Below are 115,343 nucleotides of genomic sequence, written 5' to 3' on the forward strand. Positions count from 1 at the left end.
CTATTACTGTTACTTATACTGTAGCTGATGATTGTGGTAACACTTCTCAGTTAACTGCTACACTTACTCTAGAAGACTCAACTGGTCCAGCATTATTAAGTACATTAGATTTACCAAGTAGTGTAATATGTTCTAATGTACCAGAGGTACCACAATTAGACTTTGAAGACACTTGTTCTTTAAACCCAGTCACAGTTGAATTTAACGAAACAACTACATTTACTGGTGAAGAAGAGATTTATGATATCATTTGGACATGGACTGCTACCGATGATTGTGGAAATGAAAATGTGATTACTCATACAATTAATGTGATAACAGAAAACTTTACAACACCTTTAGAAGGTGAAAAATGTATCGAAGATGGTTTAATTGATTTATATGATTATTTACCAGAAGTTTCGGATAACACTATAGAATGGGTTGCAGTTACTGAAGGTGTTACAATAATAGATGGTATTTTTGACCCATTAGAAGTTGAGCTTGGTGATTATGTATTCACTTACACTACTTTAAATAACGGTTGTTTAAATACTTTCGAATTAACAATAACTATTCATGATGATTGTACCGTTTTACCATGTGGTGAAGATGATTTAAAAATTTCTAAAGCTGTAACACCAAATGGTGATGCTTATAACGAATTTTTCACTGTAGGTGGTGTTGAAGAATGTGGATTTATTATCGACATAAAAATCTTTAACCGATTTGGAGATATTGTTTACGAATCTAGAGATTACCAAAACAATTGGAATGGTCAAAGCCCAAGCGGTTCAGTAGGATCTGCAGGAAGGTTACCAAACGGAACATATTATTACGTAATAGATATAAAAGATAGTGGTATTAAACCATTAGCTGGTCCTCTTTATTTAGGAACTAAATAACGATTATAAATGAAAAAAATAAATATATTCAGTATTGCTCTAGTGTTTATATGTAGTTCAGCACAACTATTAGCACAACAGTTGCCCCAATTTTCGCAATACATGTTTAATACTATTTCAATAAATCCAGCATATGCTGGAAGTAGAGAAACGATTAGTGTGGTAGGTCTACATAGAAGTCAATGGGTTGGATTAGCTGGTGCTCCAACAACATCAACGGTTTCTATACATGCGCCATTAAAAAATGAAAAAATAGGTTTAGGACTATCTATTATTAATGACGAATTAGGTTACGAAAATTTTGTTTATGCCTATGGTGATTTTTCTTACACTATTGAGCTTTCTGAAAAAACAAAATTGGCATTTGGTTTAAAAGCTGGATTTACTCATTATAACCTAGACCAAGAAGGTTTTCTAGATGATCCAACAGTAGCGATAGACCCTTTCTTTAGTAATTTTACAAATAGATGGAACCCAAATGTTGGTGTTGGTGCTTATTTACATCAAAACAAATGGTACGTTGGTTTATCTGCTCCAAGAATATTGAATACAGATTATAACGAAAGTGCTTTAGATCCAGAAGTAGACTACATCGCTTTAGAGCGTGTTGGGTATTATTTAACTGCTGGTTATGTATTTGAATTAAATGAATCTACTAAACTTAAACCATCTGCATTAGTTAAATTAACTAATGGTGCTCCTGTATCATTTGACCTAAGTGCACATTTACTATTTGACGAAAAGTTTTGGATTGGTGGAAGTTATAGATATAATAGAGATACATCAACTATTGGTGCGTTGGCAGATTTTCAGGTATCACCTCAAATGAGAATTGGTTATGCCTATGAGCATTATATAACAGATCTAAGACCGTACACTGGAGGAACGCATGAAATATTATTAATGTTTGAAGTCTTTAAACCTACAAAACGTGTTAAATCACCAAGATATTTTTAAAATGAAAATGAAAATAACCGCATATCTTATTTTATTTTTATTTGTACAACAAGCTGTTGCACAAACTAAAGTTGCAGATAACTTTTTTAGAGATTTTTCTTATGAAAAAGCTGCAGAGCTGTATAAGGAAGCAATCAAAAAAGAAGATAGTACAGAACATATATTGAAAAGAATTGGTGACTGCTATTTCAATATTAGTAAGCTTGAAAAAGCAGAATTTTGGTATAATAAAGCCATAAACAAATATCCTTCTATCGATACTGAATACATATATAAATATGTACAAACTTTAAGAAGTCAAAAAAAATACGAATTAGCAAACGACTATTTAAGAACGTTTAATAATAAAAACAAAAAGGATAATCGTATTAAAAATATTGACAACTTTAATATTGAAAACTACAATCAATTAACTAATACAGAGAAGGTATATGTCGAACTTGAAAACCTTCCTATTAATACCAGATATTCAGATTTTGGAGGTTATGAGTTTAAAGATAAGTTATACTACTACTCTACTTGGGTTAAAGATTCTATCACAGATGAAAATGAATTATACGATTGGAATAACGAACCTTTCTTAAATATTTTTGAAGCTGATATAAAAATTGAAAATGCTATTAAATCTTTTAACGATTCAAAAAAACTAAACGCTACGGTAAATACAAAAGATGACCATGAAGGGTTAGTAACTATTACTAACGATGGTAAAACTATGTACTTTACTAGAAACAATGTAAATAAAAAAGAAAAAAGAAAGTACTCTAAAGAAGGGACTTCTTTTTTAAAAATATACAAAGCAACATTATCTGGAAGTACCTGGACTAATGTAACCGAATTACCTTTTAATAAAGATTCGTATTCATGTGGTGCTCCTGCGCTGAGTCCGGATAACAAAACACTATATTTTGTGTCTGATATGGATGGTGGATTTGGACAAACTGATTTGTATAAAGTAGCAATTAAAAATGATGGTAGCTATGGTACACCTGTTAATTTAGGTCCTGAAATAAATACTGAAGGGAATGAAAAGTTTCCATTTGTAGCCAAGGATTCTACACTGTATTTTTCTAGTGATGCAAACTTAAACCTTGGTTTACTTGATATTTTTGAAAGTAACTTATTAAAAATTAAAAAAAATGATACCACTCAAGTTTACATTAAAAACTTAGGTGCACCATTTAATAGTCCATACGATGACTTCTGTTTTTTTATTGACAATGAAACTCAAACAGGTTACTTGTCTTCTAATCGAGAAGGTGGTCAAGGTGGAGATGATATTTATGCTTTTGGTAAATACCAATGTAATCAAACTGTTTCTGGAATTGCTTATGACGATTTAACTAAAGAACCTTTAGATAAAGTTAGAGTTGTGATATTGGATGCTAATGGTAAAGTCCTAGATACTTATTTTACAGAAAACGATGGTAAGTATGAATTTAAAGAAGTAGATTGTGATAAAACATTTACTGTTATGGCAGAACGTGTTGTGTATAGACCTGATACCAAAGAATTTACTACAACTCCAGTTAACGGAGAAAATACTGAAATTGATTTATATTTAAAACCATTAATTATCGATAATGAAATTGTAATCAATCCTATTTACTTTGATTATGATAAGTCATTTATAAGATCTGATGCTGCATACGAATTAGAAAATATTGTTGCAGTAATGAGAGAGCATCCAAGGATGATTATTAAAATAGAGTCTCATACAGACAGTCGTGGTCGTGATGCTTATAACCTTAAGCTATCAGATAGACGTGCTAAATCAACAAGAGATTACTTGTACTCTAGAGGTATTGAAAACGATCGTATACAAAGTGCTATTGGTTATGGAGAGTCACAAATACTTAACAAATGTACCAACGGAGTTAAATGCTCTGATGAAGAACATGAGTTTAATAGACGATCTAAGTTTATAATTACCAATCAGTATAAATAAAAAAAAAGCCTTTCTAAATTAGAAAGGCTTTTTTTTATGTTACTAATTATTACTTCTAAATGAAAATACGTGGTTATCACCTTTTAGTAACGTCAAGTAAATTTTAATATATATCACACTCTTTAATTATTAATTTAATAAAGTTAAGTATTAAAAGTCTTGTAGTAAACAGTTTATGATTATAAACCTAAACATAAAATTTCAGTAAAAAGTTACACTCACATTTTAATTAATAAAATTAATCTTGAAAACAAACAAAGCTATGATAGTTAAAACCCATGCTATTGCGTAGAACTTTTAAGCCTATTATTAAAAGTATTATTGAGCTAAGTACATTAACTTTATAAAAGCGATGACATAGAAGATTATTGTAATAAACTAACTAAATTAAAAATTACTAATCACTATATATAAAAAAAGCCTTTCTAATTTAGAAAGGCCTTTTTATATATGTTTACTAGTTTTTATTTCTTTACAAAAATATTTGTAAAGTACCATTTGTTGTTTTCATCTAACTCTGCAGATATATCAAAATCTGTAAAATCACCTTCAATAGTCCTTTTATGACCATCACTATTCAACCAAGCGTTTACTACTGAACTTGCACTTGAAAAACCATAAGCAACGTTTTCTGAAACTTTTAAAGCGTTTGCATTATTTACTAAATAGTTTTTTCTGCTATAAAAATTATCGTGGTTTACTTCATTAATATTAACCATATAATCAGTATGAGAAAATGCTTGACCCTTAATAATATTAAGATTGTCTAAAGTATTTAAACCAAGACTAATCCTGTGTTGATTAATTAATTCTAAAATTTCAATTTCAATAGGTTTAGCATCAGGAATAACTAAAACGCTAGAGTCTTCAAAAGTTTCATCCATTGTATCTGTAGAACAGGATGTTAAAGAAATTGCAATGCAAAAAACAATAAGTAGGCTAGTAATTCTTCTCATTTTTTAAGGAGTTAAGGTTATCTGGGACTCCAAAAATATAACAGCTTAGTCTATTAAACTGTTAAAGAAATGTTAAAATCGATAAAAAACATGCTTTTTAACGAAGTACTATGCGTTTTGTCGATGAAATACACAATTTACATGTATTTCGGCGATTATTTTATGGACATAAACGATTTTTTACCCAGTTGAAATCCAAATCTAAGGTGTAAACTACGCGATCATGCAATCTATTAGGTCTACCTTGCCAAAACTCCATTGACACAGGCTTAACTATATAACCTCCCCAATATTCAGGTCGTTGTATGTCTTTATTTTGATATTCTTCCTCTAATCTTTTTAAATCATCCTCTAACACTTGCCTACTAGCCACTACACTACTTTGTTTAGATACTATTGCTCCTAATTGACTACCTCTTGGTCGTGACTCAAAATAACCATCGCTTAAATTTGCAGCAATTTTTTCTGTTTGTCCTTTAATTATAATTTGACGTTCAGCTCCATGCCAAAAAAATGAAAGACAAACATTAGGGTTATGTTGGATAGCTTTACCTTTTTCACTCTCATAGTTTGTATAAAATATAAAACCTTCATAAGTGAATTTTTTAAGTAACACTACTCTACTTTTAGGAAAACCATCTGTACCAATGGTAGATATAGTCATGGCATTAGTTTCATCTTGTGGAAAAAAATTATCGACTTCATTAAACCAAGATCTAAAAAGCTCAATCGGATTTTCCGGAGTATCTTCTAATAATAGTGCTCCTTTTTCGTAAGATTTTCTATAATTACTTAAGTCTTTTTCCATAACTGAATTTTTACTGTAAATTTAAGAGATTAAATTATTTTTTTTAGCCTGTAAAGACATCAACTTATTTTTTAATATGTCAAAACATTTAAAAATTAAGTACAAGTTTAGATGGTTAAAACAAAGTAGTAAAGCCAATTTTAAAAGTCAAAAACTTTACCATCATCTCCTAACATGACATTATCAAAGATGGTTTGAGCTTCTATTTTAAATTGATTTAAGTCCTCGTACCTGGTCGAGTAATGTCCTAGTATTAATTGACCAACATTAGCTTGTTTAGCGATACTAGCTGCTTGTTTTGCTGTGCTGTGCTTAGTAGGTTTAGCTAACTTTAAATGTTGATCTAAAAAAGTGGACTCGTGGTATAACACATCCACCTTATCAATTATAGGTATAATTGCTTCGTTGTAGGCTGTATCACTACAAAATGCGTAACTTTTAGCTTTATTTGGTGGTAGTGTAACGGTATCGTTTTTAATTAAATGTCCATCTTCGTTAACAACATCAAAGCCTTGCTTTAACTTTCTGTAATAGGCAACATCAATATTATTATTTAATACTGCATTCATATCTAATTTACGATCTCCTACTTTTTCTTTAAAAAGAAATCCATTAGTATAAACACGATGATCTAACGGAATTGTATGAACTTCGACCTTATCATCTTCAAAAATTAACTCAGACGACTTGCTATTTAATTCATGAAAATAAAGATTGTAATTAGTCCATGAGTTGGCTAATTTCATTTGAAGTGTAATAACTTCCTTTAAGCCTTTTGGTGCGTGTATGTGCAAGTCTGCTTCGCGTCCTAAAAGTCTAAAGGTTGAAATTAATCCAATCAAACCAAAAAAATGATCGCCATGTAAATGCGAAATAAAAATATGCTTAATCCTATTAAATTTAATCTTATGCCTACGTAACTGCACTTGTGTACCTTCTCCGCAATCTATCATAAAAAGATGATTGTTTATTTCTAAAACTTGAGCGGTTGGATTGGTAAAAGTACGTGGTGTTGCACTATAGCAACCTAAGATATTTAATTTCATTATGTTTAATTATTGATTGGTAGTTTATTACTTTTAGTAAAGTGAAAAACACACGTATTAGAACCCTAAATCGCGTTCCATATCTTCCATTTCAATAATATCTTTAGCTTCTTGCAATGTAGGAACAATGACAATTTCTTCTGGAGTTTTGTCAGTATTGATTCCTTCGTTTACGATTACAAAAGAATGTTTTGCAGCGCGATGTTGATTGGATAATCTTAAAAACTCGATAATTTCTTCTAAAGAAATTGGTTTGATAGTATTTAAATTAATAATTAAATTATTGTTTTTAAATTTTGGATAAAGGGTTTCTATTTTTTTTACTAATTCAATAACCGAAGCATTTTCTTGGGTTATAATAGTTAAATTTTCATTTTGATCTATAATCATAACTATTGTTTTATTTTGGATGCTAAAAGGTATATTACTGCCATTCTAACAGCAACTCCGTTTTGCACTTGATCTAAAATTATGGCTTGTTTTGAGTCTGCGACGTCGCTGGTAATCTCCACTCCTCGATTTATTGGTCCAGGATGCATAATAGTTATCTCTTTATCTAAGCTATCCAATAATGCTTTGTTGACACCAAATTGCTGTGTATACTCTCTAGTAGATGGAAAATAACTAATATCCATTCTTTCATTTTGCACACGTAACATATTGGCTACATCACACCAATTAAGAGCTTTGCGTAAATCTGTCTCTACTTTTACACCTAATTTATCAATATGCTTTGGTAGTAATGTTTTAGGACCACACACCATTACATTGGCACCTTGCAGTTTTAAAGCGTAAATATTAGATAATGCCACACGACTGTGTAATATGTCACCAACTATAACGACGTTTTTACCTTTTACACTACCCAATCGCTCTCTAATAGAATAACTATCTAATAAGGCTTGTGTAGGATGCTCATGCGCTCCATCTCCTGCATTTATGATACTTGCATTAACGTGTTTAGATAAAAAAACGCCTGCTCCTGGATTAGGATGACGCATAACTACCATATCCACTTTCATGGATAATATGTTGTTTACAGTATCTATTAATGTTTCTCCTTTTTTGACTGAAGATTGCGAGGCTGAAAAATTTATCACATCTGCAGATAAACGTTTTTCTGCTAACTCAAAAGACAATTTAGTTCTTGTAGAATTTTCAAAAAATAAATTGGCTATTGTAATATCACGAAGCGAAGGTACTTTTTTAATCGGACGATTAATCACTTCTTTAAAGTGGTCTGCTGTTTTAAAAATAAGCTCAATATCTTGTTTGTTAAGATATTTAATTCCTAATAAGTGATTGACACTTAATTCGCTCATAACTTTAATTATTTATTAGATATACTGTGTCTTCTCCTTCATTTTCAACCCAATTAACTTTGACTTTTTCATTATTAATGGCATCTACCTGTCTACCTCTGTAATCTGGTTGTATTGGTAAGTGTCTGCTAAAACGTCTATCAATAAGAGTTAGCAATTCAATCTCTTTAGGTCTACCAAACGATTGTATTGCTGTTAAAGCTGATCTAATACTACGACCTGTGTATAATACATCATCAATAAACACAATTTTTTTATCTTCTACTTGTACATTAATTTCTGTGGTACTTGCTTCCAAAGGTTTATCACTTCTTCTAAAATCATCTCTATAAAATGTAATATCCAAATGACCTAATTGCAGATTTTTGATTTTATATTCTTCTTTTAATAAAGAAGCTATCCTATTTGCAAGATATTTACCTCTAGGCTGAATACCTATTAATACAGTATTAGAAAAATCGTTATGTTTTTCAATGAGTTGGCAAGCCAATCTATGTAAGATGATGTTGACTTCTGTTGCATTAAGTAGCACTTTTTGACTCATAGTGTTCCAAACGGGTTTGGTAAACAAATGTAAAGTAAATTATGATAACAAGAAAGTTGTTTTTTGTTTTAGCATAAAAAAGGAGTCTTATTTCTAAAACTCCTTTTATAAATTTAAAATATATAGCCTCTAACTTTTTATAAATTTGTGGTGATATTTTGAAGTATTATCCTCCAACAGTAAAACATATACTCCTGTATTTAATTTAGAAATATCTATTGTATCTAGTTGATCTAGACTATTAACTGTTTTTACCTGCTTACCATCTAAACTGTATATTTGATAAGATTCAAAATGTTTATCTGTTACTATCTGTAAATGGTTTGGTTTATTAATAATTTTATACTCTTTAACCTCTTCTGTAGCTATACTTAAAGTAGCATCATATTCGCTATACATCGTTACTGTGGTTGTAGATAATAAACTTGATAATAAAGGTGCTAAAAGACCTTGAGGTGTGTTGACCCTTAGGTAATACACATCGTTTGGATCAAAATTATCAATTACAAAAGTAAAACTTCCGTTAGCAAGTATTAAAACATTGTAATTGCTACAAACTACTTCTTGTAAATTAGACGTATCTCCTCCTGGAGCTAATAGTATTTGGTAATCAAATTGAGATAAAACACTTAACCCCAAACTAAACATACCTATAGTTAACTTATTAGCACCTGAATTAATGGGATGCTTATAAAAAACGTCCTCATTAAAAGGTCCAGAACAACTATAAGGTACTGATGATGCTGTTGCTGAAGTAAAGTTAATAAGATTAACGCTTAGATTTGAACCGTTCACAGGAATGGCTTCAGCCACAGTATTTCCTGTTTGCGCATGTGCAGTAATAAATCCTACTACTAACACTAATAGTAATAATTTTTTCATAATAAAAAGATTTAAATTAATATTAAGCTAACAATCAGTTTAGGGAAACTAAAAACACTTAAAAAATAAATCAATGTATTGCAATACGAAAAATTTGATTCAACATTAAATTAAATATATTATGCTGTTTATCAAAATGTTATCGATGAAATGACCGTAATTTTAACAACTATAGCCATAATATGATAATTTCTGACATAATATTCTTACAATATAAATTGCTGATTTTAAATGAAAAAGGAAATTATATTACTCAACTTATATATAATAGATGCAACTAGTTAATAAGGCTATAACTAATTAAAACCTCGTAATTAGCAGTATAAATTGCTAGGGATTGATACAATAAAAAAAGCCTCTCATTTCTGAGAGGCTTTTAAATTTATAATAAAAAGAGGAAATTATTTTTTCCCGTCCATTTTATCTTTTAATGCTTGTAAAGCTTCGTTTGCATCACCTAAAGTTGGTTTAGACTCGGCAGCTTGATCAGCAGCTTTCTTAACAGCAGCTTTTACGTTAGCCATTTCTTCAGCTTTAAAGATAGCAGTATGAGATGCTACAACACGTTTGAATTCTTTATTAAATTCAATGATTTTAAATTCAGCAGTATCACCTTTTTTCAACATCTTACCGTCTTCTTTTTCAAGGTGACGAGATGGTACAAAAGCAACGATATCTTCGTTAAATTCAATTGTAGCTCCTTTATCTACAACATCAGCAATTTCTGCAGTATGAGTTGTATCTAAAGCAAATTCAGTTTCATATTTATCCCAAGGATTCTCAGTTGTTTGTTTATGACCTAAAGATAATTTACGTCCTTCAACATCTAACTCTAATACTACTACATCTAATTTGTCTCCTACGTTACAGAACTCAGATGGGTGTTTGATTTTCTTAGTCCAAGATAAGTCAGAGATGTAAATTAATCCATCAATACCTTCTTCTAATTCAACAAAAACTCCAAAGTTAGTAAAGTTACGTACAATACCTGTGTGCTTAGAACCTACTGGGTATTTAGTTGTAATGTCAGTCCAAGGATCTGCAGATAATTGCTTGATACCTAATGACATTTTACGATCTTCTCTATCTAAAGTTAAGATAACCGCATCAATTTCGTCTCCAACTTTTACAAAGTCGTTAGCAGAACGTAAGTGAGTAGACCATGACATTTCTGACACGTGTACTAAACCTTCAACACCTTCTGCAACTTCGATAAATGCACCATAATCAGCGATTACAACAACTTTACCTTTAACTTTATCACCTACAGCAACATTTTCTCCTAAAGCATCCCATGGGTGTTTAGATAATTGCTTAAGACCTAATTGGATTCTAGACTTATCTTCATCAAAGTCTAAGATTACAACATTTAATTTTTGATCTAACTCAACAATCTCATTTGGATGGTTGATACGAGACCAAGATAAATCTGTAATGTGAACTAAACCATCAACACCACCAAGATCAATAAACACACCATAAGAAGTAATGTTTTTAACAACACCTTCTAATACTTGTCCTTTTTCTAGTTGACCAATGATTTCTTTCTTCTGCTCTTCAATATCAGCTTCAATTAAAGCTTTATGAGACACTACTACGTTTTTAAATTCGTGGTTGATTTTAACAACTTTAAATTCCATAGTTTTGTTTACGTACTGATCGTAATCTCTAATTGGCTTAACGTCAATTTGAGATCCTGGTAAGAATGCTTCGATACCAAAAACATCTACAATCATACCACCTTTAGTACGACATTTAACAAAACCGTTAACGATTTCTCCAGTTTCGTTAGCTTTGATTACTCTGTCCCAAGCCTTAATTACACGAGCTTTTCTGTGAGATAATACTAATTGTCCTGTTGCGTCTTCACGTACATCAATTAATACTTCTACTTTGTCTCCTACTTTTAAGTCTGGATTGTATCTAAATTCGTTTAAAGAAATAACTCCTTCAGACTTAGCGTTGATGTCAATAATAGCATCACGATCTGTCATGTGTACTACTGTTCCTTCAACAACCTCATCATCTAAAGTATCTACGAAATTTTCTGATACTAATTTTTCAAATTCTTTTAATTGAGAATCTTCAACCTCATCAATACCTTCTTGGTAGTTGTGCCAGTTAAATTCTGCTAAGAATTTTTCAGGGTTTGCTTGTGCTTCAGATACTACTGGAGCATTTTTTGTGTCTGCTACTTGAGCTTCTACTTCCGCTTGTTTTGCTTTTTCAGCCATTTAAAAAATTTTAATAGTGTACGTTTCGCTTTCGCTGAAATATAAATACACTATGTTTTGTATTCTGTTATGTTTAGAAGATTTAGGCGCTAACACACAGAAGTGTTATAAATAAAATTGTTTGATTCCTTTTCATCTTTCTTGAGTGCGCTAAAAAGGTGTGCAAAAATACTACTTTTTGACAATATTGCCAAATACTATTATAAAAATAATAATTAGCTGACTATCAGTACTCTATAAATTATAATTTTTTATCAAAAATTTCACTTTATCGGATATTTAATACACTTTAACTAAGAATATTTGAAATACTATTTTCCTTAAGAAATGTCTTAATATAATTACTATCTTTAAGAAAGAATAACATTTAAAAACAAATTAATTATGGCTGTAAAAGCAAAATATCAAAGTGTACTTGATTTAGGAGAAAAATTAAACATCGCTAACGGAAACGTTACTGAGGAGAATGGTGTATTAAAAGTTAAAGGAACTGCTGCTACACAATATGAAAAAAATCTAATGTGGGACGCTATTAAAGCTGCTGGTGGAGATAGTCCTACTGACATTTTAGCAAATATTGAAGTTGCTGACGAGTCTGTTTACGCAAGACACACTGTAAAAGGTGGTGATACCTTAGGAAAAATTGCTAAACATTATTATGGTAATGCAGGAAAGTATACTGCTATTTTTGAAGCTAACAAGGATATATTAAATAATCCTGATGTAATCCACCCAGATCAAGAGTTAAAAATTCCAAATTTGTAGGAGTTTAATAGCAAACTATGTAAGCGAATTGTTTCAGCGAAAGCTAACAATTCGCTTTTTTTATGATTAAAATTTAAGATTCTATTTTAGCTTATCTAGTGTTTGCGTAACTAAATTTAATATCGTGTCAAATTGCTCTGTTAACGATAGATCAGAGTTGTCAATTTCTATAGCATCATCTGCTTTAACTAAAGGTGAATCCTCTCTATTAGAGTCTATATAATCACGCTCTTGCACATTACGTAACACGTCGTTATATTGTACATCGTCTCCTCTATTAATTAGCTCGTTATAACGTCTTGTTGCACGTTTGTCCGCAGATGCTGTCATAAATAATTTTAACTCTGCATACGGAAACACAACTGTACCAATATCGCGACCATCCATAACAACACCTTTATCCTTACCCATTTTTTGTTGCTGCTTCACTAACTGATATCTTACTTCTGGAATAGTAGATACTTGACTAACAAAACTGGAGACTTCTAATGTTCTAATTTCGCGCTCGATATTTACACCATTTAAATATACCTCTGCAAAACCTAATTCTGAATTAAACTTAAAACTTATAGTTACTTTATCCAAATTAGAAACTAGACTTAAGACGTCAAAATGATTTTTATCAATCCATCCATTTTGCATGGTAAATAAAGTTACTGCTCTATACATAGCTCCTGTATCTACATACACATATCCTAAATGTTTGGCCAATTGCTTAGCTACTGTACTTTTACCAGTTGATGAAAAACCGTCTATTGCTATGGTGATTTTTTGCACTTATTTTTATTTTTAGAATTCAAAAATAAACATTAATTTTTGAACATTTAAAGATGATTAAAGTAATGATTTATAGTTACAGCCTAGATAAACTTATTATTTAGACTTACTGTAAATCTATATTTAACCCAAAGAAATTTGCGTTGCTTGCTGCTGTATATTTAGCATGTGTATAACTAAAACGTAACTTATTAATTTTAAGACCAAAACCTGCAGACAATCCAGAAAAATTACGTTGGTCTACAATTCTAAGTTCTTCTGCACGTCTAAAATTATAACCTAATCTTATATTAAAGCCTTTATCAGGAAATAACTCGGCTCCTATAATAGTGTGACGCATGACATTATTAATAAACCCTACTTTTTCTTGTGTTTGATTACCTTCTAAATCTGTAGTGACTCTAGCAGGATTAGCTTCTCCAATTGGCCACTGTTGTAAGTTTTCAAAAGTTAAGTGCCAACGCAATGGGACATTTTCTAACGTCTGAGACAATCCTAATGTAATATCTAATGGCAAACTTTCGCGTTGTCCTGCGTAAGTTGTGATTTGTGTACCTAAATTTCTGACTACTAATGCTGCTTGAAACTCTAATTTTTCGTCAACATACATTAAACCTAAATCTGTAGCTATACCAAAAGAGCTGTATTGTTCTAAACTTGAAGTGATAAATTTTAAGTTTCCGCCAAAATAAAAATCTGAATACCCTAATTGTAAGGCGTATCCTAACGATAAAGCTGCTTCTGTACCTGTAAAAGTACCTGTTGCAACTCCATTTTCATCATAACCATCAAAATCACCATAATTAATATAGGTCATTCCAGCATGTAATGTTTGTGTGCGTCTGTCCCAAGTGTAAGCATAAGCAGCAGTACCATAAGTAATACCACCCAAATAGTTACTAAAATTTAAAGAAAATTGATTATCCATTTCTGGATTAATTGCACTTGGATTGTACAAACCTTGAGTGACGTCGTAATCTATATTAGTTAAGACCTTTCCTCCTAATGCTGCTTGACGTGGTGATGAGACTAAATTTAAAAATTGATATGTTGATTGTCCACCTAATTGCGCAAAGCAAATAGTACTAGAAAATAAAATTAAAAGTGGGACAATCTTTTTCTTAAACATAGTTTGCAAAGTAAATAAATCTACATTAAAACGTAGTTATTGTAGATTTATTTTTTTACTTCAATTTTAACTTTTGTCCAATCTTTAAATTGTTGAATTGAATATCATTTAACTTACTTAAGTTTTCAACCGTTGTATTATACCTTTTAGATAAATTATACAAGTTATCTCCTTTTACAACAACATGATATTCAGGTGTTTTATCAGCTTCTTCATTAGTATTTAAAGTATTATTATCTAACACTTCGGTTTCAATGGTTGCCTCTACTTTATCTTCCAAAACAAACTCCTCTGTTTCAAGTTTAGTGTTTTCATTTTCAGTAACGAGCTCTTCTTCTTTAAAAACCGATTTAGTTTCTTCTAATTTAACGTTAGCTTCTTCTTTTAAAATAGCTTTTTGTCTAGCTAACTCTAATTGTTTTTTAGCTTCTTCTAATTGTTTTTTTGCTGCAATTACTTCTGCAGAATCTTCTTCTTGTATTATCACATCTTCTTCCACAACTAAAGGCACTATGTTAGGCTTAGAATAGCTGGTGTTTTTTGGAGCAGGCATTGCTACTTTATTGGTTTGTGTTGGTACTGGAGGTGGTGGTAATGTTGCAGGAGATTCTCCAACTGGTAATCTAGCAATTATACGCTCTTCGCCAACATAGCTAATAACAGGACTACTAGATGGCACCAAAGTACGTTTTACTAATTTAATTTTTTGCCCTAAACTTAGCGCATTATTTGATAACTTATTATCTTGTACTATCTGATCTACGCCTAAATCATGCTTTTTGGAAATTGAAGACAAGGTCTCACCTTGCACTACTGTATGATAAGTTATATCGTTATAAACAACACCACTTGGCGTTGTAGTTAACTCTTCTGGATTAGTATCCGCATGTGATTTAAAAACATATTCGCCTGTCTTAGTCGACATAAAGGCTTCCTTTCCTTCAACTTCTATAGGTAAAAACTCTTCTTCAATGTCTTGAGAAAAACCAATAGTAACAGTTAATAAGGTTAGAATAAATAGTAATTTTTTCATTATAAATTAAATTAATTTTAACAAATATAAACTATTGATTCAAACTATCTTAAAAATAGTGTTTTTCCTACAATTATTATATTATCCTTTATATTATTAAGGCTTTGAATTTTTGAAATTGGCACTTCTGTTTTTTTAGAAATACTATACAATGTATCGCCTTTTTTTACAATCCACACATTACTAACTTTTACTTTAGCTGAATTAGCATAACCTATTTTTAACCTTTGATTTATTGATATCAGGTTAGTACTTAAGTTATTAATTGCTTTAATATGTGAAATACTTACGCCATATTTATTAGATATGGCGTATAGTGTATCTCCTTGTTCTACAATATGGGTTGTTACTAAATCCGTATCACCATTTACTACCTCTTGATGATTGTCTGAATTATCATCAACAAACTGGGTAATTCCCGTTTTGGTGTTTAAAACTGCTGGTTTACCATCCAGTATAACATTAACCAAGTTTTGATCTTGAGCTGAAGCTATTGCTGAATTTAGTATAACTACAATAAAGAACAACCTTTTAAAAAGACTTGATGTCTTATAATTTTTTAGCATTACTTACCTTTTGATTTGTCACTGCAATTTTAATAACATCCAACATATCTGACACATAGTGAAACGTTAGACCTTTTAAATATTCTGGTTTAATTTCTTCTATATCTCTTCTATTGTCTTCACATAATAAAATCTCTTTTATTCTTGCACGCTTAGCAGCTAGTATTTTTTCTTTAATACCTCCAACTGGTAATACTTTACCACGCAATGTAATCTCACCAGTCATTGCTAAGCTTTTCTTTACTTTACGTTGTGTAAATAAAGAGACTAATGACGTTAGCATGGTAACTCCTGCGCTTGGTCCATCTTTAGGTGTTGCTCCTTCTGGTACGTGGATGTGCACATTATATTTTTCAAATACCTCAGGGTTAATATTTAACTCTTCAGCGTGAGCCTTGATAAACTCCATAGCAATGGTAGACGATTCCTTCATTACCTTACCTAAGTTTCCGGTAATATTTAATGCACCTTTTCCTTTAGATAAAATAGATTCAATAAATAAAATATCTCCACCTACTCTTGTCCAAGCTAAACCTGTGACAACACCAGCAACATTATTGTTTTCGTATTTATCACGTTCTAATTTTGGACCACCTAATATTTCTACTATATCATCGTTAGAAATCTTGATATTATATTCTTCTTCCATTGCAATATTTTTAGCTGCATAACGCACCATTTTTGCAATTTGCTTTTCTAAACCACGTACACCAGATTCTCTAGTATAACCTTCTACTATTTTTTCTAGTTGCGGTTTACCTATTTTAATGTGTTTATCTTCTAAACCGTGTTCCTTTAATTGTTTTGGTAATAGGTGTCTTTTAGCAATTTCTACCTTTTCCTCAATTGTATAACCTGTAACATTGATAATTTCCATACGGTCTCTTAAAGCAGGCTGAATAGTATTTAAACTATTAGTAGTTGCTATAAACATAACTTTAGATAAGTCGTAACCCATCTCTAAGAAGTTATCATGGAACTCGGCATTTTGTTCTGGATCTAAAACTTCTAATAATGCAGAAGACGGATCTCCTTGATGAGAGTTGGATAATTTATCAATTTCGTCTAGTACAAAAACTGGATTAGAGGTACCTGCTTTTTTAAGACTTTGCAAAATTCGTCCTGGCATAGCTCCAATATAAGTCTTACGATGTCCACGTATTTCTGCTTCGTCACGCAAACCACCTAAACTCATACGCACATATTCGCGACCTAGTGCTTCTGCTACAGATTTACCCAATGATGTTTTACCAACTCCTGGAGGTCCATATAAACATAAGATTGGCGACTTCATGTCATTACGTAATTTTAACACTGCTAAGTGCTCGATGATACGTTGTTTGACATCATCTAAACCATAATGATCACGATTTAATATTTTTTCGGCACGCTTTAAATCAAATTTATCTTTACTAAACTTACTCCATGGTAAATCTAAAAATAGGTCCAAATAATTGCGTTGTATAGAATACTCTGCAACCTGAGGATTCATACGTTGCATTTTTGCTAACTCTTTATCAAAATGTTTTCCGACTTTTTCATCCCATTTTTTAGATTTAGCACGCTTTTTCATGTCTTCAATCTCCTCAGCATTACCACCACCAAGCTCTTCTTGAATCGTTTTTAGTTGCTGATTTAAAAAGTATTCACGTTGTTGTTGATTTAAATCACTTTGTACTTTCGATTGGATGTCATTTTTAAGTTCTAGCTTTTGAAACTCGACGTTCATATAACGTAATGTTTCTAGAGCACGATCCTTCAGGTGATTCATTTCTAGAAGCGCCTGTTTTTCATCTACATCCAAATTCATGTTAGACGATACAAAATTGATTAAAAACGAATCACTTTCTATATTTTTAATAGCAAACGTCGCCTCTGTTGGTATATTTGGACTATCCTTGATGATTTGTACAGCTAACTCTTTAATAGATTCAATTATTGCTGCAAACTCTTTGTTTTTTGCTGCAGGTTTTGCTTGTGGTACCTCCTTAACAGTTGCTTTAATGTAAGGCTCTTCTGTTATAACAGTATCAATCTCAAATCGTTTTTTACCTTGTATAATAACTGTTGTGTTACCATCAGGCATTTTTAAAACTTTTAAAATTCTAGCTACAGTACCAATTTGATGTAAATCCTCTGCCTTAGGGTCTTCTACATCTTCATCTATTTGAGAAACAACACCAATGACCTTACCGCCTTTATTAGCGTCGTTAATTAATTTAATAGATTTATCGCGTCCTGCAGTAATAGGTATTACAACACCTGGAAACAATACTGTGTTACGTAATGACAAAATTGGAAGTGTTTCTGGCAATTCCTCTTTTGCTATTTTTTCTTCATCTTCTGGCGTCATTAAAGGGATTAATTCTGAATTTTCATCAAAATCTTGTAATGACAAACTGTCAAGCGATATAAAGTTAGATTTTTTCATAGATATATGTAAGCCAAAATGTCACTGTAATCGTTTCATTTAAGCTATTGTGTTTTAAAATTACAAATTAAATTTTTACTATTACACTGATAAACTTATAGTTAACAATAAGTAACAGCATATTTTCAATTATAAAATTTCAATTAATGTGCCATACTTTAAGATGCTACTCTAAATCGCAAAAAGTTTAATACTATCTTGTTATAATCAATAATAAAAAATAAAAATATTTTTTTTAAAAAAAGTGTAACAAAGTGTTTTAACTTTCCTCTTTATATAAAACAAACCATTTTTTGACACTAACCAAACACAATATTGAAGCGCTTATAATGCTTTGCCTATCTGGTAACCAATTAGCACAATTGGAGATTTACAACAGGTATTACAAGGCAATGTATAATACGTCATTTAGAATTGTGAATAATAGTTTTGAAGCTGAAGACATTATGCAAGAATCATTTTTGACTGCATTTACTAAGCTGAATACACTTAAAGAAATAAGCACATTTAGTGCTTGGTTAAAACGTATTGTTGTTAATAATAGCATACATGCTTTTAATAAAAATAAAAAAAATGAAGACGTAGCTCTGGACGATGTATTATATAAAATTGAAGACCATCAAGGCGTTGATACAACAATCGAGTTTACTTCTGTTAAAGCAAAACAAATTTTAGACACTTTAAATACTCTAAAATCTAATTACAGAATTGCATTAACCTTAAATCTTATTGAGGGTTATGATTACGAAGAAATTAGTGAAGTCATGCAAATTAGTTATGCTAATTGCAGAACAACAGTCTCTAGAGCAAAAGAGAGTTTAAGAAAAAAATTAGAACAATTAAATTAATTGTGATGAAAGATAATATAGAACAATTATTTGAAAATTTAGATAGTCAATTTGATATTGAAGTCCCTAATTTGGGACATCAACAGCGTTTTATTGACAAACTAAATAAAACAGAAACTAAAGTAGCTAGTCATAAAACTAATTATTGGAAGCCTTTATTGGCAGTAGCAGCATCTGTTGTGTTAATTTTAAGTATTGTACTTAATATTAAACCAAATACTACCCAAAAGGATTTAGCCAGTATCTCTCCAGAATTAGCAGAAACGCAAAACTTTTTTTCTAATACTATTGCTTTTGAGTTAAACAAACTTAAAACAGAAAAAAGCCCTGAGACACAAAAACTAGTAAATGATGCTTTATTAAGGTTAGATAGGCTTGAATTAGAATACAAAAACTTAAAATTAAACCTAACAGAAAGTGGCGAGGACCAACGTGTCATTTATGCGATGATTACCAACTTTCAAAACAGAATAGACGTGTTACAAAGCACACTTTTACAAATTGAAGCGCTTAAAACATTAAAACAAAACAATTATGAAACTACTATATAAATTATCCCTTTGCCTTTTAATACCTATAGTTTCACTATCTAATAATGGTGATTTAGATGGTAAGCATACTAAGCAAAAAACTCTGAAAAAAGAATATACTGTTACCAAAAACGCAACCTTGAAAATAGATAATAAATATGGTAACTTGGATATTGTAACTTGGACAGGTAATACTATTGCTATAGAAGTCAAAATAACTACCAACGGTAATGACTTGGATGAAGTACAATCTAGATTAGATGAAATTGATGTCGAATTTTCTGGTACATCCAATTACGTTTCTGCTGAGACTTTAATTGGCAAAAAGAAGAAAAGCTCTTGGTGGAATTGGTCTAATAACAACGATGTTAATATGAAAATAAATTACGTTGTTAAAATGCCCATTACAAACCATGTAGACTTAAGTAACGATTATGGTAATATAACTTTAGGAACACTTGAAGGTCGTGCAGAAATAAGTTGTGATTATGGTAAAATTACAACCAAAGAGTTGTTAGCAGATAATAATGTTATCAATTTTGATTACACCAACAATAGTTACTTTGAATATATCAAAAGTGGAAAAATTAATGCTGACTATAGTGGATTTACAGTTGCAAAAACTAAAGACTTAACCATTGTTGCGGACTATACAAAGTCGTTAATAGAAATAGCCGAAAACGTAAATTATAACTGTGATTACGGAAGCCTACGTGTTAATAAATTAAATAGCATTTCTGGTAATGGAGACTACCTTACAGTAGTATTAGGTGACGTGTATAAAAACGTGACTTTAAATGCAGATTACGGTTCTATTAAAATTGGAAAAATGACAAAAAATGCTGGAGATATAAATATTGAATCTGATTATGTTGGTATAAAAATAGGTATTGATCCAGAATACGCTTTTGATTTTGATATAAAATTAGAATACGGAAGTTTGACTGGCGAAGATGACTTTGAGATTAACACCAAAAGTATCAAGCATTCTGATAAATACTATTCTGGATATCACAATAAGAGTAATTCAGGGAACCTAATAAAAATAAACTCAGAGTACGGAAGCGTAACCTTTGATAAAAAATAATAATTTAACAAAATCAATCATCATGAAAACATTTAAACAAACATTAGCATTAACCTTAACACTTTTAGTATTTACATCTTGTAATGCGCAATGGGGAAAAGGAAAAACAATTAAAGGAAACGGAAACCTTACTACAATAACTAGAACAACATCAGATTATGATGCAATTAGACTTGCAGGTTGGATGGAATTTGAATTAGTTGAAGATGAAGAAGGTACAATTACTATTGAAGGTGAAGAAAACCTTTTAGATTATATTTTAACCGAAGTTGAAGGCAACGGGTTAATAGTTAAAACAGAAAACAATATTAATTTAAAACCTAGCGGAAATAAAACTATCAAGATCACCATTCCGTTTAAAGATATTGACAAAGTATCACTTTCAGGCTCTGGTGATGTTACGTCTAATGCAACCATAGTTTCTAAAAATTTTGAAGCTAAAGTATCAGGTTCTGGAGACATTACTTTAGATATACAATCAACTAACGTTGATGCAAATGTCACAGGTTCTGGAGATTTGACATTAACTGGTCAAACAACTAATTTAAATGCAAGTGTGACAGGCTCTGGAGATTTTCATGGTGGACGCTTAATGGCTGACTTTACAGAAGCTAAAGTAACTGGATCAGGTGATGTTGTTGTTTATGCTAAAGAAGCTATCAAAGCAAGAGTAACAGGCTCTGGAGATATTGAATATAAAGGTAGTCCAAGTAAAGTAGACAAAAAAGTTACTGGATCTGGAGATATTAGTAATTAATACAAAACTTAGCTATTAAAAAAGCCACAATTCTAGTTTTAGAATTGTGGCTTTTTTTATTTAAATAAAAATCTTAGTTTAAAATAACATCGTTTAATTCTCCTAAAACATTTGAGGTAATATTATCGTCTGCATCGTAAACACTTCCTTCATATTTGATTAACCCAACATCTTTAGCAAAGTAGTAAAAATACTCAGCAGAGCTATCAGGAGTTCCTGCTAATTGGTAGGTAGTTGTCGCTTTAACTTTAATTACTGGACTATAACTTGTACCATTAACCTCAACAGTACTATCTTTTTCCATGATTTGGCTAGTATAAATTACGTTTAAATTAGTAGTAGGCACTTCAGGTAAATCTTCAATCAAAACTTCAGTAGATGTTGTAATTGTATATGTATTAGTCCAACTTTCGCCTACATTTAAATAGTCTTTTAACATTATAAATCCATAAGCTGACTGAGAAATCTCAATAAAACCACCAACATTAATATTAGTACTTGCTACACTAAAGTGATAATCTCCACCATTTTTACTAGAATATGAGTTTAACTCTACATCTCCAGTTGTTGATCCATCTGTACTTGTAGAATTTTGAAAAAATGAGCTATATAAATATGAAGGAAAACCTAAATAGTCCTCTTGATTAGAAATTTCCATTACAGAATCTTCTTCAGCAACACCATCCACACTGTAGTCGTAAGTCCATTTGTTACCTTCTGCCATAGGCCAATAATCGCCTGTAGTCTCTCCTCCAGGTTCTCCTATAATAACTTCACCTCCTCCAACACTTCCGCCTCCTGTGCTACCACCTGCAGCATCTAATTCAAAACCCTCTAATGGTTCGTTTTCACAACTTAAAAAGACAAAAGCTAAAGATAATAATGGTAGTAATATTTTTTTCATTTTTAATATTTTAGATTATAAACATAATAAAATTAATTTAACTCACCTTGTTTTGGCACTCTAAACAGCAAAAAGATACCTACTAAAAAGAATACAAACAAAAACAATATAGCATTTCGCATACTACCTGTTAATTGATCTATAGTTGCAAAAATTACCATTCCTATAACAATACCAATTTTTTCTGCAACATCAAAAAAACTAAAATAGGATGTAGTATCCTCTGTTTCTGGTAAAAATTTAGAGTATGTAGATCGTGCTAAACTTTGTACGCCTCCCATTACCAATCCTACACAACCAGCTGCTATGTAAAATTGAAAAGGTGTAACCATAAAATAAGCGTAAAAACATAACGCCATCCATATAAAATTAACGATTATAAGCGTTTTAATGTTACCGAATTTTTCGGATGCTTTTGACGTTAAAAAAGCACCTAATATAGCTACCAATTGTATTACTAAAATACTAACTATTAATCCTTGTGTTTTAGCATCAGAGTTTCCCCAAGCAATTTCTTCTTCTCCAAAATACACAGCGACTAACATAATGGTTTGTACTGCCATACTAAACACAAAAAAGGCTGCTAAGTAGCGTTTTAATCTTAAGTTTTGTTTTAGTTGAATCCATACTAATTTTAATTCTTTTAAACCATTAAGTACTATCGCTCTTGTTACCTTTTCACCTGTTTTAACTCCTTTTGGTAATATATAAAATGAATATTGACTAAACCCAATCCACCATACACCAACCATAACAAAAGAATAGCGCATCATTTGCAATTTAGCCTCTCCTGTCTCTTGTGTCATCACCATAGCTAGATTTACTAGTAATAACAAAACGCTTCCAACGTAACCTAAGCTAAAACCTTTAGCACTTATACTGTCTTGTTGTTCTGGAAATGCAATATCTGGTAAGTAAGAATTGTAAAACACCAAACTTCCCCAATAACCAATTAAACCCATAAAATAAAACAACAAACTAATATGAATGGACTCTATACTAAACCAGTATAAACCAATACAACCTAAACCTCCTAAATAACAAAAAAACTTCATGAAATTTTTCTTGTTACCTACGTAATCTGCAATACCAGATAATATAGGAGATGTAAAAGCTACTACTAAAAATGTAAAAGCTGTTACATATGTTATTAATGCTGTGCTTTTAAAAACCATTCCAAAAGCAGGAACCGTTTTTTCTACTTGAGAGACAAAAAGCGCTGAGTAAAATATTGGAAATATTGACGATGCTATAGTTAAGGTATAAACTGAATTTGCCCAATCATAAAATGCCCAAGCATTAAGCAGTTTTTTACTTCCTTTTTTAAGATGTGCCATTAAATAGTAATTAGTTAGTGCTTAAAAATACAAAAGCTGCTCTTATAAAGAGCAGCTTCGAAAGTAATTAAATATTTTTAAAAAACTAGTATTTACCTAAAGGTCTAAAACTAGTTACACCAAATTTTTGTGCTTCTGCTTTAGCTGAAGGAGATAAAGCTGTTAAATTATCAATACGTGTTTGATTTGCTGGATGCGTACTTAAAAATTCTGGTGGTGCTTCTCCTCCACTTGCTTGTGCCATACGTCTCCATAAATTAGCTGCTTCATCTGGATTGTAACCAGCAATAGCTGTAAGGTATAAACCAATTCTATCCGCTTCAGTTTCGTGACTTCTACTAAAAGGTAACATACCTCCTACGTTAGAAACAATACCATAAGATTGATTAAAGATTCCTAAAGTTTTTTCATCATTTGCCAAAGCTACATTACCAACAACTCCTAAGCCTTGTTGTATCATTCCAGCACTCATACGTTGTTGTCCGTGATTTGCTAAAGCATGCGCTACTTCATGACCCATAATTGCAGCAATTGCAGATTCGTTTTCTGCTACTGGTAAAATTCCGGTATAAAACACAATTTTTCCTCCTGGCATACACCAAGCATTTACAACATCTTCTTCAATTAAATTGTATTCCCACTTATAATCATTTAAATAACCTTGTTGTCCATTAGCATTTAACCAACGTTCTGCTGCGACAGATATACGTTGACCAACACGCTTAATCATCTCTGCTCTTGTTGTTCCTGTTTCTACTTTACTTTCTGTTAACACTTGGTTATATTGCGCGAAAGCTGTTGGAAACAATTCTGCATTAGACACAAAAGCTAATGTTTTTTTTCCAGTAAATGGATTAGTAGAGCATGACAAAAACATAACTAATGTTAAGGCAAGCGCTACGCTATTTTTTAATTTCATATTGATTATAATTTATTCTTTTTATAAATCTACAAAAACTTAGCCATATTTTAACAAACGGTATTTTTATTTGCTAACAAAACATCGATTAAAGTCACATATAGTCTTTAAACAGTATATTACTTGTATTTATTTTCCTATTAAATGAATTTCAGAAAAGTTTTTATCAATAACCATAGACACTATTCCGCTGTCTTTAATTTGATCAATAGCTACAGTTTCATTATCTATTTGAATCTCATTAATTTCAAAAGGTAATGCGTGAATATTTAATTTGAAAGTCTTATAAGTCGCTTCATACTTCCCTTCTTTATGCTGTTGAATAATTAATTCCTGAGACTTACCTGTTAATTTAAATGTCCTGAAACTATAACGTCCCTTAGTATAATCATAACCATCATGAGCATCATCAAATAACTGTGACGACTCTTTACCTAACTTAAAGTACACGTCTAATGATAACTCTTCAATTATTGTTTGGTCTACATATTGCTGAACTGGAAATTTAGGTACGATTGCACCTTCTTTTATAAAAATAGGCATACTATCTATTTCTGCATCAACCCATTTTTCTTTTCCTCCTTCTACTAACTCATCGGTCCAAAAGTTATACCAGCTACCTCTAGGTATGTACATTCTGCGACCTTTAGCATTAGGTTCTTGTATTGGGCAAACTAAAATTTGATCTCCATAAACAAACTCATCGGTTCTATAGTGTGTTTGATTATCCTCTTGATCGTACATGACTAGAGACTTTAATATAGGTGTACCATGCTCTACCAAGTTCCAAAAAGCGGTATATAAATAAGGTAAAAGTTGATATCTAATTTCAATAAATTTTCTAACAACATCTGTCACGTCTTCATCAAAAGCCCAAGGTTCTTGATCTCCATGATCTCCAGAAGAATGCACACGACAAAATGGATGAAAAATTCCTAATTGAATCCAACGTGTAAACAATTCGCCTTGAGGCTGTTCGGCAAAACCTCCGATATCACTTCCTGCAAAACTAAATCCTGACATTGCCATACGTTGTGCTTGTACATTTGCTATCCAGAGATGCTCCCAAGTAGCCACATTATCTCCTGTCCAAGTAGACGTGTATCGTTGGGTACCAGAATAAGCTGCTCTAGTTATTACAAACGGACGTTTAGGATAGTTAAACTTTTTCATTCCATGATAAGTAGCTCTAGCCATTTGCATACCATAAACATTGTGTGCTTTTCTGTGACTACACGGATTACCATCATAATCATGACGCACATCATCCGGAAATGTTTTATTTGGCACTTCCATTACAGCAGGCTCATTCATATCATTCCAAACGCCTTGTATACCTATGTCTTCAACTAATTCTTTAAATAATCCTGACCACCAATCTCTAACTTCTGGTTTTGTAAAATCTGGAAAATAACATTCTCCAGGCCACACTTTACCTTTCATGTATGGACCATCAGCACGTTTACAAAAATAATCCTTGTCTAAAGCTTCTTTAAAAACTGAATATTCGTTGTCTATTTTAATTCCTGGATCAATAATAGCTACGGTTTTAAAGCCATCCTCTAACAACTCTTTGACCATGCGTTTTGGGTCTGGAAAGTGGTCTTTATTCCAAGTAAAACATCTAAAACCATCCATATAATCTATATCTAAATAAATGGCATCACATGGTATTTGAAGCTCTCTAAATTTTGAGGTTACCGCTTTAACCTCTGCTTCGGGATAATAACTCCATTTACATTGATGAAACCCTAAAGCCCATAATGGTGGTAATTGATGTGGTTTTCCTGTCAAGTCTGTGTAATTCTCAACAACATCCTGCATTTTTGGACCATAAATAAAATAGTAATTCATCTCACCTCCTTGAGCCCAAAAACTGGTTACGTTACGTCGTTCTTGACCAAAATCAAAATACGATCTAAAGGTATTATCAAAAAAGATTCCGTAAGCTTTACCATGGTGTAAACCTGTAAAAAATGGAATTGCTTTATAAATAGGATCTGTTTCTTTACCAAAAGCATATGAGTCGGTTACCCAGTTTTGAAATCGTTTTCCTTTTAAATTTAAATGGTCAGGCTTATCACCTAAACCAAAGTAACTTTCACGTTCATTAACTGTTTTACTCATTTTAACGATGTTACCACCAAACTCATAGCTTTCTTCCCAATGAAAACCTATTTCATCTTGGTTAATAAGCTCGTCTGTTATAGCATCATATATAGAGACTCTGGCATCTTTTTTAGAGACTTCACATCTCAATTTAGAAGTGATTATAATGTAAAACTCATCATTTTCTACAATTTCTAACTTATTATAACCTGTACTTGCGTATTTGGTTATAGCATAAGAAAAATCGTTATCAAACGTTCCTGTTGTTGTGTATCTAAATCTTAGGACACTATCCCTTAAGACTGTTAATTGAAGTACTACGTTATTTTCTGTATAGAAATATAATGTGTCTACATCTTTTTTAAATTTTATTATTTGTGAAGGAAATAAGTTTCCTTTTTGTTCTAATTCTGTATTTACAATCATAATTGAATGTCCTAATTATTTATAGTAAAAAAACGCAAAATAAACCTGTTACAAAAGCTTTGCTATTAGATATTGTTACAAATTATTAACTATAACGTTTTCGATAATTAAATTTATTAAAACCTTAATTATCAAACAGTAAAAATGAGAATTACATATATAATATAATCGTAATATTCTTTTTTTAAGGTTGATATTTTAAGGCTATCATACCTAAAGGTGGTATTGTAATTTCAACTGAATTTTTTCTAGAATGCCATAGTTTTAATTGGCTAACTATTGACTTATTTTGAAAATCTCCTGTTCCAAAGTATTGCTTATTATCGCTATTAAATACTTCTATTAATTGTCCTTTTTTAGGTAGTCCAATTCTGTAATTATTTAGAGGTACTGGTGTCATATTACAAGCTACAATAATGTTGTCTTTAGGCTTATTTCCTTTACGCATAAACACAATTACAGAATGTTCTGAATCTCCATAATCAATCCACTCAAAACCATCACTTGAAAATTGTTTTTGATAAAGTGCTGGTTCTGTTTTATAAAACGTATTAATATCTTTTATAAATCTATTTAACCCTTTATGCGATGGATAATCCAATAAATGCCAATCAAGACTAGTTTCAAAATTCCATTCTTCACTTTGACCAATTTCAGCACCTTGAAACAATAATTTTGTACCTGGATGAGCAAACATATAACTGTATAACAATCTAACATTAGCAAAACGTTGCCACTCATCTCCTGGCATCCTTCCTAAGATAGATTTTTTACCATACACCACTTCATCATGACTTAAAGGCAGCATAAAGTTTTCTGTAAATGCGTAGGTTAATGAAAAGGTAATGTCATTTTGATGGTGTTTTCTATAAATTGGTTCTTTTGAAAAATATTGTAACGTATCATGCATCCAACCCATCATCCATTTCATTCCAAATCCTAAACCATCTAAAAACACAGGTTTTGAGACACCTGGAAACGCAGTAGACTCCTCTGCAATAGACTGTACATCTGGATAGTTTCCGTAAATTGCTTTATTTAAATCTTGTATAAAAGCTATGGCTTCTAGGTTTTCTCTACCTCCATGTATATTAGATTCCCACTCACCATCTTCTCTACTATAATCCAAAAACAGCATAGACGCTACAGCATCCACACGTAAACCATCTGCATGGTATTGATCTAACCAAAATAAAGCATTGCTTATTAAAAATGATTTAACCTCGTTACGACCATAATTAAATATTAAGCTTTTCCAATCCTGGTGATACCCTTTGCGCTTATCAGGATGCTCATACAAACATGAACCATCAAATAGTCCTAATCCATGGGCATCTTCTGGAAAATGAGAAGGTACCCAATCCAGTATAATTCCGATATCATTTTGGTGTAATTTATCTACCAAAAGTTTAAACTCTTCTGGATAACCAAATCGTGATGTTGGTGCAAAATATCCTGTGATTTGATAACCCCAACTTGGATCGTACGGAAATTCCATTATTGGCATCAGCTCGACGTGCGTAAAATTCATTTCCTTGACGTAATTTACTAAGTCATCTGCCAACTCTACATATGATAAAAAGCGATTATCTTCAACCTGCTTTTTCCAAGATCCTAAATGTACTTCGTAAACAGAATAAGGCGCATCTAAAGCATTTTTTTGCTTTCTGGAGGCCATCCATTTTTTATCTTTCCATGTATAATTATCTTCCCAAACTATAGAGGCTGTACTTGGATTATGTTCGCAACGTCTAGCATAAGGATCTGCTTTTTCTGTCACGCTACCATTAGTGCTATTTTGTATTTTATACTTGTACAAACTGCCTTTACCAATGTTTGGTATAAACCCTTCCCAGATTCCGCTTTTATCCCATCGTACATTTAAAAGATGGTCACCTTCTGTCCATGCATTAAAGTCACCTACTACAGAAACTTGTGTCGCACTTGGTGCCCAAACAGCAAAATAGGTACCTTCAACATTATTAACCGTAGTTATATGAGATCCAAATTTCTCGTATAATCGATAATGTTTTCCAGCTTTAAAAAGATTAATATCAAAGTCCGTAAAAAGACTAAACACAGTGACTTCTGCCATAAGCTATATTACAAATCCATTAGGTATTACAGCTCCTTTTTTAATAACAACAATACCATCTTTAATAACATAGGTATCCGTTTCTTTATTTTCTAAATGCTTTCCACCATTAATTCTAACATCATCTCCTATTCTTATATTTTTATCAATAATGGTATTTTTTATAAAACAACGCTCTCCTATTCCCATTAAAATATTAATCTTATTAGACTCTATTTCTTCTAAAGATTCATAGGAATCACAACCCATCATGTAGGTGTTAATAATGGTGGTTTCTTTACCTATTCTTGATCTAATACCAATGACAGATTTTTCAATTTTAGCAGCATGCACAATACAACCTTCTGCAATAACTGTTCTATCTAAAGCGGTTCCGGATATTTTAGATGTTGGTAATATCCTAGCACGTGTATAGACGCTTTGATCTTTATCGTATAAATTAAATTTAGGTATATCATCCGTCAAGCCTAAGTTAGCTTCAAAAAAAGAATCTATGTTTCCTATATCTGTCCAATATCCTTCAAATTGATAACTAAGTGTTTTATGCTTTGCAATGGATTGCGGAATGATTTCCTTTCCAAAGTCATTTGTATCTGGATTACTCATTAGCTCTACCAATAAATCTCTATTAAAAATATAGATTCCCATTGATGCTAGGTGGTTTTTACCTTGACTTTCCATTTCTGGACTAACGGTTGATGTCCATTCTGGTAGCAATGATGCATCAGGCTTTTCTATAAAAGAAGTAATTACATTTTTATCATCTGTTTTTAAAATCCCAAATGACGTTGCATCCTTAGCATTTACAGGAATAGTTGCTATAGATATTTTTGCTTTAGCTTTAATATGTGCATCAATCATCTCGTTAAAATCCATTTGATACAATTGGTCTCCAGACAAGATTAAGGCATACTCAAAATCATGACTTAAAAAATGATGCATGCTTTGTCTAACCGCATCTGCTGTACCCTGAAACCAACCTTCATTACCTGGTGTTTGCTCAGCAGCTAAAACATCTACAAAAGCCGAACTAAAAAAACTAAAATGATAGGTGTTTTTAATATGACGATTTAAGGATGCCGAGTTAAACTGTGTTAATACAAACATGCGTTTGATATCTGAATTAATACAATTAGAAATAGGAATATCTACCAATCTATACTTTCCAGCAATAGGCACTGCAGGTTTAGATCTAGTTGCAGTTAATGGATATAATCTGGATCCTTGTCCTCCTCCTAAAATTATAGATAACACTTTATTATTAATCATAGTTATTTTTTTAAAGATTGGTATAAATTAATATATGCTTTTGCAGAAACATCCCATGAATGATCAATGGTCATAATATGCTTTCTTATTGATTTAAAGATAGTTGTTTTATTATATAAATCAACACTTCGGGTAATGGCTTTGTAAATTTGCGCTACTGTGACTTCTTTATGACTAATTCCAAAACCCTCATTTTTGTCAATATCTACAATGGTATCTTTTAAACCTCCAATACTTCTCACTACAGGAATTGTTCCGTAACGCAAGGCATATAATTGGTTTAATCCACAAGGTTCAACCCTTGATGGCATTAGTAAAAAGTCTGCTCCTGCATAAATATTATGCGACAGTTTTTCGTCATAGCCAATAAATACATTGTAAAGACCTGTATTATTTTCTTTTAACTGAAGCAAAGCCTGTTCAGCTTCGTCATGTCCAGAGCCTAAAACTAAAACACTACAATTTTCGTCTTCCAATGCTTTTTTTATAGCCAAAGGAAAAACGTCTGCTCCTTTTTCATGCACCAATCGTCCAATAAATGTAATTAACGGTTTGCTTTCATCTAAATTAAAGGTTTTACACAACGCTAATTTATTAGCTAATTTACCAGCTTCTAATGTTTTTATATTATAATTATGATCTATATAATGGTCTGTTTCGGGATTCCAAACAACTGTATCTATTCCGTTTAATATACCTATACATTTATTACTTTCATGTTGTAATAAATCTTGTAGTCCATTGGCCTCTAGTTTTAACTCGTCCATATAACTAGGCGATACAGTGGTTACACGCCAAGCACATTTTATTGCTGCTGCCAAAGGATTTATACAATTGTCCCAATCTAACAATCCTGTTTTTGTAGACTCAAATTCTGGTATTAAATGTAATTTATCATAGCCAAACCAACCTTGGTATTGTGCATTGTGGATAGTAGTAATTACCGGAATTGTATTTAAGCTTTTATATTTAAAACTCTCTTGACACATAAAGGGTATTAATCCAGTGTGGTGATCATGACAATGAATAATATCTGGTAAATCTTTAAATGATAATATCCAATCTAATGTCGCAATCTGAAAGGCTAAAAAGCGATCTGTATCATCTGCAGAATACACATAATTTTTGTGCAAAAGGTTTGGGATATCCACAAAATAAACCTCAAAATCTAAAACTGCAGCTTTAGTTTTTAAAATATTGTAACCTATTTTATGACCATTAAAGTCTAATTTACTTTCATAAATTGACTTAAAATTATTTTTTTGGGTGAAAGCATTATCATAATAAGGCATAATTACACTAGATGTTGCTCCTAGGTTGTTTTGATATTTTGGTAACGCTCCAACAACATCTGCCAAACCTCCAACTTTAGCTATAGGATAACATTCTGCGCTTATATGAAATATTTTCATGTATTACATTTTTATTAGACGTTGAAAAGTTACACTTAAAATCACAAACAGTAAAATGTTATTTTTAAATTAAAATTACGACTGTATTAATTCTATTTTAAGATTTTAGGATATCTTTAAAAAAAAGAAGAAAATATGAAAAAAATTGCATTATTAGTATTTGCATGTGCCTTATTTAATTGTAAAGGCAACGCGCAAGACACAAAAGAAAAAGAAAAAGAAAATTTTGAAATCACTAAAACAGATTCCGAGTGGAAAGCAAAATTATCTGATGCTGAGTATTATGTTTTACGACAAGCAGGAACAGAACGTCCCTTTTCTAGTGCTTTAAATAAAGAGCATAGATCAGGAACTTACCATTGCGCTGCATGTGATACACCTTTATTTAAAAGTGAAAACAAATTTGATTCCGGAACAGGATGGCCGAGTTTTGATCAAGAAATTAAAGGAAATGTAGCATTTGGTACAGATACCAAAATTGGTTATACTAGAGATGAAGAACATTGCGCAACTTGTGGTGGACATTTAGGTCACGTTTTTAATGATGGTCCTAAGGAAACAACAGGAGAAAGACATTGTATTAACGGAGTTGCATTAAATTTTAAACCAGATAATGAGTAATTATAAAGTCACAAAATCAGAACAAGAATGGCGTAATGAGTTAACGGAAGAACAGTACCGTATTTTACGCAAAAAAGGTACAGAAATGCCACATACTGGAAAATATAACCTTCATTTTGAAAATGGAGCCTATGCATGTGCTGCCTGTAACCAACAACTTTTTGAAAGTAACAGTAAGTTTGAGTCTAATTGCGGTTGGCCTAGTTTTGACGAAGCTATTCCAGGTAGCGTTACCAATATACTAGACAAGTCTCATGGGATGATTAGAACAGAAGTAGTTTGCTCTAATTGTGGTGGTCATTTAGGTCATGTATTTAATGATGGTCCAACTGAAACTGGAACCCGATTTTGTATCAACTCGGCAAGTGTAGATTTTAAAAATGAATAATTATATTAGAAGCCTAATCAAACAATTTGATTATTATAAAACTGCTGGAGACAAAACCCTTCAGCAGTTATCATTTAATGAAATGAATTGGCAATCTCACGACAACTCCAATAGCGTATCCATAATTGTAAAACATATGGTTGGAAATATGCTAAGCAGATGGACCAATTTTTTAACTGAAGATGGCGAAAAACAATGGCGACAACGTGAACAAGAATTTGAAGCCACTTATACGAATAAAGCTGAATTAATTGCTGATTGGGAAAAAGGTTGGCAATGTCTTTACGATGCTATTACACCATTAAAAAATAACGATTTAGAGCGTATTGTTTATATAAGAAACGAAAGTCAAACAGTCTCTGACGCTATTTTTAGGCAACTAGGTCACTATTCATACCATATTGGTCAAATAGCCTATATTGGCATTATAATTAAAAATGAAGATTGGCAATCTTTATCCATACCAAAAGGGACTTCTAAAGCATTTAATGACTCTAAATTTAATAAGACTAAGAATTAGACTTTATCTCTTTTTTAAAAGGCCTAATAATTAAACGTGCTTCACGATCAAACCTAATGTAATTATACACCCAATTAATAAAAACAATCATTCGGTTTCTAAAACCTATTAAAAAAAATAGGTGAACAAACATCCAAACAAACCAAGCAAAAACACCCTGAAATTTAAAGTTTGGCAAATCTACAACAGCCTTATTACGTCCTACTGTAGCCATAGAGCCTTTATCTTTGTAAGTAAAAGGTTTCATTGGTTTATTTTCTAACATTTTAAGTAAATTATCACCTAATAACCTACCTTGTTGTATTGCTGGTTGTGCCATCATTGGATGACCATGAGGCGTATTTTCTGTTTCCATTTGTGCTACATCTCCAACCGCAAAAACATTATTTAAACCTTTAACTTGGTTAAACTCATTAACCATAATCCTATTACCTCTAGACACAAACTGGTCTGAGTCCAACCCTTTTATAGCTGCTCCTTTAACTCCTGCTGCCCAAACAACTGTTGCTGCATCAAAGGTTAAATCACTATTTGTAGTTACTGTTTTACCATCATAACCAGTTACTCTTACATTTTTCCAAACATGAACGCCTAATTTTTCTAAAAAATCTTCTGCTTTTTGAGACGCCTGAGGGCTCATTTCTTTTAAAATCTTATCACCAGATTGCACTAAATTAATCTGTGCCAATCGTGTGTCCAAATCTGGATAATCCTTGGGTAAAATACCTTTTTTAATTTCGGCTAAAGCACCTGCTAACTCTACTCCTGTTGGACCTGCACCAACAATAACAAAATTCATTAAAGCTATTCTTTCATTTAAATCCGAAGTTAAAAGTGCGTCTTCAAAATTTTCAAGAATTAGACTTCTAAGATTTAAAGATTGTGGTACGGTTTTCATTTCCATACTATTGGCTTCGATAGATGTATTACCAAAATAATTGGTTTTAGAGCCTGATGCTACTACTAAATAGTCATATTTAAGTTCTCCAATATTAGAAATAACTTTATTTTTTTCTGTATTAATTTCAGAAACATCTGCTAACCTAAAGAAAAAGTTAGGAAAATCTCCTAAAACCTTTCTAATAGGATACGCAATGGAGTCTGGCTCTAATCCTCCAGTTGAGACTTGATATAGCAATGGTTGAAATGTATGATAATTGTGCTTATCTAAAAGAACAACTTGTACTTCTTGTTTAGATAATTTTTTAGCTAACGCAATGCCAGCAAAACCACCACCAATTATTATAATTCGAGGAAAACTAGATTTAGGTATATTCATATAAAAAAACTTGCATGACAAAGGTAATATAAAGTTATAATTTTTTAAGAATCTAAATTCTTTATTCAAATTTGGTTTTGTAACTTCGTAACTTCTTAAAACTACAAAAAATAATAGAATGAGTAAATACGATGTAATTGTTCTTGGAAGTGGACCTGGAGGTTATGTAACCGCAATTCGCGCTTCACAATTAGGCCTTAAAACCGCTATAATTGAAAAAGAAAGTCTTGGTGGTGTATGTTTAAATTGGGGTTGTATTCCAACTAAAGCGTTACTAAAATCTGCTCAGGTTTTTGAATACTTAAAGCACGCAAGTGATTATGGTTTATCTGTAACAGATTATGATAAAGATTTTAATGCTGTTGTTAAACGTAGTCGTGGTGTTGCTGAAGGCATGAGTAAAGGTGTTCAGTTTTTAATGAAAAAAAACAAAATTGAGGTAATCAATGGTTTTGGTACATTAAAACCAGGAAAAAAAGTTGAAGTAGACGGAACAGTTTATAGTGCTGATCATATTGTAATTGCTACTGGAGCACGCTCTAGAGAGTTACCAAGTTTACCACAAGATGGTAAAAAAGTGATTGGTTATAGAGAAGCAATGACATTACCAACACAACCTAAAAAGATGATTGTTGTTGGATCTGGTGCAATTGGTGTTGAGTTTGCATACTTCTACAACTCTATGGGAACTGAAGTTACTGTGGTAGAATACTTACCAAACATTGTACCTGTTGAAGATATTGACGTGTCTAAGCAATTAGAAAAGTCATTTAAAAAGAGTGGTATAAACGTAATGACATCTGCAGAAGTTACTAAAGTTGATACGTCTGGAGAAGGTGTTAAAGCAACGGTTAAAACTGCTAAAGGTGAACAAGTTTTAGAAGCTGACATTATTTTAAGTGCTGTTGGTATTAAAACTAATATCGAAAACATTGGATTAGAAGATGTAGGTATTGCAGTTGATAGAGACAAAATATTAGTTAACGATTACTACCAAACAAATATTCCTGGATATTATGCAATTGGAGATGTAACTCCTGGTCAAGCTTTAGCACACGTTGCTTCTGCTGAAGGAATTTTATGTGTCGAAAAAATTGCTGGTATGCATGTAGAAGCTTTAGACTATGGTAATATACCTGGTTGTACTTATGCAAGTCCAGAAATTGCAAGTGTTGGTTTAACCGAAAAGCAAGCTAAGGATCAAGGATACGATATTAAAGTTGGAAAATTCCCTTTCTCGGCATCAGGTAAAGCTAGTGCTTCTGGAGCTAAAGATGGTTTTGTAAAAGTGATTTTTGATGCTAAGTATGGTGAGTGGTTAGGTTGCCATATGATTGGTGCAGGAGTTACTGATATGATTGCAGAAGCTGTTTTAGGACGTAAATTAGAAACTACAGGACACGAAGTATTAAAAGCAGTACATCCACACCCAACAATGAGTGAAGCGGTTATGGAAGCTGTTGCAGATGCTTATGACGAAGTAATACATTTATAAAAGTTTTAAAATTTATTTTAAACACTTTAAAGCATAAAAAAAGTTCCAGAATTATCTGGAACTTTTTTTATTTATATAGGTTGTATAGGATTAAAACATAAATCCAATACCAAATTGCCACACGTTATTTTTAGCATCGACACCTTCAAATGGTGTACCATCTTCAAAAATATCTGTCACACCTAAGTTATAACGTCCACTTAAGAAAAAGCCATTATCAAACTTATAAGCTGCACCTAAGGCGATACTTGTATCAAAGTCTTTTACGTATGAGTCATCAGAATCAATTTCGATATCTCCACCATCGCTGTTTGGTTGGTAATCAAACTCTTCGTGGATCTTAAATCCAAATTGTGGTCCAGCATCTACACTAAGACCTTTAACAATATATGCTTTTAACAATAATGGTACTTGAATGTAATCTAATTGATACTCGATATTTTCGTCAGTATCCACTATATTATCTTGGTCAATCTCTCTAACATCAAATCCTTGACCAGAATACAATACCTCTGGCTGGAATGATAATCTTTCAGTTAATGGGATTTCTGCAACTAAACCAGCATTAAAGCTAGTTCTAGAATCTAAATCACCTAAATCATCTCCACTAATTGTTGATGAGTTTAATCCACCTTTTATACCTAATTGGACTTCTCTTGAATCCGATTGTGCATTTACCAATGCTAATCCAGAAACAAATAGTGCTGTACTTAAAATTAATTTTTTCATTGTATATTTTTTAAGGTTAATACATCAAAATTACGAACTGCATCTAAGTACAGATGTTCTGTTAACAACGTTTAACAGCAATATGTGTGTATTTAACAGTATTTAATAGAAACCTTATTTTATACTAAAAAATTAAATTTATTTTAAGAGTTATGCTTTTAAAAGTTAAGTAAAGCCTAAATTATTAATGCGCTTTATATTACAAAAAACTTTGAATGGCTAACTCATAGCTTTGCAATCCAAAACCAAGAATAATCCCTTTTGCATTTGGAGACACGTAGGATTGGTGTCTAAACTCTTCCCTACCAAAGGTGTTAGAAATGTGTACTTCGACCACAGGAGTCTCAATAGCTTTTACAGCATCACCAATACCAATAGAGGTATGTGTGTAAGCTGCTGCATTTAAAATTATACCATCATAACTAAAACCAACCTCTTGTAATTTATCAATTAATTCGCCTTCAATATTAGATTGAAAATGCTGTATGGTTGCAGATGGATATTTAGATTGAATTTGATCCAAAAATTCGGTAAAAGATAAGCTACCATATATGTTTGGTTCTCGTTTACCTAATAGATTAAGATTAGGTCCATTTATTATAATTAGTTTTTTCATAAAGTAAAAATACAAAAGTTATGGCATAAAAAAACCGAAGCGATTAAGCTTCGGTCTTTTTATAATAAAGTTTTAAAAACTTAGAATTTGTAAACGATACCAAAGTTGATATCACTTAAGTTTAATCCTACGTTAAAAGTATCAGTAGACTCAGCACCATCAAAATCAGGCTCAGTTGTAGAGTATCCTAAAACACCTACAGAAGCTTCGATAGCGAAGTTTTTAGATACGAAATAGCTAATACCAGGAGCAAAAGCAATGTCAAATCCGTCATACTTAGCATCTGCTAATTTATCTTCTCCTGAAGTATAATCAACACCTAACTCAGTAAATAAAGAAAATTGGCTAGCTGGAGCGAAGTAATATCTTCCAAATACACCAACTGCAAATTCGTTTGCGTCTACTAAATCAGTACCATCATTATCAGAAGATAAAGAAGTATAACCAACTTTTAAACCTGCTGCAATGTTCTCAGATACGAAGTATCCTACTTTTGGAGCAATGTTAAACACGTTTGAATCTAAATCTCCAGTAGTTTCAGTACCAAAACCAACAGAACCAGAAATAAAAACATCTCCTTTTTCGAAACCACCAACAGTAGCATCATCTTGTGCATTAACACTTGTAAATCCTAATACTGCGATTGCAGCTGTAAATAATAATTTTTTCATAATTAAATTTAAATTTTAAATTATTTGAGCTTACAAAATTAGGAGCAATTAAGAGTTTAAACAAGAAAAATAACACAAAAGAAACACGGTTATTAACAAGTATTTATAAATCAAAACATTAAAAATAAAATTTAACGTTTTATTTTGATAAAATTTATGTTAAGCCTTACTATCAGAAAGATTATATAAAAATCAAACACTAGTTATTGTTAAATAAACACGCCTTAATTCAGCATTAAAATCACTTTATTAACAATTTTATGAACAATATTATTAATAATTAATTAGATATATTGCAATCATTAAAAAAGCATTAAAATCACATACATAATACAAGATTTAAATTCGTTTATAAAAGCCAAAACTTATAATTAATTTGGATATTAAATATGGAACAAAAAAAACCGAAGCTATAAAGCTTCGGTTTGATGTAATATATATGTTATGTTTTCTTAGAAGAAAAATCCAACTGATACTTGGAAAACAGCATTTTGATTTTTTAAATCATCAGAACCTTCTCCATCGTTAACGTTAGATAATCCTAAGTTATATCTAGCTCCAAAATTAAGTCCACTTTCTAATTTGTAACCTAATCCAAAGTTTACACCAAAATCAATTGAATTTGTAAAGTCTTTTATGTCATTTGTTTCAGATTCATTAAATTCTGGAAACTCTTTGTTAGTATATTCATATTCAGCTTCAGAATTAATTAAGAAACCAATTTGTGGTCCAGCTTCAATACTAAATCCTTCAGCAACATAATATTTAGCCATTAATGGAAGGTTAATGTAATCATATTTAATTGTGTACTCTTCTTTATCAAATTCATCCTCAAATGTATCTGAAGCTCCTTGAGCAGAATATAGAAGTTCTGGTTGGAATGAAAACTTTTCAGAAATCATAATTTCAGCAACAACACCTACATGAAATCCAGTTTGAGATTCTATCCCATCAGTTTCATCACCAGTAATAGTCGCAAAGTTAACACCAGCTTTTGCACCAAAATTGATGTCTTGTGCATTTACACTTGTCATCCCTAATACAGCAACTGCTGCGATTGTAAATAATTTTTTCATAATTTAAAAATTTGTTTTGATTAATACCTTGGCAATTTAGCAATTCTTTAACAAAACAAAAAATAGCTTTAACACACTATTAACACTTGACGCAAGGTTTAAAGTTTTAATCATTAATATTCAATCACTTACAAAAATAGAGGTGTTTTTAATTTAACATGATTATAAATTAATACCTTTAAACCCTATGAAATGGCACCAAGCATTAGAGGATTATTCCATGTATTTAAAAATAGAAAGAGGACTTTCTGTTAATTCTGTTAATAGTTATTTATTAGACGTAAAAAAACTTATTAAATATTTAGAAGCTAACACAATTAGCCACTCACCTATTACCATAGATAACGCTATAATAAAAGCCTTTATTTATGATGCTGCCAAAAATTTAAATCCAAGGTCACAGTCTAGATTAATATCTGGTTTAAAAGGCTTTTTTAATTATTTAATTTTTGAAGATTACAGAAAAGATAATCCGTTAGATACCATAGACTCACCCAGAATTGGACGTAAATTGCCTGATACGTTAAGCGAGAATGATATTAATAATTTAATTAGCGCAATTGACTTAACACATCCACAAGGTCAACGCAATAAGGCCATATTGGAAGTATTATATAGTTGTGGTTTACGTGTTAGTGAACTTACTAATTTAAAAATTTCTGATTTATTTTTTGATGAAGGGTTTTTAAAAATTACTGGTAAGGGTGACAAGCAACGTTTTGTACCAATATTGAAGGACACTCAAAAATATATTTTGATTTATAAAAACCAAATTAGAAATCATTTAACCATAAATCCTGACCATCAAGATATTTTGTTTTTAAATAGAAGAGGTAAACAATTAACTAGGGCTATGATTTTTACGATAATAAAAGATTTAGCAAAAAAGATTAAGTTGGATAAAACTATTTCTCCGCATACATTTAGACATTCATTTGCAACACATTTACTAGAAAATGGTGCAGATTTAAGAGCTATACAATTAATGCTTGGTCATGAAAGCATTACCACCACAGAGATTTACACACATTTAGACCGATCGCATTTAACAACTGTGATAAATAATTTTCACCCAAGAAAATAAAAAAAACTTTTAAATATGTTGTTAAAAATCAGTATTTTAACATATATTTGTGCTGTTGATTAAAGCAAATTGACTGAATCCCTTTGTAACTAACTATTTAATAAACACTACTTTATGTCAGAGTTAATTAAGGGTATTCTAAACAATCAAAATTCTTTTCAAATTAGAAATGAGAACTGGGAATCTACATTAGAAATATCTAAGGTAGGCATCTGGGATTTTTGCGCGTCCAGTCAATCCGTTTTTTTTTCTAAACCATCTAAAGCCATTATAGGCTTTGAAAACGACGACACATTTGGGCAAAATATAAACGATTGGAATGATCGTGTACATCCTGAAGATAAAGAACAATACCATAAGGATTTTCAAGAGCACATTAATGGAATAAAACCCTATTACGAAAACAAACATAGGGTAAAACATAAAGATGGATCTTATAGATGGGTTTTAGATCGTGGTAAAGTTATCGAAAAAAATAAGCAAGGAGAAGCCTCTAGATTTATTGGAACACATGTAGATATTACAAAATATGCTTTAAATGAATTAAAAGTACAAGAAACTTTAGACTTAGTAGTTAAGCAAAACAGTAAACTGCAAAACTTTGCACACATTGTGACTCATAATCTAAAACAACATGCAGGAAATTTTGAAAGCCTTTTAGATTTTTATAAAGAAGCGCAAACTGTGTCTGAAAAAGACCAAATGATGGAGTATTTAATTACATTATCTAAATCTTTATCTAAAACTATAAGTAATTTAAACGAAATAGTTACTGTACAATCCAAGCAAAAAACAGATACTGAAAAGCTATGTATTAATACTGAAATTAATAACGTTTTAACGGACTTAAATTATCATATATCAGAAAACCACGCACTGATACATAATAATACAACTCCAGACTGTTTTTTAAATTTTAACACCTCTTATTTTCACAGTATTATACAAAACTTAGTATTAAATGCTATAAAGTACAAGCATCCACAACGTCATCCAGAAATACATATTAGTAGCACATGTACGGAACAGTCTATTGAAATACAAATTACAGATAATGGCTGTGGTATAGATTTAAAAAAGTTTGGTAAGGATATCTTTGGATTATATAAGACGTTTCATAAAAACCATGACTCTGAAGGTGTGGGATTATATTTAGTAAAAAATCAAATTGAAGCTTTTGGTGGAACAATCACTGTAGAAAGTACTGTAAATTTAGGAACCACGTTTACTATAACGCTACCTAATTAACAAGAATAATCTTCCTAAACAAAAAATAAAATCACATTTAATCGATGATATTAGTGTTTAATCTAAAAAAAATGCATTTTATCGATATAATTATTTATTTCAACTAAGTAACTTATAACCAATCATAATTTTAGATATTTGTTTGCACGCCAAATACTGTTTAAAATGAAGATCAATGAAAATGCTAAAAATGAAGATTCAACTTTTGAGGAGTTGAAATGGAAATTTGCCTTACAAAATTCAGGTATAGGACTTTGGGATTGGAATTCTAAAACAAGTAAAGTTTTTTACTCAAAAGAATCCAAACAAATTATAGGTTTTAATGAAGACGAAATAAGCTCTGAAGCTTCAGAATGGGATAAGCGTGTGCATAGAGATGATATTGATGATTACTATGAAGACTTCAATAATCATATTAATGGAGACAATCCAGAATATAAAAACATCCACAGAATACTGCATAAAGACAATACCTATAGATGGATTTTGGACCAAGGTAAAATTATTGAGTATGATGATAATGGTAAACCGGTCAGAATAATTGGGACACACACTGATATTACCAAACAAAAAGAAACGGAACGCTCCTTAAAAAAATCTATAGATTTAATAACAGTACAAAACAATAGACTGCAAAGTTTTGCACATATCGTCTCTCATAATTTAAAAGAATACGCTAGCAATTTTGAAAGCATTATCACATTTCATGATGAAGCAGACTCAGAAGCGGAAAAACAAGAGATGTTTAGACACCTAAGAACAGTGTCTAAGGCGTTATCTAAAACATTACTTAACCTACGTCATATTGTAAGCGTACAATCTAAAAAGCACATAAAGGGTAATGTAATGTCTGTTGGTCGTGAGGTAAATTTAGCAGTAAACGATTTATCATATCTTATAGCCGAAAGTAGTACTATACTGTACAATAATGTCGAGCATGATTGCAAAATTTGTTTTAGTTCATCCTACTTCCAAAGTATTATGCACAACTTAATTACTAATGCTATTAAGTATAAACATCCTGATCGTAAACCGGAAATAACAATATCATCTAATTGCACAAAAGACAATTTGGAGTTAACTATTACTGATAATGGTTTAGGATTAGATTTAGATAGATATGGTAACGAGGTTTTTGGATTATATAAAACGTTTCATAAAAACAAAGATGCAGAAGGTGTTGGCTTATATTTAATTAAAAGCCAATTAGAAGCTTTTGGAGGTACAATAACCATAAACAGTACTAAAGATGTAGGATCTACATTTAATATTATTATACCAAAGCAAAAAAAAATCCAGCTATAAGCTGGATTTTTTATTTAAACTATATTAAAACTACTTAGCAATATTAACTGCTCTAGTTTCTCTGATTACTGTAACTTTTACTTGTCCTGGATAAGTCATATCAGTTTGTATTTTTTGAGAAATACTAAAGGATAAGTCTGCAGCATTTTGGTCACTTACTTTTTCGCTTTCAACAATTACACGTAATTCTCTACCAGCTTGTATAGCGTATGCTTTTTTAACACCATTAAATCCAAATGCTATTTCTTCTAAATCTTTTAAACGTTGGATATAACTATCTAAAACTTGACGTCTTGCTCCTGGTCTTGCTCCTGATATAGCATCACAAACTTGGATTATAGGAGATAATAAAGATTTCATCTCTATTTCATCGTGATGGGCTCCAATAGCATTACAAACCTCTTCTTTTTCGCCATATTTTTCTGCCCATTGCATACCTAAAATAGCGTGTGGTGTTTCCATATCTGCTTCTGCATCTGGTACTTTACCAATATCATGTAATAAACCTGCACGTTTAGCTAATTTAGGATTTAAACCTAATTCTGCTGCCATAACACCACATAGTTTAGCTACTTCACGCGAGTGTTGTAATAAATTTTGTCCGTATGAAGAACGGTATTTCATACGACCTACCATTTTAATTAATTCTGGATGCAATCCGTGAATACCTAAATCGATAACTGTACGCTTACCTACTTCAATAATTTCTTGTTCTATTTGCTTAGTTGTTTTTTGAACAACTTCTTCAATACGTGCTGGATGTATACGACCATCTGTAACTAATTTATGTAATGATAAACGGGCTACTTCTCTTCTAACCGAATCAAAACATGATAAAATAATTGCTTCTGGTGTATCATCTACAATAATCTCTACTCCTGTTGCAGCTTCAATTGCACGAATATTACGACCTTCACGACCAATAATACGTCCTTTTACATCGTCGCTTTCAATGTTAAATACAGATACGCAATTGTCTACAGCTTCTTCTGTACCTATACGTTGAATGGTATTAATAATAATTTTTTTAGCGTCTTGTTGAGCAGTCAATTTAGCCTCTTCCATCTTGTCTTGTACGTAAGACATAGCTTCACTTTTAGCTTCACCTTTTAAAGACTCTACTAATTGTGATTTAGCTTCTTCTGCAGATAAACTAGAGATAACTTCTAATTGCTCTACTTGACTTTTATGTAGCCTATCTAACTCTTCTTGTTTTTTTTCTAAAACATCAAGTCTATGGTTATAATCTTTTACTTTTTCTTCTATGTCTGTATTTAGTTTTTTGTTTTTTGATAACTCACTAGATACTTGAGACTCTTTATCTCTGATACGTTTTTCTGTATCAGCCATTTTTTTATCACGCGACAAGATTACCTTTTCGTGTTCTGCTTTTAATTCTAAAAATTTTTCTTTTGCTTGAAGTATTTTGTCTTTTTTGATGCCTTCTCCTTCAACATTTGCTTCTTTTAAAATGCTAGCTGCCGATTTTTTAGCGCCTTTAATAAGTTTAGAAGCGTTGTTTTTTTCAAGCACTTTAGCAATTATAAAACCTACTATGGCTCCAATAGCAAGACCTGCTATAATTAAAATTGTATTATCCATTTTTGATTGTTTATGTATATAAAAAAAGCCTACACTAATTTAGTTTTGTATAAACTCCTTAAAAACAAGTTTAGGGCTAACAAGCTGATCAAGGATCTGCCCAAACAGTGATAAATCACTATTAGCAGCATGCTTTTACAACTTAAAACTCACCCTTTTTAAAGAATTAACGTTGAGTTTATCAAAAAAATAATTAATGTAGGCAGTAACCTAATATTGTTATGTTATAAGAACGTATTATAAACTAAGATGCGATTGCAACATGTCATTTAAAGCTTCTAACTTATCCTGAACATGCTCCTCCACATGGTTTTTATCTAAGGCTTTCTGTTCTACTTGACTAGCAAATTGTAAAGCGCACATGGCTAAAACATCTTGCTTATCTCGCACAGAATAGCTTTGCTCAAATTTGGTAATCATAGCCTCTATCTTCTTTGCTGCTAAACGCAGTCCTTCTTCTTGACTAGGTACAATAGTTAATGGGTAGACTCTATTTGCAATAGATAACTTTATTTTAAGCGTGTCTGCCATAAAAACTATATAATATTAACTAGAAAGTTGGCTTATACAATGGTCAATCTCTCTAATTAATGTGTTTATTTTGAGCTTTGTTTCTCGTTTATCGTTGTCACTGCCTAGTATGGTATTAGCCATTTTTAAAGTGTCATACTTTTCTTGCCAACTCTTTAATTCTAAATCCTTAGCAACTATCTTAGATTGTGATTGTTCTAAAGCTTCTTTAAGCTTTGCGTTTTCTAGTTTTAAAACTTGTTGCCTTGATAAGACCTTTCTAATTTTATTTTCTAGCGCATCAACAATGGTTTCAATCTTACTCATTAACTAATACTATACTTATCTTACAAAGTTAATCAAACCTTAACACTTTGCAATTAATTTTTCATAAATTTTTATTATATCTTAAATTTAACTCATTATCAATTAAATGGCTTAGTCTTTGATTTTACTTTGGTAATTAAAACCTAATTTATATTTTAGCAGTAACCATTTATTTATGCGACACATACTTTTATTACTCGTTTTTTTAACAACATCGTCTATTGCGCAAAACATTTATCCACTGGATTACTTTAGGTCTCCTTTGGATATAGAGTTGGTCTTATCAGGGACATTTGCTGAGCTTAGAAGCAATCATTTTCATTCTGGATTAGATATTAAAACTAAACAACGAGAAGGCTTAAGTGTCTATGCTGCTGCTAGTGGTTATATAAGCAGAATTAAAATTTCGCATTACGGTTATGGTAAAGCTATTTATATTACACATCCTAATGGTTATGTTACTGTCCATGGACATTTACAACGTTTTTCTGACAAGGTTGAAGCCTATGTAAAAAAGCATCAATATGAAAAGGAAAGTTTTGAAATAGAATTATTTCCGGACATGAACGATTTAATAGTTACTAAAGGCGAGGTCTTTGCTTATTCCGGAAATACAGGTGGTTCTGGTGGACCACATCTTCATTTTGAAATTAGAGATAATCAAGAACGACCTATTAATCCATTACTGTTTGGATTAAAAGTTAAAGACAGTAAAAAGCCAATTGTAAAAAGCATGTATGCTTATCCGATAAATGATTTATCACATGTTAATGGTAGTAATTTAAAACAAAAACTGCGCGTAATTCCTCAAAAAAATGGAGATTATAAAGTAGAAGATTTAACTGCTTACGGAAAAATAGGCTTTGCTGTTAACACTATAGATCAACAAGATTTGGCTGCTAATAAAAATGGTGTTTACAAAATTGAAACCTTTTATAATGGAGCACAAAATTTTACAATTGATTTTAGAAAATTTTCTTTTGACGAAACTAAACATCTAAATAGATTAATAGATTACACACATTATAAAGATGAAAAAGAGCGTCTTCAAAAATTATTTTTAGACACCAATAACCCGTTAAGCTTATACAAAGACAAGATTGACGATGGGTATTTAGTTATTTACGATACTGTTTCTAACGTTTATAAAGTTAAAATCTCAGATTTTGAAGGTAATGAAACTAATATTGATATAAACATTAAAGGTGAAGATAAACAACCAAATGATGTTTCTAAAAACTTTACATCTCCTTATTACATCAAATCAGGTGAAGCAAACGTTTTAGAAAACCAAAATATAAAAGTAGACTTTCCTAGAGAGACCTTTTATGACGATTTTTTTATAGACTTTAGAGTTAATGGTGATACTTTAAAATTACACGAAAACAACCTAGCGTCTAAAAAATATTTTACCATAAGCTACGATGTAAGTAATTACAATCCTGAAGATTTAAAACAAGTTTATATTGCCAGATTAGTTGGATGGAATAATTTTTTAAGCTACTCCTCTACCCAAAGAAAAGATAATATCCTTTTTACTAGAACTAAAAATTTAGGAACTTACTGTTTAGCTAGAGATACTGTTAATCCAACAATAACACCTGTTAGTTTTAAAGATGGTCAGTGGTTAAGTAAATACCGTTTTTTAAAAGTTAAAATTGACGACAAACATACAGGTATATCCAATTATAGAGCAACCTTAAATGGTCAGTGGATTTTAATGGAATATGATTACAAAAAGAAAACCTTAACATACGATTTTAATGATAAAGTCGTTACAGACACTAAGAACAATTTAAAAATTATTGTAACAGATAATGTAGGAAATAGCAGTACATTTGAAGCAAGCTTTTTTAGAAAATAACACACCTACCCTTGGACAAACCTAACTATACCATTAGATTACTAGCTTTTTTATTCCCTTTATTTTGTTTAGCGCAAACAGGAACTATAAAAGGCGTCATTTTAAACGAATTTAATCAGCCCATTGATGCTGTTAATATTAAAAGTGATGACAATGGAGTGCAAACCAACGACAACGGGTTTTTCGAAATTAAAATTCCTGCAAATAAAAATGTAAAAATTATATTTTCTCATGTTTCGCATAAAAATATCATTGCCACCTTCAATTTAAAAAATGGAGAAACATTAGAGTTTAATCCCGTTTTAAAAGAAAATGTAGAGCAAATAGAAACGGTCGTTATTAGTGGAAAAAGACGAAAGGATGTGGAAGGTATTGTAAATATTGATCCAGCCACCTTAAAAAAAATACCTGGTGCTCAAGCAGGTGTAGAAAATTTACTTAAAACATTACCAGGTGTTAGTAGTAATAATGAGCTAAGCACACAATACTCGGTTAGAGGTGGGAATTATGACGAAAACTTAATTTATGTAAACGGAATTGAAGTGTATAGACCTTTTTTAATAAGATCTGGACAACAAGAAGGCTTAAGTTTTGTTAACTCGGATTTAGTACAAAATGTAGATTTTTCAGCAGGTGGATTCCAAGCTAAATATGGAGACAAATTATCGTCTGTACTAGATATTACGTATCGTAAACCAACAGACAACACAGTAGCAATTGACGCCAGTTTATTAGGTGCAAGTGTCGCTTTAGAAAACGTTAGCAAAGATTCAAAATTTACAAGTATCGTTGGATTACGTTACAGAGATAATAGCTTATTGGTAAATGCTAAAGAAACCGAAACTAATTTTAATCCAACCTTTGCAGACGTGCAAAGTTATTTAACTTACCAATTTACAGACAAGTTGGAAGTTAGCTTTTTAGGTAATGCATCACTTAATAAATACAATTATATTCCATTAACTAGACAAACTAACTTTGGGACCTTAGATAATCCTCAAGCCTTAATTGTGCAATATCAAGGTCAAGAAAAGGATAGATACCAAACGCTTTTTGGTGCTTTAAGTGCTAATTACGCTGTAAATGACGATTTATCTGTAGCCTTAGTAACCTCTACTTATCATACTACTGAAGAAGAATATTTTGACATTTTAGCGCAATATGCTTTAGGAGAAGTTAATAGTAATATTGGTGACGAAAATTTAGGTGAAGTAGAATTTGCAGAAGGTATTGGTAGCCAATTAAATCATGGTCGTAACGATTTAGATGCATTAATTACTAATGTAGAAGCTAAAGGTACTTATACTAAAAATGAAAACGAGTTTAAATTTTCTGTCAAGTATACTAATGAAGATATTAGAGATCGGTTAGTAGAATGGGAAGTTATCGATTCGGCAGGATTTTCTATAAATCCACCAAGTTCGGACGCTTTTAATGACCAACCCTACATGCCATATGAAGGTCCATTAGAAGCTTACCAAAATGTTAAAGCCAGAAACAATACAACTATAAGTAGATTACAAGCTTATGTGCAATGGAGTAAAAGATCCACCATTGGAGAACATGATGTTTGGTACAACGCTGGTGTTAGAAGTCATAGTTGGACTGTCAACGACCAAGGGACCAATCAAGACGTATCACAATCTGTTTTTAGTCCTCGTGCGCAATTTGCAATAAAACCAAACTGGGACAAAGACATGTTATTTAGACTAAGTGGTGGTTTATATTATCAGCCTCCTTTTTACAGAGAGTTACGCGATCAAAACGGAGTTGTACAATCTAACGTTAAAGCTCAAAAATCTGTACATTTAGTATTAGGTAACGATTACAGCTTTAAAATGTGGGACAGACCCTTTAAATTAACTAGTGAGGCGTATTATAAAAAACTTACAGACGTTAATCCATATACGTTAGAAAACGTGCGTATTAGATATCGTGCTACAAATAATGCAGAAGCCTATGCTTATGGATTAGATTTAAGATTAAATGGCGAGTTTGTTCCTGGTACCGAAAGCTGGTTTAGCTTTGGATACCTTAAAACGGAAGAGAACATAAACGACAGAGGTTATATTGCTAGACCAACAGATCAGCGTCTTAAATTTGCTGCATTGTTTCAGGATTATGTACCAAACATACCAAGCATGAAAATGTATTTAAACTTAGTTTATAATACAGGATTACCAGGTGGATCGCCAAGTTATGCAGATCCTTATGTTTTTCAAAATAGATTACCAGACTACAAACGTGCAGATATCGGTTTTCAGTTTGTGTTAGTAGATAAAGACAAGCAATTTGATAGTGGTTGGAAAAAACCATTTAAAGATTTGTCGTTTGGATTTGAAATTTTTAATGTCTTTAATGTTCAAAATTCCATCACTAATACTTGGGTAAGAGATGTGTATAGCAAACGTCAATACGCTATACCAAACTATTTAACACCACGTGTTTTTAATGTAAGAACCACGATGCGTTTTTAAAATGAAAAGTTGCTTCGTTTTAATCATTTTGCTTTGTAGCTCCTTTTGTATTTCTCAAAACAAATTAGCGCAACAAACAATTGACCAATTAAACGAACAATTAAAAATTTATGAAACCCTTTCGCCTCATGGAGATTTGTATTCATTTAAAGATTTAAAACTATCCAAAACTGATATTAAGTCATTTGAAAATACAGATGATGTAATAAACGATTCTTTGCAAGCTTATGCTGCTATTGAAACCATTCAGCATAAAATATTAACCTTAATTAATGTTATTTTTATTTTGAAATCTACTGAAGATTTTGATTTAACAAACAAATTGTACAATGAGATTAGTTATATAACTAGTGACGATAATAAGCTGCATAATTTAGTATTATATGCCAAATCTGGAGGCTCTTATCAATCCAGAATATCTGTTATTTATTATAAACAAAACACCGAATACCAAAAAGTTTACGATACTTATACAGATGAAGGTGATAGCACTCTATTTAAACCTGATGGCTATGATAACATACAGACACTAACCACCAACACTAAGGTAAATTATTTGTTACAAGGAAGTGTCAAAACATGTGGTATGTGTTTTTATAATTACATAACACTTTTGCATCTTGAAAACGATGTATTTACAGTAGATTTTGAATACACAACAGATTCTAGATCGTACGATACTATACTAGATTATAACAATAACAATCAAACCATAACAGTAAATTATCAAACGGATGATTTAAGTGGTCCTGATTGTTTTTGCGAACAAAATACTGATAAAGATCTTACTAATTTTGAGGATGATAGTACCATAGAAAAAGAATGTTATTGCCTATTTAAATTTAATGGTGACACGTTTATTTTAAAAGAACAGAGTGAAACCGTTTTAAAAAGAAATTAAAAATAGATACCATGAAAACCGTACTACTACTTTTATCAATACTAGTCACTAGTTACAGTTTAGCTCAGGATAAAAACACACATTACTATACATTTAATTTAAAAAAAGAAATAACTAAAGACGAATTTCAAAAAATATATTCTAACTATGACACATATCAGAATGTTGTTGAAATAAGAAAAAATGATACTAGTATTATTAAAATGCTACATCCTAGAAAACAATTTGATGTATTAGATCCTATAGTTTTAGATTCCTTAAAAGGGTATTTAAACTATCTAACTAATAAAAAAAACGTCTTTAAAGATTATATTGTTATTAACTACTTTTCTGGAAACGAACCTTATGAAGCGTTTAATTCTGACACTAAAAGTTATGTTGTCGATAAAGGTTATGTCAAAAAAATTAATAAACTTTTAAAGTGTAATCAGTTTTCTATTTATAAAGAAAAAAAAGATATTAAATATTTTGAGGATAAAAAACTCTGGATAAAAGATGATTTAGGTGTTATTAAAAACTTGTTTTTTTATTACCAAATTCCCTACGGAAGTTTTGTGATTATCAAATCGGATGGAACTTTTATATCGTTACATGGAGAGCATAATAAAGATATGGTTTATGAAATCGCTGAAGAAATAAAAAAAGACATTAAAAAAGTAGAACATTACACTTATGACTTTAAACAGAAAATAGAACCTTCTGAATTTGACAGCCTTTTAAATTACAACAATAATAGTATTAGAAATTTTGAATTGAATTTTGAAAGCGATAGCATTTTTTATAAGATGATACATCCTGCAAGACGTTATGGTGTATTAAAAAAACACCAAATAGACTCGGTTAAAAATTATATAAATAAAATCTCAAAAACCCAAAATACCTTTAAAGATTATATTGTTATAAATTATAACTCTGGTGATGCTCCAAATAAAGATTTAAATAGCGAAAGTAGAGCTTATATATACAAACCTGATTATCAAAAACAACTTAATACAATTATCGATTGCAATCAATTTTGGGTCTTTAAAGATGATAAAAACATAAAATACCGCAATAAAAAAAATATAAATTGGATAAAAGACGAAGCATCTGTTTTTAAAAATCTGTTTTTTAAATACCAAATTCCTTATGGTAGTTTTGTCATCATTAAATCTGACGGTAGATATATAGTTAACTATGGTGAATACAGTCCAAATATGGTTTATGATATAGCTAAAGAAGTTTCTGGTCAATCCAGTAATCAAATAACTGACGCATCTAACCTATCCATAATTGATATATTTAAAGCCAATCAAAACTTTACGATTACTAAACCAAAAGATTGGTTCGAGGTGTTTCATCATGGTTATGTTGGTTATACACCAATACAACCAAATGACAATCATTTTAAAACCATTGTGTCTGTTTTTCAACATAACTTAAATACAAAAGCTTTACCATTTAACACGTTTGTTGATAATCAAATTAAACAATATAAAGATGTGGTATCAATTTATAATGCGTCATTAAAAGAAGTAAACAATCACTTAGGAACGGTATATATCCATGAATTTGAAACTGAAACACACCAAGTCATTGTTATGTATTTTCAAAATAATGGACACTATTATCAATATAAATATTCTGCATTAGATAAAAGCTTTAAAAAACATCTAAACAGTGCGTTGCTAATATTAGATAGTATTAGTTTTAAATAACAAATTACAGTCTAGCCTTAAAAAGTTACAATTGAGTAAGTACTATTATTTTACAAATAGTATTGGTAGTACATTTGAGATATACAAAACCAAAAACCATGTCTTACACTACCTTAATGTACCTTCATCTAGCAACTATACTTCCTGCTTTTGTTTTAGGAACAGTTAGTGTTATTTTTAAAAAAGGAACTAACACTCATAAAATAATAGGCAGAATCTACATGCTACTAATGCTATTTACAGCTATTATAACTTTGTTTATGCCTGCTTTTGTTGGTTCAAGATTTTTAAACCATTTTGGATGGATACACCTGTTTAGTTTTTTAACAATTTACACTGTCCCAACAGCTTATATAGCCATTAAAAAAGGAAATGTTAAACGTCATAAATTTAAAATGATAGGTTTATATGTTGGTGCAATACTTATTGCTGGAACGTTTACGTTTATGCCTGGTCGCTATATGCATAGCTTATTATTTGGGTAAAAACATAAGCTCTAAAAAGAAAAAGGAATAGGATTATTATCCAATTTAAACTAATAAATAAAAGGTAATGTCAATTAAATAGCTTCTACCCTATTTTTGATAAAATCTAAACTTGTTTTATTAAACAGTAAAGGTTGCTCCACATTTACCACATGACCACATTTTTCCACAACATACAAAATAGATGTCGAGTGTTTATTTACAATATTTTTTATTGAAGGTAAAAACAAATGATCCTCTGCTCCCATAACATAAAGCGTCGGTATTTTAATATCCTTTGCTCTAAAAAAACGTAATAATGGATTTAACTCAGAGGTTAATTTAAACCACCTGACAAATTCCTTTTGATATAGTTTTTTTGCTTCATTAACAAAAAGTAATCTTGACTTTTTGTGATTTTTTCTTGGCATAATTATAAAAGCAAACAGTCTATATAAATACATGTATGGTACCACGCTTTTAAATATCACGCCTACTTTAATAAGTATTTGAGATCTAAAATCAAGTTTCATTATGGCACCACCCATAATCATACTTTTAACTCTAGAAGGATGCTTTTCGGCTATGTTTCTAATCAATATTGTACCTAAAGATATACCAACAAAATGCGAGCTTTCAATTTTTAAAAAATCTATAACTTCAACAATATCATTAGTAATAGAATCAAAAGTATATTTAGTATTAAATGCATCTTTTAACTTAGGTTTACTATTACCATGACCTCGTAAATCCAGAATAAGTACATTAAATTCGGCTTTAAAATCTCGTATTTGCTTATACCATATAGAGCTGCTTCCTCCTGCTCCATGAACAAAAGTGACCCATTCATTAGAATGAGAATGTAAATATGTTGAGTAGTTTAGCAATTATTTTTTTGAATTGTAAAAGTACAATATAAAAATTCTTAAATAAATTCTTTTAACACCTCAATAACATAATCTATTTCTTCCTTTGTATTGTATTTACTAAAAGAGAATCTTATTGAAGGTTTTTGCATGTCCTCATCACATAAAATCTGTGATAATACATGACTACCTTTAGCACTTCCACTTTGACAGGCACTACCTTTAGAACAGGCAATACCTTTTAAATCTAGTTGAAACAATAATATTGGTCCTTTTTCTGGTGCTATTGGTAAACAAACGTTTAAAACAGTATAAGTGCTTTTATCAAAATCTGCACTGCTTCCGTTAAATGACACTCCAGAAAAGTTTAAAACTAACTTTTCAATAAAGTATTTTTTTAGGTCAGTAATATAGGCTCTTTCTTCTTCTAAATTCTCATAGGACAATTTTAAAGCTTCTTCTAAACCAACAATATTGTGTACCGCTTCTGTGCCTGCACGATAACCACGTTCCTGCTCTCCTCCAAAAATTAAAGGTTTTAATCCTGAGTTTTTTCTTATAAAAGCAAAACCAACACCTTTTGGTCCATGAAACTTATGTCCACTAACTGCCATAAAATCTATTGCTAACTCTTGTAAATCTAACTTGTAATGACCAACAGATTGTACAGTGTCACTATGGAACATGGCATTATTAGCTTTACATAATTTACTAACTTTATCCATATCTAGTATATTACCAACCTCGTTATTGACGTGCATAAGACTGACTAAAGTCTTTTGGGATGATTGTAATAAACTTTCTAGATGCTTATAATCCACATGACCATGATTATCTAAATCTACATAATCTACGCTAATACCATATTCTTTTTCCAATTGTTGTACTGTATACAACACTGCGTGATGCTCAATCCTAGAAGTAACAATTTTTTTAACACCTAAATCTCTAACAGCACTTAATAAGGCTAAATTATCTGCTTCTGTACCTCCTGATGTAAAAACAATCTCTGATGCAGACACATTTAAATATTTAGCAACCGTCTTTCTAGCTTGCTCAATCATTGCTTTGGCAGAACGTCCAAAACTATGTGTCGAGGAAGCATTACCATAACATTGTTGCATGACTTGCGTCATTTTTTCTATTATTTCTGGTCTTAACTGCGTTGTGGCAGCACTATCAAAATATACTGGTTTCATTGAGAATTTTGCTATTAATGGGCACAAAAATAGTTTAAATAAAATTAATTGCCTTAAGCAGCGTTATAAGTTTGACAATTCTATTATTTTTGTCTTTCAAAATTAAATTATAATGCGTAAAATTTCTGTTTTATTTACCTTGTTTTTAAGCTTTTTATCATGTGATGATGGAGATATTATAACTACTGAGTTAGAATTTGGAGACACCTTTCAAACTTGTGGTGATTTAGTACTTTACAAAGTAAAAACGGATCCTAACGAAACCTTATCCATACAACTTACAGAACCTGGTTTTACAATTGCGGATTTAATTGAAACCGAAGCCGATCCAGACAATGCTTTGTTACTTAATTTAGTAGCTGAACAAACTACTGATTTTAGTATCGCTAATTTGTTTAAATTTAGAAGTTATACCAGTAATCCTTCTAACTTTTTTTGTAACGATGTGCCTCCAAGTGGGATACAAATAACTGAAGAGTTTACAGCTAGTAGTGGTAGTGCCTATTTTACAATGGAATTATTGGAGGATGATAATGATGGTATTCCTGCAGCATTAGAAGATTTAAATGGTAACGGAAACCTTTATGATGACGATACAGATGAAGATGGTTTACCTAACTTTTTAGATGCAGACGATGATGGAGACAACGTCTTGACAATTAGTGAAGGGGTTAATTATGTTGAAGGTATGACGTTAGCCGAATTAAATTTAAGTGCTACAAATACTGATTTAGATTTACCTAATGGAGATAATATCCCTAACTATTTAGATAGTGATGATGATGGTGATGGTGTACCAACTAGAAACGAAGAAATTAATTCTTTTGATAATAATCCAACTAATGATGTTTCAGGTAGTAGCACAGTTGCAGATTATTTAAATCCAGATTACACCAACGATAATGCACCAACATCATTTAGAAGTCATACTATCACACAAACATTTACTATAACTTTATTTTTAGAAGGTGTTGAGTTTCCTACAATATTATATGAAGAAACTGTTTTTGGAACTTTAGAGGACTCATCTTTATCAACTACTAGAACCTTAACACCACCATTTATTTAATTTGTATTTGGGTTTTGTAAGATATATACTTCTGTTGCACCTAAACCATACTTTTTATAATCGGCTTCATAGTACTTTACGTTATCGTATCTGCTAAATAGGGTTTCTAATTCCATTTTTAAGACACCTTCTCCAACGCCATGAATAAAAACAATTTTTTGGATGCGTTTTCTTATCGCAAATTCTAATTGTTGTCTTGCAGTATCTAACTGTATTGACAGTTTGTCGTAGCTTGTCATGCCTCTTTCATTATCCACTAAATGGTGCAAATGCAAATCTACTTCCATGGTAGGTTGATAACGCTCTTTAGCTTTAACTCTTGTGGTAGAATGACGCTTTTTCTCAGTTTTTTCAGATAAAACTTCGTTAATGGAAGCCGAGTCAAAAATATTATCTCTCAACGTAGATGATTTAATTTTCACTAGCTCTGAAGCATTAAAATCCAAATCAAAACCTTCATTGGTTTCAATAGTAACAACATCTCCTTCTATTAAGGTTACAATTCCAGATAAAACATCATCCAAAACATCTACTGTATCTCCTATTTTAAATTTCATTATTTTTCGTCACTTGGTTCCGTTTCAACAAACGATTCTTTTTCCCTTTTACTAGGTATGGTAGCCTGAACTTTAAAAAGACCAAACATCAAAACAATAATTCCAATAATTAATATCAGAATATTTTGTTCCTCATTGGCATTAGCATATATCGCTACTACAGCACCAATTACAATTAAAAAGTAATATATTTTAGGCGATTTAAACATAGTTTAGTATTCAAGTTATATGTCGCAAATTTAAACTTTTATTTATTTCTTGATAAAAAAACACAGTCTAAATACTAACTGATTTATTAAAAAAGACAGAAAAAAACTACACCTTTAAAAACCTGATAATGAACAAATAACAATGTTAAATTAAACTATATTGTAACAATAGTTTAACTTAAATCTTTAGCTTTGTCAAAAAATAGAATATGAAACCTACTTTCTACCTATTAATACTAACTTTATTCGGCCAACAATCCTTTGCGCAGCTTACGGTTAGAAACGATTCGTACATTTTTGGAAATGACGTAGTAATTTACGTCGAGGATGATATTAATTTAAAAGAAGTAAACTCCAACCTATATTTACGTAATGAAGCACAAATAATACAAGGTGCTGGTAATACTGGTAATTCTGGCTTAGGTAGACTTAGTGTTTATCAAGAAGGTACTGTAAATAATTACGCTTATAATTATTGGTCCTCTCCTGTCGGAAATGTTGCTACAAATAGCACTGGAAACGCTCCTTTTATACCCAATCAAAACATTTTTGATATTGTAGATTTAACCAACAGTAATTTAGCAGGTTACAGTACGTCTGGTTATAATGGTACAAGTAGTCCTTTAAATATAGAAAGTTATTGGCTTTGGAAATATAATCCAGGAGCTGCCTATAGCGATTGGGATTTTGTAGGTCAATCAGGAACAGTAAATGCTGGATATGGTTTTTCCATGAAAGGAACCATAGGCTCAACTGCTGCTGCTGGTCAGCAATATGATTTTAGAGGTAAACCTAACGAAGGAGAAATTAATACAGCTGTTGTTTTAGGACAAGAAACCTTAATAGGTAACCCTTATCCTTCAGCTCTAGATGCTCGTGCTTTTATACATGACGCTAATAATACGCCTTTATTAGACTCTGGTACACTTTATTTTTGGGAACAAGACCAAGCGATAAGCTCTCATATTTTAGAGGCTTACAGAGGTGGATATGGGTCATTTACCATTACCGCTTCCGGAACTGTTGGATCTTATGTACCTCCAACCTTTAACGCTTACAATTCTGACGGAACATTAAATACTACAGGTACTTCGTCAACATCAGGAAAACAAGTCAGACGCTATATACCAATTGGACAAGGCTTTATGGTAAAAGGTGCAGCTACTGGATCACTTTTAACCTCTGATAGTCATCGTGTTTTTTACAGAGAATCTGCAACCAACAGTGAGTTTTATAGAACCTCAGTCCAAAATCAAACAAATAATGAAGACCAAGTATACGAAATCCAGTACGATAGTAATGGATTACAAATACTACCTTCAGATTATAAAAGATTTAGATTAAATATTGATTTTAACAATCTTTATACTAGACAGTTACTACATAACTTTCATGAAACAGCAACACCTAATTTTGATTATGGTTTAGAAAGTAAGGTGTTTTCTGCGTTAAATACTGATGCTAATTGGATACAAAATGAAGAGGCTTACAATACTAAAGCAGATAACTTTGAAGTTGAATTGACTATACCTATAGGTCTTAAACTAGATAATCAACAATTAATTAGGTTTAGAATATTTGATATTCAAAATTTTGAAAGTTCACAACCTATTTTTTTACGTGATAAAGTACAAAACCTTTACGTTAACCTAAAAGTGCAAGACTTTGAAGTAAACTTACCACAAGGAAACTATAATGAACGTTTTGAGATTGTTTTTCAAGAAGCACAAACATTATCTAACCAAACATTTGATGAAGCTTCGTTTGTAATTCTTCAAGAAAATAATTTAAACCAACTAATTATTAAAAACCCTAATGCTATTGCATTAAAATCGGTTAAACTTTTTGATATTACTGGAAAACAGATTTTTGACAAATCAGATATGGAAACCAAAACAAGAGTTACTTTTTCTACCAAAAACTTAAGTGATGGTGTTTATGTTACTAAAATAGAAACTAAAGATGGAAGCACTATTAGTAAAAAAGTAATCGTCTCTAATAAATAGATTAAAATATTATACTAAACAAAAAAGACTGTCAATGACAGTCTTTTTTTTATTTCAAAAAGTATTAAAATTACTTTTCAAATTGTTTTAAAGTACTTGTAATAATACTAACACAATCTAGTAATTGCGCTTTAGTCATTACTAAAGGTGGAGCAAATCTAATAATGTTTCCGTGTGTTGGTTTAGCTAATAAACCATTATCACGTAAAGCAATACAAATGTTCCATGCAGTGTCACTATCTTCTGTATCGTTAATTAAAATAGCATTAAGCAACCCTTTACCTCTAACCGAGTTTACAATATTTGAGGTTTCGATAAATTTAGATAATTCAGCTCTAAATAATTCTCCTAAATCAAAAGCGTTTTGTGCTAATTTTTCGTCTTTAATAACCTCTAAAGCTGCAGTACCAATTGCTGCTGCAACAGGATTACCTCCAAATGTACTACCATGGTTACCAGGTTTGATAACATTCATTACATTATCATTTGCTAATACAGCACTTACAGGATATGCACCACCAGATAACGCTTTTCCTAAAATTAAAATATCTGCTTTTACTTCTGGTGTTCCAGAACAATGTTTGTCTGCACAAGTACAATTACCACAAGTTGCTAATAAACGTCCTGTTCTAGCAATACCTGTTTGCACTTCATCTGCAATAAATAAAACGTTATGTTTTTCACATAATGCTTTTGCTTTTGCTAAATACCCTTCACTTGGTACATAAACTCCAGCTTCACCTTGGATTGGCTCAACCAAGAAACCTGCAACATTTTTGTTACTTGTTAATACATCTTCTAAAGCTTGAAGATTATCGTATTCAATTTTAATAAATCCATTAGTATAAGGTCCAAAGTTTTTACGTGCTATAGGATCATTAGAAAATGATATAATTGTAGTCGTACGACCATGAAAGTTGTTTTCGCAAACAACAATTTCAGCTTCATTTTCGTCAATTCCTTTAACTTCATAAGCCCATTTTCTACATAGTTTTAAAGCAGTCTCAACTGCTTCGGCACCTGTATTCATTGGTAATAACTTATCGTAATTAAAGGTTTCTGTTGCAAATTTTTCAAATTTACCTAACATGTCGTTATAAAAAGCACGTGATGTTAACGTCAATGTTTGTGCTTGTTTAACCATTGCTCCTACTATTTTTGGATGACAATGTCCTTGATTAACTGCAGAGTATGCAGATAAAAAATCATAATATTTTTTTCCTTCTACGTCCCAAACATATACACCTTCACCTTTGCTTAATACAACTGGTAATGGATGGTAATTGTGTGCTCCGTATTTGTTTTCTAAGTCCATCGCTTCTTGCGACGTTAATTGGTTTAAAACAGCCATTTTTTTTAATATTTAAAAAGTTATAAAGTAGCCATTCCTTCTGTACCTTTATCCTTTCGAAAGCTCGAAAATTCAGCGTGGGAGAGAAATCATCCCTAAGAAGTTGCAAATTAATAAATATAACTTGCTAATTAAAATTATTGTGTGTAGTTTTTTACTAATAAAAAAGAAAGTACTTTTGCCACATGGCTAGAAAAAATACAAGAAAACAAATATTTACCAATGTCGAGGTAATTGATGCAGCTGCAAAAGGTAAAACTGTAGCAAAAGCACCTGATGGACGCGTTATATTTTTACCTAATGCAGTACCAGGAGATATTGTCGATGTACAAACATTTAAAAAACGTAAGGCTTATTTTGAAGGTAAGGCTACCGTGTTTCATAAACTTAGTGATAAACGTACTACTCCAGAGTGTCAACATTTTGGTGTTTGTGGTGGTTGTAAGTGGCAAGATATGGGTTATGAGCACCAATTATTTTACAAACAAAAAGAAGTTACCAATAACTTAACAAGGATTGGTCACTTAGATTTACCTGAAGTAACACCTATTTTAGGTTCTGCTGAGCAGTATTTTTATAGAAACAAAATGGAGTTTTCATTTAGTGATTCTAGATGGTTAACTTTAGAAGAAGTACAGTCAGATAAAGATTTAGGCGATAGAAATGCCTTAGGTTTTCATATTCCAGGAATGTGGGACAAAATTTTAGACATTAAAAAGTGTCATTTACAAGCAGATCCTTCTAATGCTATTAGAAATGCAGTCAGAGATTTTTCGATTAAAAATGATTTAGAATTTTTTAATACTAGAAATCAAACTGGATTGCTTCGTACCATGATGATTCGTACATCATCAACTAAGGATATTATGGTTGTTATTCAGTTTTTTAAAGAAGATAAAGCTAAACGTGAACTATTATTAGATTATGTTGCTGAAACATTTCCAGAAATCACTTCGTTACAATATATCATTAACGAAAAAGCTAATGATACTATTTACGATCAAGATGTGATTTGTTATAAAGGTGAAGATCATATTTTTGAAGAAATGGAAGGTTTAACTTTTAAAATTAATGCTAAATCATTTTACCAAACTAACTCTAATCAGGCTTTTGAGCTATATAAATTAACACGTGATTTTGCTGATTTAAAAGGTGACGAGCTAGTTTACGATTTATATACTGGTACAGGTACCATTGCACAATTTGTGTCTAAAAAAGCTAAAAAAGTAGTTGGTGTCGAGGCTGTTCCAGATGCTATTAGTGCTGCAAAAGAAAATGCTGAACGCAATAATATTACTAATTGCGAGTTTTTTGTAGGAGACATGAAAAACGTATTTAATCAAGAGTTTATTAATACTCATGGTCAACCTGACGTGATTATAACAGATCCACCTAGAGATGGTATGCACAAGGATGTTGTACAGCAAATATTAAACATAGCACCTAAAAAGGTGGTTTACGTAAGTTGTAATAGTGCAACACAAGCAAGAGATTTAGCTTTAATGAAAGAACACTATGTTATAACTAAAGTGCAAGCAGTAGATATGTTTCCACAAACACATCATGTTGAAAATATTGTACTTTTAGAAAAGAAATAGCTTTTTAAGTTTATGAAAAAAATAAAATTAATACTACTTACATTATGTTGTATAAGTCTATTGACTTGCGAACGTGACGATTTGTGTCCAGAAACCACACCTACAACACCTAGCTTAGTTATTGGCTTTTTTAATAATGCTTTACCAGAAAACCCAAAAACTGTAAATGATTTATACGTTATTGGTTTAGATAACGACAATGTGTTACCAGGTTATAGTGTTGTTGATGTAGATGAATTAATTTTACCGCTACGTACAGACACAGATACTACTACATTTTTTTTAACAAATAATACGGTTTTAGATGAAGATGGTAATATTACCTCAGGTAACACAGATACAGTTACTATAACTTATGACCGTAAAGATATATATGTCTCTAGAGCTTGTGGTTACAAAACTATCTATGAAAACGTTGACGTAACAATAGATGGTGGAACAGACGGAAATTGGATAATACTTGCGCAACCAGAAAACGATAATTTAACAATTGAAGATGAAACAACAACACACTATTACTTTAACCATTAGTCTTTTATTGTGCTTATGTTTCTCGCTGCAAGCACAAGAAGAAGATCCTACTATTAAAAAAGATACAGTCAAGTTAAAATACGGTTTAAGAATAGGAACTGACGCTAGTAAATTAATTAGAACTGCCTTAGATGATGATTATTCTGGGTTTGAACTAAACGCGGATTACAGACTTACTAGAGATTGGTTTTTAGCTGGAGAAATTGGTACTGAAGAAAAAATCACATCTAATGATTATTTAAGCGTTACTGCTAAAGGTAGTTACTTTAAAGCAGGTGTTGATTATAATATGCATAACAACTGGGATGGTTTAGACAACATGATTTATACAGGGTTTAGACTTGGTGCAAGTACATTTAGTCAAACCAGAAATAATTACACCATATATAACACTGATCAATATTGGCAACCTCAATTTTCTAGTACAGAAACAGAAGAATACAGTGGACTGTCTGCCATATGGTTTGAATTGATTATTGGTATTAAAGCCGAAGTTTTAAACAACTTATATTTTGGAATAAATGCACAACTAAAAGGTATGATAACGCAAGATCAACCTGTTGGTTTTGAAAATTTATTTGTTCCAGGCTTTAATAAAACTTTTGATTCTGGTCGTATTGGTGTTGGATATGGCTACAGTGTATCCTATTTAATACCTTTATTTAAAAAGAATAAATCTAAAGCTGTTAAAAAGAAAGACGAGGAAAAGGAAATAGAATAATTAATTTTCTAGTGTTTTCAGTCTTAAATCATAATCTTCATTATCCCTGATTAATCTCGGTTTTCTAAAAAAACGGTCACTAAAAATACTTTTAGTACTATCCATTTGATTAAATTTTATTTTAGCCAAATCAGCGAAGCTATAGATAAAATCTTCCAAATTATAAGCACGCTTTGTAAAGTTATTATATTGCTTGGTTGGATTAAAATCTAATTTATATTCATCAGATAACCATGCTATAAATGGCACTTCATACATTGGTCTAGTCGCTTGATATTCATTATGACCAATAAAATCTATAGTATCAAATAACTCATCTCCATGATCAGAAAAGTAAAGGACAAAACTATTTGTGTTTTGCTGCCTAACTTTATCAATAACTGAATTAACTATATTATCATTATATCTAATCGCATTATCGTATTCATTAATTAATTTAAATGCTTTGTCATGCTTAAATTTAGAATTTAAACTATTATCCTTAAAGTAATTATACGATTCAGGAAAACGACTAGAATAACGACCATGCGTACCAATTAGATGCAGGAATATTATTTTTTGCTTACTAGGCTTTTTTAATACTTTATCTAATATTGGTAAAAGCGCTTCATCATAAATAATGTCATCAGAATTATCCGTAGCGACAAAATATTTTTCCTTGGCTGCATTAGCGATAATTGACGAGATACGCTCATGCAAACCTACTGGTCTTTGATTAGAAATCCAATAGGTGTCATATCCTGCAGCATTTGCCAATTGCACAATAGACGTATTATTTTTTTTATTAGGAGCTTGCATATCAGAAAGTGTCAATATCTTATCCAAAGACATTACTGTGTGTACATGAGGAGAAATAACACTATCAAAAACAATTAGCTGTTCTCTAATTTTAGATAATTTAGGGTTGGTTGGTCGGTTATAACCATACAATTGCATATGCCAATTTGAAGTCGCCTCTCCAATAATTACAACATGTGTTTGTGCTGTTGTGTCAATTTTAGTCACATTAACATAGTTAGAAACAGGCTTAGCTAAATCTGTTTTTAAATCTTTACGTAAACTAATAAACTCAGAATAACTTGTAATACTGGTTACAACAATATTTTCAGCATCAAAACGCTTGTTTATAGCATAACTTGAAGCGACAACTGTACTAATAGCTAAAACACTTATATATCTAAATCGTCCAGAAATATTAGTTTTATTTAATAACAATTTAGCCAATATAGGTACTATTATTAAAAATAGAATGGCTAGACCAAATACAAATCCATCAAAGTAATTTGATAAAAAATCAGAACTTTCAGTCGTGTCTGTTTCAAAAATTACAAAAAGTGCCGAAGCACTAATTTTTACACCATAATTGTGATAAAAACTAAGCTTTACAAATACTAAAAATGACAGTAACGTTAAAAAAACTAGACTTAAAAATTGTCTCATTTTATTACTACTAAATATAACTGTAATACTAAAAACAATAAGCGTCAAAAACCCAAACCCAATAACTTCTTTTATATAAATAAGACTTTCTGGTATTACAAAAAAACCTAATAAAATCAGTCCAAAGTAAGGGATGCTAATAATACTTGCTAACTTAAATAGCGATGTGATATTTTTAGTTAATGCATTTACCATTAGTCTTTATCCATGTACTTTCCTTTTTTACTACCTGCGTAAATTTCGTATTTAACTAAACGCGAGTCTAGCATTGCATTCATTAAATGAATTTTTCTAGACGGTCGTAATCCAACATGTTTTAAGGCGTCTAAATTTGAAGTTATAAACCAAGCATTGGTATTAGGATAATTTTGTTTTAAAGTATCTCCAATGTTTTTATAAAAACTTTCCATTTCTATATCTAAACGCTCTCCATAAGGCGGATTAAATACCATATGAAGTTTAGCCTCTCCTCCCCTTTGGGTCTTAAAAAAGTCCTCGTGTTGTATGGTTATAAAATCTTCTAAATGTGCATTTGCAATGTTTTCTTTAGCTTTAGCTACTGCACTTGGAGACTTATCGTAACCAATTATTTTATGATGAAAATCTCTAGTTTTTTTAATTAACGATTCCTCTATTTTTTCAAATAAATCAACATCCCAATCGTTCCAACGCTCAAAAGCAAATTCTTTTCGCATTAAATTTGGTGGTATGTTACATGCAATCATTGCTGCTTCGGCTAAAATGGTACCACTACCACACATAGGATCTATTAAATCTGATTGTCCATCCCAACCTGACAACATAATAATTCCTGCTGCTAAAACTTCGTTAATTGGTGCAATGTTAGTTGCTAATTTGTAACCACGTTTGTGTAGGGAATCTCCAGAAGAATCTAACGAGATATTACATTGTTCTCTATCTATATGAACATTAATTTTTACATCCGGAAATTTTAAATCCACACTTGGACGCTCTCCTGTATCATCTCTAAATCTATCTACAATAGCATCTTTAGTTTTTTGAGCAATATATAACGAGTGTGTAAAAACGGTCGAGTTTATTGTTGCATCTACTGCTAAAGTACCTGTAGGCTTTAAATAAGGCGTCCAGTCCATTTTGTAAACTTGATCGTATAAATCTTGCTCAGTTTTAATCCTAAAGCTATGTATTGGTTTTAATATTTTAGTGGCTGTTCGTAAAGCTAAATTTGCTTTATACATAAACCCTTTGTCACCAGAAAAACTAACATTACGCACACCTATTTTAATGTTCTGTGCGCCAAGTTGTCTAAGCTCTTTTGATAGTAACTCTTCAAAGCCAAATAAAGTTTTGGCAACCATATTGAAATTTTCTTCCATTCTTTTCGTCTATTACCTTGCAAAAATACTCTATTTTTGTCGGAAATATAACCTTTATAAATAAATGGGTTAAGGATGGAGCAATTTGTTTGAGCTCCTCGCAGAGAGCGAGTTGCGAGAGCCTGTTAAACTGGAGCTTAAGCGGAAGTTTAAACCCCAAAAATATTATATGAATAAAAACGAAAATAAATGGTATGCATCTTGGTTTGATAGTCCATTTTACCACATACTTTACAAAGACAGAGATCATACTGAAGCTGAGGCTTTTATGTCTAATTTAACGGATTATTTAAATATTCCGGAACAAGGAAAAATTTTAGATTTGGCTTGTGGAAAAGGTCGTCATGCTGTGTATTTAAACTCCATTGGCTACGATGTTGTTGGTGCAGATTTGTCTGAAAACAGTATCAATTATGCAAAACAATTTGAAAACGATAGCTTGCACTTTAAGGTACATAATATGTGCCAGCCTTTTGGCGAAACTTTTGATGCTGTGTTTAACTTATTTACCAGTTTTGGATATTTTGAAAACGAATCTGATAATTTAGCAACGATTAAAGCGATTAAAGCTAATTTAAACGATTTTGGTTTTGGTGTTATTGACTTTATGAATACCGAATATATTATTGAAAACTTAGTACCTGAAAATACTAAAACGGTTGAAGGGATTGACTTTTTACAAAAAAGACGTGTGGAAAATGGCTACATAATTAAAGACATTAGCTTTAGTTTTGAAGGTGATGACTACCAATTTCAAGAACGTGTTAAAGCGTTTAGTCTAGCAGATTTTGAAGCGTTATTTGAGCAAGCTGGTGTTTATTTATTAGATGTTTTTGGAGATTATAAGCTTAGTAAGTTTCATAAAAAAACGTCCGAACGTTTAATCATGATTTTTAAATAATTAAGGACATGAAAAATTTTTTATTACCAATTATCGCTGTTGTTTTAGGCTTTTTAATTGTCCTAATTTTTAAACCAAAACATAACCGTAATCTTAAATTACTACTAGCGTTTAGTGGTTCTTTTTTATTATCTATAACTGTATTTCATTTTTTACCAGAAGTTTATAATAGTCAAGGCAAGCCTATTGGGTTGTTTATTATGATTGGTATTTTGTTGCAAATAATTTTAGAATTTTTCTCTAAAGGTGCAGAGCATGGTCATGTGCATATTAATAAAAACAGTGTAGAGTTTCCGTGGTTATTATTTATTAGTTTAAGTATCCATAGTGTTTTAGAAGGCATTCCAATAGAAGCTCATGATCACTTAATTTACGGAATTATTATCCACAAATTGCCTGTTGCTATTATATTATCAACCTTTTTTTTAGCGTCTAATTTAAGTCGAAATAAAATTATTTTATTTTTATTATTGTTTGCCTTAATGACGCCTTTAGGTGTGTTTTTATCAACACAATTTCAGTTTTTTGAAAACTATTATTACGAAGTTTCTGCCTTAGTTATTGGTATATTTTTACATATTAGTACTACCATTTTATTTGAAAGTAGCGAAGGTCATAAATTTAATTTAGCAAAACTAAGTACCATTATTTTAGGTATTGTAATTGCTTATTTAATTTAAAATAATAGAGGTTTTCTGTTTTATAAATTTGAAATCATATCAAGAAAGATTTCATCCAATAATGTATTAAAATTATGTTTTCTAAAGAAGAATCCAGACAAATTAAAGAACTATTTTGGACCAGTTTTGGGAAGTCATTTCCTAGAAAATGGATTTTATATAATACTAAATTAAAAGGCTTAAGCTTAAAGTTTTATTTTGATAATAAAAAAGCCTTGATAGCGCTTGACTTAGAAGACGACTTAGAAAACCGCATTAATTATTGGGAAAAACTAATGGCTTTAAAGTCTATTTTAATAGACGATTACTTACCTGATGCTATTTATGATGAAGAATTTTTATTAGATAATGGTAAAGAAATATCACGTATTTATGTGCCTTTAGGTCATAAAGTATCCATCCATAATAAAAACACATGGCAGGAAGTTATGGTGTTTTTTAATACACATATGTCGCTTCTAGAAGCTTTTTTTGAAGAATATAAGGATGTTATTGAAGGTTAATCTACCTTATTAATTTTACTTTCTATAGGTTTTTTATAAAATATATGAACCCAAATAGCTCTAGAAATTTTATAATTTAAGGTGCTTAATAATAACGTGATTAATGCTATTATTAAAAAGACTTTTAATGGCGAAAAGTCTATTAGGTGCCAGAATACAACTAAACTTATAATCATTTGTCCTACAGCAAGTGCGTAACTAACAAACATAGCTCCAAAGAAAAAACCTGGTTCTTTTTCAAATTTAAAATCACATACTTCACACCTAGTTTTCATTTCAGGAATTTTAAAAAACAATATATTACCACGAGTGCTAAACATTTTTCCTTTTTTACAATTAGGACATTTACATTGTATTACATTTAAAACGGTACTCATAAAACTTACATATTTATAGCGCAAAATTAAGTATATGTTATATATTTAAACCTATAATAAAAGCGCTATTTTTTGTACTTTTAAGACATTTTATATGAAAATTCCTGTTTTAAAAATAAATCAGTTTAAGAAAATCAAAACTTTTAATGACCTGTATGTTAATGATTTTTTAAATCATATACAGATAAATAAAGACCTGATAACAAAACCACATAGTCATAATTTTTATTTGTGTGTCTTATTTACTAAAGGAACAGGAACGCATGAAATTGATTTTAATAGTTATAGTGTTTTACCTGGTAAGGTGTTTTTTTTAAAACCAGGTCAAACACATGCTTGGAAGTTTGACACTAATCCGGAAGGTTATATCTTTTTTCATACACAGGATTTTTATGATCTTAATTTTTTAAGTCATGCATTGCAAAATTTTCCATTTTATTACTCCTATCAAAATCCACCAACACTAAAATTAGACGCAAAGCAAACTTTGGATTTAAGCACTAAATTTGAGGTATTATACAATGAGTATTCTAGCAATAATCTATTAAAAGAATTAAAACTAATTACGTTAATTAGTAGTATTTACATTGATTTGACTAGAGCATACACCGCAAATGTAAAACCTGAAAACTTAATAACATCTAGCTATTCTAAAATTTTAGAGCAGCTAGAAATCTTGATTAATCAATATTTTTACACGCAAAAACTGCCTAATTTTTATGCTAATAAACTAAACATTACAACTAAACACCTTAACCGAGTGGTCAAGCAAACCTTAAATAAAACCACTAGTCAATTAATTTCTGAGAGGTTATTATTGGAAGCCAAACGACTAATTGTACACTCTAAAAGTAACTTAGCTGAAATAGCAGATACTTTAGAATTTTCTGATTACGCTTATTTTTCTAAATTTTTTAAGTCTAAAACAGGCATAACACCTATGGCTTTTAAAAAGCAATACTAAATTAAGTTACATATTTTAAACATCACAAGTTTAAATGACGTAAAATAACACCATAAAAAAGTGGCAAATAGCTCCAGCTAACACAAATAGATGCCATATTACATGATTATAAGGTATTTTTTCGACAGCATAAAAAACAATTCCTACGGTATAAGATAATCCTCCAGCCATAAGTAAAACAATACCATTAGCATCCATTAAACTAGATAGTGTTGAAAAATCAAAAACCACTAACCAACCCATTACTAAGTACAGTAAAGTTGAAAAAGTGTTAAAGCGTCCAGTAAAAAACAATTTTAATACCACTCCAAAAGCAGCGATTCCCCAGACAATATAAAACAGCATCCAACCTAAACTTTGCTCTAAAGTAATTAGCAAAACAGGTGTGTAAGTTCCTGCTATTAATAAGTAAATACTAACATGATCAACAATTCTAAAATAGTGTTTCTTTTTTTCGTCAGTAATAATATGATATAAAGTTGATGCTGTAAATAGGATTATAATGGATAGTCCATAAACCACGACACTAAATAAACTAAATTCAGTTTTCTTGGTTTCAAAAACAATTAATAATACTAAAGCTACAATCCCAAAAGCAGCACCAATACCATGTGTCAGTGCGTTTAGCTTTTCTTCAAAAGGAGTTTGTTTTCGCATTTTATAAATTTTATTCTGTTTTTGACCATTTATTATTCAACTTAAAATATTCAAAATCTAAAGGTGATTTTACTAATTTTAATTGACCGTTTTGCCAAGCGCGTATTAATATATCTTCAATTAAATAATCCTCTTCTACATTTTCTGGGTCATACTCGCGCTTTAATGAGATATTAAATAAATAAGCAGTACTATTAAACCAAAAAGCTCTCCATCCGCTACGTAATTCTTTAATTAAATTAAAAGTCGTTTTACCAGTTTGTCTATGTATTAGTTTTACTAAAATTTGACCTTCTGTTCGTGTTAACTTTTTAAGCTCTTCAGAAAACTCTTCTTCAATATATTTTTGAACTTTTTTGGCATACTTTTTCTTATCACGTTTTCTATCTAAAGACTGCAATCTTGTATTTAAAGCATTTAACCTATCTGCTGCTAACTTAGCATAAGGGTAGACTTTTAATGTTTTGCGACCTAAAATAAGGTAACGTCTTCTGTCTTCTTTAGATTTAAATGAAAGCTTATCCAAAATCATTACTTCGTCTAAATAAATAGATTTTTGGGGTATTGAATCACCTTCTATTATAATATACTCAACTTCTGTTGAGTCTTGCTCTATAATATTAACTTCTTGTCCAACAAGAAAAGTAGGTATGCATAATAATATAAAAAGGATGTATTTCATAATTAAATAACTACTAAAACTATTCCAAAACGGAAACTTATACTGTAAAATTAAGAATTAACGTATTGCTAACTATTAAATAAGTGTGAATATTGTTATTTTAGACAAAAATTAAATTAAATGGCAACAAAAAGCATACTAAATAAAAAGTCTATGGACTTTTTAGAAACATATTTAAACAATGCATCACCTACAGGATACGAATGGGATGGTCAAAAAATATGGATGGATTACCTAAAACCTTATGTAGACACGTTTTTTACAGACACCTACGGAACTGCTGTGGGAGTTATAAATCCTGATGCAAAATTTAAAGTGGTAATTGAAGGTCATGCTGACGAAATCTCTTGGTACGTTAACTATATTTCTGATAATGGATTAATTTATGTAGTAAGAAATGGTGGTAGTGATCATCAAATTGCACCTAGTAAAATAGTTAATATTCATACTAAAAATGGTATTGTAAAAGGGGTTTTTGGATGGCCTGCAATACATACACGTAATAAAGCTAAGGAAGAAGCTCCAAAACCAAACAACATTACAATAGACGTTGGTGCAAAAGATAAAGAGGAGGTAGAAAAAATGGGCGTGCATGTTGGCTGTGTTATTACCTATCCAGATGAGTTTCATATTTTAAATGGAGACAAATTTGTTTGTCGTGCTTTAGATAACCGTATGGGTGGTTTTATGATTGCTGAAGTCGCGCGTTTACTTAAAGAAAATAAAAAAACGTTACCATTTGGACTTTACATTACTAACTCTGTTCAAGAAGAAATTGGTTTACGTGGTGCTCAAATGATAACAGAAACTATCAAGCCTAACGTAGCAATAGTAACAGATGTAACACATGATACTACAACACCAATGATTGACATGAAAGTACAAGGTCATGTAGAAATTGGTAAAGGTCCTGTTGTTGCTTATGCACCTGCTGTACAACAAAAATTACGTGATTTAATTACAGACACTGCAGATGATAATAAAATACCATTCCAACGTGCTGCTTTAAGCAGAGCTACTGGAACTGATACTGATGCGTTTGCATACAGTAATGGTGGTGTTGCGTCTGCATTAATCTCGTTACCATTACGCTACATGCATACTACTGTAGAAATGGTACATCAAGATGATGTAGAAAACGTAATTAAATTAATTTATGAAACATTACTTAAAATTGAAGATGGCGAAACATTTTCTTATTTTAAATAATAGCTTAGTCAAACTTGGCTAATAAGCAACTAATAATTAAGCCTCTTTTATTAAAAGAGGCTTTTTTAATCGTATAAATTATGGAAGAGTTAATAGATATAGTCACCAAAAATGGTAAACCCACAGGTCAATCTGCTTTAAAAAGTGAGATTCATAACAAAGGACTTTACCACAATACAGCACACATTTGGTTTTATACTAACCAAGGTCAAATACTATTAGCGCAACGTGCTGCTTCAAAAGCAATCTATCCCTTACTTTGGGATGTATCTGTTGCTGGACATATTGATGCAGGAGAATCTATTGAGGTTGGTGCTATTAGAGAAATTAAGGAAGAAATTGGATTACAAATAAACTCTTGTTATTTACAAAAAATTGGTGTTTTTAAGTGCTTTCAAAATTACCCTAACGGAATAAAAGATTACGAGTTTCATCATACATATATAACCCCTTTAACAGTGCCAATATCTACACTAAAACCGCAGTTAGAAGAAGTCGAAGCACTTAAGCTAGTCACTATTTCTCAGTTTAAATCGCTTCTAGAGAATAGTAAAGAAAATGGTCATTTTGTTGCAAGCAATAAAGATTATTATGTAAACGTGCTAAACCAAATTTCTGAAAAAATATTATAATTTAGACCTATGCAACTACTATTAATGGCTTTAGCGCCAATTGTTATCATTATATTTTACATTTATCTAAAAGATAAGTACGAGAAAGAACCTAAACGCTTATTAATAATTTCGTTTTTATTAGGTGCTATTGTTAGCATCATAATTACTACACTACTCTATTCTGTTTTTAATATACTTGTGCCATTAGAAGATAAACTAAGTGTTTGGGAACAGTTTAAACAAGCCTTTTTTGTTGTTGGCTTTTCTGAAGAATTAAGTAAATTTTTAATCGTTTTACTTTTTGCACAACGCCATAAAGAATTTAATGAGCCCTTTGACGGTATTGTATATGCTGTTATGGTATCTATGGGATTTGCAGCAACCGAAAACATCATGTATGTCATGCAAAGTGGTCCAGCAACAGCAATTGCCAGAGCATTTACCGCAGTGCCTGCTCACGCTACTTTTGGAATTTTAATGGGATACTTTATGGGTAAAGCAAAATTTGCACCTAACAAATTATACTTAAATTTATTAGGCTTATTTTTTGCTGTTTTATTTCATGGCGCCTATGACTTTTTCTTATTTATAGATTTTGTCCCTGGTATTTGGGTTGGTGCTTTTGTGTCTCTAGCAATTGGAATTTTCTTATCTAGAAGAGCCATTAGATACCATCAAAATAGCTCTGTTTTTAAAGACGATTTAAATTCTATTTCTTAACAAATTTTATCGCATCCAAAGTACTTTCATTATTAAAAGTAACAAAATACAAACCATTAGCTAAGGCACTAACATCTACTGTTGCATTATTATAAAAGCTAGCATCATAAACTTGTTTTCCTGTAATATCAGTAATAGAAAATTGTATGGTTCTATTTAAAGTAGACTGTAATTGTAGCGTATTATTAACTGGATTTGGAAATAAAGCTACTGATTTAGTAGTGGTTACAACCTGTGCTGTTGATAGCGTATAACTATTTAGTTCAGCTACATAACTATCTACAGAGTCTCCGTCTTCTGTTCCACTCCAATCACTCCCAAATAATAATCTGGTCCCTGTTGGGCTGATAGTTACGTGTGGTTCTGCAAAATAACCAAACTCATCTGGATCACTTCTATGGTGTGCGACTCTATAAACATCGGCATCAAACGCATTAACCTTAGCGATAAATAATTCTTGATCTAAAATCTGTACACCATCACGCTGAAAACCTAAACAAGATACTGCAACCCAACCATCTTCAGTATTTTTATGCGCTAAAGACGATATATGTGTTCCTGATTTTGGATACGCATAATCACTATAAGTCGTGACAGCAAAACAGTCTCCTGTTGTCGCATTGTGCGCCACTAAAGTCCCTTGACAACCACCATTTACACCTTCTTCAAAATTAACATTGTAATAGGCATCGTCTCCATTACTTAGTTTTCCTAAGCATGAATGCTGTACACCGTCAATATTTAAACTTCTAACAAAATCACCATTAGCATCATAAACATCACCTCTATGAAAAAATAAATTACCACTAGGGAAAGGCATTGGAGCTGTATAAGCAACGTCTGATAGATTAAATTGTGTTAGCGTTCCTGTCGAAATTCTGTAATAATATGCAGCAGTATTTCCGCATCTAAAAGCAAACACGTCATCATCCCATGACATCATTTGGATATCGTTACCTCCTGTTAAACCGTTACTAGCAATACAACCACTAATTGTTCTAATATTAACCAATACCGTTTTTACTTGGGTTTGTACATTGTAACTAATCAAATCATCCGTAGTGCCATCCATATAAAAGAATATATCAGGATTAGAAAACGACCAAAAAATAGTCTCAATATCATCAGGATTGACATCTGTTAGGTTTCTTATAAAGGTATAATCTTGACCATTTAATAATTGGTGATTTCCTCCGCCATAAACTATCATTAAACTTTCATCTGCATTCCAAGCTTGTATTGTGCTATACATAGGCTTAATAGAATTACCTGTTCCTGCATTAGTAATACGTCGTATTTGGGTTGCTGGAAAAGATGGGTCTGCTGCAGATTGCAAATAACCTGGTTTAGCCAAATCTTGCATTGGATGTTGTGCTAAGTCGTTTGCACTATATCCTAAGGACAAGTCTTGAGCGTTACCAACCTGAAATAATAAGCATAATAAAAGAAGTAATTTTATTTTCATAATCTATGAAGTATATAACTTAAGTACGTAAAAATAAACCTAATGGATGTAATTGTTAACTATTAAAGAATAATATATTGTATTTCTGTTTTACTAAAACGTTATAGTTACTTATCTTTATGCCTCATAATTTTAGACAAAATGAGCCAAAAATTTAATGTAAAAACAAATGGTCTTAATCAATTTGAAATAGACTCAGATGTTATAAAAAGCATTGATTCTGTTGAAGTTAAACAGAATACATTCCATCTTTTAGACAATAACAAACCTTTTAAAGTCGAAATCACAGATAGTGATTTTCTTAAAAAATCGTACTCCGTAAAAGTTAATAATAACCTTTATAGCGTTCAAATCGAAGACCAATTGGATGCTTTAATAAAAGCAATGGGATTTGAGGTTGGTGCTTCCAAAGTTATTGATAATATAAAAGCGCCAATGCCAGGATTAATCTTGGATATAATGGTTAAACCAGGAGACGAAGTTACTGTAGATACACCATTACTTATCCTTGAAGCCATGAAAATGGAAAACAGCATTGTATCACCTAGAGATGGTGTTATAAAGTCTGTGACAGGAACAAAGGGAAGTACTGTAGACAAAGGTGAATTGTTAATTGAATTTGAATAACATGAAAAAAATACTAGTCGCCAATCGTGGCGAAATCGCAATAAGAGTCATGAGTACAGCCCAGAAAATGGGAATCAAAACCGTAGCAGTCTACTCTACTGCAGATCGTAATGCGCCTCACGTAAAATTTGCTGACGAGGCTGTTTTAATCGGAGAAGCACCATCTAATCAATCGTACTTATTAGGCGATAAAATTATAGAAGTTGCTAAAAGTTTAAACGTGGATGGTATACATCCTGGATATGGTTTTTTAAGTGAAAATGCTGACTTTGCAGAGCTTTGCGAAAAAAATAATATCACTTTTATTGGCCCAAAATCGCATGCCATTAAAGTCATGGGTAGTAAACTTGCAGCTAAAGACGCTGTTAAAGGTTACGATATACCAATGGTGCCTGGAACGGATCAAGCGATTACAGACATTCCTGAAGCTAAAAAAATAGCCAAAACGATTGGTTTTCCTATTCTAATAAAAGCGTCAGCTGGAGGTGGTGGAAAAGGAATGCGTGTTGTGGAAAAAGAAGACGAATTTGAATATCAAATGAATCGCGCTATCAGTGAAGCTGTTAATGCTTTTGGTGATGGTTCTGTTTTTATTGAAAAATATGTGGGATCTCCTCGTCATATCGAAATTCAAGTCTTGGCAGATACGCATGGTAATATTATTCATCTTTTTGAGCGTGAATGTAGTATACAACGTCGTCACCAAAAAGTAGTTGAAGAAGCACCAAGTGTAGTTTTAACTCCAGAATTAAGAGAAGAAATGGGACAAGCTGCTATTAAAGTAGCAAAAGCGTGTGATTATGTTGGTGCTGGAACAGTCGAGTTTTTATTAGATGAAAACAAGAATTTCTATTTCCTTGAAATGAATACCAGACTACAAGTAGAACATCCTGTTTCAGAAATTATAGCAGGTGTTGATTTAGTAGAATTACAAATAAAAGTGGCTCGTGGCGAAGCTTTAGACATACAACAATCTGATTTAAAAATTAATGGTCACGCTTTAGAATTACGTATTTATGCTGAAGATCCTTTAAACGATTTTTTACCTAGCGTAGGGCATTTAGACGTGTATAATCTTCCGGAAGGAAAAGGGATTAGAGTGGATAATGGTTTTGAACAAGGTATGGATATTCCTATCTATTACGACCCAATGTTAGCCAAGTTAATTACTTACGGTAAAACACGTGAAGAAGCCATGCAATTAATGCGTCAAGCGATAGCGGATTACGATGTTAAAGGTATTGAAACTACGTTGCCATTTGGTACGTTTGTGTTTAATCACGAGGCGTTTAAATCGGGTCATTTTGATACACATTTTGTTAAAAAGTACTATTCTCCAGAAGCTTTAAAACAAGATGCAGAACACGAAGCTAAATTAGCTGCTCTTTTTGCTGTAAAACAGTATCTAGAGGATCAAAAGCAATTAAGACTACCAACTAATTAGATAATTACATAACGTATAGCGTTTACGACCATACGTGATTAAAATAGAGATATGGAATCTAAAATAAAAACCCTAAACGAAAAACTTGAGCTATCCAAATTAGGAGGTGGTCAAGCAAGAATAGATAAACAACACCAGAAGAAAAAATTAACAGCCCGAGAACGTGTTACTTATTTAATGGACGAAGGTTCGTTTGAAGAAATTGGTGCATTAGTAACCCATAGAACTGTTGATTTTGGAATGCAAAACCAAAAATTTTATGGTGATGGTGTTATTACAGGTTACGGAACAATAAACGGAAGATTAGTGTATGTTTTTGCACAAGATTTTACAGTATTTGGAGGTGCTTTGTCTGAAACACATGCCGAAAAAATTTGTAAAATAATGGACTTAGCACTCAAAGTTGGTGCGCCTTTTATTGGTCTTAACGATTCTGGTGGTGCACGTATCCAAGAAGGTGTAAAATCCTTAGGTGGATATGCTGATATTTTTCATAGAAATGTAAAAGCATCTGGTGTCATTCCACAACTATCTGCAATTATGGGTCCGTGTGCCGGAGGAGCTGTTTACAGCCCTGCAATGACGGATTTTACTATGATGGTAGAAGACACCAGTTACATGTTTGTAACAGGTCCAAACGTCGTTAAAACAGTAACAAACGAGGAGGTAACTAGTGAGGAACTTGGTGGTGCAAGTACGCACTCTACTAAATCTGGTGTAGCCCACGTCACATCATCAAATGATATCGAATGTCTTGAAGATGTTAAACGTTTACTTAGTTATTTACCACAAAGTAACTTAGAAAAACCAAAAGATTTACCGTTTGAATTAGGTGAGGAAATTAGAGACGAACTAAAAACAATTATTCCTACTAATGCCAATAAACCATATGACATGCATAATGTTATAAAAGGTATAATTGATAAAGATAGCTTTTTTGAAATCCATAAAGATTTTGCTGAAAATATTATTGTTGGTTTTGCAAGAATTGGCGGAAAAAGCGTTGGTATTGTTGCCAACCAACCATTATTTTTAGCAGGTGTTTTAGATGTAAATAGTTCGCGTAAAGCAGCACGTTTTACACGTTTTTGTGATGCGTTTAATATTCCGTTATTAGTTTTAGTGGATGTTCCAGGATTTTTACCAGGAACAGATCAAGAATGGAACGGAATTATAGTACATGGTGCAAAACTATTATACGCTTTAAGCGAAGCTACAGTGCCTAAAGTAACTGTAATTACAAGAAAAGCTTATGGTGGTGCTTATGATGTCATGAACTCTAAACACATTGGAGCAGACCTAAATTACGCTTGGCCTAGTGCTGAGATTGCAGTTATGGGAGCAAAAGGTGCCAGCGAAATTATTTTTAGAAAAGAAATAAAAGAATCAGACAATCCTGAAGAAAAACTTTTAGAAAAAGAAGCCGAATATGCTGAACTGTTTGCTAACCCTTATAAAGCTGCAGAACGTGGTTTTATAGATGAAGTTATTCTTCCTGAAAACACAAGACGTAAATTAATTAAAGCGTTTAAAATGTTAGAACATAAAGAAGAAGTATTACCAAATAGAAAACATGGTAATATTCCTTTATAAAAACGACTATTTCATATAAAAAAAGAGCCTCAATTGAGGCTCTTTTTAGTTTCCCTAAAAAATTAGAGATTACTAGCTATTATTTATTCTATAATCACTTTTTGAGAAGATACTATTGTACCATCGGTCATTCTTACTACATAAATCCCTGACGCTATTGTGCTAACATCTAAAGTATTTAATCCTGTTGTTAAGCTTCCTTTTTTGACTAAACCTCCAATCACATTGTACATTTGGTACTCATAATTACTATTAGCAGTGTTTAATTTAATATTTATAAGTCCTGCATTTACTGGATTTGGATACACTACAGGTGCAGCTTCATTAGATAATTGTACTTCTTCTACACCTAAGGTTTCATTAAAAATACTAATTTCCCAAAGTCCTCTTCCATATGTTCCAACTACCAATTTATCTTGTGTGTAGTTAATTTCTAAATCATTAATAACCACATTTGGCAACCCTTCGCCTAACTTAGCCCAATCTTCCGTTCCTGTTTTAAAATACACGCCAATTTCGGTTCCTAAAAATAAAATCTCTTGACCTTGATTTTGTTTTAAAACCACTTGCTTTGCAACTATGTTTGGTAATCCTGCTGAAATATTAGTCCAAGTTGATCCACCATCGATAGATTTAAAAACCTTTGATCCGTCTACATAACCATTTACTGTTGCATATAAAATATTAGTATTGTTTTGATTTAATGAAACAGAATTCATTTTAGCACTAGCTTCAGGTTGATTAATTGTCGTCCATGTACTTCCATCATTAATAGATTTTCTAGCAGAAGTTTCGCCAATAACAATTAAATTATTTCCAAAAGTTTCGATATACTCTATAGCTCCTGCTCCAGAGTTTAAGTTAGTCCAAGTGTCTCCTTTATTAGCCGATTTATAAACATCTGCAAAACCACCATATAATATTGAAGAATTTGTGGAGTGCATTTTTAGCGTCCAAACAAAAGGAGCTCCTGCAGTTGGTGTTGTTAAACTTGTTCCCCAAACATCGCCTAAAAAGCCATTATTTGCTCTTGTTAACCCACCATTTTGTGACCCTAAATATCTAATTTGAGGATTTGTATAATCTACAGCTGTACAAGTACCATCTCCTGCTCCTGCTGTTACCCATGTTGGTACACCTCCAACTAACTCTAAACTGTAACCATCATTATCTTGGTTTCCCATAATCATGTTATCTGTTGTGGTTTGTGGTGTTATTGCTACTGAATAAAGCTGCGTTACTATTACTCCGTTTGACTTATATTCTACCGTAGGTTTTTCATCTGCAATATTGCTATAGGTTACAAAATTTAAACCACCATCGTTTACATTCCAAAAAGAATAGCCATCATCTAAAGGTCCAATTTCATGTATATCTGCATGTCCATAAGAACCTGCAGAACTATTATCAGACCATGAATTGTTTAAAGTTACATACCAAGTATTACCTAAGTCATCAGAATTTATTCCATCGACTACTCCACTAATAATCAATCCATCTTTTACAGTTAAACATTGGTTATAAGAACCTTGGGTATTATATCCTACTGCTGGCACACCAATGGTAGTTAAAACTGGTGACGCTAAAGTGGTATTATAAGTAGAAATCTGTCCATTTTCGCTTTGTACATAAAACACGCCTAATTGATCTGATGTAATAGCATGACGTTGACTATTGTTACCTTCTGGTATTAAAACACTCCATGTACTTCCATTATTTGAAGAGAAAAACAATCCACCCCAACTATCCGAACACATAATATTATTACCATTTCTATGAAACTTACCTATTACAGCATCGTCATAATTATGAGTATAAACATTGGTCCAAGTGATACCTCCATCTGTTGTTTTTTTAATGTGTTTATTAGTTCCAACAATTACTGTATTTGCATCAATAACTATTAAATTAGAGGTTGACTCTTGTTGGTCTAAACTAAATGTCAAATTTGTTGGTAGATAGGTTTCGCCAAAATCAGTTGATTTATAAATCCCTATTGATTTAATATGCTTAGCGTCATAATCTCCTGTAGATATGTATATAGTTCCAGGATTATTAATATCTGTAGCACTACTTTTAATATCAGTAACACCAATACCTGCTAAATGATCTAATTTAGGCGTCCATGATGTACCATTATCTGTAGATTTCCAAACACCACCAACTGGAGCACTTACAAATAATACGTTTTGATTTGGATCTGTAGCGTGTTTATATCTTAAAAAATTAGTTAACCTTCCAAGCTGCGGATAATTAGGATAACCATTAGCATCTGGGACTTGTTGTGGTCCAATATTAGTCCAGGTTTGACCAGTATTTAAAGATCTGCTACTTTGATTAAATACATTTGTGTTGTTTTCTACTTTTCCATTGGCATCAATAATACCTGCATTATAATACCCTGAGAAAGCGTTAGGGAAATTACCGTTAATATCTACTCTATCTTTCCAAAAATAAGCCCAACGTTCAAATTGTTTATGCTTTTTAATTTCAGTTTTAGATGCATTTTTATTAAATGCTCCTAATTCCTCTCGGACTTGTTTAATAATTTGATAATAATTACTCCCTTTTATATAAGGTGTCGATTTATAGTCTATAGATTGAGCATAGGATACAATCGTGAAGACCAATAATAAAAACGTAATTGTTTTTTTCATGTTTTTCTATTTAATGGTTAGAACAACACAAATATGCTATATCCTTTACATAGTTGCGTTAAGAAAGACTACGCAATAACTACGCAGTTCTATTTTAAACAAAAAAATCCCCAAAAGCAGCTGCTCTTGAGGATTCCTAACATAGTTAATTATTGCTATTATTTAACTATCAACTTATATGTAAATATTCCGTTTTGATTATTGATTCTAACAAAATAAAATCCCGTTTGATACTGCGAAATATCAATTTTATAATTTTCGATTAGGTTAAGATTCTTTTTAAAGAACATTAATTTTCCTAAAGCATTAAATACTCTAACATCTACTGTTTCATTTGAATTAGATACCAAATTAAACGTTTGTGATGCTGGATTTGGATACATTTTTATACCAGATATTTCTGTTGGGCTTTCTGATATTCCTAATGTTGTAATATCATATCTAGGCGTGCGCCAAACACCACGACCATAGGTAGCTGTATATAACTTATTGTCAGCATAATTAATTTCTAACTCGCTAATTTTTACATTAGGTAGATTATTAATAAATGGTTTCCATGAGTTACTTGTTGTATTATCAATGTAATACACACCATAATCCATACCTAAATATAATCCGTCGTTACCATTGTTATCCCATACTAATGCTAAAGCGCTAAAATCTGGTAAATCATATTTGTAGGAGGTCCATGTTGTACCTCCATCATTTGTAACATATACCTTTTCTGTACCTACCGTTGCTATTGCAACTTTATTAGGATTAGTTGGATGTATAGCTATAGAATTGATATAGTCTCCAGAGTAACTAGTTACTTCTGTCCAAGTACCTGATCCTGTTGTTGTTTTATAAAGCTTATTTAAATAAGCAGCATACATTGTATTTGGTGTGGACTCTGAAATTTTAAGATGGTTTAATTTAGAAGCAAAAACCTGAGAAATAGCGGTCCAATTTGAGCCACCATCTAAAGATTTATATACTTGATCGTAACCAGCATAAATAACGTTTACAGCAATTGGATCTTGCTCAAAAGGTGTAATCCAATTTCCTGTTTTATTATCCGGAATAGTGATTGCTGCTAATGTTTGACCACCATCAATAGATTTATTTAAGCTTCCATCTTGAGCTGTACCATAAATAATTTGACTGTTAGTTTTGTCTACAAAACCTTCCATACCATCTCCACCAATCCAATCTCTCCAAACACCTGTTGCAGTTAATGTAGCACTTCCATTATCTTGAGCACCTCCTGTAACTACGACAGGATTAGTTTGGCTAATACCAAAAGCGTAAAACTGTCTAATCCCTAATCCTGCTGTTATGTCTGTAAAATAGGTTGTACTTATTGGTCCTGCACTGTTTGTAGCTTTAAACACACCTCCATCAGTTGTTGTATACAATGTACTTCCAACAAACGTCAGTAAATCGACATCTGCATGAGAATAACCTAAATTATTTGATTCCGTATCAGAAATATTCCAGTTAGTTGTTGGATTAAAGGTAACACCACCATCTATAGATCGCCAAGTATTAACACCTGCAATATGCACTTCGTTAGCATTAGTATGACTTACTGCAATATCCATATCTCTTGGTGCTTGACCACTTGTTGCATCACTTAAATCTGTAGCCACAAGATTATAGCCAAAATAATTTTTACCAGAATGCTCTAATGTAGTAAACGTATTTCCGCTGTTAGAAGATTTATATAATGCTTTAAAATAAGCTCCTGACGTCCCACTTGCCTCTACCATATAAACAGCAGATGGATCAGCATTTGTAACTGCAAGCATTTTTGCTCCAACACTAAACACATTAGGTGTTGCAGACTCAAAGCCATCATTAAACACCGTTCCTAAATTGGAAGTTTCGACCTTAATGTCATCTAATGTAACACCTCCACCTCCTGCGTTTGTAACAGCTCCTTCAAAAGCAATATGATAATCGGCAGAAGTATTTGGTAAACTTAAAGTAATATCAGACCATGCTTCTTGAGCGGTTGTATAACTAGCTAACTCAATCCAAGAACTTGCTGAGGTTGTTTTGTAATACACTTTTAAAGCATCAACATCTCCAAAATAATCCGGTTGCGCATATGAGAATTTTAAAACTGGATTATTTGCTGTCCCTAAATTTAAAGCTGGTATCACTAATTTAGTCTTATTACCAGTAGCTCCAGATGTACCTTTTTCAAATAATCCTAATCCAGAACCTGTTTTTGGCGTAATTAACGTGACACCAAAATGTTGCGAACCTTGATTTATGGATTTCCAATTTAAAGTCCCATTTACATACTCAGTGTCGTAATTAGTTACGCCTGTTGGTGCTTCAACTTTAGTAAAAGTTACACCTCCATCTGTAGATTTAAATAAAAAGACTCCAGAAGCATAAATTGTATTAGAATCAAAGGGTTTAAACTCAAAATCATAACCTCTAGATTCTGCTTCAGGATGAATTAATGACCACGAACTGCCAGAGTTAGTAGACTTAAAAAGCCCACCATGCTCAATACTACAATACATTTTTGAAGGTGTAGTTGGATCAATCAAAATTCGGTTTACTTCTCCACTACCTATTGTACTAGCTACTAAATTCCAGGTTGCTCCAGCATCTGTAGATTTAAAGATTGTTCCGTTATCTGATCCCCAAAAATAAGTTGAAGGGTCTGATGGATGCATAGCTAAGGCATAAACCTTCATGTTAGAAAAATTATCACATAAAGGCGTCCAGTTGGTTCCTCCATCTATTGTTTTCCAAACACCTCCTGTTTCGGCACCTACAATAATATGGTTTTGGTTACCTGTTTCAAAAGCTATAGAAGTAATTCTACCTGTTCCAGGATTCCAACCCGAAGTTGCATTCCAAGAATATGGTCCTAATTGCTCCCAGTTTCCGTTGTCAGAAGATGCGCTTCTGCTGTTAATTGCTTTTTGATTAATATAATTATTATAACGCTCTAATTCATTATAATAAAATTTATTAGATCTTAAAACTCCATTTTGTTTAATGGATCTTAAAGCCTGATATTCCCATCGTTTATATTGTTTGTAACCAGTACCTCTTCCTTTGCCTTTATTTTCAAAATGGGCTTGAGCTGCTATCTGGATTTCTTGGACTGTATAAGTTCCTTTATTAATCATTTCACTATAATCATTGGATTGCGAAAACAATGATCCCGTTGATAATAGTAATAAAATTAGGTAGATTTTTTTCATTAGTAATTTAGAGTTATAATTTATATATCTACAAATAACTAAAGGCTAATTGCATTAATAAAATTATAAACTACGCATTAACTACGCACATCTTAAAAACACTAAAAAACAAGGTTTTACTAGGTTAAAGTACACTAATTTTAGAATCCTTAAACGTGTCATTTAAGTAATCTATTAGCGTAAGTGTGCTGTCTAATTCCTCAATTTTTTTGGAAATACGATAGCGTTTACTTTCTACAGCACGAGTAGAGGTATTTAAAAAAGCTGCGATTTCTTTATTTTTAAAACCTAAAAACAAATAATAACAGATGATGATTTCAGAATCATTTAAATTAGGATGCATCGCTTTTATTTGAGTAAAAAACTCGATATTAACATCATTAATTAGCTCTAAATAATTTTCTTCTTTTGCTAAAAATGTTGACGATTGATGATGTATGTTTTTATATAATGCTTTAGTTTTTTCTTTTTGTTCCGAAGAATTATCTATAGAAGAAATGGTTCTCAACTCTCTTTTAAGTTCAGTAATATAATCCTCTAATCCTCTAACTTTAACTTTCAGTTTTTCATGATTGGTTTGCATAAACTGATATTCGTCTTTGCGTTTAGTAAACTCGATAAATTTAAGTTTAATTTTCTTGTAGCGTAATGCTATAAAAGTACCAAACACAATTATAGCACCAATAAGTATTGCAATCCATATTCTGTTTGTATTTCTTTTTTTGGTAACCTCTAGCAATGCTTCATCAGTGTTAACCAATGCATTATTTAATTCTAAACTTGCGTTAGATACTTTTTGTAATAACTGGTCGTTAAAAACACTTAAAGAGTCTAAATAGTTATTTTTAGCAACGTCGTTATCCAATTGTCCATAATAGTCAGCATATAGTTTAAAATACTCCTTAACATCATAGCTATTCATTGATTGACGCATTTTAGTAGATGCATCAAGATAAAATGCTACCGAATCCATTGCTTTTTGTTTGAACTGAATGTGTGCAAAACAATTATTAATTGTTACTATATGTGATTTGTACAATGCACTTGCTATTGTATTGTCATTTTCTAAATTTTTAAGTAAATTAAAATAATAATGTGCTGTATTTAAATTATCTAAATGAGCGTAATTAGAGGTCAACATAAATAAGGCATACATGTAATAATATTGATCCTCTATAATATTTTTATATTGCTGTAAATTAGATAATAATAAGGCGTTACTTTTGGCGTAATCACCTTGATCAAACGGAATGTAAGCGTACATTTGACTCACTTCTGCTAAGCCATTTACATTATTAGTTTTAGTATAAAATGATTTAGCATCCTCTAAATATTTAAATGCAGTAGAGTCCTTATTAATTAGGTACGAATTATAAAAAAGCTCAACAGATACCATGCCTGCAATATCGTAATCCTTCTCTAATTTAGCATGTTTTAAAGCTAAAGCAAAATTTTGAAACTGCTTGATAGGTTCTTCATTTTTATCATTTAAAAGTCCCTTTAATTGATAATAATACGCTAAACGTCCTGTTATATTAGAAGTAATCGGATTAGGAATACTATCTAAAAACTGAGCTGATATTTTTGGGTTTACATCTAAATATGTTTGTGCAGAGTCTAATAAGCTGTAATAATTTTGCTGCTTTTTAGATTGACCAATTGCAAAACCACAAAATAGAATTAACGTTATAAATAAAGTGAAAAAGGAATTAATTCTGAACTGCTTAAAAATCATTAAAATCTAACTTTGATATCGTGTTTCAAACAAATTTAAGCAAATTAAAATTCATAAAAAATGGATTGATTACTTTAAAAAAAATATTTAAAATTTAAGCCTTGTAAGGATTATTTTTCATCTTCAATTATAATAAATTAACTAAATAATTATAATAATTATCAGACAAGTACTGCAAATGCTGATAAATATAAAAATGCTCAATATTAAAAATTAACACTTTAACTACTAGTTATTTATATACATTTGCTATATTATAATTACTGTGTTATTTTAAGATGAAAACAAAACTTTTTTTTCTTGCCTTAGTTACTTTGTTAGTAACCAATAGTTTTGCTCAAGATGAGTTGCCTTTACCTACAAGTGATGGCAGAATTGCATTACTGACTTCTTTGGTTGATAATAATCTTCAAAAAACATTAGAAAAAGAAATTAATTCTAATCCGTTATGGAAAACCTTAATTAATCAGAAAAAAATGGCAATTGGTTTAGTGGACTTAAGAGACACTAATAATGTAAAATTTGCACGACTTAATGGCAACCACATGATGTATGCTGCAAGTTTACCAAAAATTGCTGTTTTACTTGCTGCAATGGATGCTATTGATAAAAAAGAATTAATAGAAACTAAAGATATTAGAAAGGATATGCGACTAATGATTAGCAAATCCAACAATCAAGCAACAACCAGAATGATTGATCGCTTAGGATACGATAAGATTGAAGCGGTTATGAGAAGTCCAAAATATAAGTTTTATGACGAAAACTTTGGAGGTGGTCTTTGGGTTGGAAAACGTTATGGTGGTGGCGGAAATACTAACAGAGAACCTTTAAAAAACCTTAGTCATGCTGCTACAGTTACACAAGTATGCAGATATTATTACTTACTAGCCAATGGTAAATTAGTAAACAGAAAACGATCTAAACAAATGTTAGATATTATGGAAAACCCAGAGTTACACCATAAATTTGTAAACACTTTAGATAAAATTGCACCTGAAGCTAGAATATTTAGAAAATCTGGCTCATGGAAAAATTACCATTCAGACTCTGTTTTAGTTTGGGGAAAAGACGACAATAGACGCTATATTTTAGTCGCTTTAATCGAAGATTCAGCTGGAGAGCAAATTATTAGAGACTTAATAAAACCTATTGAAAAAGTTTTAAGAACACAATAGCTAGCCTTTAAATTAGACAAATTATTGCCTATATAAAACTTAAAAAGCAATACCTTTATAGTGTTATTTGACAATAATTTTTGACCAATAAACACCATCTTGAAAATCAAACTTCCTATTAATAAAAAGCTTAAAACATTTATTTTAAAAGCATTTGATATTAAAGAAGAAGAGTTAAACAAAACGCTCCTACTTCAACTCAATATCTTTATTTTAATAACAACATTGTTGGTTATTAAGCCTACAATAAATTCGCTGTTTTTATCAGAGCTTACCTCTAGCGCTTTACCTTTAGGTTACGTACTAACAGCCTTAATGGCTATAATTGGATCTTTTTTTTATACCAAAGCTCTAGAAAAATACACTTTAAACATCATAATAGATAGGACGTTAATAGCTTCTATAACCTCGTTAATAGCGTTTGGTATTTTACTAAAATTTAATGTCATTTCAGGCGTTTTCTTATACATTCCGTATGTATGGGTCGCTATTTACGGTTTACTTACTGCGTCTCAATTTTGGTTATTAGCTAATGTGGTTTACAATGTTAGAGAAGCTAAACGTGTGTTTGGATTTATTGGTGCAGGTGCTATTGCTGGTGGTATTTTTGGAGGTTACCTTACTTCCTTTTTAACTAAAATTTTATACACAGAAGACTTACTTTTTATAGCTGCAATACTAGTTTCAATATGTGTACCATTATCTAGATATATCTGGAAAAATGAGGTTAAAAGTTTAAACGAGTTTCAGTTATCTATAAAAAATGAGACGAATACTAAATCGCCTTTTAAACTAATAAGACAATCCAAATTATTAAGCTTAATTGCATTAGTCATTGGGATGAGTGTTTTAATTGCCAAGTTAATTGATTATCAATATAGTGATTATGCCTCTAGATTTATAGCTACGGAAGATGAGTTAACTTCCTTTTTTGGTTTTTGGTTTTCTACTTTAAGTGTTATTTCATTATTAATTCAACTTTTTTTAACCAAACGCATTGTAGGTACTTTTGGTGTTGGTAAATCCCTTTTATGGCTTCCTGCTGGTATTTTAATAGGCTCTATTTTACTACTTTTTATTCCAGAGTTATGGGTTATTGTATTTATAAAAGTAGTGGATGGTAGTTTAAAACAGTCTGTAAACAAAGCCTCTACAGAGTTGTTGTCCATACCTATTCCAATGGATATAAAAAAGAAAACTAAAACCTTTACAGATGTTGTTGTGGACAGTATAGCTACAGGAATAGCAGGTTTTATTTTAATATTTTTTATTAACGGTTTAGATATTTCATCTACATCTATTAGTATTATTATTATCGTCTTGATTATTATATGGTTGGTTTTAATCTATTTTTTAAGACAGCAATATGTCATCGCATTTAAACAACTTTTAGATAATGCTGAAGTCAAAAAAAGCAAAGTCCATAAAGAGGAACTTAAAGTCACCTCAATCATTGGTTCCGTTTTACGCGTTTTAAATACTGGTAAAGAAAACCAAATAATTAACATGCTTGAAAAGACACTTGAAGTTAAAGACGAACGTTTTTTTACAGCCATTAAAACACTATTAAACCACGACTCTCCTAAAGTAAAAGCCTTAGCTATTGATAATTTATATTTTTTGAAAACGGAAAATTTATCAACACAAATTGAAGCTATGATTTATGACGATAACCAGCAAGTTACAACGTCTGCCTTTAGATATCTTTTAAAAAATTATAAGCAAAATACAATCGTTTTATTTGAAAACCATATTAATAGTACAGACAACACCATTGCTAATGCAGCTTTAGTAGGCTTATCCTTGGAGTTAAGAAACAACCAACTATTACAAAATCGTTTTAACTTAGAACAAAAAATAGAATCTGCTTTAAATAAATATTTAGAGCTTACTGATGCCAATTTAAAAAACAATACTATTAAATCTGTTTTAGAAAGTATTGGTAACGCAAAAATCAGTACCTACTACAATGTGCTTAAAACGCAACTACTTTCCAAAGATTTAGATGTTGTAAAGACTGCAATAATCAGTGCTTCCAAAACTTTAGATCCTGAATTTATCGACCATATTATTTCGCATTTATCAATAAAAGAAACCAGACAAATTGCTGTAGACGCCTTGTTTTTTTATAACGATCCTGTTATAGACGTCCTATATCAAAAGGTTATAAAAGAAACAATAGATTTTGAAGATGCTGCTTATGTAATATTGGTTATCGAAAAGTTTAAATCTCAAAAAGCCATTAACACATTAATGTTGCTAACTGGTGATACAGAACATACAGTTAAAATTGAGGCTATTGAAGCCTTAAAACGATTAAAATGGAAATATCCACATCTAAAAATTAAAGATCGCTTTATAGTGGATAAAATTTTAGACGAATGTCAATTATATCAAAATACATTAGCTGTTATACACACTCAAATTGTGTTACAATATAAAATGAAATCGGTAACCATGGAGTCTAAAGATGAAAACGAAGCCAGAAACGGACTTATCCATTTGCTAGAACAACGATTGGACAGACAACTGCAACGCATTTTTAGGTTTTTAGGCATTAAATATCCTCCAAATGATGTTGACCCAATCTTAAACACCATCATGCATGGTAAAGAAGAGCAGCGCATTCATGCAATCGAGTTTTTAGATAACATTCTAAACAGTCAGCTTAAAAAAGAATTAATTCCAGTAGCCGAATCTGTATTATTAGATTCTAATCAAGAAGAAAAATTAAAAAAATTAAACCTTAAAGTTTTTAGCGAAATTGAATGTTATAACGAGCTTTTAAAACGAAAAGACGTAAAACTAAAATTTGCTGTTTTATATCTTATTGAAAAATCAAATAACACCAACTTTAAACCGCTTTTAGAATTGGTGTTAATTAATGAAACTAATAAAAAAATTAGAGCAAAAACCGAAAGTCTTTTAGGCCTTACTTCCTGATTAATTTATCAATATTTGCTGCTAAAGTCATATGGTCTGTTGCCGAGTTTTTACGCAATACATTAGTCATTAATACAACCATATAAGTTGTGTTATCAGGATGCTCTACAATTGCTACAGAGTTCATAAAATTTTGAATATTACCCATATACTTTCCACAAACCTGACCATTACTTCTATCACATTTATATAAACTTCCAGATTTAAAATAGACTGCTGCTTCCTTTAAAGCAGGTGCTTGTGCATATCTAATACGTCTGTCTGTCATGTACATCAAACGTTTCATCTCTAGACTAGACTGCGCATCAATAACATTACCTTGCTCTAATTGTACTAAAAATTTCATAACACCAAATGGCGTTCCAATACTTCCTCCTTTATCACCAACGTAAGTATTTGCTCCTCTAGTAAAAAAACTCCCTAAACGCCATTCCTCTGCAGTTATTCCCAGGTTTCGTAACGGTAAATTTACTACATCGTTACCAAGGTCTGTTAGCACCTTTTTTTCTGTGGTTTTAAAATAAGTTAAGGCATCTGCTTCAGTTAATTCTGGATATTTTTCGCCAAAAGCTTGCATTAATAACACTTCGCGCCAAACAATACTTGCTGCTCCATTATTACTAACAGATAACATATGGTCAGCCCACTCAAATAAAGAAAACTCGTCACTAGCTATAACCTGACGTTTTACTAATTTTTTAGTTTCAATGTTATAAATAGGTATAGTATGCTCATCTGTTAATCCCCAAACTCCTGCTTTAACTACTTTAGTTTTTAATAATGCAATGCGTTTTTCAAAATTATCTGGATAAATTTTAGATAATTGATCAAATAACCCTAATAATACAGCTAGTTTACCTACGCTTCCAGGCTGATAACCAGAAGTTTCATTACGATGTGCATATTTAATATCGTTTAAATCTGAGATATCCATTACAGTTAACGAGTAACTTTTATCTAATCCTCTAAACAAATTATTAATGTCTTTTTGAAAAGCTTCATTCTCTTTAAAAAAACAATGTAAACTGTCTGCTGCTTTTTCTTTTAAATTTAATTTAATATCCAAATAGGATTTAAACGCTCCTTCAGGTAAGGTTTGTTTCTCCACTATTTCGCCACTTTTAATTAATTCTAAACGTTTTAAACGCTTAATACCTGTGTACTCATATCCATCAATTGGATATAACGTTGCTGTTGTAAAAGCAGAACATATTAGTACTAAAACTAGAACAATTAATACTTTTTTCATTTATATTTTTTTTGAAAGCGCAATCGCTTTATTAGTGTTTACTGTTGGTGTAATGGATTGTAAATACGTAGAACTTAATGCTTTTTTATTTTCTACAAAAGGTCTAATTTGAAACAACCATAGTTTGTCATTCTTAAAGCCTAATTCAACGTCATATGCACCTTGATAGTCTACATCTGTAGCACTTGGCATAGTTTGTCTAATAGTTTTAGCTAACGCTTTAATATCTGCCATATTTTGAGCGTTTAAAATAGGCTGCTCAAAGGTTGCAGACTGTTTAAGCGTGCCACCTGTGGTTGGTAAACTATTGTAATAACGCTCTCGCGAAGGTGCTAAAAATTGATAACCACCAACATCCTTTAGCAAATAGGTTTCAGACGATTGTCCATCTACAGCTCCACCTGCTCCTCTACTAAAAGCAATAGTTAAATCTTGATCGTTTCCAGACGTTAATCCTTTTGTTATTAGCACTCCAGAGTAATCAACATCCACACTAGGAATTACTAAAATTGATGGAAATACATTTTCTGGATTTAATAAATATTTTTGTCTCCATTTAAAACTACGTTCTGTGTAAGGTGATGCCCAAACATCTTTAATACCCTCTAATATTTTGGATTTATCAACCACATTAAACAGTGTTAGGTTTAATCCTGCTCCTGTAAACTCTTTTAAATCTTCCATATTAGTATCACTTCTTAAAAACACAGGAATGGCACCTAAATCTTGTCCTAAAACAGTTTTAAAATCATTTTCCATTTGGGTTATAAACTCTGTTTTTAAAGGCATTTTTTTAATAGCAGCACGTAATGTTTCTAATTGTCTTAACTGGTAGTGTTCAATTTCTGCTTCTGTAATACCTTTAGATTCCATAGCAATTGCTTCTTTAAACATTGCTTCTAAAAACTGCCAGTAAGTTTTACTTTGGTCTGGCATATCTTGATTCATATGATCTCTAAATATTCCAAACGGAATTACTAAACCTTCCACAACTTGCTCTGGAAACATTTTTTTTAATTGTCCTAAATTAGCTGCTTTTGGACCACAAATCTTACCCGAATTACTGGCATCGACACTTCGCAGATTTAAAACGTTATGTTCGTTTAAAATAATGGTTTCAACAGGGACTTCTATTTTTTCATCACGACGTTCTTTTTTAGGAAATAAAGCACGCTCTTCTTCAGACATGTCTTGTTCTACTTTAATAATTACATTGCCTTTATTAGATACTGCATAAAACACTTTTTGACCGCTAAAAGCAATTAAATCCTCTAGATTTTGATCAGATAAAGCTGCATTTGGTATGCCTAAATTACGTGCTAATAATTGTACATGAGACACCATATTACCTTCAGATACTGTTGCAATTCCTGCAACAGGTTTTAAATCTGCTGGTGGACGCTGGAAAATATATATTTTATTTGAAGACACCTCAATATCATCGGGAGATCCTGCTATAACTACTAATTCACCAAACGCATAACCAGGATTTAAACCACGTATTGTACTTTGATTTGGAATACTTAATACTTTATTTGTCAATGAAGACTCATTGGCTATAAAATCACCTAATTCTCCAACCGCTTTCCCTAAATGCAATGCAATGGACCCTCTAATTTTATCATCAATAAAACCGTATGCTAGAGGCTCAAAAGCAGTATAGGTGTTTACAGTTTCTTGATAAATAGCTTTAACCATTCCAGAACTCCATTCCACCAAACTTCTTCCGTTTTGTAAAACAGTGGTTAATTCGCCTAAAGTAGTATCGTTTGTTGTGTTGCCAGATAATGTTAGATTTAGCGCTTCCCACTCATGCTGTTCTATATAACCAGTTGCAGCAGTTGCCATACCTAAATAGCATATTTTATCCACTAATTGTGCTACGGTTTGTGGTTGCCAAAGAGGTGCATTTTTAAAAATCATCTCCTCTAATTTTAACGATATATCTAGTAATTGTAAACGTGCTAAAGGACGTTTTTCCTCCAAAACAGAGGTTTTTAAAAGCGTTAATACCTCTGCTGTATTTTGGATTAAATCCGAAGTGTTACTTGTTTCATTCTGTACAGATACATAATCCTTAAATGCTTTACCAAAAGTAGTCTCTTTTAATAAGCTCGCCTTTTGCAATAAAGCAGTTAAATCTATGGGTTTAAAAAAGGTGGTCATTGTAACTATTAAATCGTCAATCATCTTGATTTGATTAACCGATAATTTTGTTACGTGTTTTGCCTTAAAAGTTTTCACTTTTTCAATATCACTAATTTCTGGTTGTGCGTGAATTTTTACACGTAAATCCATAAATGGTAAATAAGCATCCGATAGCACTTTGGATTGACTACGCATTAATTGCGCTAAATTATCGTCTCCATTATGCGGAATATCCTTTAAGGATTGTCTAACTAAAAAGAAATTTTGCTTTATAACATCGTCTTTTGATAGCAACCATTTGTAAAAATCAATTCCCCAAGCCTCTTCATCTTCCGACTGAATGGCACCTCTATAAAATTGACTTTTTCTGTTAATCCAACCATCGTCAACGCCTCTTAAATATTTATCTAATTGGTATTGTTTTAATCTTGAATGGCTTGCTGATGCATCCCAAAACGCTTCAGTTTTAGAAAATGACAAAATTTGACCTAAAAAAATATGATTACTTAAGGCTAATTTTTCGACTTCATCTTTATATCTAGCATGTTGATTTCCTGGTCCAACATTATCTGGACAAGGATCTTTGGGTTGCCTTACGCTACCATCAGTACAAAACCAACGAATATCCTTGTAAGGACCACGTAAATCGTTTTTATACTTAGTAATTTGCTCCTTTATTACATCCGAAGCAATTTGTTGCGCTGATAATTGATTAGAAATCATCACAAAAATCAGGCTAATTATTACACTATTTCTCATTGAAAATCAAAGGTTTGTTACAAGATACAACATACGAATATAACTATTTATTCAATATATAATTGTTTTGCAAAGTTGTTATAAAAGTTTGATAATTATCAAATTAATTGGGTCTATTTTAACACCTATTTCACACTAATAAAACCAATGATAATTCTTTTTTAAACTACTTTTGCAGCATGCAAAAAAATCCACCTGTTAAGTTAGAGTTTATATTACTAATGGCATCTTTAATGTCTATTGTTGCCTTAGCGATTGATGCTATTTTACCAGCAATGTCAGCTATAGGTATCACAGTTAATAGTTTAGACACTAGTAACAACCAATTACTAATAACCATGATTTTTCTAGGTTTAGGATGTGGACAGCTACTATTTGGACCTTTATCGGATAGTTTTGGTAGAAAACCCATTGTTTATATTGGTTTTACTGTATTTGCAATAGGAGGTATAGTTTGTGTTTTATCACATAGTTTAGAAATGATGGTTGTTGGTCGTATCATTCAAGGTATTGGATTAGCAGCTCCAAGAACTATCGCTATTGCTGTTATTAGAGACATGTTTAAAGGAGATTATATGGCCAAAATAATGTCGTTTGTTACGACCTTCTTTATTTTGGTTCCTGTTATTGCTCCTGTAATGGGTAAATTTATTTTAAACCATTACGATTGGACAGGAATCTTTTATGTTCAATTAATAATGGCTTTAGTTGTTGCTATTTGGTTTTGGAAACGTCAGCCTGAAACCTTAAAGCCTGAATATAAAATAAAGTTTACTAGACATGTTTTTATTGATGGTTTAAAAGAATTATTAAAATATAAAGAAACTATAGGATTTACCATTATTTCTGGTTTTATCTCTGGTGCATTTATTGTTTATTTAAGTGCTTCTCAAGTCATTTTTGAAAATCAATATGGCTTAATAGACGAGTTTCCATACATCTTTGCTGGATTGGCATGTGGTGTTGGTTTATCCACTTTTTTAAACGGAAGCTTTGTTATGCGTCTTGGTATGTGGCGTTTATCCTATTTAGCTATCATTGTTTTTAGCGTTAATGCGTTACTGTATGTCTTATTATTTTGGAATGCTACAACTAATCCTGCATTACCTATTATATTAATATTTATGGCTATTCAATTTTTTACCATAGGCTTTATCTTTGGAAACCTACGAGCTATTGCTATGGAGCCAATTGGACACATTGCTGGTATTGGAGCTGCTATAACAGGATTTATATCTACAATAATGGCTGTACCAATTGCAAATTACATTGGTAGTTTTGTTGACACAACAGCTTTACCATTATTTATAGGGTTTACGGTTTTTGGTTTTATGTCTCTATTTTTATTTTTATTTATTAAAAGAACAAGAAAACGAAATATCATTTTATAAACGTTATTATATTTTAATTGTTGAAAGTATATCTACTACCGAAGATATTATATACTCCACACCTATAGCTATTACTATAAAACCGATAATTCTGGACAGTGCATTAATACCTGAAGCTCCTAAAAACTTAACAATAAAATAAGCACTTTTAAGTATTATATAAATAGTAATTGCTGCTAAAAACATAGCACCAACTATGGTAAATTTTTCTGCAGTTAAAACAAACTCTTGATTATAAGTAATTAATAACGAAATTGTACCAGGACCAGCTAACATAGGTATTGCTAATGGTGTTAAACTTATTCCATCTCTAGTATGTATATCTTCTTGTACCTTTTTACGTTTCATCCCTTTATGTTCTCTAAATTTTCCGGTCAACAACGCAAAACCAGAGGATGTAATTATTAATCCTCCTGCTATTTTTAAAGCATTAAGACTAATTCCAAAAAAAGATAAGATATACTGACCTGCAAAAAACGAAAGCAATAAAATAACCAAAACATCTATTGCTGTCCAAAATGCTGTGACTGATCGTTCTTTTTTACTGTGCTCTCCTGTTAAGCCTACAAATACAGGAACGGTTCCTAAAGGATTCATAATTGAAAATAATGCTCCAAATACTGCTAAAAATAATTCCATTGTTTTTTCTGCAAATTCCGTTCTTTTTTGACGTTTAAAAGTTATCGCTAGATTAACTAATCTTAAATAAAACGTAAAACAAAAAAAGCATACAAACCACAAATAAAGCATTGTAAAACAACACATTAACACCTAAAAAACACCGCTTAACATAAAGTTTACATAGTAACATTAGCGTAAAGTTTTCTTAAAACTTCAATCATTTTAAGTTAATACTCTTTAAATCTCTTGACCTTAGTTTTGTTCAAAATTAACCACTTAAACAATCAAATACAATGAAATTATTTAAACAACATTTTTTTCAAATATGCATAATTACCAGTCTAGGATTTGGATTAGTAGGCTGTGAAGGAGAAAATGGATTAGATGGAACAAACGGTCAGGATGGTCAAGATTTTACGCCTACCGATGAGCTTTTTAGTAACAAATCGGCTTTAGATCCTTTAGTAGATATTAGCGCTAACTTTAACAATGTAAAAGCTTACTCATTAATTAGCTCGACAGATTATTTACCAAATGGATTCCGTTTAGTTGGTGCACAAGATGGTGCAGGTTTATTAAAAGATGGTAACGAATATATTTATGTTGTCAATGCAGAAGACGATTATAGTGTCTCTAGAATTAGATTTGACGAAAACATGAGACCTATAAAAGGAGAATGGTTGTTAAACGCTGGAGTTGCAGATTTTGCAAGACAATGTTCTGGTACAATGTGGGAAGCTGCAATACATGGTGGCTCTCAAGATTTCTTTTTATCTGCTTCAGAAAGTATCGCATACGATGTTAAAGCAATAGATCCTTGGATAGAAACACCTACTCCAAATGCCGATTTTGGTTTGGATGCTTTAGGTGAATTTTCTTGGGAAAATGCAGTGCCATTACCTCAAAATTCATATGCAGGAAAAACTGTGATTATTGGTGGAGATGACGATTCTAGTGGCTCTGAAGGTCAAGTAATCATGTATTTATCAGAAAATGGAGATGCAGATTTAACTAACGGTAAAATATATGTATTACGTTTAAAAGAAGTATCTGATGGTGCCAATGGTATCCAAAATGTTGCTCCAAATACAGTGTACAACGAAGGAAGCTTAGATTTTGGAGCAACCTATAATGTTGAATTTGTTGAAATAGAAAATGGTGCGTCAATGACCAAAACAGAAATGGAAACAGCTTGTACTGGTGTTTTTGCTTCACAGTTTATGCGTGTTGAAGATGTTGACTACCAAAAAGGAAGTGATGAAAACGCTAGAAACGTTTATTTTGCAGTAACAGGAAGAGGTCCTGGAGCAGGAACTTATAATGATTGGGGAACCATTTACAAATTAAACCTAGATGCCAACAACCCATTGCAAGGTCAATTAACACAAATTGTAAGTGGTAACACAGACACAAACAACCAAGATGGTAACTTATCTAGCTTACAAAGTCCGGACAATATTTGTGTAACAGAAAACTATGTGTACATTCAAGAAGATCCTAACTCTTTTGATAGAGGTCATGCAGCTAGAATCTACCAAACAGACTTAAACGGAAATAATCCAACAGACGTATTAGATTTAAAAATTGAAAGCAACTTATCTCCTACTGGAAGCTCTTCTTTATCTGGAGAGTTTGGTGCTTTAATTGACATTTCTGACAAAGTTGGTGTGCCAGACACGTTTATTCTAAACTTACAACCACACTACTGGAAAAGTGACGATTTTATATCTACAAACTTACCACACAACCAAGGTGGCCAAATCGTATTACTACAAGGATTACCTAGATAAAACGACGTCTTTTATTATTAATAATGAATCTCCATTTTACAATGGAGATTCATTTTGTTTATTACAATCTCAACATGAAATCACACCATTCATTTTTAATTATAATAGTATTATTAGTAACATTATCAGCTTGCAAATCGGATAAAACCGAAACCGTAGACGTCATAAATTGGGACATTGCTCAAAAGTATTATATAAACAATATAGATCTTGCTTCTAATTACTTAGATAGTTTAAAAACCGAAGGTCTTACTGGTAAAAACACCAAACACTATTTTACATTAGCACGAGAGGCTTTTAAAAAAGCAGAGCCTTTTGCCTCATATCTAAACCCTGAAGTAGGACACAGAGCTAATGGTCCTGCGCTTCCTGTTTATAAAGAAGATACTGGCAAGATATTAAAACCTATTGGTCTTCAAAAAATAGAAGAAAGTATTTATGAGCAAGAGACGTCCGTCACAGATTTTAATCAAGAAATCTATGTTACACAAGGGTTGTTTGCCATATTAAAAGCAAATATGGAAAACAGAGCATTAACACCACAACGTTTTTTTATAGCTACACACCAACAGCTTTTGCGCATTGTAAGTTTGGGTATGTCAGGATTTGATACTCCTGTTAGTCATTTAGGTATAAAAGAAAGTGCTGTTTCATTAAAAAGTCTTCAAAACGTATATAATAACACCTTAAAATCTTCGATTATAAAAAAAGACAAATCCTTAGATGATGCGTTTAACAACTCGATTATAAAAGCAATTAATTACATTAATCAACATCAGGATTTTGATGCTTTTGATAGGTTTACGTTTACCAGAGATTACTTAAATCCAATCACGCGTCAATGGGTTTCTATCAGGAAAACAGCTAACATTTGGGAACCTACTAATACAGAAGCTTTTAATTTTGATGCACCTACTTTTTTTGAAAGTAATAGTTTCAACTTAAACTATTTTACACCAACAACTAACCGTAACCCAAGCGACAAACAAATAGCTTTAGGCGAAAAATTGTTTTTTGACACACAACTTTCTGCTAACAACAGTATGGCTTGTGTTACCTGTCATAGTCCTGCTTTAGGATATGCGGATGCTATGACTGTAAACTTAGATAATAACGGTAAGCCATTACAGCGCAATACACCAACTTTAATAAATAGTGCCTTTCAAAAAAGTTTTTTTTGGGATGGTAGATCTGAAACAATGATTGAACAAATTTCATCTGTATTTTTAAATGATAAAGAATTTAATACTAATGTTCACACCTTTTCTGAAGCTATTTTACAAGACTCAACTTACGTTACATTATTTAAAGAAGCCTATGGACAAGTTCCAAAAAACAATACCAATGTTATTAAAGCATTGTCTGCTTATATTTCTACTTTAAACGGTTTTGACTCTAAATTTGATAAAAATATTAGAGGAGAACTTAATAATTTTACAGATGAAGAAACCTTAGGTTATAACCTATTTATGGGCAAAGCCTTATGTGCCACATGCCATTTTATGCCATTAACTAGCGGAACTGTACCACCTTTTTTTACTGAAACAGAAAAAGAAGTTATTGGTGTTCCAAAAACAGCCCAAAACAAAAAACTAGATGACGATTCTGGTTTTTATTATAAATATAAAGAAGCCTTACATAAAGGTATGTTTAAAACGCCAACGGTTAGAAACGTAGCTATAACAGGTCCATATATGCATAATGGCGTCTATACTACTTTAGAGGAAGTCCTTAATTTTTACAACCTTGGTGGAGGTGGTGGATTGGGTTTTGATTTGGACCATCAAACGCTTCCTTTTGATAATTTAAACCTTACAGAAACCGAGCAGCAAGCCATTATAGCTTATCTAAAAACCTTAACTGATGTACCTGACACGTATTAAAACGCACCAGAATCTACATCTTTAATAAAACTAATTAACCCTTTAAAAAACACCTTTTGATCATCAAATTGAGATAAATGACTGCCATTTGGGCAAAGCAAAAAACGTCCATTTTGGACTTCGGTACTAATCCATTTCATGTGTTCTGGGTCCATGGTATCATGCGTTGCTCCAATGGTAAGGGTTGGTGTTTTAATTTCTTTTAATCGGTCTTTTACATCCCAATTTTTAAGCGTAGCATTACCTTTTATACCAAACTCACTTGGTCCTTGCATTGTTACATACACATCAGGATTTAAATGCTTAAAGCTTCTGTTAATTGGTTCTGGCCAATCTTTGACTGGCATTCTTATAACATGCTTGGTGTAATAATTTTCGACAATTAAATCTAAATATCTTTGATTTGTGTAATCTTCTTTATCCTCATAGCTCATAATTTCTTTTAAAACTTCAGGATCTAATTTTGGTGCTAACACCTGGTCAGAATATTTTTGATAGTCAGGTATTGAAGCTACCATATTAGATATAATTAATCCTTTTAAATTGTCTTGATATTTTAAGGCATATTGCATGCCCAAAATTCCTCCCCAAGATTGACCATACAAGTAAAAATTATCTTTATTTAAACCTAAAGCAATTCTAACTTGTTCCACCTCTTCTACAAATCTATCTAAATCCCATAAACTTAAATCTTTGGGTTGATCGCTGTAATACGATCCTAATTGATCGTAGTAGTAATACTCTATATTTTCCTGCGGAAAGTAGCCATCAAAACATTCATAAATTTCATGCGTCATTCCTGGACCACCATGTAATAAAAGCACCTTCATTGTTGGGTTATTTCCAACGCGTTTAGTCCAAACCTTAAATTCGCCTTTAGGTGTTGTAATTGGTATCATTTTTATACCTCCTAAAAATTGATCTTCAGTATTGGGTTTTAAATAATTTTCTGCAGTATTAGTAGTCTCAACCTTTTTTGTTTCTTCTATCTTTTTACAATTAAAACATAATAAAGACAAGACACTTAAAATAAATAGTTTGGTTTTCATAAACTTGATAATTAGAACACTAAGTTAATCAAATAAAATGTCTTTTTATCTTGCTAATTATTTTAACAAAATGATAGTAATAGTCCAATTTTAACCTATTAATTTTGCATAAATTAGTAAGATGAAAAACGCCATTACAGAACGTATTTTAGATTTCATAAAAGACTTTCCTCCTTTTGATGCTTTAAGTCATGAGCAATTGTTAGCTATTGCATCTGAGATTGAGGTAATTTACATTGAAAAGGATAATTTTATTTTTAAACAAAATGAAGCTTTACAAGAGGTGTTTTACGTGGTAAAGGCAGGTGCAATTGGTATTTTTAAAGATGATAAATTAGTTGATAAATGTGATGCTGGAGATATTTTTGGATTACGAGCATTAATACGTAAAGATCATTATTTATTGGATGCAAGAGCTATTGAGCAAAGTATTATTTATAGTATTCCTGCTAAGGTTATTGAAGACATTATAATAAATAACCCAAAAGCCAATCAGTTTTTAATTGCAAGTTTTGCTACTAATACGCGTAACCCTTATAGTGATGAAGACAAGGGTACATTATTTGCTAACATTGGTGTTTTAAAACCTGAAGCCTCTAGTTTTACCGAAATGCAATCGGCAAAGTTTTCTAAAAACCCTGTGGTATGCAATCCATTAATTAGCATACAAGAAGCTTCGCAAATAATGAGCACTAATAAAGTGGGATCTATTGTAATAACTAATAACAAACAGCCAATTGGTATTATTACAGACAAAGATTTGCGTAATAAAGTGGCTACTGGATTACACACCATAACAGACACTGTGGAAGCCATTATGTCTTCTCCAGTTATCACGTTTCCTGACAGTATATCTGTTGCCGAAGCACAAATTGCAATGCTAAAAAATGATATTTCACACCTATGTATTACCAAAGATGGGACACCATATTCTGAGTTAATTGGTATCCTATCAGAGCATGATATCATTGTAATTTATGGTAATAATCCTTCGGTTTTAATTAAAGAAATAAAACGAGCAAATTCTGCTGAGTCATTAAAATATATTAGAGAAAAAGCGCAAGATTTATTAAAAGGGTATCTTAAACAAAGTATCCCAATTAGTTTTATAACCAAAATAATTTCTGCAATAAATAATGCAATTACATCGCGTATTTTAGAGTTAACTATTACTGAATTTAACCAAGAACCACCTGTATCTTTTGCTTGGTTAGCTATTGGAAGCCAAGGAAGAAAAGAGCAACTATTATATACAGATCAAGACAATGCTTTGGTGTATGAAGATAGTACAGAAGACTATAAAACTAAAGCTTACTTTTTAAAATTAGCAACGGCTGTAAATAAAAAACTAGCTATTGTTGGCTTTAAGTTTTGTCCTGATAACATGATGGCAAGTAACCCAAAATGGTGTTTAACAGTCTCTGATTGGAAATCTCAATTTACCAATTGGATTACCCACTCTGACGAGGATAAAATGATGTTGTGCAACATTTTTTTTGATTATAACTTTGTTTATGGAAACCAAAGTTTAGTTAGTGGTATGTCCGACAATATTTTTAGAGCCATACATAGTCATGAAATCTTCTTAACTTTTATGGGTAGAAATGCTTTAAAAAAACCTGCACCTTTAAGCTTTTTTAGAAGCTTTTTAGTAGAGCATTCTGGAGAACATAAAGATCAATTTGATATTAAATCCAGAGCTATTATGCCACTTGTTGATGCTGCACGTGTTTTAATTTTGTCGCATGATATTAAGGATATAAACAATACTATAGCACGCTACCAAAAACTAGTTGAAATCGAACCTCAGCACAAAGATTTGTTTGACTCGTGCATAAACGCATTTAGAGTATTGCTACGCTTTAGAACAAAACAAGGATTGAAAAATAATGATTCTGGTCAGTTTATTGATGTAAAAAACCTTAGTAAAAACAACAAGTTAAAACTTAAAGGTTGCTTTAAACCTGTTAAAGAAGTACAAGATTTATTAGCTGCGCGATATAAAGTATCGCAATTACCTTAAATTATAGTAGTAATAATTGTGTGATTAATTATCGCTTTCGACCTTTAGGTTTTACCTCTTTAATTCTGACATAAATTAGCTTCATGCGACCTCTAGTGTCCTCACGACTATCTATTTCAAACGCTGGAATACTATTAATTAAAGGTGTTAGTTTTTGAAAACCATAATTTCTAGAATCAAAATTAGGTTGCTTTTTTTGTAATAAACTTCCAACATCACCTAAAAATGCCCAACCATCGTCATCTGCAACATCGTCAATAGTTGTAGCAATAAGCTTAATTTCTTTTTGTGTGATGGTGTCATAATTATTTTTGGACTTAGAAGATTTGGTTGAAGGTTCTAATGTACTGTCTTCGGTTAGGTTTTTAAGTATTTCTATGTAAATAAACTTATCACAAGCGACTATAAAAGGGTTTGGCGTCTTCTTTTCTCCAATACCATAGACTTTCATTCCAGCTTCACGTAAACGCGTTGCAAGACGTGTAAAATCGCTATCACTAGATACTAAGCAAAAGCCATCTACTTTCTCTGAATATAAAATATCCATTGCATCAATAATCATGGCAGAATCTGTAGCATTTTTACCAGTAGTATAGCCATATTGTTGGATTGGAGTTATAGCATTTTCTAATAGCAAACTTTTCCATTTATTAAGATTTGGTTTGGTCCAATCTCCATAAATACGTTTAATTGTTGGATTACCATATTTAGCAATTTCTTCCATCATCTCCTTTACATATGCTGAGGGAATATTGTCTCCATCAATAAGTACTGCTAATTTTATATCCATAAGTGCTAAGTTAAAATTTATAACGTAGCTAAAGGTAATAGCTTTAAATTAAAAAACCACTCATTTTTGAGTGGTTTTAACAGTCTATGGATAAGCTATTATTTTCGTGTTGCTTTTTTAGCTAGTTTAGCAGCCTTTTTTTCTTTAGGCGATAAGGTCGCTTCCTTTTTTACATTTTTTTTTGCGTCTTGTGATTTAGCCATAATTATTGTTTTTAATAATGAATTACATATTAATTAAATGTAATGAAAAGTAGCATACAAATTAAAATTAAAACCATTAATTGAATTTTATTTTTAATTACAAGATTAATACAAAATAAAAAAGCCCTACAAAAAATTTGCAAGGCTTTAATCGAGAATACATAAAGTCAATTAGCTATAATTATTCCTGTAAACTCTAATCAATTTACTTGGTTATAGTAAATTATAAAAAAGGCAATCACTAAGGATTGCCTAAAGTTTTTTCCCTTAGAAAAAACATTATTAATTAATTAGCATACAATTTTAAGACTTGTTAGCTTATGTATTTTACGGTTTCCCGTAAAGACTTGTTTTTTTTTTAAATTAAACCTAAATCTTTTACGATTGCAACAAGATGTATGGCATTGTTAGCTTTAAATTGTATACGTAGTTTGTTTAGCTTTTTTTCGATAGTACTCAAGCTATTAGGCGAAATATTATCTATTTTTAGTTGTTCTCTAATTTGTTCTTGCGACAAACCATTAGATAATAATTTAATTAATAAAATGTCATAATCATCAATCTCTAAATTAGACTTTGGACTTAAAGCTTGTTGCACTTGAGGTGATAAATATTGACCATTTTGATATGTAGTTACAATAGCTTGATCAAGTTCTATCAAACCACGTCTACCTTTACAAACATAACCATCAATGTTATGTTTATTAACCAATACTCTTACTTTTTGTAATCTATCTTCTACCGAATAAACAATAATTTTTAAATCAGGATTCTGTTGCTTTAAAGCAGCAACAAGCTCTTCTCCTGATTTATATTTCTGGTCTCTATGATCTGCAATAAACGATAAATCTGTAATTAACAATTCAAATGGTTGTTGGTCGAGAATTGCTTTAGATATTTTAAGATAAGCATCATCACAATATTGTACTTGTGTGACATTAGTTATGGATAATTTACTTAAGACAGATAAAACACCTTGACTAATACTACCTAAATCATCTGATATAATTACTTTACTAAACATACTTTATAATATAATGTTTGCTTTAAACCCTTTATTGACTGTGGATGTAAAAGTAATTGTTCCATTAACAGATTGAATACGGTTTTCCACATTTTGCAAACCATTATTCTTTTTTAATAATGTTCCTACACCATTATCGTTGTAATTAATAGTCACTTTTTTATTGTTTTGACTAAAAACTACGACTACAATATTAGCTTGGCTATGTTTTTTCATATTGGTCATTAACTCCTGTAACACTCTGTAAAGTGCAGTCTTTTTAACATCTGACACCTTTTTCCAATCTACCTTTGCAATGTCCTTTGTAATCACATTAACCTGATTACTACTATAATTAGCTAATAAGTCTGTAAGTAGGATTTCAAAATCTTGATTAACATTTATTGTGCTATTTTCTTTAGAAATATCTCTAGTTTTAATGTAAATTTTTTCCAGATCGTCTAAAAAGTCTTCATTTATAGTGGCTTTACTCTGTAATTTTGTCATTATTTGATAGACATCATTTGCTACCTCATCATGTACTTTTTTAGATATTCTAGTTTCTGTTGTATAAACCTCTTTTAATTTTTCTTTTTTATGTTTTGCTCTAAAAAAATAGAGCAATCCCAAAGCTAAAATCAATATTACAACTGCTAATAATTGGTAGATTTGTTTTTGAGCTTTCTCTATTTGAGACTGTAATTGACTTTTACTAACGTTATATTTTAGCAAAGCAAACTTATTTTGACTTAGTTTTGTCGCTTTTAATAAGCTATCGTTTAAAAATGAATACTCCTTAAATACCGTATTATCTCCTAAATTATACCTTGTTTTAACTGCATCTAATTTGTAGGACAAACTGTTTACCTTATTAGCAACGTCATAGGCTTTTATTGCAAAGGATAAAGCTTGGACTGTATCCTTTTTACTTAAGTAATATTCGGATAAATTTTTATAACTTGGATATAACTCGGCTAAATTATCAACATTTTGACGTATGGTGTAGGCTGTCTTAAAATCGTCAAACGCACCATGATTATTTAATTTAAATTTTATAAACCCTAAATTATCAATAACTCTGGCCTTTTCTATTGAGTCTTCTACCCTATTAAATAAATTAGTTGCTTTTATTAATGTGCTCTGAGCTTTATTATATAATTTTTGATTTTTATAAATATTAGAAATGTTATTATACAACACCAAACTATCTCTTGAAGTCGAAGTAATAGATAACGCTTTTAAATACGTCTCATTAGCTTTATCAAACATGTTTTTTTGATTATAGACTTGTCCCAAAAGGTTTAAAACTCCTGTTGTTAGTTTAGTATTATAATTATTAACTTTTAGACCATCTAATATCTTTAAAGCTTCAACAGCACTTACTTCACTATCATCATAAAAACCTACTTTGTAGTCTATTCTTGCTAAAAAGTATAAATCATAAGCTATACCTAATTTGCTGTTTTTTTTCTTTTTAATTTCTAAATGCTCAATTAAATATTGATACGCCTTAGCTAGCGTTTCTTCAGAAGTTACTTTCTCTATAGCATTTGTATAGTATGATAAGCTATCTGTTTGATGCTGCGAAAAAGCCTTATTACTAAAAAGACAAGTAACGCATATATATATAAGAAGAAATAATTTTAGGTTGGTTTTCATACCTCTAAAATAGAAACTTATATTTAGTTATTTTAGTACTAAATTTACTTTTTAGTCACTAAAGCTTAATAGCCTATTTTACTTTTAATTTAGCTAAACCCAAGCCATTTGTAAAACATTAAAAAACAGCTCTATATAAAAATTAATCATTTTGGATTAAATATTTATGCAAAAAAAACTGCTAATTAATTAGCAGTTTTTTTTATTTTTATAATATGTAGTTTATCTAAAACATACATTATGCAGTATGTAAAATCAATTTCAAACCAACGTACACCAAAATTAGCACGTCCACTATGCGAGTGGTGATTATTATGGTATCCTTCTCCCATCATCAAAATATCTACAGGCAGTAAATTTTTAGACGTGTCACTAACTTTAAAATTACGATAGCCATAAATATGCGCAAACCAATTTATAATAACTCCGTGGATTGGTGCCATAAAAAAGGCGATAGGTAGTAATAACCATTGCCACCAAGCAGTTGCAAAGACACTAAAAAACACAATATAGGCTGCAGCCCATGATAATCTTGAAATTCTAGAACTTGCTATCTTATCAAATGCCTTCCATTGTGGTACATTTTTAGTAAACTTATCTGCTACTGCAATTCGTTTTTTATTAATATCCTGATAAATATTTTTTGTGCGCCACATCATAGTAAACAAATTACTATCGTATTTAGGTGAGTGCGGATCTTTTTCAGTATCTGCATAAGCATGATGCATCCTATGCATTACTCCGTAGCCATAGGCACTTAAATAATTTGATCCTTGAAAAACCCATGTTAATACAAAGCAAACACGCTCTGTCACTTTGGACATTGTAAAGGTTTGATGTGCTGCGTAACGATGTAAAAAGAAGGTCTGAAAGAACAAACCTGTATACCATAAAATTATGATAAATATTAAAATAGCCATAGACTTTGCTTTATTTACAAAGGTCTACATACTATTATGCTCATACAATGAACCTAAGTTAAGAAATTCGCTTTCTAATCCTACTTAAAGCCTGAGGAGTAACACCAATATAAGATGCTATATATTTTAACGGAATCTCTTTTATTAAGTTTGGACGCTCCGTAAACAAATTTAAATAACGCTCTTCAGCAGTTTCGTTTAAAAGCGATTGCTCGCGTTTTGATTTAATTAAAAACAAACGTTCTGAGGATAAACGACCAATTACATTACCTGCAAAACTTTTTTCGTACACTTCCTGCAGATCGTCATAAGATATGCTCCACATGGTAATATCCGTTAACGCTTGTAACTTATATAATGAAGGTTTTCTGGTCAAAAAAGAATCGTAAGCACTTACAAACTCATTTTTAAAACAAAATCCAAAGGTCAAATCTATTTCTTTTTCTTCCTTCGGAATTAAAAAACGAGCGATACCTTTTTCTATAAACGAAATATAGTTTTCAGTCTCTCCTACCCCAAGAATAGTCGTTTTCTTTTTAAAAGTTCTATTCTCTAATTTAGACGAAAACAGTTGCCAATCTTGATCAGATATTACCACTGTTTTTTCTATATATTCTCTAATATTAATCATATTTGCATGTACACTGCAAATATCGCGAATTAATTTTATTATTCTACGCGCTGACCTGGTAATACTTGACCATTTTGAAATAAAATCATACCATCTATTTGACCGTCTTTATTTGCTTTAAATTCCACTTTAGCCTCCACAACTTTTAAATAAAATTGATTTACTTCTGACGGATAAATTTCGAATTTTGATTGGTTAGTTGCTTGTAAAAATAAACGTCCATCGTTTGTTGAAATAGTAATAAAAAAATCTGGTGCTAATTGATATTTACCAACATACGTTTTTAGTATTTCTGGAGATATAACAACCTCTTCCAATACCACATCTAACGATTTTAAAACGTCTCTTGCATTGTCATTTGCTGGATTTAATGCTAAAGACTTTTTGTAGTTAGTGATAGCTAATGTTTGTTCTCCTGATTTTAAATATGCTTCACCTAATGAGTCATATGGGTTTGAAGCCTCCGGAAATTGTGCTACATTTAATTTAAATAATGCTAAAGCAATTTCTTTTTGGTCTTCTTCTAAAAACTGATAACCTAAAGTATTAAGCTGGTCTATATCAAAATTAAAAGTATTAGCTTGACTTACTTTAGCATCTTTATAAAACATGATAGCCTCATCTATATTACTATCCTTAATTTTTTTAGCCATCATCTTTGCTATCGATGGTTTGACAGGTTGTAATGGATATGTTGGAACCATTAATTTAATAGCAATAGCATCCACGTTTTCGTTACTATTTGTCAAAACTATTACGCCTTTTTTATCCGCTTTATCAATAGCTGACATTGCACAATAACCACCTGTTGCACCATTATGCATTAAAAATTTACCATTTTCAATATGCCAAGCTAATGCCATTTCTATACGCTGTTCTTCACTTTTAAAAGTAGACTGATGTGCTAGCTGCATCGCTTTATCTAATGGCGTGTTTCCAGAAGCACAGTTTAAATTTGCTTGGATATATTTTACCATATCACTGGTAGTTGACCTTATTCCTCCTGCTCCAGCTAAGGTGATAATATCCCAATTATTAGTTTCTGATAATCCTGCATGTCCTTTTGCTAAACGATTTTGCATTTGCTGTGTTAATACTATTCTGGTATCATCCATTTGTAAGGGATTAGCAATATGTTGTATTACTAATTCCTCAAAAGTTTGACCACTTTGAAGCTCTAAAATGTGACCTAATAATCCCATTCCTAAATTTGAATACTCACTAAAAACACCAATATCTCTAGTTAACTCGTAATTAGAAATAAAGCTATATAATTGTTTATAGGTATAATCTGCAAACGGATTGTTTACATCTTTTGGAGCCATATTATCTGGCATACGTGGTAAAGCTGACGTGTGTGTTGCTAAATGTTGCAATGTAATCTCTTTGCCATTTTTTGTAGGTACTTTAACTGTTTCTGGTAAGTATTTTGAAATTGGGTCGTTTAAACTCATTTCGCCACTATTAACCTTTAATGCTAAAATGGTCGTTGTAAATGTTTTTGAAATAGATCCAATCTCAAACACTGAATTTTTATTTACAGGTGTTCCATCCTTTATTGCAGTGTTACCAAAGCTATAATAGTCTATATTTTGACCATCAATATATCCAACTACAATACCAACATTAACTTGATTATTAACTCTTGATTGAATGTATGTTTTAACTTCATCTGGAATTAGAATGTCTTGTGATTTAGCTTGAAAGCTGACGATAAATACGATAATAATTACTATTAGTTTTTTCATTTTGGTAATGGTTTTGATTTATGCTAATAATTAACTTGAATATAGGCTAATGGTTAATTTATCCTAAAAATAAGACGTTTTTAATCTGTTTTTGTTACAAAAAAGTAATTTTTTAATAAATTATGCAGACTCAATTATTACGTTTTAATAAAAAAACGCAACCTAAAAAGGTTGCGTTTTTTGCATTAGGGATTGCAGTGGTATCCTTTTGCTTTTTTTTGCAAAAGATATAACGGAAAGCCCGACATTTTGTAGCTTAAGCGGAAAAGTGTAATGCCCAAATAAATAATTATATATTACTATTTAAGTTTGCTTTGTCCTACTTTTTTACAATGATACTACAGTACATTATCCATGATTTCTTGCACACATTCTGGGTTTAATAATGTACTTGTATCTCCTAAATTTTCTGTCTCATTACTTGCTATTTTACGTAAAATACGACGCATAATTTTACCACTTCGTGTTTTAGGTAATCCATTGGTAAACTGTATTTTATCCAACTTAGCGATTGGTCCTATTTGCTCAGTAATTAACTGATTAATCTCTTTACGTAAATTATCTTGATCCCTACTTTCTCCTGTTTCTTTAAGGGTTACGTAACCGTATAAAGCGTTTCCTTTAATATCGTGTGGAAAGCCGACAATTGCACTTTCTGACACAGCTGGATGCTCGTTAATAGCATCTTCTATTGGTGCAGTTCCAAGGTTGTGTCCTGAAACAATAATAACATCATCCACACGACCAGTTATCCTGTAGTAGCCAACCTCATCACGCAATGCGCCATCTCCTGTAAAATATTTACCCTCGTAGGCAGAGAAATAAGTGTCTTTATAACGTTGGTGATTACCCCAAATAGTTCTTGCCATACTTGGCCAAGGGAATTTTATGCACAAACGTCCATCGACTTGATTTCCTTTTATTTCTTGTCCATGCTCATCCATTAATGCTGGCTGAATACCAATAAATGGTAAGGTTGCATAGGTTGGTTTTGTTGGTGTTGCAAATGCGATTGGAGTAATCATTATCCCTCCAGTTTCTGTCTGCCACCAGGTATCTACAATTGGAGCTTTACGTTTTCCAACGTTATCATCGTACCAATGCCAAGCCTCTTCGTTAATTGGCTCGCCAACTGTACCCAATACTTTTAGTGAGGATAAATCGTGTTTTTCTAGATGCTCTACGCCTTCTTTTGCTAAGGCACGTATTGCTGTTGGTGCTGTGTAAAACTGATTGACTTTATGTTTTTCGACAATTTCCCAGAAACGTCCAAAATCTGGATAACTAGGAACACCTTCAAACATTACGGTTGTCGCTCCATTACATAATGGTCCATATACAATATAACTGTGTCCAGTAATCCAACCAATATCAGCTGTACACCAATACACGTCTTGCTCTCTGTATTGAAATACGTTTTTAAACGTATATGCAGAATACACCATGTAACCTCCCGTGGTATGCACCATTCCTTTTGGTGTACCTGTGGATCCTGATGTGTATAGAATAAATAACGGATCTTCTGCATCCATTATTTCTGGTACGCAGTCATGATAGGCTTCGTCCAAAAGTGGTTGTAACCATTGGTCACGACCTTGTTGCATATTTATGTCTGAGTTAATACGTTTTGCTACTAAAACAGTATTTACACCAGGACAATCCTGAAGTGCCTCGTCCACAATACCTTTTAAATCTATTGTTTTTGCACCACGATAAGATCCATCACTTGTAATTACCATTTTACAATCACTATCATTTATTCTGGTTGCTAAGGCTGTTGACGAAAATCCTGCAAATACAACAGAATGAATTGCGCCTATACGTGCACATGCTAATACAGAAACTGCCAATTCAGGAATCATTGGTAAATAAATACAAACTCTGTCTCCTTTAGCAACTCCGTTTTCTTTTAATACGTTTGCAAATCTACAAACACGATCGTGCAATTCTCTGTAGGTTATATGAAGTGCTTTTTCGTCTGGACTGTTGGGTTCAAAAATAATAGCTGTTTTATCACCTCTTGTATATAAATGTCTGTCTATACAGTTTTCGGTTATATTTAATTTTGCACCTTCAAACCATTTAACTTCAGGTTTATCAAAATCCCAGCTTAAAACGTTGTCCCATTTTTTACGCCACATAAAATGCTCTTCGGCTATTTCTTCCCAAAAACTCTCTGGGTTTCTGACGGATTTACGGTAAACTTGGTAGTACTCTTCTAAATGTTTTATGTGATAATTACTCATAATTAGTTTAATTTATTAAACACTTTACTTGTGTTTATTGGGATATTTATATTATTAATTTAGTTTTTATTTCTGTTTTTTCGAGACACTTTGACTGTGCTAAGTTTGACAAATAGCTATTTATCTTTTTACATCTCGATTCAATTTTTTCGTACTTCAAAAATCACGCGATGTGACGTATAATTTAAAGCGCATTGTATCTATATCTTATTTATGAATCCCAATACTATGGGTTTTATATACTATTTTTATTTCGTCTATAATAGTAACATCATCAATGGTTGATGGTATATTATACTGTTGTTCGTCCGCGATATTACGCAACAATTTACGAAGAATTTTTCCACTTCGTGTCTTTGGCAATCGGTTTACAACTAACACCTCTCTAAAAGAAGCGACAGCACCAATTTCGCGACGTACATCTTGTATAATTTCATTTTGAATGGCATCGTTATTTAAAGTTGTTTCTGTTTTTAAAACCACTAAGCCTAATGGCTTTTGTCCTTTAAGTTGGCAATGCACACCAAATACAGCGCATTCTGCTACAGATTTATGTGAGGATACAATTTCTTCCATTTCTGCAGTAGATAATCGATGTCCAGCAACGTTTATAATATCGTCTACGCGACCTGTAATAAACACATAGCCATCTTCGTCTTTGTAACCACCATCTCCAGAGAAATAATATCCAGGAAATCGGTCTAAATAGCCCGATTTAAAACGTTGTGGATTCCCCCAAAGGTTACTTAATGTTCCTGGTGGTAATGGTAATTTAATAGCAACGTAGCCTTCTACACTAGATTCTACTTCCTCTCCTTCTTCGTTTAATATTCTAACATCGTAACCTGATACAGGTAATCCAGCCGAACCTGGTTTTATGTCTTGCAAAGCAACACCAACCATATTTGCAATCATTGGCCATCCACTTTCGGTTTGCCACCAGTGGTCAATTACAGGAATTTGAAGTTTTTCTTCAGTCCAACTTAGAGTTGCCACATCACAACGCTCTCCTGCTAAAAACAAATATTTTAAACAAGACAAATCGAAACGTTTTAACATCTGACCATTAGGATCTTCTTTTCTAATAGCTCTAATTGCTGTTGGAGCAGTAAACATTGCTTTTACATTATGCTCATTAATTACGCGCCAAAACGTAGATGCATCTGGTGTTTTAATAGGTTTTCCTTCAAAAACTATAGTTGTATTTCTGTTTAATAATGGTCCGTAAGCTATAAAACTATGCCCTACAACCCACCCAACGTCACTTGCTGCCCAAAATGTTTCACCTTCATCTACTCCATAAATATATTTCATAGCGAATTTTAAAGCAGTTGCATAACCACCTGTATCTCTAATAATTCCTTTTGGAGTTCCGGTGGTTCCTGAAGTATATAATATATAAGAAGGATGTGTGGATTGAACTGCAATGGCATTCATTGATGGAGCCTCGTCGACTAACGTTTGATAATCAACATCGTAGTTTTTCTTCGGAATCTCAACACCTAATTGTCTATCAAAAACTATAACATGTTCTGGCTTTACTTCCGCTTTAGCGATTGCTTGATCTACAAAAGGTTTATAAGGAATAATTTTCTGGATTTCGACTCCGTTTGATGCAGTAATAATTGCTTTTGGCTTACAGTCATTAATTCTAATTGCTAATTCGTGTGGTGCAAAACCACCAAACACAACCGAGTGTATTACTCCTATCCTAACACATGCCAACATAGCGTATAACGCTTGCGGAATCATAGGCATGTAAATAATACACGTATCGCCTTTTTGCAATCCTAAACCTTGTAATCCACCTGCAAGTTTGGACACTTCGTGGTGTAATTGACTAAAAGTAATGTGTTGTTTTACATTAGTTACAGGAGAGTCGTAAATAATAGCATTTTGATTTCCAAATCCTTCTTTGATATGTTTGTCAATACACAAATAACTTAGATTAAGCTCTCCATCCTGAAACCATTGATCATAATCATATTTATCTTTAGATAATATGGTTTTTGGTGCTTTAAACCACTCCAATTGCATGGCTTGTTCTTGCCAAAACTGCTCTGGTTGGTCTATACTTTTTCTATAAAATTCTTGATAATACATAGCTAGACTTTTTTAGAATTAAATAAGCCGAACCAATTAGGATTAAGTACTTTTAACTTGACAAGTGCATAGATTATAAGCACAAAACAAAGTCCCAAAACAATTGAGAGCATTGGGCTTGTATAGGTTTGACTTTCAAATTTAAACCTAAGATAAAGCGTAGCGATAATATAAATACTAATTATAATATCTGACGCTAATGGGTTGATGTGAAATTTCATGTCTTTAAACTTTAATTAAACTTAGTTTGTTTGCACACAAAACCAATTTTAAATAAACTTAAAAAACTGTTTTAAGTCACTAGTTCCAATATTTCTGAAACTATTTTTTTTACAGAAAAAGGTTTTGTTAAATACTTATCTGCTCCAAGTTTTAAACCTTTTTCAATATCTGAAGCCTTATTTTTAGCAGTTAAAAACACCACTTTAGTATTCTTTAAACTGTCTGTATTTTTAATATGTGTTAATGTTTGATAACCATCTACATTTGGCATCATAATATCTAACAAAACTACATTAGGAATATGATATTTTAATATCTCTAAAGCCTCACTTCCATCTCTTGCAATAAACACTTCAAAACCTTGTTTTTTGAAGGTATATTCTAACGACATTACAATATTAGGTTCGTCGTCTACAATTAAAATTTTCTTCTTCATACTTTATGACAACAATTTACTTAAAAGGTATGGTAAAAACAAGCGTTGCGCCATTTTTAACGTCCTTTTTTGCCCAAATTTTTCCGTTATGCTTTTCTACAATTTGTTTTGTAATTGCTAAACCTAATCCACTACCTTGTGGTTTGATGGTATTTTGGTGTTTTGACTGGTAAAATTTATCAAAAATAAACTTATGATCTTCTTCCGGAATCCCTTTACCATTGTCTGTTACAGAGATTTCTACCATTTGATTTCCTAGCTTATAATCTATTTCAATAATGCCTGTTTTTTGATTGCAAAATTTGATTGCATTAGATAATAAATTAATTAAAACCTGAAGAATGCGATCCTCGTCATATCTAGTACTAAATGTATGTGGATTATTATTAATTATTTTAACCTCTTTTTTGGCTGCAATCTGAGAGATACTGCTAATAGCTTGGTGGATTGTTTTTTGAATATCGTGATATTGTAAGTCTAAATGTAAACGACCAGTTTCAAGCTTTTCAAAATCTAATATATTATGTATTAACCGTCCTAAACGGTCGGTATCT

The 115,343-nt window shown here is 31.5% G+C and carries 97 protein-coding genes and 1 other RNA gene (1 of these 98 running past the window's edge); 41 read left to right on the plus strand and 57 right to left on the minus strand.

The genetic code is table 11. The annotated features are described in order from the left end of the window. The 3 genes from WNY60_RS09705 to WNY60_RS09715 form a co-directional block, all read left to right on the plus strand. Positions 1 to 884 (plus strand): gliding motility-associated C-terminal domain-containing protein (locus WNY60_RS09705; RefSeq protein ID WP_342862243.1); only part of this gene is annotated, 884 nt, incomplete at its 5' end. A gap of 9 nt (positions 885 to 893) precedes the next feature. After that, on the plus strand, positions 894 to 1,841 hold the full coding sequence (locus tag WNY60_RS09710; RefSeq protein WP_145001555.1) for a type IX secretion system membrane protein PorP/SprF: 948 nt from the start codon (positions 894 to 896) through the stop codon (positions 1,839 to 1,841). Between the two features lie 7 nt (positions 1,842 to 1,848). Then, positions 1,849 to 3,789: an OmpA family protein gene (locus WNY60_RS09715; protein WP_339808926.1), complete on the plus strand. Its 1,941-nt coding sequence runs from the start codon at positions 1,849 to 1,851 to the stop codon at positions 3,787 to 3,789. A gap of 464 nt (positions 3,790 to 4,253) precedes the next feature. On the opposite strand, the gene WNY60_RS09720 is transcribed toward WNY60_RS09715, so the two are convergent. The 8 genes from WNY60_RS09720 to rpsA form a co-directional block, all read right to left on the minus strand. Beyond that, a complete protein-coding gene (locus WNY60_RS09720; RefSeq protein ID WP_292948877.1) occupies positions 4,254 to 4,745 on the minus strand; it encodes a CAP domain-containing protein in 492 nt (163 codons plus the stop codon). A 160-nt stretch (positions 4,746 to 4,905) separates the two neighbouring features. Beyond that, positions 4,906 to 5,553 carry a pyridoxamine 5'-phosphate oxidase gene (gene pdxH / locus WNY60_RS09725; protein ID WP_339808923.1) on the minus strand — a complete coding sequence of 216 codons (648 nt, stop codon included), beginning with the start codon at positions 5,551 to 5,553 and terminating at the stop codon, positions 4,906 to 4,908. Positions 5,554 to 5,693: 140 nt separating this feature from the next. Further along, on the minus strand, positions 5,694 to 6,599 hold the full coding sequence (locus WNY60_RS09730) for a ribonuclease Z (RefSeq protein ID WP_145001551.1): 906 nt from the start codon (positions 6,597 to 6,599) through the stop codon (positions 5,694 to 5,696). Between the two features lie 57 nt (positions 6,600 to 6,656). Continuing rightward, entirely contained in the window at positions 6,657 to 6,989 is a 333-nt protein-coding gene (locus WNY60_RS09735) for a ribonuclease Z (RefSeq protein ID WP_145001550.1), read from the minus strand. 2 nt (positions 6,990 to 6,991) lie between these two features. Further along, positions 6,992 to 7,921, minus strand: a complete 930-nt coding sequence (locus tag WNY60_RS09740) for an aspartate carbamoyltransferase catalytic subunit (protein ID WP_292948887.1) — start codon at positions 7,919 to 7,921, stop codon at positions 6,992 to 6,994. A gap of 4 nt (positions 7,922 to 7,925) precedes the next feature. Further along, positions 7,926 to 8,465: a bifunctional pyr operon transcriptional regulator/uracil phosphoribosyltransferase PyrR gene (gene pyrR / locus WNY60_RS09745; RefSeq protein WP_292948890.1), complete on the minus strand. Its 540-nt coding sequence runs from the start codon at positions 8,463 to 8,465 to the stop codon at positions 7,926 to 7,928. A gap of 129 nt (positions 8,466 to 8,594) precedes the next feature. Then, positions 8,595 to 9,347, minus strand: coding sequence for a T9SS type A sorting domain-containing protein (locus WNY60_RS09750; protein ID WP_342862244.1), 753 nt, complete (start codon positions 9,345 to 9,347; stop codon positions 8,595 to 8,597). 401 nt (positions 9,348 to 9,748) lie between these two features. Then, positions 9,749 to 11,581, minus strand: coding sequence for a 30S ribosomal protein S1 (gene rpsA / locus WNY60_RS09755; protein ID WP_145001546.1), 1,833 nt, complete (start codon positions 11,579 to 11,581; stop codon positions 9,749 to 9,751). 384 nt (positions 11,582 to 11,965) lie between these two features. Between rpsA and WNY60_RS09760 the strand changes: the two genes are divergently transcribed. Continuing rightward, positions 11,966 to 12,346, plus strand: a complete 381-nt coding sequence (locus WNY60_RS09760) for a LysM peptidoglycan-binding domain-containing protein (protein ID WP_145001545.1) — start codon at positions 11,966 to 11,968, stop codon at positions 12,344 to 12,346. Positions 12,347 to 12,427: 81 nt separating this feature from the next. Here WNY60_RS09760 and cmk read toward each other — a convergent pair whose 3' ends face one another. The 5 genes from cmk to lon form a co-directional block, all read right to left on the minus strand. Then, entirely contained in the window at positions 12,428 to 13,123 is a 696-nt protein-coding gene (cmk, locus tag WNY60_RS09765; protein WP_145001544.1) for a (d)CMP kinase, read from the minus strand. 106 nt (positions 13,124 to 13,229) lie between these two features. Further along, on the minus strand, positions 13,230 to 14,252 hold the full coding sequence (gene porQ, locus WNY60_RS09770) for a type IX secretion system protein PorQ (protein ID WP_342862245.1): 1,023 nt from the start codon (positions 14,250 to 14,252) through the stop codon (positions 13,230 to 13,232). A 55-nt stretch (positions 14,253 to 14,307) separates the two neighbouring features. Beyond that, positions 14,308 to 15,285: a LysM peptidoglycan-binding domain-containing protein gene (locus tag WNY60_RS09775; protein ID WP_342862246.1), complete on the minus strand. Its 978-nt coding sequence runs from the start codon at positions 15,283 to 15,285 to the stop codon at positions 14,308 to 14,310. A 44-nt stretch (positions 15,286 to 15,329) separates the two neighbouring features. Further along, positions 15,330 to 15,851: a LysM peptidoglycan-binding domain-containing protein gene (locus WNY60_RS09780; protein WP_342862247.1), complete on the minus strand. Its 522-nt coding sequence runs from the start codon at positions 15,849 to 15,851 to the stop codon at positions 15,330 to 15,332. Continuing rightward, on the minus strand, positions 15,835 to 18,282 hold the full coding sequence (lon, locus tag WNY60_RS09785) for an endopeptidase La (RefSeq protein WP_292948906.1): 2,448 nt from the start codon (positions 18,280 to 18,282) through the stop codon (positions 15,835 to 15,837). The genes WNY60_RS09780 and lon overlap by 17 nt, the downstream gene beginning before the upstream one ends. Before the next feature lie 293 nt (positions 18,283 to 18,575). Here lon and WNY60_RS09790 point away from each other — a divergent pair, with 293 nt between their 5' ends. Genes WNY60_RS09790 through WNY60_RS09805 form a run of 4 tightly spaced genes read left to right on the plus strand, consistent with a single transcriptional unit; the run spans position 18,576 to position 21,504 of the window. Continuing rightward, the gene (locus tag WNY60_RS09790; protein WP_145001539.1) at positions 18,576 to 19,130 is read left to right on the plus strand and encodes an RNA polymerase sigma factor; all 555 of its coding nucleotides are present in this window, start codon (positions 18,576 to 18,578) and stop codon (positions 19,128 to 19,130) included. A gap of 5 nt (positions 19,131 to 19,135) precedes the next feature. Further along, the gene (locus WNY60_RS09795) at positions 19,136 to 19,681 is read left to right on the plus strand and encodes a hypothetical protein (RefSeq protein WP_342862248.1); all 546 of its coding nucleotides are present in this window, start codon (positions 19,136 to 19,138) and stop codon (positions 19,679 to 19,681) included. Beyond that, the gene (locus WNY60_RS09800; protein ID WP_145001537.1) at positions 19,665 to 20,747 is read left to right on the plus strand and encodes a hypothetical protein; all 1,083 of its coding nucleotides are present in this window, start codon (positions 19,665 to 19,667) and stop codon (positions 20,745 to 20,747) included. Before WNY60_RS09795 ends, WNY60_RS09800 begins: the two co-directional genes overlap by 17 nt. A 22-nt stretch (positions 20,748 to 20,769) precedes the next feature. Beyond that, complete coding sequence (locus WNY60_RS09805) at positions 20,770 to 21,504, plus strand: head GIN domain-containing protein (protein WP_342862249.1); 735 nt, start codon at positions 20,770 to 20,772, stop codon at positions 21,502 to 21,504. A gap of 73 nt (positions 21,505 to 21,577) precedes the next feature. Here the strand turns inward: WNY60_RS09805 and WNY60_RS09810 are convergent, their stop codons facing one another. The 7 genes from WNY60_RS09810 to WNY60_RS09840 all read right to left on the minus strand — a co-directional run bounded on the left by WNY60_RS09810 (position 21,578) and on the right by WNY60_RS09840 (position 31,975). After that, positions 21,578 to 22,408 carry a hypothetical protein gene (locus WNY60_RS09810; protein ID WP_145001535.1) on the minus strand — a complete coding sequence of 277 codons (831 nt, stop codon included), beginning with the start codon at positions 22,406 to 22,408 and terminating at the stop codon, positions 21,578 to 21,580. 32 nt (positions 22,409 to 22,440) lie between these two features. Beyond that, positions 22,441 to 23,745 (minus strand): MFS transporter, encoded by a 1,305-nt coding sequence (locus WNY60_RS09815; protein ID WP_145001534.1) that lies wholly within the window; start codon positions 23,743 to 23,745, stop codon positions 22,441 to 22,443. A gap of 85 nt (positions 23,746 to 23,830) precedes the next feature. Next, positions 23,831 to 24,664, minus strand: coding sequence for a M48 family metallopeptidase (locus tag WNY60_RS09820; protein ID WP_292948915.1), 834 nt, complete (start codon positions 24,662 to 24,664; stop codon positions 23,831 to 23,833). Between the two features lie 129 nt (positions 24,665 to 24,793). After that, complete coding sequence (locus WNY60_RS09825) at positions 24,794 to 27,199, minus strand: glycoside hydrolase family 31 protein (RefSeq protein ID WP_145001532.1); 2,406 nt, start codon at positions 27,197 to 27,199, stop codon at positions 24,794 to 24,796. Positions 27,200 to 27,383: 184 nt separating this feature from the next. Then, complete coding sequence (gene glgB, locus WNY60_RS09830; RefSeq protein WP_342862250.1) at positions 27,384 to 29,294, minus strand: 1,4-alpha-glucan branching protein GlgB; 1,911 nt, start codon at positions 29,292 to 29,294, stop codon at positions 27,384 to 27,386. 3 nt (positions 29,295 to 29,297) lie between these two features. Continuing rightward, positions 29,298 to 30,563 carry a glucose-1-phosphate adenylyltransferase gene (locus tag WNY60_RS09835; protein ID WP_145001530.1) on the minus strand — a complete coding sequence of 422 codons (1,266 nt, stop codon included), beginning with the start codon at positions 30,561 to 30,563 and terminating at the stop codon, positions 29,298 to 29,300. 2 nt (positions 30,564 to 30,565) lie between these two features. Next, positions 30,566 to 31,975 (minus strand): glycogen/starch synthase, encoded by a 1,410-nt coding sequence (locus WNY60_RS09840; protein WP_342862251.1) that lies wholly within the window; start codon positions 31,973 to 31,975, stop codon positions 30,566 to 30,568. Between the two features lie 135 nt (positions 31,976 to 32,110). On the opposite strand from WNY60_RS09840, the gene msrB (WNY60_RS09845) reads away from it, so the two are divergent. The 3 genes from msrB (WNY60_RS09845) to WNY60_RS09855 are packed head-to-tail and all read left to right on the plus strand — an operon-like array spanning position 32,111 to position 33,504. Further along, on the plus strand, positions 32,111 to 32,596 hold the full coding sequence (gene msrB, locus WNY60_RS09845) for a peptide-methionine (R)-S-oxide reductase MsrB (protein WP_342862252.1): 486 nt from the start codon (positions 32,111 to 32,113) through the stop codon (positions 32,594 to 32,596). Further along, positions 32,589 to 32,984 (plus strand): peptide-methionine (R)-S-oxide reductase MsrB, encoded by a 396-nt coding sequence (gene msrB / locus WNY60_RS09850; RefSeq protein WP_339808905.1) that lies wholly within the window; start codon positions 32,589 to 32,591, stop codon positions 32,982 to 32,984. The genes msrB (WNY60_RS09845) and msrB (WNY60_RS09850) overlap by 8 nt, the downstream gene beginning before the upstream one ends. Beyond that, complete coding sequence (locus WNY60_RS09855) at positions 32,977 to 33,504, plus strand: DUF1572 family protein (protein WP_342862253.1); 528 nt, start codon at positions 32,977 to 32,979, stop codon at positions 33,502 to 33,504. Before msrB (WNY60_RS09850) ends, WNY60_RS09855 begins: the two co-directional genes overlap by 8 nt. Here WNY60_RS09855 and WNY60_RS09860 read toward each other — a convergent pair. Next, positions 33,494 to 34,783, minus strand: a complete 1,290-nt coding sequence (locus tag WNY60_RS09860) for an NAD(P)/FAD-dependent oxidoreductase (protein WP_339808903.1) — start codon at positions 34,781 to 34,783, stop codon at positions 33,494 to 33,496. The genes WNY60_RS09855 and WNY60_RS09860 overlap by 11 nt on opposite strands. 118 nt (positions 34,784 to 34,901) lie before the next feature. Between WNY60_RS09860 and lpdA the strand changes: the two genes are divergently transcribed. Next, the gene (gene lpdA, locus WNY60_RS09865) at positions 34,902 to 36,278 is read left to right on the plus strand and encodes a dihydrolipoyl dehydrogenase (protein ID WP_145001524.1); all 1,377 of its coding nucleotides are present in this window, start codon (positions 34,902 to 34,904) and stop codon (positions 36,276 to 36,278) included. A 90-nt stretch (positions 36,279 to 36,368) separates the two neighbouring features. Here lpdA and WNY60_RS09870 read toward each other — a convergent pair whose 3' ends face one another. The 4 genes from WNY60_RS09870 to WNY60_RS09885 all read right to left on the minus strand — a co-directional run bounded on the left by WNY60_RS09870 (position 36,369) and on the right by WNY60_RS09885 (position 39,370). Beyond that, on the minus strand, positions 36,369 to 37,007 hold the full coding sequence (locus WNY60_RS09870; protein ID WP_342862254.1) for a porin family protein: 639 nt from the start codon (positions 37,005 to 37,007) through the stop codon (positions 36,369 to 36,371). A gap of 199 nt (positions 37,008 to 37,206) precedes the next feature. Further along, positions 37,207 to 37,623, minus strand: coding sequence for a type II 3-dehydroquinate dehydratase (gene aroQ / locus WNY60_RS09875; RefSeq protein ID WP_028283145.1), 417 nt, complete (start codon positions 37,621 to 37,623; stop codon positions 37,207 to 37,209). Positions 37,624 to 37,703: 80 nt separating this feature from the next. Continuing rightward, on the minus strand, positions 37,704 to 38,294 hold the full coding sequence (locus tag WNY60_RS09880; RefSeq protein WP_342862256.1) for an outer membrane beta-barrel protein: 591 nt from the start codon (positions 38,292 to 38,294) through the stop codon (positions 37,704 to 37,706). A gap of 452 nt (positions 38,295 to 38,746) precedes the next feature. Further along, positions 38,747 to 39,370, minus strand: coding sequence for a porin family protein (locus WNY60_RS09885; protein ID WP_339808901.1), 624 nt, complete (start codon positions 39,368 to 39,370; stop codon positions 38,747 to 38,749). Positions 39,371 to 39,557: 187 nt separating this feature from the next. On the opposite strand from WNY60_RS09885, the gene xerA reads away from it, so the two are divergent. From xerA to WNY60_RS09900, 3 genes are all read left to right on the plus strand, one after another. After that, entirely contained in the window at positions 39,558 to 40,454 is an 897-nt protein-coding gene (xerA, locus tag WNY60_RS09890; RefSeq protein ID WP_342862257.1) for a site-specific tyrosine recombinase/integron integrase, read from the plus strand. A 114-nt stretch (positions 40,455 to 40,568) separates the two neighbouring features. Next, a complete protein-coding gene (locus WNY60_RS09895) occupies positions 40,569 to 41,702 on the plus strand; it encodes a PAS domain-containing sensor histidine kinase (RefSeq protein WP_342862258.1) in 1,134 nt (377 codons plus the stop codon). Between the two features lie 165 nt (positions 41,703 to 41,867). Next, on the plus strand, positions 41,868 to 43,007 hold the full coding sequence (locus tag WNY60_RS09900) for a PAS domain-containing protein (protein ID WP_342862259.1): 1,140 nt from the start codon (positions 41,868 to 41,870) through the stop codon (positions 43,005 to 43,007). 30 nt (positions 43,008 to 43,037) lie between these two features. Here WNY60_RS09900 and rny read toward each other — a convergent pair whose 3' ends face one another. From rny to WNY60_RS09920, 4 genes are all read right to left on the minus strand, one after another. Then, positions 43,038 to 44,609 (minus strand): ribonuclease Y, encoded by a 1,572-nt coding sequence (gene rny, locus WNY60_RS09905; RefSeq protein WP_145001517.1) that lies wholly within the window; start codon positions 44,607 to 44,609, stop codon positions 43,038 to 43,040. A 51-nt stretch (positions 44,610 to 44,660) separates the two neighbouring features. Continuing rightward, positions 44,661 to 44,787, minus strand: a non-coding RNA gene (ssrS, locus tag WNY60_RS09910) — 6S RNA. 59 nt (positions 44,788 to 44,846) lie between these two features. Then, positions 44,847 to 45,140 carry a cell division protein ZapA gene (locus WNY60_RS09915; RefSeq protein ID WP_145001516.1) on the minus strand — a complete coding sequence of 98 codons (294 nt, stop codon included), beginning with the start codon at positions 45,138 to 45,140 and terminating at the stop codon, positions 44,847 to 44,849. A gap of 15 nt (positions 45,141 to 45,155) precedes the next feature. Further along, positions 45,156 to 45,446, minus strand: coding sequence for a hypothetical protein (locus WNY60_RS09920; RefSeq protein WP_145001515.1), 291 nt, complete (start codon positions 45,444 to 45,446; stop codon positions 45,156 to 45,158). Between the two features lie 175 nt (positions 45,447 to 45,621). Between WNY60_RS09920 and WNY60_RS09925 the strand changes: the two genes are divergently transcribed. From WNY60_RS09925 to WNY60_RS09945, 5 genes are all read left to right on the plus strand, one after another. Next, positions 45,622 to 47,310 carry a M23 family metallopeptidase gene (locus WNY60_RS09925; RefSeq protein ID WP_342862260.1) on the plus strand — a complete coding sequence of 563 codons (1,689 nt, stop codon included), beginning with the start codon at positions 45,622 to 45,624 and terminating at the stop codon, positions 47,308 to 47,310. An 11-nt stretch (positions 47,311 to 47,321) separates the two neighbouring features. Further along, positions 47,322 to 49,787: a carboxypeptidase-like regulatory domain-containing protein gene (locus WNY60_RS09930; protein WP_342862261.1), complete on the plus strand. Its 2,466-nt coding sequence runs from the start codon at positions 47,322 to 47,324 to the stop codon at positions 49,785 to 49,787. Position 49,788: 1 nt separating this feature from the next. Further along, positions 49,789 to 50,688, plus strand: a complete 900-nt coding sequence (locus WNY60_RS09935; RefSeq protein WP_342862262.1) for a hypothetical protein — start codon at positions 49,789 to 49,791, stop codon at positions 50,686 to 50,688. A gap of 11 nt (positions 50,689 to 50,699) precedes the next feature. After that, complete coding sequence (locus WNY60_RS09940; RefSeq protein ID WP_342862263.1) at positions 50,700 to 52,385, plus strand: hypothetical protein; 1,686 nt, start codon at positions 50,700 to 50,702, stop codon at positions 52,383 to 52,385. A 98-nt stretch (positions 52,386 to 52,483) separates the two neighbouring features. After that, positions 52,484 to 52,870 (plus strand): DUF2306 domain-containing protein, encoded by a 387-nt coding sequence (locus WNY60_RS09945; RefSeq protein ID WP_342862264.1) that lies wholly within the window; start codon positions 52,484 to 52,486, stop codon positions 52,868 to 52,870. Positions 52,871 to 52,944: 74 nt separating this feature from the next. Here WNY60_RS09945 and WNY60_RS09950 read toward each other — a convergent pair whose 3' ends face one another. Next, positions 52,945 to 53,736 (minus strand): alpha/beta hydrolase, encoded by a 792-nt coding sequence (locus tag WNY60_RS09950; protein WP_145001509.1) that lies wholly within the window; start codon positions 53,734 to 53,736, stop codon positions 52,945 to 52,947. A gap of 38 nt (positions 53,737 to 53,774) precedes the next feature. After that, positions 53,775 to 54,914 (minus strand): cysteine desulfurase family protein, encoded by a 1,140-nt coding sequence (locus tag WNY60_RS09955; RefSeq protein WP_342862265.1) that lies wholly within the window; start codon positions 54,912 to 54,914, stop codon positions 53,775 to 53,777. Positions 54,915 to 55,026: 112 nt separating this feature from the next. Between WNY60_RS09955 and WNY60_RS09960 the strand changes: the two genes are divergently transcribed. Next, complete coding sequence (locus tag WNY60_RS09960; protein ID WP_339808885.1) at positions 55,027 to 55,983, plus strand: hypothetical protein; 957 nt, start codon at positions 55,027 to 55,029, stop codon at positions 55,981 to 55,983. On the opposite strand, the gene WNY60_RS09965 is transcribed toward WNY60_RS09960, so the two are convergent. Together WNY60_RS09965 and WNY60_RS09970 are read right to left on the minus strand one after the other, a co-directional pair. Next, entirely contained in the window at positions 55,980 to 56,540 is a 561-nt protein-coding gene (locus tag WNY60_RS09965) for a Smr/MutS family protein (RefSeq protein WP_342862267.1), read from the minus strand. The two genes, WNY60_RS09960 and WNY60_RS09965, sit on opposite strands and share 4 nt — an antisense overlap. Then, entirely contained in the window at positions 56,540 to 56,749 is a 210-nt protein-coding gene (locus tag WNY60_RS09970) for a hypothetical protein (RefSeq protein WP_339808882.1), read from the minus strand. The genes WNY60_RS09965 and WNY60_RS09970 overlap by 1 nt, the downstream gene beginning before the upstream one ends. 209 nt (positions 56,750 to 56,958) lie before the next feature. Between WNY60_RS09970 and WNY60_RS09975 the strand changes: the two genes are divergently transcribed. Beyond that, complete coding sequence (locus WNY60_RS09975) at positions 56,959 to 58,755, plus strand: T9SS type A sorting domain-containing protein (protein ID WP_342862268.1); 1,797 nt, start codon at positions 56,959 to 56,961, stop codon at positions 58,753 to 58,755. 70 nt (positions 58,756 to 58,825) lie between these two features. On the opposite strand, the gene rocD is transcribed toward WNY60_RS09975, so the two are convergent. Then, on the minus strand, positions 58,826 to 60,106 hold the full coding sequence (rocD, locus tag WNY60_RS09980) for an ornithine--oxo-acid transaminase (RefSeq protein ID WP_342862269.1): 1,281 nt from the start codon (positions 60,104 to 60,106) through the stop codon (positions 58,826 to 58,828). Positions 60,107 to 60,291: 185 nt separating this feature from the next. Between rocD and rlmD the strand changes: the two genes are divergently transcribed. The 3 genes from rlmD to WNY60_RS09995 are packed head-to-tail and all read left to right on the plus strand — an operon-like array spanning position 60,292 to position 62,956. Further along, positions 60,292 to 61,704 (plus strand): 23S rRNA (uracil(1939)-C(5))-methyltransferase RlmD, encoded by a 1,413-nt coding sequence (gene rlmD / locus WNY60_RS09985; protein WP_342862270.1) that lies wholly within the window; start codon positions 60,292 to 60,294, stop codon positions 61,702 to 61,704. 12 nt (positions 61,705 to 61,716) lie between these two features. Further along, positions 61,717 to 62,235: a DUF6452 family protein gene (locus WNY60_RS09990; RefSeq protein WP_145001501.1), complete on the plus strand. Its 519-nt coding sequence runs from the start codon at positions 61,717 to 61,719 to the stop codon at positions 62,233 to 62,235. After that, positions 62,201 to 62,956, plus strand: a complete 756-nt coding sequence (locus WNY60_RS09995; RefSeq protein ID WP_145001500.1) for a DUF6048 family protein — start codon at positions 62,201 to 62,203, stop codon at positions 62,954 to 62,956. The genes WNY60_RS09990 and WNY60_RS09995 overlap by 35 nt, the downstream gene beginning before the upstream one ends. Here WNY60_RS09995 and WNY60_RS10000 read toward each other — a convergent pair whose 3' ends face one another. Together WNY60_RS10000 and WNY60_RS10005 are read right to left on the minus strand one after the other, a co-directional pair. Continuing rightward, positions 62,957 to 64,591: a sulfatase-like hydrolase/transferase gene (locus WNY60_RS10000; protein WP_342862272.1), complete on the minus strand. Its 1,635-nt coding sequence runs from the start codon at positions 64,589 to 64,591 to the stop codon at positions 62,957 to 62,959. Next, positions 64,591 to 65,754, minus strand: coding sequence for a THUMP domain-containing protein (locus WNY60_RS10005; RefSeq protein ID WP_292949006.1), 1,164 nt, complete (start codon positions 65,752 to 65,754; stop codon positions 64,591 to 64,593). The genes WNY60_RS10000 and WNY60_RS10005 overlap by 1 nt, the downstream gene beginning before the upstream one ends. Before the next feature lie 169 nt (positions 65,755 to 65,923). On the opposite strand from WNY60_RS10005, the gene WNY60_RS10010 reads away from it, so the two are divergent. From WNY60_RS10010 to WNY60_RS10020, 3 genes are all read left to right on the plus strand, one after another. After that, on the plus strand, positions 65,924 to 66,655 hold the full coding sequence (locus WNY60_RS10010; RefSeq protein ID WP_342862273.1) for a class I SAM-dependent methyltransferase: 732 nt from the start codon (positions 65,924 to 65,926) through the stop codon (positions 66,653 to 66,655). Between the two features lie 8 nt (positions 66,656 to 66,663). Continuing rightward, the gene (locus tag WNY60_RS10015; RefSeq protein WP_145001496.1) at positions 66,664 to 67,335 is read left to right on the plus strand and encodes a ZIP family metal transporter; all 672 of its coding nucleotides are present in this window, start codon (positions 66,664 to 66,666) and stop codon (positions 67,333 to 67,335) included. A gap of 74 nt (positions 67,336 to 67,409) precedes the next feature. Then, the gene (locus tag WNY60_RS10020; protein WP_145001495.1) at positions 67,410 to 67,838 is read left to right on the plus strand and encodes a DUF4268 domain-containing protein; all 429 of its coding nucleotides are present in this window, start codon (positions 67,410 to 67,412) and stop codon (positions 67,836 to 67,838) included. Here WNY60_RS10020 and WNY60_RS10025 read toward each other — a convergent pair. After that, positions 67,835 to 68,113, minus strand: coding sequence for a DUF983 domain-containing protein (locus tag WNY60_RS10025; protein ID WP_261375302.1), 279 nt, complete (start codon positions 68,111 to 68,113; stop codon positions 67,835 to 67,837). The two genes, WNY60_RS10020 and WNY60_RS10025, sit on opposite strands and share 4 nt — an antisense overlap. A 196-nt stretch (positions 68,114 to 68,309) precedes the next feature. On the opposite strand from WNY60_RS10025, the gene WNY60_RS10030 reads away from it, so the two are divergent. Further along, positions 68,310 to 69,179 (plus strand): helix-turn-helix transcriptional regulator, encoded by an 870-nt coding sequence (locus WNY60_RS10030; protein ID WP_342862275.1) that lies wholly within the window; start codon positions 68,310 to 68,312, stop codon positions 69,177 to 69,179. Between the two features lie 30 nt (positions 69,180 to 69,209). Here the strand turns inward: WNY60_RS10030 and WNY60_RS10035 are convergent, their stop codons facing one another. Both WNY60_RS10035 and WNY60_RS10040 read right to left on the minus strand, forming a co-directional pair. After that, a complete protein-coding gene (locus WNY60_RS10035) occupies positions 69,210 to 69,836 on the minus strand; it encodes a hemolysin III family protein (RefSeq protein ID WP_342862276.1) in 627 nt (208 codons plus the stop codon). 10 nt (positions 69,837 to 69,846) lie between these two features. Further along, positions 69,847 to 70,518 (minus strand): DUF4294 domain-containing protein, encoded by a 672-nt coding sequence (locus tag WNY60_RS10040; protein ID WP_342862277.1) that lies wholly within the window; start codon positions 70,516 to 70,518, stop codon positions 69,847 to 69,849. Positions 70,519 to 70,638: 120 nt separating this feature from the next. Here WNY60_RS10040 and WNY60_RS10045 point away from each other — a divergent pair, with 120 nt between their 5' ends. The 3 genes from WNY60_RS10045 to WNY60_RS10055 all read left to right on the plus strand — a co-directional run bounded on the left by WNY60_RS10045 (position 70,639) and on the right by WNY60_RS10055 (position 73,061). Next, positions 70,639 to 71,727, plus strand: a complete 1,089-nt coding sequence (locus WNY60_RS10045; RefSeq protein ID WP_145001490.1) for a M42 family metallopeptidase — start codon at positions 70,639 to 70,641, stop codon at positions 71,725 to 71,727. A gap of 80 nt (positions 71,728 to 71,807) precedes the next feature. Continuing rightward, positions 71,808 to 72,359, plus strand: a complete 552-nt coding sequence (locus WNY60_RS10050; protein ID WP_342862278.1) for an NUDIX domain-containing protein — start codon at positions 71,808 to 71,810, stop codon at positions 72,357 to 72,359. Positions 72,360 to 72,368: 9 nt separating this feature from the next. After that, positions 72,369 to 73,061, plus strand: a complete 693-nt coding sequence (locus WNY60_RS10055) for a PrsW family glutamic-type intramembrane protease (RefSeq protein WP_342862279.1) — start codon at positions 72,369 to 72,371, stop codon at positions 73,059 to 73,061. Here WNY60_RS10055 and WNY60_RS10060 read toward each other — a convergent pair. After that, complete coding sequence (locus WNY60_RS10060; RefSeq protein ID WP_342862280.1) at positions 73,051 to 74,526, minus strand: T9SS type A sorting domain-containing protein; 1,476 nt, start codon at positions 74,524 to 74,526, stop codon at positions 73,051 to 73,053. The two genes, WNY60_RS10055 and WNY60_RS10060, sit on opposite strands and share 11 nt — an antisense overlap. A 141-nt stretch (positions 74,527 to 74,667) precedes the next feature. Here WNY60_RS10060 and WNY60_RS10065 point away from each other — a divergent pair, with 141 nt between their 5' ends. The 3 genes from WNY60_RS10065 to WNY60_RS10075 are packed head-to-tail and all read left to right on the plus strand — an operon-like array spanning position 74,668 to position 78,190. Beyond that, entirely contained in the window at positions 74,668 to 75,153 is a 486-nt protein-coding gene (locus tag WNY60_RS10065; RefSeq protein ID WP_145001486.1) for an acetyl-CoA carboxylase biotin carboxyl carrier protein subunit, read from the plus strand. A gap of 1 nt (position 75,154) precedes the next feature. Beyond that, entirely contained in the window at positions 75,155 to 76,597 is a 1,443-nt protein-coding gene (gene accC / locus WNY60_RS10070) for an acetyl-CoA carboxylase biotin carboxylase subunit (protein WP_342862281.1), read from the plus strand. Positions 76,598 to 76,648: 51 nt separating this feature from the next. After that, positions 76,649 to 78,190, plus strand: a complete 1,542-nt coding sequence (locus WNY60_RS10075) for an acyl-CoA carboxylase subunit beta (RefSeq protein ID WP_342862282.1) — start codon at positions 76,649 to 76,651, stop codon at positions 78,188 to 78,190. 83 nt (positions 78,191 to 78,273) lie between these two features. Here the strand turns inward: WNY60_RS10075 and WNY60_RS10080 are convergent, their stop codons facing one another. From WNY60_RS10080 to WNY60_RS10090, 3 genes are all read right to left on the minus strand, one after another. Next, entirely contained in the window at positions 78,274 to 80,847 is a 2,574-nt protein-coding gene (locus WNY60_RS10080) for a T9SS type A sorting domain-containing protein (protein ID WP_342862283.1), read from the minus strand. 158 nt (positions 80,848 to 81,005) lie between these two features. Next, positions 81,006 to 84,059: a T9SS type A sorting domain-containing protein gene (locus tag WNY60_RS10085; RefSeq protein WP_342862284.1), complete on the minus strand. Its 3,054-nt coding sequence runs from the start codon at positions 84,057 to 84,059 to the stop codon at positions 81,006 to 81,008. A gap of 124 nt (positions 84,060 to 84,183) precedes the next feature. After that, a complete protein-coding gene (locus WNY60_RS10090; RefSeq protein WP_342862285.1) occupies positions 84,184 to 85,794 on the minus strand; it encodes a hypothetical protein in 1,611 nt (536 codons plus the stop codon). Positions 85,795 to 86,072: 278 nt separating this feature from the next. Here WNY60_RS10090 and WNY60_RS10095 point away from each other — a divergent pair, with 278 nt between their 5' ends. Then, positions 86,073 to 86,972 (plus strand): serine hydrolase, encoded by a 900-nt coding sequence (locus WNY60_RS10095; protein ID WP_339808860.1) that lies wholly within the window; start codon positions 86,073 to 86,075, stop codon positions 86,970 to 86,972. A gap of 99 nt (positions 86,973 to 87,071) precedes the next feature. Next, positions 87,072 to 89,915, plus strand: a complete 2,844-nt coding sequence (locus tag WNY60_RS10100) for an Npt1/Npt2 family nucleotide transporter (protein ID WP_339808859.1) — start codon at positions 87,072 to 87,074, stop codon at positions 89,913 to 89,915. On the opposite strand, the gene WNY60_RS10105 is transcribed toward WNY60_RS10100, so the two are convergent. Together WNY60_RS10105 and WNY60_RS10110 are read right to left on the minus strand one after the other, a co-directional pair. Beyond that, positions 89,905 to 91,164 (minus strand): serine hydrolase, encoded by a 1,260-nt coding sequence (locus WNY60_RS10105; protein ID WP_342862286.1) that lies wholly within the window; start codon positions 91,162 to 91,164, stop codon positions 89,905 to 89,907. The genes WNY60_RS10100 and WNY60_RS10105 overlap by 11 nt on opposite strands. After that, positions 91,165 to 94,071 carry a PEP/pyruvate-binding domain-containing protein gene (locus WNY60_RS10110; RefSeq protein ID WP_342862287.1) on the minus strand — a complete coding sequence of 969 codons (2,907 nt, stop codon included), beginning with the start codon at positions 94,069 to 94,071 and terminating at the stop codon, positions 91,165 to 91,167. A 179-nt stretch (positions 94,072 to 94,250) separates the two neighbouring features. On the opposite strand from WNY60_RS10110, the gene WNY60_RS10115 reads away from it, so the two are divergent. Beyond that, positions 94,251 to 95,462 carry a multidrug effflux MFS transporter gene (locus WNY60_RS10115; RefSeq protein WP_342862288.1) on the plus strand — a complete coding sequence of 404 codons (1,212 nt, stop codon included), beginning with the start codon at positions 94,251 to 94,253 and terminating at the stop codon, positions 95,460 to 95,462. A gap of 6 nt (positions 95,463 to 95,468) precedes the next feature. On the opposite strand, the gene WNY60_RS10120 is transcribed toward WNY60_RS10115, so the two are convergent. Next, a complete protein-coding gene (locus WNY60_RS10120) occupies positions 95,469 to 96,101 on the minus strand; it encodes a MarC family NAAT transporter (RefSeq protein WP_145001476.1) in 633 nt (210 codons plus the stop codon). Positions 96,102 to 96,376: 275 nt separating this feature from the next. Here WNY60_RS10120 and WNY60_RS10125 point away from each other — a divergent pair, with 275 nt between their 5' ends. Both WNY60_RS10125 and WNY60_RS10130 read left to right on the plus strand, forming a co-directional pair. Next, the gene (locus WNY60_RS10125; RefSeq protein WP_342862289.1) at positions 96,377 to 97,873 is read left to right on the plus strand and encodes a hypothetical protein; all 1,497 of its coding nucleotides are present in this window, start codon (positions 96,377 to 96,379) and stop codon (positions 97,871 to 97,873) included. A 74-nt stretch (positions 97,874 to 97,947) separates the two neighbouring features. Next, on the plus strand, positions 97,948 to 99,756 hold the full coding sequence (locus WNY60_RS10130; RefSeq protein WP_342862290.1) for a cytochrome c peroxidase: 1,809 nt from the start codon (positions 97,948 to 97,950) through the stop codon (positions 99,754 to 99,756). On the opposite strand, the gene WNY60_RS10135 is transcribed toward WNY60_RS10130, so the two are convergent. Beyond that, entirely contained in the window at positions 99,753 to 100,805 is a 1,053-nt protein-coding gene (locus WNY60_RS10135) for a proline iminopeptidase-family hydrolase (protein WP_342862291.1), read from the minus strand. The genes WNY60_RS10130 and WNY60_RS10135 overlap by 4 nt on opposite strands. A gap of 121 nt (positions 100,806 to 100,926) precedes the next feature. Between WNY60_RS10135 and WNY60_RS10140 the strand changes: the two genes are divergently transcribed. Continuing rightward, positions 100,927 to 102,828: a DUF294 nucleotidyltransferase-like domain-containing protein gene (locus WNY60_RS10140; RefSeq protein ID WP_342862292.1), complete on the plus strand. Its 1,902-nt coding sequence runs from the start codon at positions 100,927 to 100,929 to the stop codon at positions 102,826 to 102,828. 28 nt (positions 102,829 to 102,856) lie between these two features. Here the strand turns inward: WNY60_RS10140 and WNY60_RS10145 are convergent, their stop codons facing one another. The 10 genes from WNY60_RS10145 to WNY60_RS10190 all read right to left on the minus strand — a co-directional run. Further along, positions 102,857 to 103,618, minus strand: coding sequence for an NYN domain-containing protein (locus WNY60_RS10145; RefSeq protein WP_145001473.1), 762 nt, complete (start codon positions 103,616 to 103,618; stop codon positions 102,857 to 102,859). Between the two features lie 561 nt (positions 103,619 to 104,179). Further along, positions 104,180 to 104,845 (minus strand): response regulator transcription factor, encoded by a 666-nt coding sequence (locus WNY60_RS10150; protein ID WP_145001472.1) that lies wholly within the window; start codon positions 104,843 to 104,845, stop codon positions 104,180 to 104,182. Between the two features lie 3 nt (positions 104,846 to 104,848). After that, entirely contained in the window at positions 104,849 to 106,483 is a 1,635-nt protein-coding gene (locus WNY60_RS10155; RefSeq protein ID WP_342862293.1) for an ATP-binding protein, read from the minus strand. A gap of 185 nt (positions 106,484 to 106,668) precedes the next feature. Further along, positions 106,669 to 107,403: an acyl-CoA desaturase gene (locus tag WNY60_RS10160; RefSeq protein WP_145001470.1), complete on the minus strand. Its 735-nt coding sequence runs from the start codon at positions 107,401 to 107,403 to the stop codon at positions 106,669 to 106,671. Positions 107,404 to 107,461: 58 nt separating this feature from the next. Beyond that, on the minus strand, positions 107,462 to 108,034 hold the full coding sequence (locus tag WNY60_RS10165; RefSeq protein WP_342862294.1) for a Crp/Fnr family transcriptional regulator: 573 nt from the start codon (positions 108,032 to 108,034) through the stop codon (positions 107,462 to 107,464). Between the two features lie 38 nt (positions 108,035 to 108,072). After that, entirely contained in the window at positions 108,073 to 109,782 is a 1,710-nt protein-coding gene (locus WNY60_RS10170) for a serine hydrolase (RefSeq protein WP_342862295.1), read from the minus strand. 338 nt (positions 109,783 to 110,120) lie between these two features. Then, the gene (gene acs / locus WNY60_RS10175) at positions 110,121 to 112,028 is read right to left on the minus strand and encodes an acetate--CoA ligase (protein WP_342862296.1); all 1,908 of its coding nucleotides are present in this window, start codon (positions 112,026 to 112,028) and stop codon (positions 110,121 to 110,123) included. Positions 112,029 to 112,235: 207 nt separating this feature from the next. After that, a complete protein-coding gene (locus WNY60_RS10180; protein ID WP_342862297.1) occupies positions 112,236 to 114,131 on the minus strand; it encodes an acetate--CoA ligase in 1,896 nt (631 codons plus the stop codon). 292 nt (positions 114,132 to 114,423) lie between these two features. Beyond that, complete coding sequence (locus tag WNY60_RS10185; protein WP_342862298.1) at positions 114,424 to 114,789, minus strand: response regulator; 366 nt, start codon at positions 114,787 to 114,789, stop codon at positions 114,424 to 114,426. A gap of 16 nt (positions 114,790 to 114,805) precedes the next feature. Continuing rightward, positions 114,806 to 115,343, minus strand: partial view of a sensor histidine kinase gene (locus WNY60_RS10190; RefSeq protein ID WP_342862299.1) — the final stretch only. 2,153 nt of this gene lie beyond the right edge of the window; 538 of the gene's 2,691 nt are visible here — the last part of the coding sequence; its start codon lies beyond the right edge, outside the window; the stop codon is at positions 114,806 to 114,808.

Source organism: Olleya sp. AS48 (assembly GCF_038900355.1).
Lineage (GTDB): Bacteria > Bacteroidota > Bacteroidia > Flavobacteriales > Flavobacteriaceae > Olleya.

Coding starts and splice junctions, on each gene's coding strand:
- WNY60_RS09710 (WP_145001555.1), top strand. CDS start 894: ATGAAAAAAATAAATATATTCAGTATTGCTCTAGTGTTTATATGTAGT.
- WNY60_RS09715 (WP_339808926.1), top strand. CDS start 1,849: ATGAAAATAACCGCATATCTTATTTTATTTTTATTTGTACAACAAGCT.
- WNY60_RS09720 (WP_292948877.1), bottom strand. CDS start 4,745: ATGAGAAGAATTACTAGCCTACTTATTGTTTTTTGCATTGCAATTTCT.
- pdxH (WP_339808923.1), bottom strand. CDS start 5,553: ATGGAAAAAGACTTAAGTAATTATAGAAAATCTTACGAAAAAGGAGCA.
- WNY60_RS09730 (WP_145001551.1), bottom strand. CDS start 6,599: ATGAAATTAAATATCTTAGGTTGCTATAGTGCAACACCACGTACTTTT.
- WNY60_RS09735 (WP_145001550.1), bottom strand. CDS start 6,989: ATGATTATAGATCAAAATGAAAATTTAACTATTATAACCCAAGAAAAT.
- WNY60_RS09740 (WP_292948887.1), bottom strand. CDS start 7,921: ATGAGCGAATTAAGTGTCAATCACTTATTAGGAATTAAATATCTTAAC.
- pyrR (WP_292948890.1), bottom strand. CDS start 8,465: ATGAGTCAAAAAGTGCTACTTAATGCAACAGAAGTCAACATCATCTTA.
- WNY60_RS09750 (WP_342862244.1), bottom strand. CDS start 9,347: ATGAAAAAATTATTACTATTAGTGTTAGTAGTAGGATTTATTACTGCA.
- rpsA (WP_145001546.1), bottom strand. CDS start 11,581: ATGGCTGAAAAAGCAAAACAAGCGGAAGTAGAAGCTCAAGTAGCAGAC.
- WNY60_RS09760 (WP_145001545.1), top strand. CDS start 11,966: ATGGCTGTAAAAGCAAAATATCAAAGTGTACTTGATTTAGGAGAAAAA.
- porQ (WP_342862245.1), bottom strand. CDS start 14,252: ATGTTTAAGAAAAAGATTGTCCCACTTTTAATTTTATTTTCTAGTACT.
- WNY60_RS09775 (WP_342862246.1), bottom strand. CDS start 15,285: ATGAAAAAATTACTATTTATTCTAACCTTATTAACTGTTACTATTGGT.
- WNY60_RS09780 (WP_342862247.1), bottom strand. CDS start 15,851: ATGCTAAAAAATTATAAGACATCAAGTCTTTTTAAAAGGTTGTTCTTT.
- lon (WP_292948906.1), bottom strand. CDS start 18,282: ATGAAAAAATCTAACTTTATATCGCTTGACAGTTTGTCATTACAAGAT.
- WNY60_RS09795 (WP_342862248.1), top strand. CDS start 19,136: ATGAAAGATAATATAGAACAATTATTTGAAAATTTAGATAGTCAATTT.
- WNY60_RS09800 (WP_145001537.1), top strand. CDS start 19,665: ATGAAACTACTATATAAATTATCCCTTTGCCTTTTAATACCTATAGTT.
- WNY60_RS09805 (WP_342862249.1), top strand. CDS start 20,770: ATGAAAACATTTAAACAAACATTAGCATTAACCTTAACACTTTTAGTA.
- WNY60_RS09810 (WP_145001535.1), bottom strand. CDS start 22,408: ATGAAAAAAATATTACTACCATTATTATCTTTAGCTTTTGTCTTTTTA.
- WNY60_RS09815 (WP_145001534.1), bottom strand. CDS start 23,745: ATGGCACATCTTAAAAAAGGAAGTAAAAAACTGCTTAATGCTTGGGCA.
- WNY60_RS09820 (WP_292948915.1), bottom strand. CDS start 24,664: ATGAAATTAAAAAATAGCGTAGCGCTTGCCTTAACATTAGTTATGTTT.
- WNY60_RS09825 (WP_145001532.1), bottom strand. CDS start 27,199: ATGATTGTAAATACAGAATTAGAACAAAAAGGAAACTTATTTCCTTCA.
- glgB (WP_342862250.1), bottom strand. CDS start 29,294: ATGGCAGAAGTCACTGTGTTTAGTCTTTTTACGGACTTTGATATTAAT.
- WNY60_RS09835 (WP_145001530.1), bottom strand. CDS start 30,563: ATGATTAATAATAAAGTGTTATCTATAATTTTAGGAGGAGGACAAGGA.
- WNY60_RS09840 (WP_342862251.1), bottom strand. CDS start 31,975: ATGAAAATATTTCATATAAGCGCAGAATGTTATCCTATAGCTAAAGTT.
- msrB (WP_342862252.1), top strand. CDS start 32,111: ATGAAAAAAATTGCATTATTAGTATTTGCATGTGCCTTATTTAATTGT.
- msrB (WP_339808905.1), top strand. CDS start 32,589: ATGAGTAATTATAAAGTCACAAAATCAGAACAAGAATGGCGTAATGAG.
- WNY60_RS09855 (WP_342862253.1), top strand. CDS start 32,977: ATGAATAATTATATTAGAAGCCTAATCAAACAATTTGATTATTATAAA.
- WNY60_RS09860 (WP_339808903.1), bottom strand. CDS start 34,783: ATGAATATACCTAAATCTAGTTTTCCTCGAATTATAATAATTGGTGGT.
- lpdA (WP_145001524.1), top strand. CDS start 34,902: ATGAGTAAATACGATGTAATTGTTCTTGGAAGTGGACCTGGAGGTTAT.
- WNY60_RS09870 (WP_342862254.1), bottom strand. CDS start 37,007: ATGAAAAAATTAATTTTAAGTACAGCACTATTTGTTTCTGGATTAGCA.
- aroQ (WP_028283145.1), bottom strand. CDS start 37,623: ATGAAAAAACTAATTATAATAAATGGACCTAATCTTAATCTATTAGGT.
- WNY60_RS09880 (WP_342862256.1), bottom strand. CDS start 38,294: ATGAAAAAATTATTATTTACAGCTGCAATCGCAGTATTAGGATTTACA.
- WNY60_RS09885 (WP_339808901.1), bottom strand. CDS start 39,370: ATGAAAAAATTATTTACAATCGCAGCAGTTGCTGTATTAGGGATGACA.
- xerA (WP_342862257.1), top strand. CDS start 39,558: ATGAAATGGCACCAAGCATTAGAGGATTATTCCATGTATTTAAAAATA.
- WNY60_RS09895 (WP_342862258.1), top strand. CDS start 40,569: ATGTCAGAGTTAATTAAGGGTATTCTAAACAATCAAAATTCTTTTCAA.
- WNY60_RS09900 (WP_342862259.1), top strand. CDS start 41,868: ATGAAGATCAATGAAAATGCTAAAAATGAAGATTCAACTTTTGAGGAG.
- rny (WP_145001517.1), bottom strand. CDS start 44,609: ATGGATAATACAATTTTAATTATAGCAGGTCTTGCTATTGGAGCCATA.
- WNY60_RS09915 (WP_145001516.1), bottom strand. CDS start 45,140: ATGGCAGACACGCTTAAAATAAAGTTATCTATTGCAAATAGAGTCTAC.
- WNY60_RS09920 (WP_145001515.1), bottom strand. CDS start 45,446: ATGAGTAAGATTGAAACCATTGTTGATGCGCTAGAAAATAAAATTAGA.
- WNY60_RS09925 (WP_342862260.1), top strand. CDS start 45,622: ATGCGACACATACTTTTATTACTCGTTTTTTTAACAACATCGTCTATT.
- WNY60_RS09935 (WP_342862262.1), top strand. CDS start 49,789: ATGAAAAGTTGCTTCGTTTTAATCATTTTGCTTTGTAGCTCCTTTTGT.
- WNY60_RS09940 (WP_342862263.1), top strand. CDS start 50,700: ATGAAAACCGTACTACTACTTTTATCAATACTAGTCACTAGTTACAGT.
- WNY60_RS09945 (WP_342862264.1), top strand. CDS start 52,484: ATGTCTTACACTACCTTAATGTACCTTCATCTAGCAACTATACTTCCT.
- WNY60_RS09955 (WP_342862265.1), bottom strand. CDS start 54,914: ATGAAACCAGTATATTTTGATAGTGCTGCCACAACGCAGTTAAGACCA.
- WNY60_RS09960 (WP_339808885.1), top strand. CDS start 55,027: ATGCGTAAAATTTCTGTTTTATTTACCTTGTTTTTAAGCTTTTTATCA.
- WNY60_RS09965 (WP_342862267.1), bottom strand. CDS start 56,540: ATGAAATTTAAAATAGGAGATACAGTAGATGTTTTGGATGATGTTTTA.
- WNY60_RS09970 (WP_339808882.1), bottom strand. CDS start 56,749: ATGTTTAAATCGCCTAAAATATATTACTTTTTAATTGTAATTGGTGCT.
- WNY60_RS09975 (WP_342862268.1), top strand. CDS start 56,959: ATGAAACCTACTTTCTACCTATTAATACTAACTTTATTCGGCCAACAA.
- rocD (WP_342862269.1), bottom strand. CDS start 60,106: ATGGCTGTTTTAAACCAATTAACGTCGCAAGAAGCGATGGACTTAGAA.
- rlmD (WP_342862270.1), top strand. CDS start 60,292: ATGGCTAGAAAAAATACAAGAAAACAAATATTTACCAATGTCGAGGTA.
- WNY60_RS09990 (WP_145001501.1), top strand. CDS start 61,717: ATGAAAAAAATAAAATTAATACTACTTACATTATGTTGTATAAGTCTA.
- WNY60_RS09995 (WP_145001500.1), top strand. CDS start 62,201: ATGAAACAACAACACACTATTACTTTAACCATTAGTCTTTTATTGTGC.
- WNY60_RS10000 (WP_342862272.1), bottom strand. CDS start 64,591: ATGGTAAATGCATTAACTAAAAATATCACATCGCTATTTAAGTTAGCA.
- WNY60_RS10005 (WP_292949006.1), bottom strand. CDS start 65,754: ATGGAAGAAAATTTCAATATGGTTGCCAAAACTTTATTTGGCTTTGAA.
- WNY60_RS10010 (WP_342862273.1), top strand. CDS start 65,924: ATGAATAAAAACGAAAATAAATGGTATGCATCTTGGTTTGATAGTCCA.
- WNY60_RS10015 (WP_145001496.1), top strand. CDS start 66,664: ATGAAAAATTTTTTATTACCAATTATCGCTGTTGTTTTAGGCTTTTTA.
- WNY60_RS10020 (WP_145001495.1), top strand. CDS start 67,410: ATGTTTTCTAAAGAAGAATCCAGACAAATTAAAGAACTATTTTGGACC.
- WNY60_RS10025 (WP_261375302.1), bottom strand. CDS start 68,113: ATGAAAACTAGGTGTGAAGTATGTGATTTTAAATTTGAAAAAGAACCA.
- WNY60_RS10030 (WP_342862275.1), top strand. CDS start 68,310: ATGAAAATTCCTGTTTTAAAAATAAATCAGTTTAAGAAAATCAAAACT.
- WNY60_RS10035 (WP_342862276.1), bottom strand. CDS start 69,836: ATGCGAAAACAAACTCCTTTTGAAGAAAAGCTAAACGCACTGACACAT.
- WNY60_RS10040 (WP_342862277.1), bottom strand. CDS start 70,518: ATGAAATACATCCTTTTTATATTATTATGCATACCTACTTTTCTTGTT.
- WNY60_RS10045 (WP_145001490.1), top strand. CDS start 70,639: ATGGCAACAAAAAGCATACTAAATAAAAAGTCTATGGACTTTTTAGAA.
- WNY60_RS10050 (WP_342862278.1), top strand. CDS start 71,808: ATGGAAGAGTTAATAGATATAGTCACCAAAAATGGTAAACCCACAGGT.
- WNY60_RS10055 (WP_342862279.1), top strand. CDS start 72,369: ATGCAACTACTATTAATGGCTTTAGCGCCAATTGTTATCATTATATTT.
- WNY60_RS10060 (WP_342862280.1), bottom strand. CDS start 74,526: ATGAAAATAAAATTACTTCTTTTATTATGCTTATTATTTCAGGTTGGT.
- WNY60_RS10065 (WP_145001486.1), top strand. CDS start 74,668: ATGAGCCAAAAATTTAATGTAAAAACAAATGGTCTTAATCAATTTGAA.
- accC (WP_342862281.1), top strand. CDS start 75,155: ATGAAAAAAATACTAGTCGCCAATCGTGGCGAAATCGCAATAAGAGTC.
- WNY60_RS10075 (WP_342862282.1), top strand. CDS start 76,649: ATGGAATCTAAAATAAAAACCCTAAACGAAAAACTTGAGCTATCCAAA.
- WNY60_RS10080 (WP_342862283.1), bottom strand. CDS start 80,847: ATGAAAAAAACAATTACGTTTTTATTATTGGTCTTCACGATTGTATCC.
- WNY60_RS10085 (WP_342862284.1), bottom strand. CDS start 84,059: ATGAAAAAAATCTACCTAATTTTATTACTATTATCAACGGGATCATTG.
- WNY60_RS10090 (WP_342862285.1), bottom strand. CDS start 85,794: ATGATTTTTAAGCAGTTCAGAATTAATTCCTTTTTCACTTTATTTATA.
- WNY60_RS10095 (WP_339808860.1), top strand. CDS start 86,073: ATGAAAACAAAACTTTTTTTTCTTGCCTTAGTTACTTTGTTAGTAACC.
- WNY60_RS10105 (WP_342862286.1), bottom strand. CDS start 91,164: ATGAAAAAAGTATTAATTGTTCTAGTTTTAGTACTAATATGTTCTGCT.
- WNY60_RS10110 (WP_342862287.1), bottom strand. CDS start 94,071: ATGAGAAATAGTGTAATAATTAGCCTGATTTTTGTGATGATTTCTAAT.
- WNY60_RS10115 (WP_342862288.1), top strand. CDS start 94,251: ATGCAAAAAAATCCACCTGTTAAGTTAGAGTTTATATTACTAATGGCA.
- WNY60_RS10120 (WP_145001476.1), bottom strand. CDS start 96,101: ATGGAATTATTTTTAGCAGTATTTGGAGCATTATTTTCAATTATGAAT.
- WNY60_RS10125 (WP_342862289.1), top strand. CDS start 96,377: ATGAAATTATTTAAACAACATTTTTTTCAAATATGCATAATTACCAGT.
- WNY60_RS10130 (WP_342862290.1), top strand. CDS start 97,948: ATGAAATCACACCATTCATTTTTAATTATAATAGTATTATTAGTAACA.
- WNY60_RS10135 (WP_342862291.1), bottom strand. CDS start 100,805: ATGAAAACCAAACTATTTATTTTAAGTGTCTTGTCTTTATTATGTTTT.
- WNY60_RS10140 (WP_342862292.1), top strand. CDS start 100,927: ATGAAAAACGCCATTACAGAACGTATTTTAGATTTCATAAAAGACTTT.
- WNY60_RS10145 (WP_145001473.1), bottom strand. CDS start 103,618: ATGGATATAAAATTAGCAGTACTTATTGATGGAGACAATATTCCCTCA.
- WNY60_RS10150 (WP_145001472.1), bottom strand. CDS start 104,845: ATGTTTAGTAAAGTAATTATATCAGATGATTTAGGTAGTATTAGTCAA.
- WNY60_RS10155 (WP_342862293.1), bottom strand. CDS start 106,483: ATGAAAACCAACCTAAAATTATTTCTTCTTATATATATATGCGTTACT.
- WNY60_RS10160 (WP_145001470.1), bottom strand. CDS start 107,403: ATGGCTATTTTAATATTTATCATAATTTTATGGTATACAGGTTTGTTC.
- WNY60_RS10165 (WP_342862294.1), bottom strand. CDS start 108,034: ATGATTAATATTAGAGAATATATAGAAAAAACAGTGGTAATATCTGAT.
- WNY60_RS10170 (WP_342862295.1), bottom strand. CDS start 109,782: ATGAAAAAACTAATAGTAATTATTATCGTATTTATCGTCAGCTTTCAA.
- acs (WP_342862296.1), bottom strand. CDS start 112,028: ATGAGTAATTATCACATAAAACATTTAGAAGAGTACTACCAAGTTTAC.
- WNY60_RS10180 (WP_342862297.1), bottom strand. CDS start 114,131: ATGTATTATCAAGAATTTTATAGAAAAAGTATAGACCAACCAGAGCAG.
- WNY60_RS10185 (WP_342862298.1), bottom strand. CDS start 114,789: ATGAAGAAGAAAATTTTAATTGTAGACGACGAACCTAATATTGTAATG.